General features: G+C 65.6%; 106 protein-coding genes and 1 tRNA gene (2 of these 107 cut by a window edge). 62 read left to right on the top strand and 45 right to left on the bottom strand.

Annotation, left to right across the window (positions count from 1 at the left end):
• The 3 genes in view from AC1DR6_RS01095 to AC1DR6_RS01085 are tightly spaced (at most 13 nt apart) and all read left to right on the top strand, a layout consistent with a single transcriptional unit that may run on beyond the window.
• On the top strand, nt 1–553 hold the end of the coding sequence (locus AC1DR6_RS01095; protein ID WP_476827333.1) for an efflux RND transporter periplasmic adaptor subunit. 905 nt of this gene lie to the left of the window's left edge; only the last 553 of its 1458 coding nucleotides appear in the window; the start codon falls outside the window, past its left edge; it ends in the stop codon at nt 551–553.
• Between the two features lie 13 nt (nt 554–566).
• The gene (locus tag AC1DR6_RS01090) at nt 567–3731 is read left to right on the top strand and encodes an efflux RND transporter permease subunit (RefSeq protein ID WP_476827332.1); all 3165 of its coding nucleotides are present in this window, start codon (nt 567–569) and stop codon (nt 3729–3731) included.
• Nucleotides 3728–6859 carry an efflux RND transporter permease subunit gene (locus tag AC1DR6_RS01085; protein WP_476827331.1) on the top strand — a complete coding sequence of 1044 codons (3132 nt, stop codon included), beginning with the start codon at nt 3728–3730 and terminating at the stop codon, nt 6857–6859. The genes AC1DR6_RS01090 and AC1DR6_RS01085 overlap by 4 nt, the downstream gene beginning before the upstream one ends.
• A 34-nt stretch (nt 6860–6893) precedes the next feature.
• Here the strand turns inward: AC1DR6_RS01085 and AC1DR6_RS01080 are convergent, their stop codons facing one another.
• From AC1DR6_RS01080 to AC1DR6_RS01050, 7 genes are all read right to left on the bottom strand, one after another.
• The gene (locus AC1DR6_RS01080; RefSeq protein ID WP_476827330.1) at nt 6894–7538 is read right to left on the bottom strand and encodes an amino acid ABC transporter permease; all 645 of its coding nucleotides are present in this window, start codon (nt 7536–7538) and stop codon (nt 6894–6896) included.
• An 11-nt stretch (nt 7539–7549) separates the two neighbouring features.
• Entirely contained in the window at nt 7550–8212 is a 663-nt protein-coding gene (locus AC1DR6_RS01075; RefSeq protein WP_476827329.1) for an amino acid ABC transporter permease, read from the bottom strand.
• A gap of 28 nt (nt 8213–8240) precedes the next feature.
• Nucleotides 8241–9068 carry an aldo/keto reductase gene (locus tag AC1DR6_RS01070; protein ID WP_476827328.1) on the bottom strand — a complete coding sequence of 276 codons (828 nt, stop codon included), beginning with the start codon at nt 9066–9068 and terminating at the stop codon, nt 8241–8243.
• A complete protein-coding gene (aroQ, locus tag AC1DR6_RS01065) occupies nt 9065–9499 on the bottom strand; it encodes a type II 3-dehydroquinate dehydratase (protein WP_476827327.1) in 435 nt (144 codons plus the stop codon). The genes AC1DR6_RS01070 and aroQ overlap by 4 nt, the downstream gene beginning before the upstream one ends.
• A 93-nt stretch (nt 9500–9592) precedes the next feature.
• The gene (locus tag AC1DR6_RS01060) at nt 9593–10423 is read right to left on the bottom strand and encodes a transporter substrate-binding domain-containing protein (protein WP_476827326.1); all 831 of its coding nucleotides are present in this window, start codon (nt 10421–10423) and stop codon (nt 9593–9595) included.
• Between the two features lie 116 nt (nt 10424–10539).
• Entirely contained in the window at nt 10540–11433 is an 894-nt protein-coding gene (locus AC1DR6_RS01055; protein WP_476827325.1) for an NAD-dependent epimerase/dehydratase family protein, read from the bottom strand.
• On the bottom strand, nt 11430–12164 hold the full coding sequence (locus AC1DR6_RS01050) for a hypothetical protein (RefSeq protein WP_476827324.1): 735 nt from the start codon (nt 12162–12164) through the stop codon (nt 11430–11432). Before AC1DR6_RS01050 ends, AC1DR6_RS01055 begins: the two co-directional genes overlap by 4 nt.
• A gap of 155 nt (nt 12165–12319) precedes the next feature.
• On the opposite strand from AC1DR6_RS01050, the gene AC1DR6_RS01045 reads away from it, so the two are divergent.
• From AC1DR6_RS01045 to AC1DR6_RS01035, 3 genes are read left to right on the top strand one after another with little or no spacing between them, the layout of a single operon-like run.
• Nucleotides 12320–13060, top strand: coding sequence for an SDR family NAD(P)-dependent oxidoreductase (locus AC1DR6_RS01045; protein WP_476827323.1), 741 nt, complete (start codon nt 12320–12322; stop codon nt 13058–13060).
• A gap of 9 nt (nt 13061–13069) precedes the next feature.
• Nucleotides 13070–13879, top strand: a complete 810-nt coding sequence (locus tag AC1DR6_RS01040) for a sugar phosphate isomerase/epimerase family protein (RefSeq protein WP_476827322.1) — start codon at nt 13070–13072, stop codon at nt 13877–13879.
• A 48-nt stretch (nt 13880–13927) separates the two neighbouring features.
• Nucleotides 13928–14638, top strand: coding sequence for a GntR family transcriptional regulator (locus tag AC1DR6_RS01035; RefSeq protein WP_476827321.1), 711 nt, complete (start codon nt 13928–13930; stop codon nt 14636–14638).
• 24 nt (nt 14639–14662) lie between these two features.
• On the opposite strand, the gene AC1DR6_RS01030 is transcribed toward AC1DR6_RS01035, so the two are convergent.
• From AC1DR6_RS01030 to AC1DR6_RS00995, 8 genes are all read right to left on the bottom strand, one after another.
• Nucleotides 14663–15517, bottom strand: coding sequence for a sugar phosphate isomerase/epimerase family protein (locus AC1DR6_RS01030; protein WP_476827320.1), 855 nt, complete (start codon nt 15515–15517; stop codon nt 14663–14665).
• 13 nt (nt 15518–15530) lie between these two features.
• On the bottom strand, nt 15531–16145 hold the full coding sequence (locus AC1DR6_RS01025) for an NIPSNAP family protein (protein WP_476827319.1): 615 nt from the start codon (nt 16143–16145) through the stop codon (nt 15531–15533).
• Between the two features lie 18 nt (nt 16146–16163).
• The gene (locus tag AC1DR6_RS01020) at nt 16164–17879 is read right to left on the bottom strand and encodes an FAD-dependent oxidoreductase (protein WP_476827318.1); all 1716 of its coding nucleotides are present in this window, start codon (nt 17877–17879) and stop codon (nt 16164–16166) included.
• Nucleotides 17879–19618, bottom strand: coding sequence for an FAD-dependent oxidoreductase (locus tag AC1DR6_RS01015; protein WP_476827317.1), 1740 nt, complete (start codon nt 19616–19618; stop codon nt 17879–17881). Before AC1DR6_RS01015 ends, AC1DR6_RS01020 begins: the two co-directional genes overlap by 1 nt.
• On the bottom strand, nt 19618–20424 hold the full coding sequence (locus tag AC1DR6_RS01010; RefSeq protein ID WP_476827316.1) for a shikimate dehydrogenase family protein: 807 nt from the start codon (nt 20422–20424) through the stop codon (nt 19618–19620). The genes AC1DR6_RS01015 and AC1DR6_RS01010 overlap by 1 nt, the downstream gene beginning before the upstream one ends.
• A gap of 32 nt (nt 20425–20456) precedes the next feature.
• Nucleotides 20457–22979, bottom strand: a complete 2523-nt coding sequence (locus AC1DR6_RS01005) for a branched-chain amino acid ABC transporter ATP-binding protein/permease (protein ID WP_476827315.1) — start codon at nt 22977–22979, stop codon at nt 20457–20459.
• Entirely contained in the window at nt 22976–23845 is an 870-nt protein-coding gene (locus tag AC1DR6_RS01000; protein ID WP_476827314.1) for a branched-chain amino acid ABC transporter permease, read from the bottom strand. Before AC1DR6_RS01000 ends, AC1DR6_RS01005 begins: the two co-directional genes overlap by 4 nt.
• A 70-nt stretch (nt 23846–23915) precedes the next feature.
• Complete coding sequence (locus AC1DR6_RS00995; RefSeq protein WP_476827313.1) at nt 23916–25184, bottom strand: ABC transporter substrate-binding protein; 1269 nt, start codon at nt 25182–25184, stop codon at nt 23916–23918.
• Between the two features lie 199 nt (nt 25185–25383).
• On the opposite strand from AC1DR6_RS00995, the gene AC1DR6_RS00990 reads away from it, so the two are divergent.
• The 18 genes from AC1DR6_RS00990 to AC1DR6_RS00905 all read left to right on the top strand — a co-directional run bounded on the left by AC1DR6_RS00990 (nt 25384) and on the right by AC1DR6_RS00905 (nt 46245).
• Nucleotides 25384–26430, top strand: coding sequence for a Gfo/Idh/MocA family protein (locus AC1DR6_RS00990; protein ID WP_476827312.1), 1047 nt, complete (start codon nt 25384–25386; stop codon nt 26428–26430).
• 4 nt (nt 26431–26434) lie between these two features.
• A complete protein-coding gene (locus AC1DR6_RS00985; protein WP_476827311.1) occupies nt 26435–27289 on the top strand; it encodes an IclR family transcriptional regulator in 855 nt (284 codons plus the stop codon).
• Between the two features lie 40 nt (nt 27290–27329).
• Nucleotides 27330–28160, top strand: coding sequence for a sugar phosphate isomerase/epimerase family protein (locus tag AC1DR6_RS00980; RefSeq protein WP_476827310.1), 831 nt, complete (start codon nt 27330–27332; stop codon nt 28158–28160).
• A gap of 141 nt (nt 28161–28301) precedes the next feature.
• Nucleotides 28302–29051: an SDR family NAD(P)-dependent oxidoreductase gene (locus AC1DR6_RS00975; protein WP_476827309.1), complete on the top strand. Its 750-nt coding sequence runs from the start codon at nt 28302–28304 to the stop codon at nt 29049–29051.
• Between the two features lie 133 nt (nt 29052–29184).
• Entirely contained in the window at nt 29185–30135 is a 951-nt protein-coding gene (locus AC1DR6_RS00970; protein WP_476827308.1) for a helix-turn-helix domain-containing protein, read from the top strand.
• Between the two features lie 283 nt (nt 30136–30418).
• On the top strand, nt 30419–30739 hold the full coding sequence (locus AC1DR6_RS00965) for an STAS domain-containing protein (protein ID WP_476827307.1): 321 nt from the start codon (nt 30419–30421) through the stop codon (nt 30737–30739).
• A 2-nt stretch (nt 30740–30741) separates the two neighbouring features.
• Nucleotides 30742–31104 (top strand): response regulator, encoded by a 363-nt coding sequence (locus tag AC1DR6_RS00960; RefSeq protein ID WP_476827306.1) that lies wholly within the window; start codon nt 30742–30744, stop codon nt 31102–31104.
• Nucleotides 31104–33131, top strand: coding sequence for a chemotaxis protein CheA (locus AC1DR6_RS00955; protein ID WP_476827305.1), 2028 nt, complete (start codon nt 31104–31106; stop codon nt 33129–33131). The genes AC1DR6_RS00960 and AC1DR6_RS00955 overlap by 1 nt, the downstream gene beginning before the upstream one ends.
• 2 nt (nt 33132–33133) lie before the next feature.
• Entirely contained in the window at nt 33134–33619 is a 486-nt protein-coding gene (locus AC1DR6_RS00950) for a chemotaxis protein CheW (protein WP_476827783.1), read from the top strand.
• Nucleotides 33620–33651: 32 nt separating this feature from the next.
• A complete protein-coding gene (locus tag AC1DR6_RS00945; protein WP_476827304.1) occupies nt 33652–35736 on the top strand; it encodes a HAMP domain-containing methyl-accepting chemotaxis protein in 2085 nt (694 codons plus the stop codon).
• A gap of 95 nt (nt 35737–35831) precedes the next feature.
• Nucleotides 35832–38036, top strand: a complete 2205-nt coding sequence (locus AC1DR6_RS00940; RefSeq protein ID WP_476827303.1) for a HAMP domain-containing methyl-accepting chemotaxis protein — start codon at nt 35832–35834, stop codon at nt 38034–38036.
• Nucleotides 38037–38129: 93 nt separating this feature from the next.
• Nucleotides 38130–40055 (top strand): CHASE3 domain-containing protein, encoded by a 1926-nt coding sequence (locus AC1DR6_RS00935; protein WP_476827302.1) that lies wholly within the window; start codon nt 38130–38132, stop codon nt 40053–40055.
• A gap of 79 nt (nt 40056–40134) precedes the next feature.
• Entirely contained in the window at nt 40135–40611 is a 477-nt protein-coding gene (locus AC1DR6_RS00930; protein WP_476827301.1) for a chemotaxis protein CheW, read from the top strand.
• Nucleotides 40608–41522 (top strand): CheR family methyltransferase, encoded by a 915-nt coding sequence (locus AC1DR6_RS00925; RefSeq protein ID WP_476827300.1) that lies wholly within the window; start codon nt 40608–40610, stop codon nt 41520–41522. The genes AC1DR6_RS00930 and AC1DR6_RS00925 overlap by 4 nt, the downstream gene beginning before the upstream one ends.
• The gene (locus tag AC1DR6_RS00920; protein WP_476827299.1) at nt 41519–42613 is read left to right on the top strand and encodes a protein-glutamate methylesterase/protein-glutamine glutaminase; all 1095 of its coding nucleotides are present in this window, start codon (nt 41519–41521) and stop codon (nt 42611–42613) included. The genes AC1DR6_RS00925 and AC1DR6_RS00920 overlap by 4 nt, the downstream gene beginning before the upstream one ends.
• Nucleotides 42614–42638: 25 nt before the next feature.
• Nucleotides 42639–44369, top strand: coding sequence for a hypothetical protein (locus AC1DR6_RS00915; protein ID WP_476827298.1), 1731 nt, complete (start codon nt 42639–42641; stop codon nt 44367–44369).
• Nucleotides 44370–44459: 90 nt separating this feature from the next.
• The gene (locus AC1DR6_RS00910) at nt 44460–44885 is read left to right on the top strand and encodes a MarR family winged helix-turn-helix transcriptional regulator (RefSeq protein WP_476827297.1); all 426 of its coding nucleotides are present in this window, start codon (nt 44460–44462) and stop codon (nt 44883–44885) included.
• 43 nt (nt 44886–44928) lie between these two features.
• Complete coding sequence (locus AC1DR6_RS00905; RefSeq protein WP_476827296.1) at nt 44929–46245, top strand: MFS transporter; 1317 nt, start codon at nt 44929–44931, stop codon at nt 46243–46245.
• A 273-nt stretch (nt 46246–46518) separates the two neighbouring features.
• Here AC1DR6_RS00905 and AC1DR6_RS00900 read toward each other — a convergent pair.
• From AC1DR6_RS00900 to AC1DR6_RS00890, 3 genes are all read right to left on the bottom strand, one after another.
• Nucleotides 46519–46595 (bottom strand) — tRNA-Arg (locus AC1DR6_RS00900).
• A gap of 153 nt (nt 46596–46748) precedes the next feature.
• Nucleotides 46749–47117, bottom strand: a complete 369-nt coding sequence (hisE, locus tag AC1DR6_RS00895) for a phosphoribosyl-ATP diphosphatase (protein ID WP_476827295.1) — start codon at nt 47115–47117, stop codon at nt 46749–46751.
• Nucleotides 47118–47251: 134 nt separating this feature from the next.
• The gene (locus tag AC1DR6_RS00890) at nt 47252–47461 is read right to left on the bottom strand and encodes a hypothetical protein (protein ID WP_476827294.1); all 210 of its coding nucleotides are present in this window, start codon (nt 47459–47461) and stop codon (nt 47252–47254) included.
• A gap of 243 nt (nt 47462–47704) precedes the next feature.
• Here AC1DR6_RS00890 and ykgO point away from each other — a divergent pair, with 243 nt between their 5' ends.
• The 3 genes from ykgO (at nt 47705) to AC1DR6_RS00875 (ending at nt 49602) form a co-directional block, all read left to right on the top strand.
• Nucleotides 47705–47830 (top strand): type B 50S ribosomal protein L36, encoded by a 126-nt coding sequence (gene ykgO / locus AC1DR6_RS00885; RefSeq protein WP_038363015.1) that lies wholly within the window; start codon nt 47705–47707, stop codon nt 47828–47830.
• Nucleotides 47831–47968: 138 nt separating this feature from the next.
• Nucleotides 47969–48595 carry a tetratricopeptide repeat protein gene (locus AC1DR6_RS00880; RefSeq protein WP_476827293.1) on the top strand — a complete coding sequence of 209 codons (627 nt, stop codon included), beginning with the start codon at nt 47969–47971 and terminating at the stop codon, nt 48593–48595.
• A gap of 38 nt (nt 48596–48633) precedes the next feature.
• A complete protein-coding gene (locus tag AC1DR6_RS00875; protein WP_476827292.1) occupies nt 48634–49602 on the top strand; it encodes an alpha/beta fold hydrolase in 969 nt (322 codons plus the stop codon).
• A 42-nt stretch (nt 49603–49644) separates the two neighbouring features.
• Here AC1DR6_RS00875 and pyk read toward each other — a convergent pair whose 3' ends face one another.
• The 3 genes from pyk to AC1DR6_RS00860 all read right to left on the bottom strand — a co-directional run bounded on the left by pyk (nt 49645) and on the right by AC1DR6_RS00860 (nt 52909).
• Nucleotides 49645–51084, bottom strand: a complete 1440-nt coding sequence (gene pyk, locus AC1DR6_RS00870) for a pyruvate kinase (protein ID WP_476827291.1) — start codon at nt 51082–51084, stop codon at nt 49645–49647.
• A 68-nt stretch (nt 51085–51152) separates the two neighbouring features.
• Nucleotides 51153–51599, bottom strand: coding sequence for a DUF1036 domain-containing protein (locus tag AC1DR6_RS00865; RefSeq protein WP_476827290.1), 447 nt, complete (start codon nt 51597–51599; stop codon nt 51153–51155).
• A gap of 5 nt (nt 51600–51604) precedes the next feature.
• Nucleotides 51605–52909 carry a glycerate kinase type-2 family protein gene (locus AC1DR6_RS00860; RefSeq protein WP_476827289.1) on the bottom strand — a complete coding sequence of 435 codons (1305 nt, stop codon included), beginning with the start codon at nt 52907–52909 and terminating at the stop codon, nt 51605–51607.
• Nucleotides 52910–53144: 235 nt separating this feature from the next.
• Between AC1DR6_RS00860 and AC1DR6_RS00855 the strand changes: the two genes are divergently transcribed.
• Complete coding sequence (locus AC1DR6_RS00855) at nt 53145–53387, top strand: DUF2312 domain-containing protein (protein ID WP_476827288.1); 243 nt, start codon at nt 53145–53147, stop codon at nt 53385–53387.
• Nucleotides 53388–53493: 106 nt separating this feature from the next.
• On the opposite strand, the gene AC1DR6_RS00850 is transcribed toward AC1DR6_RS00855, so the two are convergent.
• Nucleotides 53494–56163: a response regulator gene (locus AC1DR6_RS00850; protein WP_476827287.1), complete on the bottom strand. Its 2670-nt coding sequence runs from the start codon at nt 56161–56163 to the stop codon at nt 53494–53496.
• A gap of 437 nt (nt 56164–56600) precedes the next feature.
• Here AC1DR6_RS00850 and AC1DR6_RS00845 point away from each other — a divergent pair, with 437 nt between their 5' ends.
• A complete protein-coding gene (locus tag AC1DR6_RS00845; protein WP_476827286.1) occupies nt 56601–57209 on the top strand; it encodes a glutathione S-transferase family protein in 609 nt (202 codons plus the stop codon).
• A gap of 12 nt (nt 57210–57221) precedes the next feature.
• Here AC1DR6_RS00845 and AC1DR6_RS00840 read toward each other — a convergent pair whose 3' ends face one another.
• The 3 genes from AC1DR6_RS00840 to AC1DR6_RS00830 all read right to left on the bottom strand — a co-directional run bounded on the left by AC1DR6_RS00840 (nt 57222) and on the right by AC1DR6_RS00830 (nt 62808).
• On the bottom strand, nt 57222–58964 hold the full coding sequence (locus AC1DR6_RS00840; protein WP_476827285.1) for a peptidoglycan L,D-endopeptidase MepK: 1743 nt from the start codon (nt 58962–58964) through the stop codon (nt 57222–57224).
• 182 nt (nt 58965–59146) lie between these two features.
• Nucleotides 59147–61147 carry a L,D-transpeptidase family protein gene (locus AC1DR6_RS00835; RefSeq protein ID WP_476827284.1) on the bottom strand — a complete coding sequence of 667 codons (2001 nt, stop codon included), beginning with the start codon at nt 61145–61147 and terminating at the stop codon, nt 59147–59149.
• A gap of 164 nt (nt 61148–61311) precedes the next feature.
• On the bottom strand, nt 61312–62808 hold the full coding sequence (locus tag AC1DR6_RS00830) for a sigma-54-dependent transcriptional regulator (protein ID WP_476827283.1): 1497 nt from the start codon (nt 62806–62808) through the stop codon (nt 61312–61314).
• 200 nt (nt 62809–63008) lie between these two features.
• Here AC1DR6_RS00830 and AC1DR6_RS00825 point away from each other — a divergent pair, with 200 nt between their 5' ends.
• Nucleotides 63009–64862, top strand: a complete 1854-nt coding sequence (locus AC1DR6_RS00825; RefSeq protein ID WP_476827282.1) for a M3 family oligoendopeptidase — start codon at nt 63009–63011, stop codon at nt 64860–64862.
• Nucleotides 64863–65013: 151 nt separating this feature from the next.
• Here AC1DR6_RS00825 and AC1DR6_RS00820 read toward each other — a convergent pair whose 3' ends face one another.
• Nucleotides 65014–66543, bottom strand: a complete 1530-nt coding sequence (locus AC1DR6_RS00820) for an outer membrane beta-barrel protein (protein WP_476827281.1) — start codon at nt 66541–66543, stop codon at nt 65014–65016.
• A gap of 152 nt (nt 66544–66695) precedes the next feature.
• Between AC1DR6_RS00820 and AC1DR6_RS00815 the strand changes: the two genes are divergently transcribed.
• The 11 genes from AC1DR6_RS00815 (at nt 66696) to AC1DR6_RS00765 (ending at nt 77378) form a co-directional block, all read left to right on the top strand.
• Entirely contained in the window at nt 66696–67670 is a 975-nt protein-coding gene (locus tag AC1DR6_RS00815; RefSeq protein ID WP_476827280.1) for a KpsF/GutQ family sugar-phosphate isomerase, read from the top strand.
• Between the two features lie 164 nt (nt 67671–67834).
• Nucleotides 67835–69046, top strand: coding sequence for a sensor domain-containing phosphodiesterase (locus AC1DR6_RS00810; RefSeq protein WP_476827279.1), 1212 nt, complete (start codon nt 67835–67837; stop codon nt 69044–69046).
• A 91-nt stretch (nt 69047–69137) separates the two neighbouring features.
• Nucleotides 69138–69854 carry a GntR family transcriptional regulator gene (locus tag AC1DR6_RS00805; RefSeq protein ID WP_476827278.1) on the top strand — a complete coding sequence of 239 codons (717 nt, stop codon included), beginning with the start codon at nt 69138–69140 and terminating at the stop codon, nt 69852–69854.
• 10 nt (nt 69855–69864) lie between these two features.
• Nucleotides 69865–71391, top strand: coding sequence for a xylulokinase (locus tag AC1DR6_RS00800; RefSeq protein WP_476827277.1), 1527 nt, complete (start codon nt 69865–69867; stop codon nt 71389–71391).
• Nucleotides 71392–71403: 12 nt separating this feature from the next.
• A complete protein-coding gene (locus AC1DR6_RS00795; RefSeq protein WP_476827276.1) occupies nt 71404–72216 on the top strand; it encodes a BtpA/SgcQ family protein in 813 nt (270 codons plus the stop codon).
• A 5-nt stretch (nt 72217–72221) separates the two neighbouring features.
• Nucleotides 72222–73010 (top strand): SDR family NAD(P)-dependent oxidoreductase, encoded by a 789-nt coding sequence (locus tag AC1DR6_RS00790; protein WP_476827275.1) that lies wholly within the window; start codon nt 72222–72224, stop codon nt 73008–73010.
• Between the two features lies 1 nt (nt 73011).
• On the top strand, nt 73012–73968 hold the full coding sequence (locus AC1DR6_RS00785) for an ABC transporter permease (RefSeq protein ID WP_476827274.1): 957 nt from the start codon (nt 73012–73014) through the stop codon (nt 73966–73968).
• Between the two features lie 31 nt (nt 73969–73999).
• The gene (locus AC1DR6_RS00780; protein WP_476827273.1) at nt 74000–74956 is read left to right on the top strand and encodes a sugar ABC transporter substrate-binding protein; all 957 of its coding nucleotides are present in this window, start codon (nt 74000–74002) and stop codon (nt 74954–74956) included.
• A gap of 199 nt (nt 74957–75155) precedes the next feature.
• Complete coding sequence (locus AC1DR6_RS00775; RefSeq protein ID WP_476827272.1) at nt 75156–75920, top strand: ATP-binding cassette domain-containing protein; 765 nt, start codon at nt 75156–75158, stop codon at nt 75918–75920.
• Complete coding sequence (locus tag AC1DR6_RS00770; protein WP_476827271.1) at nt 75920–76846, top strand: nucleoside hydrolase; 927 nt, start codon at nt 75920–75922, stop codon at nt 76844–76846. The genes AC1DR6_RS00775 and AC1DR6_RS00770 overlap by 1 nt, the downstream gene beginning before the upstream one ends.
• A gap of 10 nt (nt 76847–76856) precedes the next feature.
• Nucleotides 76857–77378: a hypothetical protein gene (locus tag AC1DR6_RS00765; RefSeq protein ID WP_476827270.1), complete on the top strand. Its 522-nt coding sequence runs from the start codon at nt 76857–76859 to the stop codon at nt 77376–77378.
• 49 nt (nt 77379–77427) lie between these two features.
• On the opposite strand, the gene AC1DR6_RS00760 is transcribed toward AC1DR6_RS00765, so the two are convergent.
• Genes AC1DR6_RS00760 through AC1DR6_RS00740 form a run of 5 tightly spaced genes read right to left on the bottom strand, consistent with a single transcriptional unit; the run spans nt 77428 to nt 83256 of the window.
• On the bottom strand, nt 77428–78909 hold the full coding sequence (locus AC1DR6_RS00760; protein ID WP_476827269.1) for a M81 family metallopeptidase: 1482 nt from the start codon (nt 78907–78909) through the stop codon (nt 77428–77430).
• A 34-nt stretch (nt 78910–78943) separates the two neighbouring features.
• On the bottom strand, nt 78944–79789 hold the full coding sequence (locus AC1DR6_RS00755; RefSeq protein WP_476827268.1) for an ABC transporter permease: 846 nt from the start codon (nt 79787–79789) through the stop codon (nt 78944–78946).
• 13 nt (nt 79790–79802) lie between these two features.
• Nucleotides 79803–80735 carry an ABC transporter permease gene (locus tag AC1DR6_RS00750; RefSeq protein ID WP_476827267.1) on the bottom strand — a complete coding sequence of 311 codons (933 nt, stop codon included), beginning with the start codon at nt 80733–80735 and terminating at the stop codon, nt 79803–79805.
• A gap of 30 nt (nt 80736–80765) precedes the next feature.
• Nucleotides 80766–82325, bottom strand: coding sequence for an ABC transporter substrate-binding protein (locus AC1DR6_RS00745; protein ID WP_476827266.1), 1560 nt, complete (start codon nt 82323–82325; stop codon nt 80766–80768).
• A 52-nt stretch (nt 82326–82377) separates the two neighbouring features.
• Nucleotides 82378–83256, bottom strand: a complete 879-nt coding sequence (locus tag AC1DR6_RS00740; protein WP_476827265.1) for a MurR/RpiR family transcriptional regulator — start codon at nt 83254–83256, stop codon at nt 82378–82380.
• A gap of 129 nt (nt 83257–83385) precedes the next feature.
• Between AC1DR6_RS00740 and AC1DR6_RS00735 the strand changes: the two genes are divergently transcribed.
• Entirely contained in the window at nt 83386–84651 is a 1266-nt protein-coding gene (locus AC1DR6_RS00735) for an NAD(P)/FAD-dependent oxidoreductase (RefSeq protein WP_476827264.1), read from the top strand.
• Between the two features lie 95 nt (nt 84652–84746).
• Here the strand turns inward: AC1DR6_RS00735 and AC1DR6_RS00730 are convergent, their stop codons facing one another.
• From AC1DR6_RS00730 to gloA, 9 genes are all read right to left on the bottom strand, one after another.
• Nucleotides 84747–85877 (bottom strand): iron-containing alcohol dehydrogenase, encoded by a 1131-nt coding sequence (locus AC1DR6_RS00730; RefSeq protein ID WP_476827263.1) that lies wholly within the window; start codon nt 85875–85877, stop codon nt 84747–84749.
• Between the two features lie 86 nt (nt 85878–85963).
• Entirely contained in the window at nt 85964–87121 is a 1158-nt protein-coding gene (locus AC1DR6_RS00725; protein WP_476827262.1) for a mandelate racemase/muconate lactonizing enzyme family protein, read from the bottom strand.
• A gap of 76 nt (nt 87122–87197) precedes the next feature.
• Nucleotides 87198–88019, bottom strand: coding sequence for a carbohydrate ABC transporter permease (locus AC1DR6_RS00720; RefSeq protein ID WP_476827261.1), 822 nt, complete (start codon nt 88017–88019; stop codon nt 87198–87200).
• A 1-nt stretch (nt 88020) separates the two neighbouring features.
• On the bottom strand, nt 88021–88959 hold the full coding sequence (locus tag AC1DR6_RS00715) for a carbohydrate ABC transporter permease (RefSeq protein ID WP_476827260.1): 939 nt from the start codon (nt 88957–88959) through the stop codon (nt 88021–88023).
• A 103-nt stretch (nt 88960–89062) separates the two neighbouring features.
• Nucleotides 89063–90313 (bottom strand): ABC transporter substrate-binding protein, encoded by a 1251-nt coding sequence (locus AC1DR6_RS00710; RefSeq protein WP_476827259.1) that lies wholly within the window; start codon nt 90311–90313, stop codon nt 89063–89065.
• A 177-nt stretch (nt 90314–90490) separates the two neighbouring features.
• Nucleotides 90491–91444: an aldo-keto reductase family protein gene (locus AC1DR6_RS00705; protein WP_476827258.1), complete on the bottom strand. Its 954-nt coding sequence runs from the start codon at nt 91442–91444 to the stop codon at nt 90491–90493.
• Nucleotides 91445–91461: 17 nt separating this feature from the next.
• On the bottom strand, nt 91462–92445 hold the full coding sequence (locus tag AC1DR6_RS00700) for a D-2-hydroxyacid dehydrogenase (protein ID WP_476827257.1): 984 nt from the start codon (nt 92443–92445) through the stop codon (nt 91462–91464).
• Nucleotides 92446–92470: 25 nt separating this feature from the next.
• Nucleotides 92471–93187, bottom strand: coding sequence for an RraA family protein (locus tag AC1DR6_RS00695; protein ID WP_476827256.1), 717 nt, complete (start codon nt 93185–93187; stop codon nt 92471–92473).
• 81 nt (nt 93188–93268) lie between these two features.
• The gene (gene gloA / locus AC1DR6_RS00690) at nt 93269–93703 is read right to left on the bottom strand and encodes a lactoylglutathione lyase (RefSeq protein ID WP_476827255.1); all 435 of its coding nucleotides are present in this window, start codon (nt 93701–93703) and stop codon (nt 93269–93271) included.
• Here gloA and AC1DR6_RS00685 point away from each other — a divergent pair.
• From AC1DR6_RS00685 to AC1DR6_RS00630, 12 genes are all read left to right on the top strand, one after another.
• Nucleotides 93688–94746: an IclR family transcriptional regulator gene (locus AC1DR6_RS00685; protein WP_476827254.1), complete on the top strand. Its 1059-nt coding sequence runs from the start codon at nt 93688–93690 to the stop codon at nt 94744–94746. The two genes, gloA and AC1DR6_RS00685, sit on opposite strands and share 16 nt — an antisense overlap.
• A 239-nt stretch (nt 94747–94985) precedes the next feature.
• The gene (locus AC1DR6_RS00680; RefSeq protein WP_476827253.1) at nt 94986–96245 is read left to right on the top strand and encodes a tyrosine-type recombinase/integrase; all 1260 of its coding nucleotides are present in this window, start codon (nt 94986–94988) and stop codon (nt 96243–96245) included.
• Nucleotides 96245–97228: a hypothetical protein gene (locus AC1DR6_RS00675; protein ID WP_476827252.1), complete on the top strand. Its 984-nt coding sequence runs from the start codon at nt 96245–96247 to the stop codon at nt 97226–97228. The genes AC1DR6_RS00680 and AC1DR6_RS00675 overlap by 1 nt, the downstream gene beginning before the upstream one ends.
• Nucleotides 97229–97369: 141 nt before the next feature.
• Nucleotides 97370–97588 (top strand): helix-turn-helix domain-containing protein, encoded by a 219-nt coding sequence (locus AC1DR6_RS00670; RefSeq protein ID WP_476827251.1) that lies wholly within the window; start codon nt 97370–97372, stop codon nt 97586–97588.
• A gap of 198 nt (nt 97589–97786) precedes the next feature.
• Entirely contained in the window at nt 97787–98095 is a 309-nt protein-coding gene (locus tag AC1DR6_RS00665; protein ID WP_476827250.1) for a winged helix domain-containing protein, read from the top strand.
• A complete protein-coding gene (locus tag AC1DR6_RS00660; RefSeq protein ID WP_476827249.1) occupies nt 98092–98790 on the top strand; it encodes a hypothetical protein in 699 nt (232 codons plus the stop codon). Before AC1DR6_RS00665 ends, AC1DR6_RS00660 begins: the two co-directional genes overlap by 4 nt.
• Nucleotides 98787–99266, top strand: a complete 480-nt coding sequence (locus AC1DR6_RS00655; RefSeq protein WP_476827248.1) for a hypothetical protein — start codon at nt 98787–98789, stop codon at nt 99264–99266. Before AC1DR6_RS00660 ends, AC1DR6_RS00655 begins: the two co-directional genes overlap by 4 nt.
• Nucleotides 99259–99579: a TSCPD domain-containing protein gene (locus AC1DR6_RS00650; protein ID WP_476827247.1), complete on the top strand. Its 321-nt coding sequence runs from the start codon at nt 99259–99261 to the stop codon at nt 99577–99579. Before AC1DR6_RS00655 ends, AC1DR6_RS00650 begins: the two co-directional genes overlap by 8 nt.
• Nucleotides 99580–99836: 257 nt before the next feature.
• Entirely contained in the window at nt 99837–101918 is a 2082-nt protein-coding gene (locus AC1DR6_RS00645; RefSeq protein ID WP_476827246.1) for a phage/plasmid primase, P4 family, read from the top strand.
• A gap of 163 nt (nt 101919–102081) precedes the next feature.
• Nucleotides 102082–102465 (top strand): hypothetical protein, encoded by a 384-nt coding sequence (locus AC1DR6_RS00640; RefSeq protein WP_476827245.1) that lies wholly within the window; start codon nt 102082–102084, stop codon nt 102463–102465.
• A gap of 22 nt (nt 102466–102487) precedes the next feature.
• Nucleotides 102488–102952, top strand: coding sequence for a DUF5681 domain-containing protein (locus AC1DR6_RS00635; RefSeq protein ID WP_476827244.1), 465 nt, complete (start codon nt 102488–102490; stop codon nt 102950–102952).
• Between the two features lie 982 nt (nt 102953–103934).
• A complete protein-coding gene (locus AC1DR6_RS00630; RefSeq protein ID WP_476827243.1) occupies nt 103935–104138 on the top strand; it encodes a hypothetical protein in 204 nt (67 codons plus the stop codon).
• Nucleotides 104139–104484: 346 nt separating this feature from the next.
• Here AC1DR6_RS00630 and AC1DR6_RS00625 read toward each other — a convergent pair whose 3' ends face one another.
• The gene (locus AC1DR6_RS00625) at nt 104485–104775 is read right to left on the bottom strand and encodes an addiction module antidote protein (RefSeq protein WP_476827242.1); all 291 of its coding nucleotides are present in this window, start codon (nt 104773–104775) and stop codon (nt 104485–104487) included.
• A gap of 2 nt (nt 104776–104777) precedes the next feature.
• Complete coding sequence (locus AC1DR6_RS00620) at nt 104778–105068, bottom strand: type II toxin-antitoxin system RelE/ParE family toxin (protein WP_476827241.1); 291 nt, start codon at nt 105066–105068, stop codon at nt 104778–104780.
• A 209-nt stretch (nt 105069–105277) separates the two neighbouring features.
• Between AC1DR6_RS00620 and AC1DR6_RS00615 the strand changes: the two genes are divergently transcribed.
• The 5 genes from AC1DR6_RS00615 (at nt 105278) to AC1DR6_RS00595 (ending at nt 109953) form a co-directional block, all read left to right on the top strand.
• Entirely contained in the window at nt 105278–105466 is a 189-nt protein-coding gene (locus AC1DR6_RS00615) for a hypothetical protein (protein ID WP_476827240.1), read from the top strand.
• Nucleotides 105466–105966 carry a GNAT family N-acetyltransferase gene (locus AC1DR6_RS00610; protein WP_476827239.1) on the top strand — a complete coding sequence of 167 codons (501 nt, stop codon included), beginning with the start codon at nt 105466–105468 and terminating at the stop codon, nt 105964–105966. The genes AC1DR6_RS00615 and AC1DR6_RS00610 overlap by 1 nt, the downstream gene beginning before the upstream one ends.
• 112 nt (nt 105967–106078) lie before the next feature.
• Nucleotides 106079–108076, top strand: coding sequence for a hypothetical protein (locus tag AC1DR6_RS00605; RefSeq protein ID WP_476827238.1), 1998 nt, complete (start codon nt 106079–106081; stop codon nt 108074–108076).
• Nucleotides 108077–108703: 627 nt separating this feature from the next.
• On the top strand, nt 108704–109420 hold the full coding sequence (locus AC1DR6_RS00600) for a hypothetical protein (RefSeq protein ID WP_476827237.1): 717 nt from the start codon (nt 108704–108706) through the stop codon (nt 109418–109420).
• Nucleotides 109417–109953 (top strand): type II toxin-antitoxin system VapC family toxin, encoded by a 537-nt coding sequence (locus AC1DR6_RS00595; protein ID WP_476827236.1) that lies wholly within the window; start codon nt 109417–109419, stop codon nt 109951–109953. The genes AC1DR6_RS00600 and AC1DR6_RS00595 overlap by 4 nt, the downstream gene beginning before the upstream one ends.
• Here the strand turns inward: AC1DR6_RS00595 and AC1DR6_RS00590 are convergent.
• The 3 genes from AC1DR6_RS00590 to AC1DR6_RS00580 form a co-directional block, all read right to left on the bottom strand.
• A complete protein-coding gene (locus tag AC1DR6_RS00590; RefSeq protein ID WP_476827235.1) occupies nt 109950–110228 on the bottom strand; it encodes a hypothetical protein in 279 nt (92 codons plus the stop codon). The two genes, AC1DR6_RS00595 and AC1DR6_RS00590, sit on opposite strands and share 4 nt — an antisense overlap.
• 88 nt (nt 110229–110316) lie before the next feature.
• A complete protein-coding gene (locus AC1DR6_RS00585; protein WP_476827234.1) occupies nt 110317–110850 on the bottom strand; it encodes a hypothetical protein in 534 nt (177 codons plus the stop codon).
• A gap of 8 nt (nt 110851–110858) precedes the next feature.
• On the bottom strand, nt 110859–111299 hold the full coding sequence (locus tag AC1DR6_RS00580; protein ID WP_476827233.1) for a helix-turn-helix transcriptional regulator: 441 nt from the start codon (nt 111297–111299) through the stop codon (nt 110859–110861).
• A 113-nt stretch (nt 111300–111412) separates the two neighbouring features.
• Between AC1DR6_RS00580 and AC1DR6_RS00575 the strand changes: the two genes are divergently transcribed.
• The 3 genes in view from AC1DR6_RS00575 to AC1DR6_RS00565 are tightly spaced (at most 10 nt apart) and all read left to right on the top strand, a layout consistent with a single transcriptional unit that may run on beyond the window.
• Entirely contained in the window at nt 111413–111811 is a 399-nt protein-coding gene (locus AC1DR6_RS00575) for a hypothetical protein (RefSeq protein WP_476827232.1), read from the top strand.
• Nucleotides 111808–112104, top strand: coding sequence for a hypothetical protein (locus AC1DR6_RS00570; RefSeq protein ID WP_476827231.1), 297 nt, complete (start codon nt 111808–111810; stop codon nt 112102–112104). The genes AC1DR6_RS00575 and AC1DR6_RS00570 overlap by 4 nt, the downstream gene beginning before the upstream one ends.
• A 10-nt stretch (nt 112105–112114) precedes the next feature.
• Nucleotides 112115–112537, top strand: partial view of a hypothetical protein gene (locus AC1DR6_RS00565; protein ID WP_476827230.1) — the 5' portion only. It continues 60 nt past the right edge of the window; the window shows 423 of its 483 coding nt (coding positions 1–423); it begins with the start codon at nt 112115–112117; its stop codon lies beyond the right edge, outside the window.

Here is a 112537-nt window from a genome sequence, read left to right as displayed (position 1 = left end):
GTTCGTCAATGTCCGCGTCTTCGTCGACACGCTGAAGCAGGCCATCGTGGCGCCGACCGCCGCGATCCAGCGCGGGCCAAACGGCGCTTACGTCTTCGTCGTCAGCGACGACGAGACGGTGCGGCAGGTGACGGTCACGGTCGGCCAGCAGGACGAGACATCGGCCGTAATCACGGCTGGCGTTACGCCGCCCGACAGGCTGGTCACCACCGGTTTCGCGCGGCTGACCGACAAGTCGAGAGTGACGGTCACGACGCCCGAGCAGGCCGCGCAGCCCGCAGCCGCCGCACCTGGCCGCCGCGGCGCGCGCGAGCCGGGACAAGGACAAGCCGGGCGCCGCCAGCGTGAGCCTGCCGCCGGCACGGGTGCAGGCACGACTGCCCCGGCGCAGGACGCCCCGGCCGGTCCCGATGCCGGCACCGGCGCTGCCCGTCCGCGCCGCGACGGCAACGGACAAGGCGGCGGCAACAACCGGGAGGGCGCCCGCCGCGGCAATGCCGGCGCTTCCCCCGGGACCGGATCCGAGGCACAAAGGCCGCAAGCACAGCCATGACAAGGCAGCCGCGATGAGCGTGTCCGCGCCTTTCATCAGCCGCCCGGTCGCGACCTCGCTGCTCGGGATCGCGGTCCTGCTCTGCGGCATCCTGGGCTATCTGCGCCTGCCGGTCTCGGCCCTGCCGCAGGTCGATTTCCCGACGATCCAGATCACCACCCAGCTGCCGGGCGCCAACCCCGAAACCATCGCCTCGCTGGTGACGGCGCCGCTGGAGCGGCAATTCGGCCAGATCCCCTCGCTTTCGACGATGTATTCGCAGAGCTCCTTCGGCTTAAGCCAGGTCACGCTGCAATTCGAACTCGACCGCGACATCGACGCCGCCGCGCAGGATGTGCAGTCGGCGATCAACGCGGCGGGCTCCACCCTGCCGCGAACGCTGCCCTATCCGCCGACCTACGCGAAGATCAACCCGGCCGACGCGCCGATCATGGTGCTGGCGCTGACCTCCGACACGGTTTCGCTGCGCCAGCTCAGCGACCTCGCCGACACGCTGCTCTCGCCGCGCCTCTCCGAGGTTTCCGGCGTCGGTCATGTCTCGATCGAAGGCGGCGTCAGGCCAGCCATCCGCATCCAGGCCGATCTCGCCCGGCTCGCCGCCTATGGGCTTGGCATGGAGGATCTGCGCACCGCGACCGTCAACGCCAACGTCGCCGGCGCCAAGGGCGCGCTTGACGGCAACCACCAAGCCTACACCATCTCCGCCAACGACCAGATCGGCAGCGCCTCGGCCTACCGCGATATCGTCGTGGCCTATCGCAGCGGCGCGCCCGTCTTCCTGCGCGATGTCGCGGTGGTGCTGGAGGACCTCGAAAACAGCCGCGTCGGCGCCTGGTACAAGGGCCGGACGGCTGTCGTCCTCGACGTGATGCGCCAGCCCGGTGCCAATATCGTCACCACCGTCGAGCGGGTGAAGCAGGAGATCCCGCAGCTGCGCAAGGGCATGCCGGCCGGCGTCGAGATTCAGGTGGTGAGCGACCGCACCGAGACCATCCGTGCCTCGATCGCCGACGTGCAGTTCACGCTGATCCTGTCCTGCGCACTGGTCGTGCTGGTCGTCCTGCTGTTTCTGCGCACGGTCCGCGCCACCATCATCGCTGGCGTCACCCTGCCGCTCTCGCTGATCGCGACCTTCGCGGTGATGTGGCTGGCAGGGTTCAGCCTCGACAACCTCTCGCTGATGGCTCTGACCATCGGCACCGGCTTCGTCGTCGACGATGCGATCGTGATGATCGAGAACATCGTCCGCAACATGGAGCAGGGCAAGAAGCCCTTGCAGGCCGCCTATGACGGCGCTCGCGAGATCGGCTTCACCGTGATCTCGCTGACCGTCTCGCTGGTCGCGGTTTTCATCCCCCTGCTGTTCATGACCGGCCTCGTCGGCCGCATGTTCCGCGAATTCGCGCTGACGCTGACCATCGCCGTCGTCGTCTCGGCCGTCGTCTCGCTGACGCTGACGCCGATGATGTGCGCCCGCCTGCTGCGCCACCATACGGGCGAGCGCGAGAACTGGCTGATGCGCGCCGCCGAATGGCCGATCTCGGCGATGGCGCGGATGTACGAGGTCACGCTCGGCTGGGCCTTGAGGGCGCGCGGTCTGGTGCTGCTGGCCAGCGTCCTGACGTTCGCGCTGACCATCTGGATGTATATCGGCATTCCCAAGGGCTTCCTGCCGAGCCAGGACACCGGGCTGCTCAATGTCGTGCTGGAATCCTCGGCCGACGTCTCCTTCGGCGAGATGAAGCGGCTGCAGGACAAGGTGACGGAGGCCTTCGAGCGCGACGGCGAGGTCACCGGTGTCGTCTCGGTGCTCGGCATCGGCCAGGCCAACGCCACCCTCAACACAGCGCGCCTGACCGTGACCTTGCGGCCGAAGGGCGAGCGTCGCGACGATGCGGCGACGATCGCCGAGCGTCTGCGCGCCGTGGCGACGACGATCCCCGGAGTCAGCGCCTATGTCCAGCCGGTGCAGGACATCCAGATCACCACCCGCGCCAGCCGCTCGCAGTATCAGTACACGCTGACCGGCGCCGACCAGCCCGCCGTGATGGAGTGGGCCGGCAAGCTCTCGGATGCGCTGCGGCGCGAACGCATCGTCCGCAACGTCGCCAACGAAACTCAGGATGGCGGCCTGCGCGCCCATGTCGAGATCGACCGCGCCAAGGCGGGGCGCCTCGGCGTCTCGATCCAGGCGATCGACGACACGCTCTACGACGCCTTCGGCCAGCGCCAGATCGCGACGATCTACGAGCAGTCAAACCAGTACCGCGTCATCCTGGAGGCCGCGCCGCAATATCTGCGCGATCCCTCCTCGCTGTCGAAGCTCTACGTCACCGGCAACACCAACACGCAGGGCCAGACCAACACGGCCGGAAACACCACCGTGACGCAAAACAGCGTGCAGGTGCCGCTCTCCTCCTTCACCCGGCTGATCCGCGAGACCGCGCCGCTCTCCATCGCGCATCAGGAGCAGTTCCCCGCTGCCACCGTCTCCTTCGATCTCGCGCCGGGCGAGGCGCTGGGCGACGCGGTGACGTTGATCGCCTCGGTCGAGCGCGAGATCGGCATGCCGAGTTCGATTTCCGGCGCGTTCAGTGCCGATGCCGCCGAATTCAATCGTTCGCTCGCCAACCAGCCCTGGCTGATTCTGGCTGCGATCGTGACGATCTACCTCGTGCTCGGCGTGCTCTACGAAAGCTACATCCACCCCTTCACGATCCTGACGACGCTGCCCTCCGCCGGTGTCGGGGCGCTGCTGGCGCTGATCGTGACCGGTCGCGAACTCTCCATCGTGGCGTTGATCGGCATCATCCTGCTGATGGGCATCGTCAAAAAGAACGCGATCATGATGATCGACTTTGCGTTGGACGCAGAGCGCAACGAGGGCCTCCCGCCGGAGGAAGCCATCGTCAAGGCCTGCCTGCTGCGCTTCCGGCCGATCATGATGACGACCCTTGCCGCTTTGCTCGGCGCCCTGCCGCTGGCTTTGGCGACAGGCACTGGAAGCGAGCTGCGCCAGCCGCTCGGCATCACCATCGTCGGCGGCCTGCTGCTGAGCCAGTTGCTGACGCTTTACACCACCCCGGTGATCTACCTCGCCCTGGAGAATCTGCGCCGGCGGTGGGGCGGCGGACGCGACGGCGTCGTCCCGTATCCGGAACCGGAGGCGGCCGAATGAGCGAGCCGGCCCGCCAAAGCGGGGATCAGGGCTGGAAGACCGCGCGCGGGCTCTCGGACGCCTTCATCCTGCGTCCGGTCGGCACGACACTGATGGCGATCGGCCTCTTCCTCGTCGGCATGGTCGCCTATGTCTTTCTGCCGGTGGCGAGCCTGCCGAGCGTCGATTTCCCGACCATCCGCGTCTTCGCCAGCCGCCCCGGGGCTGACCCGGCGACGATGGCCGGCAGCGTCGCGGCCCCGCTCGAACGCCGTCTGGGTTCGATCCCCGGCGTGACCGAGATCACCTCGACGAGTTCGCTCGGCTCGACCTCGATCGTGCTGCAATTCGACCTGACGCGGAATACCGACAGCGCGGCGCGCGACGTGCAGGCCGCGCTGAATGCGGCCGCAACCGACCTGCCCGGCGATTTGCCGACGCTGCCGCAGTTCCGCAAGGCGAACCCCAACGCCTCGCCGATCCTGATCCTGGCGCTGACCTCGGACACGATGACGCCGAGCGCGATGTACGACGCGGCCGACACCATCATCGCCCAGCGCATCTCCCAGGTGGAAGGCATCGGCGAGGTCACGGTCGCAGGCGCCGAGCAGCCGGCGATCCGCGTGCGCGTCGATCCCGCCCAGCTCGCCGCCATGGGCCTGAGCCTCGACACGATCCGCACCGCCATCGTCAACGCCAACACCGTCTCCGCCGTCGGCTCCTTCGATGGCGGGCGCCTCAGCGAGACCTTGTCCGCCAACAACCAGATCCGCGAGCCCGAGGATTACGGCAATATCGTCGTGCGCTCGGCCAAGGGCACCGTGGTGCGCCTGGGCGATGTCGCGGTCGTCGAGCGCGGCGTCCGCAACAGCCGCGCCGCCGGCTGGTACAACGGCAAGCCCGCGATCCTGATCACCATGACGAAACAGGCCGACGCCAACGTCATCGACACCGTCGACCGGGTGAAGGCGCTGCTGCCGGAAATCCAGAAATGGGTGCCCGCCGGCATCCAGTTCTCGATCATGTCGGACCGCACGGTGACGATCCGCGCCTCGATCGCCGATATCCAGCACACGCTGATGATCTCGATCGTGCTGGTGATGCTGGTCGTCTTCGTCTTCCTGCGCCGGGCGACGCTGACGATGGCCGCCGGCGTTACCGTGCCGCTCTCGATCGCCGGCACCTTCATCGCGATGTGGCTCGCAGGCTTCACCCTCGACAATCTCTCGCTGATGGCGGTGACGATCTCGGTCGGCTTCGTCGTCGACGATGCCATCGTGATGATCGAGAACATCGAGCGCAGCGTCGCGCGCGGCCTCTCGCCCTTGCGCGCAGCGCTGCTCGGCGCCGGCCAGATCGGCTTCACCGTCGTCTCGATTTCACTGTCACTGATCGCGGCGTTCATTCCATTGTTCTTCATGGACGGCGTCGCAGGGCGCTTCTTCCGCGAATTCACGCTGACGCTGACCTTTGCGATCCTGGTCTCCACGGTCGTCTCGCTCAGCGTCACGCCGATGATCTGCGCGCATTTTTTGAAAGGTGGCCCGCATCGCGAGACCCGTTTCGACCGCGCCGTCGAGCGGGTCCTGTCCGCCATGAGCGGGTTCTATGCGCGCACGCTGCGCGTGGCGCTGCGTTACAGCTGGGCGATGCTGATCGTGATGGCAGCGACATTGGCCCTGACTGTGCAGATGTTCATCGCAGCGCCGAAGGGCTATTTTCCTCAGGACGACACCGGCCTGATCATCGGCTTCACCCAGGCTTCGACCGACGTTTCCTTCCCGGCGATGATGCAGCTTCAGCAGCAAGGCGCGGCGATCGTCTCCTCGGACCCGGCGGTGTTCGGCGTCGCTTCCTTCATTGGCGGCGGCGGTTCGGTGAATACCGGGCGCTTCTTCGTCAGCCTGAAGCCGCCCGACGAGCGCGGCGTCAGCTCGGCGCAGGTCGTCGCCCGGTTGCGCGGCCAGCTCGGCTCCATCCCCGGCGTGCGCATCTTCCTGACGCCGATTCAGGATGTCCGCGCCGGCGGCCGGCAGGGCCGCTCGCAATACCAGTTCACGTTGTGGGACCCGAACCTTCCCGAGTTGGAGGAGTGGGTGCCCAAGGTGCTGGAGCGTCTGCGCACCTTGCCCGAGCTCGTCGATGTCTCGACCGACCGCGAACAGGGCGGCCTCCAGGCCAATGTCGTCATTGACCGTAACAAGGCCTCCCAATTCGGCGTCGCGATCCAGGACATCGACAACGTCCTGTCCGACGCGTTCAGCCAGCGCCAGATCTCGACGATCTACGGCGCGCGCAACCAGTACCGCGTCGTGCTGGAGATCGACCCCGCCCGCAGCCGCGACCCCGGCGACATCCTCGACCTGCACGTGCCGGGCCGCAACGGCGCGCAGGTGCCGATGCGTAGTGTGGTCAAGGTCGAGCGCGGCACGGCGCCGCTTGTCATCAACCATCAGGGCCCGTTCCCGGCGGTGACGATCACCTACGACCTTTCTCCCGGCACCGGCATTCAGGAGGCCAGCGACGCGGTCGTGGCGGCAGTTGAAGGGCTGCATATGCCGGCCTCATTGAGGGCGGAGTTCGCTGGCGATGCCAAGGCTTTCACGCAAGGCGCCGGCGGCCAGGGCATCATGATCCTGGTCGCGATCCTCGCCGTCTACATCATCCTCGGCGTGCTCTATGAGAGCCTGATCCACCCGGTCACGATCATCTCGACCCTGCCTTCGGCGGGGCTCGGCGCCCTGATCGCGCTGCGGGTCGCCGGCGCCGATCTGACCATCATCGCCTTCATCGGCATCATCCTGCTGATTGGCATCGTCAAGAAGAACGGCATCATGCTGGTGGATTTTGCCATCGGCGCCGAACGCCAGCGCGGCTTGCCCTCACGCGAGGCGATCTTCGAGGCTTGCCTCGAACGCTTCCGGCCGATCCTGATGACGACGCTCTCGGCGATGCTCGGTGCTGTCCCGCTGATGATCGCCACAGGACCGGGCGCCGAGCTGCGCCGCCCGCTCGGCATCACCATCGTCGGCGGGCTGATCCTGAGCCAGATTCTGACGCTCTACACCACGCCGATCATCTATCTCTGGATGAGCAAGCTCAAGCGCAAGCCGCGGGCTGAAGCGGTATTGCCGGCGCCGGCCGAGTGACGACCCAAGTGAAGGCCAAAGTGACAGGCAAGGCTCAGCGCGCGTTGCTGGCCGCCATCCTGCGCTCGAGCCGCCGTCCATAGAGCGAAAGCGGCCAGCACATCGCGAAATAGATCGCGCCGACAGCCCCGAAGACGAGGATCGGCTTGTAGATCTGGTTCGAGACGATGGTGCCGGCGCGAGTCAGCTCGATGAAGCCGACGATGGCGGCCAGCGACGTGCCCTTCAGCAACTGGACGAGAAAGCCGACCGTCGCCGGCAAGGACAGCCGGAAGGCCTGCGGCAGCACGATATCGACCAGCAGGCTGTGGGCCGGCAGCGAAAGCGCCTTGGCCGCCTCGATCTGGCCGCGCGGCACCGCCTGAATCGCACCGCGCCAGATTTCGCCGAGAAAGGCGGAGGCATGGGCCGTCAACGCGACGGAGACAGCGGCCCAGGCCGGGAAATCAAACCCGATCAAGGGGAGGCCGAAATAGGCGACGAAGACCTGCATGAGCAGCGGCGTTCCCTGGAACAATCCGATCCAGCCGATCGCGGGGATGCGCAGCCATTTGCTCTCCGAGACGCGAGCCAGCGCCACCAGCATCCCGAAGCTGATGCCCCCGGCAAAGCCGATGACCGTCAGATAGAGTGTCCAGGTCAGGCCCTGGAGCAGGTAGCTGAATTCGGCCACGCCCATCGCCAGCCTCCTCAGCGCGTCGGATAGCTGAAGGCGCGCCGGCCGATCGCCGCCAGGCACCACATCGTGCCGAGCGAGATCACCAGATAGATGCCGGTCAGGGTGAAATAGACCTCGAAGCTGCGGAAGGTCTCCGCCTCGATCCGCTGGCCGACGGAGGTCAGTTCATAGGCCGAGATCGAGGTGCAGATCGCGGTGGTCAGCGTCAGCAGGATGAACTGGCTCGCCAGCGAGGGATAGATCGCCCGCAGCGCGGGTTTCAGCACGATCAGCCGGAAGACCTGGCGCTTATGCAGCCCGAGCGCGAGGCCGGCCTCGGTCTGCCCCTTCGGGATGCTCTCGACCCCGCCCCGGATGATCTCGATGGCATAGGCCCCGCCATTGAGGCCAAGCGCCAGGATCGCGGTCACCGTCGGGTTGAGCCGAACACCCGCAAGCGGCAGCGCAAAGAACAGGAAGAAGATCTGCACTAGAAAGGGCGTGTTGCGCACGATCTCGATGAAGGCGTTCACCATCAGCGCCGGCGCCTTGAGGCGACTGCGCAGGATCGCGACGCCGAGCACGCCGACGACCATCGCGATCGCCATGCCCGAGAAAGCCAGGAAAAGCGTGCCGAACATGCCCAGCAGCAGCGGCTGCCAGGCATCCGTCACCACGCTGAAATCAAGCTTCATGCCGCTGCCCCGGCAAGGACGGGCGCGTTCATGCGTCCCAATCCGGCGACCAGCCGAAGCTCGAATAGCGCTCGCCCCGCGCCAGGGCATGGATCGCCTGCATCTCGGCCGCCGAAAGCTCGAAGTCGAAGATATCGAGGTTTTCGCGCAGATTGTCCGGCCGTCGCGAGCGCGGGATCGCCCCCACATTCTCCTGCTGGATCAGCCAGCGCAGCGTCACCTGGCCGGCGCTCTTGCCATGCTTGCGGCCGATCGTGGTCAGTTCCTCGGAGTCGAAGACCTTGCCGCGCGCGATCGGCTGATAGGCGTTCAGCAGCATGCCCGCGCGGCTCATACGGGCGAGCAGCTTCTGCTGCGACAGGAAGGGATGATACTCGATCTGGTTGCAGAACAGATCGGCCTTGTGGACATCGAGCGCCTCGTCGAGCAAGGCGAGCGTAAAGTTGCTGACCCCGATGAGCCTGGTGCGTCCCTTCGCCTTTTCATCCGCGAAGGCAGCCAGCGTCTCGCCAAGCGGGATCGTCTTCGACGGCCAGTGCACCAGCAGAAGGTCGACCTGCTCGAGCTGAAGCCGCTCGAGGCTTTCCCCGACACGCCGCGCAACCGTTTCCGGCTCGAGCTGGTCGAACCAGATCTTCGTGGTGACGAAGAGGTCGCCGCGCGGCACGCCAGCGGCCCGGATCGCGCGACCGACCTCGGCCTCGTTACCGTAGCGGATCGCCGTGTCGATCTGGCGGTAGCCGATTTCGATCGCAGTGCGGATCGCGGTCTCGCCCTCGGGCCCGGTCAGCTCGAAGGTGCCGAGGCCCAGTGCCGGAATGCTTTCGCCGCGGATGGTCTTGGTCGTTCCGCTCATCGCGTCATCTCCGCCATGGCGCGCAGCGCCAGCCGGTAGCCATAGGCGCCGAAGCCGGCCATGACGGCGGTCGCGGTCTTCGAGACCAGCGAGTTGTGATAGATCGCCTCGCGCTGATGGACATTCGAGATGTGCAGCTCGATCTTGGGTTTGTCGAACGTCTTCAGCGCGTCGAGAATCGCGATCGAGGTAAAGGTATAGGCGGCCGGGTTGATGATGATCCCGGCGGCGTCCTTCCGCGCGGCATGGATCGCCTCGATGATCTCGCCTTCGAAATTCGACTGGCGGAAGTCGATGGCGAGGCCGAGTTCGGCGGCTTCGCTTTCGCACCAGCCCCTGATCTCGTCCAGCGTGGTGGAGCCGTAGATCGCGGGCTCGCGCTGGCCGAGCAGGTTCAGGTTCGGCCCGTTCAGGATGAATATCTTGCGCATTGTGGATCTCGGCGGGTGAAGGCAGGACGCCGGCCGCACCATGCGGGCGGCGTCCTCAGGGCTTCGGAGCGGGTGGCGAGGATAGACCGCGCCTTACTTCGCCGTGAAGGGCACGCCCTCGACCGCAGCCGGGAAGCTCGGCAGCGGCTGGCCCAGCCATTTCTGGCTGATCTTCTCGAGGCGGCCGTCGGCGGCCGCCTTGTCGATGAACTGGTTCAGCCAGTTATTCATATTGGCATCGCCGAGCTTGGTGCAGATGCCCTGCCATTGCTCGTTGAAGACGAGCTTCTGCTCGTAATCATTGCCGGGCGCGGCCTTGTTGAGGTTGATGATGTAGGTCGTGTTCCCGCCGATGGCGTCGACCTGGCCCGAAACCAGCGCCTGCATCGTCGAACTGTCGTCGTCGAAGCGGCGGATGTTGGGGATGTCGCCGAGCAGTGTGGTGATCGCCTTGTCCTGAGCCGCGCCGCGCGGCACGCCGATGCGCAAGGCCTTGGCGTCCTCGATCTTCTCGATCTTGTTCTTCTTGCTCGAGAGCAGCACGATCTTCAGCCCCGAATAGGGCTTGGAGAACTGCACCGCCTTGGCGCGATCAGGATACATGCCCATCACCGCCATCTGCACATCGACCTTGTTGGTCAGCAGGTTCGGGATGCGGGCGGCGACGGCGTTGGGCACGAACTCAACCTTGACGCCGAGCTCTTCGCCGATCAGCCGGCCGACATCGACGTCATAGCCGATGTTCTGGCCACTGGAATCGATCGAGCCCCAGGGCGCCTGCTCGCCCATCACGCCGATGCGGATGACGCCAGCCTTCTTGACCTTCTCGAGGGTCTGGGCCTCGGCGCCGTTCAGCATGGCCAGGAGGCCAAGCCCCGCCACCATGGCGACCGCGACGGCACGCATTGAAAATCTGCCTGACATGGGTTCCTCCTCCGGATGATGTTTTGCCGGCTTCTGCAGACCGGTTCTGGATGTCGGGAGCCTGGGGGCTGCCCGGTCGATCAAGACCCGCGCACAAAGCGCGGGCCGTGGTGGTTTCAGGCGGCGCGGTAATGCGCCACCGTCTGCGCGATGCCATCCCGCAGGGGCGTGCGCGGCAGCGGGCCGAGCAATCCCGCGAAAGGCGTCTCGCTGATCGTGGACGCCATCGGCACGGCAGGTCCGGCGATCTCGATCCGGGCCTCCGGAACCTGCGCGACGATCGCCGCCACGACCTCGCCGACATCGGCGCTGCCGCCGCCGAGCGAGAACGCATGTGCGCCCTCGAAGGGCGTCGTCGCGGCCGCGGTGAACGCCGCTGCCACGTCGCCGACGAAGACGAGATCTTGCACTCCGGAATAGCCGATCATGTAAGGCCGACCCGCGACCGCTTCCCGACAGGCCAGCGTCGGCCCGGCGGTGAGCCCGCTTTCGCGCCCCGGCCCGTAGACGATGGTCGGGCGAAAGCCGATGCTGGCGATGCCATGGTCGAGCCAATAGGCGCGTGCACACCCCTCGCAGGCCAGTTTGAAGACGCCGTAATGCGTGACCGGAAGCGGAGTGGCGCCGTCATCCGGCCCGAACACCGCCGCGCTTGAGGCATAGACGACGCGGCGGATGCCGGCCGCCCTTGCCGCCTCGAACACGTTGAGCGTGCCGATCAGATTGACCTGAGCGCCTAGCACAGGGTCGCCCTTGCAGGCCGGCGTCAGCAACGCCGCAAGGTGGATCACCGCATCGCAGCCGCGCAATGCCGCCTCGACAGCCGGGCCGTCGGTGACATCGCCCGCCAGCCATTCCGCCGCATCGGCTTGGGGGCCGGCGATTTCCCTGATGACGCGGCGATCGCCGGAGCGGTCGAAGATCCGCACGGCATGGCCGCCCGCACTGAGCGCTTTCACGATCCAGCCGCCGAGGAAGCCGCCACCGCCCGTGATCAGGATGCGGCTCATGCCACCCCCCGCATGTCTGCCCCGCCCCGCGTGTCTGCCACGGCCCGCATGTCGTCGTCGGTCAGGCTGAATGCCGCCTCGTAGAGATCGAGCAGCGGTGCCGCGAGTGCCCTGGTTTCGGCCGCCAGCCGCGTCGCCTCTGGCAGCGCTTGTTCGAGGCCGGCGCGGGAACCTCCCTCGATCAGCAGCACCGCATCGAAGCCCTTCTCAGCCATGGCACTGCGCAATTCCGTCTCGCGGGTCCGCACGCCGGAGACTTCGTTGCGTGCCAAACCGAGATGGACGCAGGCGACACCTGGCAGAGCAAGTACGGCGTCGACGAGCGCCTGGGCGCCAAGTCGCAGTGCGGCCGCTTTGTCGGGCGAGGTAAAATCGAAGCGCAACGTCGCCATGCAGCCGCCATCGCCAGTGCCCGCACTGGCCACCCGGTCGCAGGCGACACGCAGGAAATTCTGGAAACTCGGCGCGATGGCTGTGGTCCAAGGCGTGGGATCGTTCAACCGCGCGAGATACGCGTCCGACCGGAACGTCTCGACCTGGTCAGCCGCATAGATCGTCCCGAAGACATAGCGCGCGGCTGCGGGGGCATGCAGGCGCTTGCCCGTCCGGAATCCCGGAATTGAGAGACGCTCGGGCATGTGCTCGCGCGTGTGCCATTCGAGATAGGCCTCATGCCCGCCCTCGGCGATATCGTGCCAGATCGCGAGAAAAGCCGAACCTTTCAATCCCATAACCGCCTGCCTGTGCACTGCGCCTTGCTTGCCGCCTGTATTCGGCCGCTTGACAAGGAGCGCGTTTCCTCTCCATCTAACCTACTAGAATGTTAGTATGTCGGGCAAGTCAAGAGCCTCGCAAATGTGGGCTCTGACTTCGGGAGAGAAGCCTCATGCAGACCGTCGAACCCCAGCGCGTTGCCATCGTCACCGGCGGCGCGGGAGGCCTCGGCTTCCCCATCGCTCAGCGGCTGGCCGCCAAGGGACACAAGGTCGCGATCTGGGATATCGACGGCGCCCGTGCCGAGGCTGCCGCGGCAATGCTTCCCGGTGCGAAAGGCTATGCGGTGGACGTCACCGATGCCGCGGCGGTCGGCGCCGCGACGGCCCGTGTCGTGGGCGATCTGGGGCCGCTCGGCATTCTCATTACTTGCGCCGGCCATAATGGGCCGCTCGCGCCCTTCGCCGAGTATCCGAGCGAGGGCTGGCGCTTCGTGATGTCGCTCAATCTCGACGCCGTGTTTCACTGCTGCCAGGCCGCCGTCCGCGAAATGCTGAAGACCGGCTATGGCCGCATCGTTAATCTGGCTTCCATCGCCGGCAAGGAGGGCAACCCCAACGCCGTCGCCTATTCGGCCTCCAAGGCCGGCGTCATCGGCCTGACCAAGTCGATCGGCAAGGAGCTGGCGACGACGCCAATCCGGGTGAACTGCGTCACGCCCGCCGCGATCGAAACCGAGATGCTGCAGCAGCTTACCCCGGAATTCCGCGCCTTTGTCACAGCGAAGATCCCGGTCGGGCGGCTGGGCCAGCCCGACGAGGTCGCGGCGTTGGTGAGTTGGCTCGCCTCGGAGGAGTGCTCCTTCTCGACCGGCGCCGTCTTCGACGTTTCCGGCGGCCGCGCGACCTATTGAGGCGATAGGATGCACCGCCGACACCGTCTTTCGCTGGCTTTCCTCACCGTCCAGGGCTGTCCGCCGGTGGAACATGTCCGCTGCGCCGCAGAGGCCGGATATGACAGCGCGGGCCTGCGGCTGATCGCGCCGCTCGGGCTCGATCTGGCGCATCCCATCGTCGGCGACAAACCGCTGATCCGCGAGATCAAGGCCGTCGCCGGCGATCTCGGCGTGACCTTCCTCGACGGAGAGGTCTTCACCCTCCGGCCCGGGACCGATATCGAGCCCTGGCTGCCGGTGATCGAGACGGCTGCCGAGTTCGGCATGCCGCTGATGCAGATCACCTCCGAGGATCCGGAACCGGCGCGCGCCGCCGATACTCTCGGCCGTATCGCGGATATCGCGGGCGGGCACGGAATCGCGATCGCCATCGAGTTCATGCGCTGGCGTGCGGCAGCGACGATCGAGGATGCGGCGAGGCTCGCCGAGGCATCGGGCCGCGCCAATGTCGGAATCCTGCTCGACGCGCTGCACCTCTCGCGCTCCGGCGGCTCGCCGGCTGCTGTCGCCGCGCTGAAGCGGCATGTCCTCTATGTGCAGATCTGCGACGCGCCGGCAGCCCAGCCCGCCGACGACACCGCCTGTATCGCGGAGGCGCGCGCCGGCCGCATGATCCCTGGAGAAGGCGAACTCTGGCTCGGCGAGGTGATGAACGCCCTTCCCGCCGACATTGCGATCAGCGTCGAAACCCCTCATCGGGGCGACGACCGGTTGAGCTTTGTGGAAAAAGCCCGCCGGGGCCTCATGGGCACGCGCCATTTCCTCGATTCGCTCTAGGCTCGTACAAGGAGCCATGAGCGGCGGCTGGCAGGGAGGCGGGACGCGGTGAGTGCCAGACAGCGCGGAGGCCTGACACTGCGCGTGACCGAGAGGTTGCGCCGCGCCATCCTCGACGGCGAGGTCGAACTCGGCGACGCCCTCTCCGAGGACAAGCTTGCGACGCGGCTCGGCGTCAGCCGCAGCCCGGTGCATGAGGCGCTGACCGCGCTGGAGCAGCAGGGCCTGATCGACATCAGGCCGCAGCGCGGCAGCTTCGTCTTCCTGCCGACGCAGGAGGATATCGAGAAGCTCTGCGTGTTCCGCCGCATGATCGAGACGGAGGCGCTGAGCCTGTCGATGAAGCGAGAGCGCACCGCCACCCTCGACGCGCTGAAGACCGCGGCCCACGACATGCAGGCTGCCGTCGAGGCCGGGGATAAGCTGCGCTGCGCCCATGCCGACACAGCCTTCCATGAGGCGCCGATCGAAAACAGCGGCAACGGCTACCTGATCGACGCCTACAAGCTGGTCTCCGGAAAGGTCTCGGCGTTGCGCTCGCACCGCTCCACGGAGCCGATCCGCAACGCCGCCAGCAGCGAGCACTTCACCATCATCGCAAGACTGGAGGCCGGCGATCTGCCTGGCGCCCTGGGGGAGCTGTCGAACCATATCTTGAAGATGGCGCGGCGCTATGGCGTCGAGCCCGCATCGGCCCGCCCCGTCGGTAACCGCGCGCAGCGCAGCGCCTCGCTGGAGCATCTGGTCCCTCTGGATTGAGGACCGGCCGCCGCGCCTTGGCCCTCATCCCAGCCTGACCGCCTGGCGCAGGGAGGCGCCTGAAGCCACGGCGGCGTCTCGCTGGATCAAGGTGGCCTTCGTCGCTTCAAGCGCCTGCCGCGACCATTCCCGCACGCCAAGCGCCGCCGCACGCTCGATATGCGGCACCTCGACGCTGATCGGCAGATCGACCGGCAGTTGCGCGAAGATGCCGACGAGATCGATGCCGCCCTCGCCCGGCAGCAGCCGTGCCTGACGAGCAGTATGGATCAGACCCTCATCCGTCGCCGGAATCTCACTAGGCGCGTCGCAGAGCTGCGCATAGCTCAGGAGGCTTTCGGGGATCGCCGCGATATCGGCCAGCGACGTGCGCGACCGGCCGGCATGCAGCGCATCGACCAGAATGCGGCCATTGGGCTGGTTTGCGGCCTTGACGATCCGTAGCGCGGCGTTGGCATCCGGGACCATCGTCCACGGCATGAATTCCAGATCGGCGGTGAGCCCGTAAGGCGCCGCCGCCTCGCAGAAAGCGGCGAAGGAAGCCGTCAGCCGCGCCTCGTCGGGATCGTCGCCTGCGACGAGGATCGCCCGTGCCCGCAGCTCCCCGCAAAGCTCGAGGAAAGGCTGGTAGCGCTCCACCGCGAAACCTGAATCGAGCCTGACGATCTCGACATCGAAGACCGGAACGCCCGAACCGAGCGCTCGCAGCGTCTCGGCGCGCAGACCGGCATTCTTGATCAGGGGGCTGGCTTCACCACCCGGTGTCGCCGGCAGCGCCCGCAGCCCGACGGCATCGTAGCCGACCTCGGTCGCGGTCCGGATCGCTTCGGGCGGCGACAACTGCACGGTGGTGAGATAGGCGAGCGAGAATTCGGGCATGGCCGTGCCTCCGTCAGGACAGCGGCGAGATCGCGGTAGGCAGCGCGATCATCGACATCATCTCGCCGGTCAGCCATTGCGGCCCGCCCTTCGGCGGCCAGATGCCCTTGGCGACGGACTCGGCGCGCACCTCGGCGCGCTGGTTCATGCTCTCGAACGGCCAGATGTGGGTGAAGCGCGGCGGCCCGTCGAGCGCATACATCGCGATGACCAGCGGCGAGAGCTTGACCCGTTCGGGGATCGCTGCCTCCCATGCCGCGATCGTCGCGGGCACGCCGCCATGCTTCAGCTTGTAGGTCCGGAACTCATAGACCGCGCCGTAGCGGCCGGGCTTGATCGGCGGCAGGAACGGAAACGGCGCATAGCTGTCGAAGTCGAGCGCCGCGATATCTTCGCCGCAGCCGAACGGATTGCCGTTCGCCAGCATGCGCTCGCGCTCGGTCCGCAACGCCGCCTCGTCGGGGAAGCCGCGCAGCAGGATGATCTGGTTCAGCATGCCGATTTCGCTCGCCCAGCACCCCAGCAATTGCCCCTTGGCATCGCCCGACTTGAACGCCGCGTCGATGGCGGCGACAGCCGTGCCGGCCTTGCCGAGACGAAGGGTGAGGGTCGCGATTTCGTAGCGCATGAAGCGTCTCCGTTTCGGTCAGGATTTGTTGTTGGCCAGCGGCACGCCGCTGGCGTGATGGGCGGCGACGTAGCCGAAGGTCATCGCCGGCCCGAGCGTGATGCCGCCGGCGGGATAACGCCCCGCCATCATGCTCGACATGTCGTTGCCCACAGCATAGAGGCCGCCGATCGGCGCGTTATCCTCATCAAGCACGCGGGCCTGCTCATCGGTGCGTAAGCCGGCAAAGGTGCCGAGACTGCCGGGCACGATCTTCACCGCATAGAACGGCCCGCGCCGGATCGGCGCGACACACGGGTTGGGCTGGTTTTCGGGATCGCCCTGCACCCGGTTGTAGAGCGTGTTTCCGCGCCCGAACTCTGGATCGCACCCATCGGCGGCATCGCGGTTATACGCCGCGAGCGCTTCGCCGAACCCGTCGGGATCGATGCCGCATGCTTCGGCCAGCGCAGCCGGCGTATCGCCGCGCTTGAGATAGCCGTTGGCCAGCCAGGGCGTGATCGGGAAGGGGCGCGGCCGGACGCGGCCCAGCCCGTAACGGCGTAGGAAGGCATGGTCGCAGATCAGCCACGCTTCGGCGGTCTCGCCCTCCGGCGTCGCGGAAAACAGCGCCCGCATGACGTCTTGATAGGAATCGGCCTCGTTGCAGAAGCGGCGGCCGTCTCGGCGCACCATGATCAGGCCGGGTTTCGCCCGCTCGACCAGATGCGGGAACCGCCCGATGGTCCCGTCAGGTCTCGGCACCAGCGAGACGGGCGACCAGGCGCCTGCATCGCTAAGCGCCGGCCCAAGATGCCCGCCGGCCGCCTCGCCCAGCCGGATGCCATCGCCGGTGTTGGCGCACGGCGCGGCGGAGAAATGCTCGCGGCCCGTCGGCGCATGCGCGAAGAGCCTGGCCTTGCGGGCATTGTCATGCGGAAAGCCGCCCGTCGCCAGCACAACGCCGCGCCTCGCGCGAACCATCCGTCGCACGCCGTCGTTCAATACAGCGCCGACGACAAGGCCCTCCTCGCACAGCAGTTCGACCGCCGACGTGCCCTTGCGCAAGGTGACGCCGAGATCGTCGGCCGACTTCAGCAGCCGGGCGGCCAGCGCATTGCCGTTGACGAGATGCAGGCCGCGTCCATGCAGAGCACGCTCGAAGACATGCCGGGCGAGCCGCCGCAGCACATGCAGGAAGGATGGCAGCTTGCGCGTGGCATTGAGGAAATGCCTGAGATCGGCACCGGAGGCGATGTTCATGCCGAACGGCGAGACCTCGGCCAAGGGCGAGCGAAGATCGGCCAGACGAGCGCCAAGCCGCCGCCCGTCGAACGGCTTCGCACTAAGCGAACGACCGCCGATGCCTGCTCCAGGGCTGTTGCCGTGAAAATCGGGTATCAGGTTGCCGTCGATGAAATCGACCGCCGTTTCCCTCTGGAAGAACGAGACCATGCGCGGCCCCTGCTGCAGCAGCATGGTGACGAAGCGCTCGTCATAGCCCTCGCCAAGCTCGTGGCGCAGATAGGTGCGGATGGTCTCCTCGTCCTCGTCGATACCCGCAGCCCGGGCCAGCGGATTGCGCGGGAGCCACATCCAGCCGCCGGACCAGGCCGTCGTGCCGCCGAACCAGCGCTCCTTCTCGACCACCAGGACATCGAGCCCCAGCGCCGCCGCCGTCACCGCGGCCGACAGGCCGCCGGCGCCGGAGCCGATGACGAGAAGGTCGCAGGTTTCGGGCAGCCGCTCGGACATCAGGCGGCCTGCCCCGTCTTCGTGGCCTTAGCCCGGCCGAGCGCGTGACGTACCGCACACCAGGCGAAGGTGATGGCGGGGCCGATGGTGATGCCCGGCCCCGGATAGGTGCCGCCCATAATCGAATTGGCTTCGTTGCCGCAGGCATAGAGCCGCCCGATCGGCCGGCCGCCCTCGCCCAGCACCTGCGCGTTCTCGTCGATGACGAGCCCGGTTGCCGCGCCGATATCGCCCGGCACCAGCTTCACCGCATAGAACGGTGCGGTCGCGATCGGCCCCAGCGTCGGGTTCGGCAGGCCGCGCGAGGCATCGCCGTTGACGCGGTGATAGTCGGTGGTGCCCCGTCCGAATTCGGGATCGACGCCGGTCTTGGCGTAAGCGTTCATCTTCGCCACCGTCTCGGCCAGCGCATCGGCCGGCACGCCCATCCTGCCGGCCAACTCCGTGACGCTCGCGCCTTCGAGCAGATAGCCATCGCCGAGGAAGGGTTTCAGGTCGCGAGTGCCCATCCGGACCATGCCGAGCCCATAGCGGCGCAGGCCCTCGGCATCGGTGACGATCCAGCAGGGTATGGTCGGCCGCGTCCGGTTGGCCTCGAACATGGCGCGCGCGAAGCGATGATAGGAGGTCGATTCATTGACGAAGCGCTGCCCCGTTTGGTCGACGCAGACGGTGCCGGGTTTGCTGCGGTCGAGCACGAAATGCGGGAAGACCGCGGTGGTGCCGTCCGGCCGCTTCCGCGTCGAGACCGGCGCCCAATAGGCATTGTCGAGATTGCCCTCGCCGAGACGCGCGCCAAGGTTCAGGGCAAGGTCCTGCATCAAGCCGGTATGGCCGGGCGCCGAGGGGCTGAGCGACGGCACCGGCTCGTTCAGCATCTCGCCGCGCCGCTGCGGATGGCGGTTGAAGCCGCCCGCCGCCAGCACGACGCCGCGCTTCGCCTTGATCTCCGCCCGGAACCCGTTCTGCTCGACGACCACCCCAGTGACGCCATCCGGTCCAGCGGGCAGGTCGATAATCTCGGCCTGCGTCAGGATGCGCCCGCCCCGCCTCTTCAGCGTCAGGAGCAGTCCCCCGATCAGCGCATTGCCCATCACCAGCCGCGTGCCGCGCTTGCCCCGCATGCGGTCGAGCCCGTAGCGCCCGAGGATGCCGGCGGCGTGCCGGAACGATTTCAGCGATGTCTTGAGGTTGAGGAGATGGCCGATATCGGTCCGGTCGATCATCATACCGCCGAACAGGGTGAATTCGGGAATGGGCGGCCGGATGCGGTTCAGGTCCTCGCCCAGCGCTCGCCCGTCGAACGGCACAGGCTCGAGCGCACGCCCGCGCATAGTCGAACCCTCGACATCGGATTCGTAGTCCGGATGCGTCGCATAGGGCCGGAAATGCACGTCGCTCTTGCTCTCCAGCGTGGCGATGGCTTGCGGGGCGGCGCGCAGGAACGACTCGCGCAAGGCGGCGGAGGAATGGTTGCCGACGACGCCGTCGAGGAAGCGCGCCGCCTTCTCCACGCTGTCCCCGGTCGCGACCGTCTCGGCGTGCTGCGAGTTCGGCACCCAGGTCGTGGCCGCCGAAAGCGCGCTGGTTCCACCGACGAATTCCGTCCGCTCGATCACCAGCACCGAGCAGCCCTCGATGGCGGCGAAGACCGCAGCCGACAGGCCGGCGGCGCCTGAGCCGACGACGACGAGGTCGAATTCCGGCGCCTCGCCTAGCGCTTTCAGCGTCGTGAACATCAGCCCATCCGCTCGCCGGCGAGCAGGAAATCGACCATCGCGCTCTGCAGCGCCTGGTACATGTCGCTGCCCGTCGAGGTCCTGCAGCCGCGCTTGCGAGCAGCCTCGATCAGCGGCGAGATCACCGGCACGGTGATGACGCAGCCGACGAAGGTATCGGACGAAAGCTTCTCGACCTCGACCGGCAACGGGTCGCCCGGCTTCATGCCGGCGGGCGAGGCATTGGCGATGAGGTCGAAGCCGGTCGGATCGGGGGAGCCGGCAAAGATTTTTGCCTTGGCCTTACGGTTCAGCCGCTCGACCAGCGTGTCCCGGCGCGTGACATCTGCATCATGGATCGCGAGTTCGGCAACGCCGGCATCAACCAGCGCCAGCGCGATCGCCGAGCCCGCCCCGCCTGCGCCGACCAGCAGCGCGCGCTTGCCGGCGGGGTCGCCGCCATTGGCCTTGACCGCACCGACGAAACCAACGCCATCCACGGCCTCGCCATGCCAGCCGCCATCCTTGCGGCGGCGCATAATGTTGACTGCGCCGAGGAAGTCGCCGCGTTCGGTCGCGCTGGCGCAGTGGCCGTGGCAGGCGAATTTATGCGGCACGGTGACGATGATGCCGTCGCAATTCGGCATCTTGTCGAAGGCGCCCAGCACCGTCTCGAGATCGGCCGGCGCGACCCGGACCGGCACGACGATGCCATCATGGCCGCGCTCGGCGAAGGCGGCCGTCATCCCGCCCGGCGACTTCACCTGCGCGATCGGGTCGCCGACGATGACGTTGAGGCGTGTCGCCCCGGTGAGGTTGAAGTCCATCGCCATCTCCTGTGGTCGAGGCCAACCGCCACTCAGGCGGCGGCCTGCCCTTGCGTTTCGACGACGCCGAGCAGGCGCGCCTGCATGCCCTCGTCATGTTCCAAAGTCGCGGCGTCGCCCTCGAATGCGACCTGACCGTTGACGAGCACGACAGCGCGGTCGGCCATCGGCAGCACGAGTTCGGCGTGGTGCTCGACGATCACCATCGCGACGCGACCGCGCAGCTTGACCAGCGCTTCCATCACCTCGTTGACGACGGCCGGAGCCAGCCCCTCGAAAGGTTCGTCCAGCAGCACGAGCTTGCTCGGCACCATCAGCGCGCGCGCGATCGCGACCATCTGGCGTTCGCCGCCCGACAGGTTTTCCGCCTTCGCCGCCTGCCGCGTCTTCAGGCGCGGGAACAGCGCGAAAGCCTCCTCCAGCGCGATCCCGCCCGGCCGCTGCGCCAGCAGCAGATTCTCGGTCACGGTGAGGTTTGGAAACAGCCGCCGCCCTTCCGGCACCAGCGAGATGCCGAGACGGTTGATCTCGAAGGGCTTGAGCTTGCGCAGATCGGTGCCGGCGAAGGTGATGCTGCCGCCATCGAGCGGCAGGCTGCCGGTCAGTGCCCGCAGCAATGTCGTCTTGCCGACGCCGTTGCGGCCGAGCAAAGCGACCGCCTCGCCCTCCCGGATGGTAAGATCGACGCCGGAGAGGACCGTGCTGCCGCTGTAACCGACCGCGATGCCTTTCGCGTCCAGCAGAATCGGAGCCGTAGCAGTGACGCAACGCGCGATGGCCGGCGCACTTGCGCGCTCGCCATCCCTGGCCGCACCGAGATAGGCCGCGATGACCTCGGGGTTGCGGGCGACTTCAGCCGGCTTGCCATCCGCGATCATCCGGCCCTGATGCAGCACCGAGATGCGGTCCGAGATCGCCAGCACCCGGTCGATATCGTGCTCGATCAGCAGCACGGCATGGCGCTTGGCCAGGCGCTGGATCAGATCGGCGACGACGATGCGATCCGCCTCGGCGAGGCCGGCCAGTGGCTCATCGAGCAGGAGGAGCTTGGACTCGATCGCCAGCGTCACCGCGATCTCGAGCAGGCGTTTCGCGCCATGCGGCAGGTCCAGGCTCGCCTCGGCGGCGTGCTCGACGAGCCCAACCGCATCGAGCAGCGACCAGGTTCGCGCATTGACCTCGGCATCCGCATGGGCATCGCGCCACAAGCTGCCTGCGCCCCGGCGCTGCGCCTGCACCGCGATGCGCACATTCTCGAAGACGCTGAGGTTCGGGAAGATCGATAGGATCTGGAAGGAGCGCGCGATGCCGAGCTGGGCGCGCGCATGCATCGGCAGTTTGGTGATGTCGCGCCCTTCGAAGAAGACCTGTCCGCCGCTCGGCGGCAGCACGCCGGTCAGCATGTTGTAGAAGGTGGTCTTGCCGGCGCCGTTCGGCCCGATGATCGAATGCAGCACGAAGGGCTTGACCGACAGGTCGATCTCCTTGGCCGTGACGAGACTGCCGAACTGCTTGGAGAGCTTGCGCGTCTCCAGGATCGGCCTGTCCGAGTCCATCGCCTGTGCGGCGCTGACATAGGGCTCGATCACGGCGGGGCGCGGCGGGACAGTGCTGCGCGTCAAGGTCCAGCGCGGGCGCCCGAACAGACGCTGCGCCAGGCCGCTGATGCCCTCCGGCGAGAGCAGCGCGAAGAGGATCAGGATCGGCGCGAAGATCAGCCACCAGTTCTCGGTCAGCGCCGAGAGCCGGTTCTCCATCACGATAAAGGAGATCGCGCCCCAGAGCGGGCCAAGGAAATGGTGGACGCCGCCGAGCACCGTCATGAGCAGGGCGTCGCCCGCATGCTGCCAGCTCAGATTGTTGGCGTAGACGCCCTGAAGCAGGAAGGTCAGCAGCGAGCCGGAAAAGCCGACGAAGCCGGCCATCAGTACGAAAGCGCCTAGCCTCAGCAGATAGACGTTGAAACCAAGGCTGCGCGCGCGCTGCTCGTTGTCGCGCACCGCCTGCAACGCCCTGCCGAAGGGCGAATGCACGATCCGCCAGAGTAGCCAGACGCCGACGACAACCGCAGCGACGACAAACCAATGAAAGCCGAGATCGCTGGGGAAGGTCGGCCGCGCGACGCCCTGCAGGCCGTTTTCGCCACCGGTCACCGCCGTCCATTTGAACGCGACCTCGAAGGCAATCTGCGAGCAGGCCAGCGTCAGCAAAGAGAAATAGAGACCCTTGCGGCGCAGGATCAGCGCCCCGAGGACCAGCCCGAGCGCCAGCGAGAACAGGGTCGAGAGCAGGATGCCGGCGATGTCGTTCGAGATCCGCCCCAGTACGAAGAAGGCGGCGGCGTAGCTCGCGCAGCCAAAGAAGACCGAAGCGCCAAAAGGAACCAGTCCGGTATAGCCGACGAGCAGGTTCACCCCCATGCCGTAGAGCGTGTAGATGGCGATCTGCGTGATCAGCCCGACYGGCGCCCCGAGCAGGAGCCAGAGCCCCGTCAGGGCGCAGAGGACGACGCCGACCCACAACGCCGGATGCGAGAGAAGCGCGCGCGGGTTCATTCGAAGCGCTCCCATTTCTCGCCAAAGAGCCCGCGCGGCCGGATGAGCAGGATCGCCGCCATCAGGACGTACATCGCCGCCCCGGACCATTCCGGCTGGAACTGGATCGTCATCGCGACGGTGATGCCGACGAGCAGCCCCGCGATGATCGCGCCGACATAGGAGCCGAGCCCACCGATGGTGACGATGACGAAAGCCGGCATGATCGCGCTCGCCGCCATCGAGGGCGTTACGCTCCACAAGGGCGCGGCGAGCAGGCCGGCAAGACCTGCGAGCAGACAGCCGATGCCGAAAACGAAGCTGAACACCACCGGCAGGTTGATGCCGAGAAGCCCGACCATCTCGGCATCGCGCGAGCCGGCGCGGATGATGCGACCGAACGGCGTGTAGGTCAGGAAGGCCCAGAAGGCGACGAGCGCGGCGGCCGTCACCAGCAGCACGAAGAGCCGGTATTTGGTCAGCAGGATCGGCCCGTATTCGACGAAGCCCGACAGGAATTTCGGCGCGCTGAACGGCAGCGGCGCCCCGCCGAAGGTCATGCGCAGCAAGGCCTCGATCAGCAGCGCCAGCGCGAAGGTCAGGATCAGCCCGAGCAGCGGCTCCTTGCCGTAGAGATGGCGGATCAGCACGGCCTCGACGATCATGCCGATGGCCCCGACGAGAAGGGGGGCGAACAAAGCCGCCCACCAGCCGAATTCCCGTGCCAGCACGAGCGCCAGATAGGCGCCGAGCGCGAAGAACGCGCCATGGGCGAAGTTCACGATGCCCAGCAGGCCAAAGATGATCGACAGCCCGACTGCGATCAGAACGTAGAGAAAGCCGAGCACCAGACCGTTGACGGCCTGGGACAGGATCATGTCCAGCATGGACGGACGCTCCCGCTACTGCGGAAAAAAGGGGCCGGGGCGCTGCCCCGGCCGACGAAGCGAGGGAGCGTTAGCTCGCCATCTTGCAGGCGCTGCCCGCCTGGTCGCCAAAGGCCGCGTCGATGTCGGCTTGGGTCTTCGGCAACTCCGCCTTGATGTCGAAATAATCCCATTTGTCGGTGATCTTCGGCTTGATGCTGGCGACCAGCAGGCGGTTGACCATCTGGTGGTCGAAGGGGCGGTAGCCGCATTCAAGATCGCCGCGCTTGACGCTCCACGTCTCCAGCGCCGCGACGACAGCAGCCGAGTCTGTGGACTTCGCCGCCTCGATCGAGTCGAGCAGCGACTTCATCCCCATCCAGCCCATCCAGGCCTTGTCGGCGGCGGGGCGGCTGTATTTCTTCTCATAGGCCGCCGCCATGGCCTGCTCTTCCGGCGGGTTGTTCGGGTTCTTGTAGTACCAGGTCAGGGTGTAGAGGCCGTCCGCCGCCTCCGGCCCGACGCCCCAGAGATCGGTGTTGCCGACCGAGATCTCGGCGAAGGGGATCTTCCCACGCATGCCGAGCTCGTTCCACTGCTTGAGATAGGTGGTGAGGTCGCTGGCGGAGACGCCGCCGATGACCACGTCGGGCTTCGCCTGACGTATTTTCAGGATGAAGGACGAGTAATCCGGCGTGCCGACCGGAACCTCGTCAGCCCCGACAATGGTGATCCCGTTGGCCTTGGCATAGTCCTCGAAGGAGCGCTTGATGTCCTGGCCGAAGGCATAGGCCGCCGTCAGCAGATACCACTTCTTGCCGATATCCTTGCAGTAGGGCGCCAGCACGCGGGTGTGCACCTCGACCGGTGGCTGAAGGCGGAAGGTGTATTTGTTGCAGGATTTGCCGGTGATCTCGCCGGCCGCCGCATTTGCCGCGACAAAAGGCACCTTCGCCTTGTTGGCGACCGACGAGATCGCCAGCGCAAACGAGGATAGCGCGCCGCCGACGATGCCGGCGACCTTGTGCTCGCCGACCAGCCGTTCGGCATTCTGCTGCGCGCCTTGCGGATTGGGCTCGTCGAGCCAGACGATCTCAGCCGGCCGGCCCAGCAGCATGTTGTTGCGCTGCTCCAGAGCCAGCATGCCGCCTTGCGCGAGATACTCGGCCTGATCGACGATATTGCCGGTCTTGGCCCAGATCATGCCGATCTTGATCGGCTCGGCGGCGGCGGCATTGCCGATATAGGGCATGCCGAGCTTGCCGGAGACGAGACCGGCGGCCCCGAGCGAACCCGCGCCCAACAGCAGGCTGCGGCGCTTGATGGAAGAGATGGATGCTGGCTTGCTCGCGTCGGTCACGGCGACCTCCCTTGGATTGCGTTTCCCAAACCCGGGCTTATTTTTGATGGCCCATCCGTTTCCGGCAGGCTGCCCGACGACATCCGCTCTAGCATGATTGGAATTTGATTCCAGTCTTATTTGAATATCGGAATAGAATTCCAAAATCCTTGACGCTGACTCCTGCCGGGCCGATAACGGAAGGGGAGGACACCAACGAATGACCACGTTCAAGATCGGCATCGTCGGGGCCGGCGCCATCGGCCGGATGCATGCCGACGTGATCGCCACGACCGATTTCGCGACCATTGTGGGCGTCGCCGACCCGACAGATGCCGGCCGCGCCTATTGCGAAGAGAAGGGCCTGACTTGGTATCCCGACCACAATGCGTTGATTGCGGCGGGCGGCATCGATGCGCTGATCGTGGCGACGCCGAACCAGACCCATCTGCCGATCGGGCTCGACGCGATCGCGGCCGGCATCGTGCCGCTGATCGAAAAGCCTGTCGCGGTCACGGTCGAGGAAGGGCGCCAGCTTGCCGAAGCGTCCGCCAAGTCAGGCGTGCCCGTGCTGGTCGGGCATCACCGTCGGCATAACCCGATCATCGCCAAGGCGCGAGAGATGGTGCGCGGCGGCGCGCTGGGCGAACTTGTCACCGCGACGGTGCTCTATACTTTCTTCAAGCACGACGCCTATTTCGACCTCGCCTGGCGCCGCGAGCCCGGCGGCGGCCCGGTCCTGATCAACCTGATCCACGAGATCGACCTGATCCGCTTCATCTGCGGCGAGGTCGTCGCGGTGCAGGCCGTCACATCGAAACGGCTCCGCAATCTGCCGGTCGAGGATACCGCCGCCGTGCTGCTGGAGCTGGAGAACGGTGCGGTCGTGACGATCAGCCTGTCCGACACCGCCGTCACGCCCTGGAGTTGGGATCTCTCATCAGGCGAACTGCCGCCCTACCCGCCACAGGGCCGGCCGCAAAACTCGCATTACATTTCGGGCACGGAAGGCTCGCTGACGCTGCCGCTTCTCGATCACTGGCGGTATGATGGCGAGAAGAGCTGGTTTGCGCCCCTCTCCCACGACACCGTGGCGGTCACGCGCGAAAGCCCCTATCTGCGCCAAATCCGGCATCTGCGCGAGGTTGCTGCCGGGCGGGAGACGCCGCTCGTCGATGCGACTGACGCTGCCCGCACCCTCGAGGTCACGCTTGCGGTTCTTGACGCCGCACGCGAGAAGGCGCGCCGGGAATTGCCCCTTGGATAGGATCATGCCGAAGCGCATCGAGGAAGAGGTTGCTCAGCAGGACAGCGACCAGGCGCCGAGCGGCCTGCTGGAGCGGACGCTTGGCGTGCTCGAGCTGCTGGCGTTCAACGCGCGCGGACTGCCGCTCTACGAGATCGCCGAACGCCTCAAGATCCCGCGCAGCGCCACCCATCGCGTGCTGAGCAGCCTGATCGAGCAGGGCTACGTCAAGCAGGAGCGCCATCACGGCACCTATGAGCTGACCGCCAAGATCGCCTCGCTGGCCTTCACCTTTCTGGCCGGTGCCGGCATCACCGACATCGCGCAGCCGATCCTCGACCAGCTTGCGAAGGAATCGGAAGAGCTGGTTCGTCTTGCCTTGATCGACGGGCGCGATCTGGTTTGGGTCGCGAAATCGCAGGGCTCGCCCTTCGGCCTGCGCTACGACCCTGATATGGGCCAGATCGGGCGCCTCTCCTGCTCCGCCACCGGCCATGCCTGGCTCGCTTGCCTGACCGATGACGAGGCGCTCGCGCTGGTCGCAAAGCAGGGCTACGGCACACGCGAGGAGTTCGGACCGCGCGCGCCGCAAACCCCGGCGGCCGTCCTCAAATATCTGCGCCAGGCCCGGAAACGCGGTTTCGCCATGGTCGTCCAGACCTATTCGCCCTGGATGAACGCCACCTCCGCGCCGATCCGCGATCCACAGACACGCGACGTGGTCGGCGCCGTCGTCATCGCCGGACCCCATATCCGTCTGACGGAGGAGAAGATGCTGGCGCTCTCGCCACTCCTCCTCACGGCGGCACGCGAACTCTCGTTGGCGCTCGGCGCCAGCCCCGGCCTCTCCCGACAGTCGCGCGGCCCCTTCCTGGGCTAAATCCGGGCCGCATCGGCGGTCATGGCTTGGAAAATCGATCATGCAGCTCGTCGCCCACACCTTCGGATTCGTCTGGCGGGACAGTGCCGAAGCCGCGTTCGAGGCGCTCGCGAAGGCTGGCTTCCGCAATCTCCAATTGATGGCGACGCCGCCGCATTTCGATCCATGGCATGAGGATCCTGCCCGCACCGCGCGGCTTCGCGGCATCATGGAAGGCCACGGCCTTGGCCTGCTCGCCGCCGATCTCGCCAGCAGCGACATCAACCTCGCCAGCGCCTCGGCCGAGGTCGTCGCCTTCTCGGTCGAAGCCTATCGCCGCCTGATCGCGCGCTGTGCCGAACTTGGCGCCGTGTCGGTCTGCGTCGGCTCCGGCCGCCGGCATGCTTTGCTGGCCAAGGCCAACGCCGAACTGATGCGGAGCTTCCGCCCGGCCTTTCGCAAAATTGTAGAGGAGGCGCGGCGCCACCAGCTCACCGTCGTGCTGGAGAACCACCCGCAAGGTCTGCTCGCGGAAGCCGATGCGATCAGCCGCTTCATCAGCGAGGAAGGCTATGAGGAGGTCGGCGTGATCTACGATGTCGCCAACGCGGTCGCGATCGGCGAGGACCCGGTCGCGGGGCTTGCGACAGTCGCGCCGCATCTCAGCGTCGTCCATCTGTCCGACAGCCCGCAGAAGCAATGGCGACACGACCCGATCGGCACCGGCGCGATCGACTTCCGCGCCATCGGCGAAGCCCTGCGGCGGCAGGGTTTTGCCGGGCCGGTCGCGCTTGAAATCCTGTCCGACGCGCCTCTTGCCGATCTCGTCGACGGCGTGCGGCGGCTCTCAGCCATGGGTTGGGTCTTCGAAACCCCGCTGCCGACCCTGTAGGCCATGCGTGAGGGGACGGTCGCCCCGCGCGACAGCCGACCTATGTCGCACACGGCTTCAGTCTTACTCTTCGCGAACGCCGCCCTGTCCGCTGCCGATTCGCTGGGCCGGACAGATGCGAGGCGTCGCAAAGGATCGACCATGGCCAAGGACTTCGCCGGCAAGCGCGTGATCGTGATGGGCGGCAGCCGCGGCATCGGGCGCTCGATCGCTCTAGGCTTCGCGACAGGCGGCGCCTCGGTTTCGATCTGCGCCCGAGGCGCCGGTCCGCTCGAAGCGACAAGGCGGGAGATCGAGGCCCATGGCGTGATGGCTCATGCCGCCAGCGTCGATCTCGCCCAGGCGGATGCGATTGCCGCTTATGTGCCTGCAGCCATCGAGGCACTCGGCGGGCTCGACATCCTCGTCAACAACGCCTCCGGCTTTGGTCATTCCGACGACGAGGACGGCTGGGCCGCCTCGCTCGAGGTCGACATGATGGCGGTGGTGCGCGGCAGCCATGCGGCGATCCCGCATATGAAACCGGGCTCGTCAATCGTGAACATCTCCTCGATTTCCGCGATGCGCGCCTCGGCACGCTCGGCGCCCTACGGCGCGATCAAGGCCGCCGTGATCCATTACACCGCGAGCCAGGGCAAGATGCTGGCGCGCCAGGGCATCCGGGTGAATTGCGTCGCGCCCGGCTCGATCGAGTTTCCCGGCGGCAGCTGGGAAGACCGCAAGACCTCCAACCCGGAACTCTACAACGCGACCCTTGCCAGCATCCCCTTCGGCCGCATGGGCAAGCCCGAGGAGATCGCCGAGGTCGTGCTCTTCCTCGCCTCGGACAAGGCAAGCTGGGTCACCGCGCAGACGATCGTCGCCGATGGAGGCCAGCTCGTCGGGCCCTGAGAGTTACCGGCTGCAGCAGAAGACGTCCGGAATTCCGAAATTGAGGCCGATACGAAGCATCGCGAAGGCAGGTCAGGATCCCAGAGAAATCCCGTCCGGAAAGGCCACGGCCCTGAACATTCTCGACGCCCTCATGGTCAATCTCACGATGGAAGCCGTCGATGCGAGCCGGTTTCAGCGTCACATCGAGACCTGGCTTCATTGCACGCTGGAGCTCGACCCGGCCGTCAAGTATCCCCGCCTCGAAATCCATTCCGTGGCGCTGCACGAATCCAGGGTGGTTTTCGTCCGCTCAGATAGCGAGTTCCACCTCGATTTCGCCGCGCATAACGAGGCGTTGATCGCGTTTATGGTGATGTCCGGAGGCATCGAGATCGACTCCACCGAGAGGGTCTCCTGCCGGCGCGGCGACGCGTTCGCCATCGATACGCAGGCGGGATGGCGCGTGACGATCCAGCCGGAAACGCGGTTCTGCCTGCTGGGCTTTCACGCCCGGGACGACGCTCGACTCATCGAGCGCCTGACGAGCCAGCCCCGGCCGGAACCGCTTGCTTTGGCGGCCCCGTTCAAGTCCAACTCCTCGCTGGGCCGGACGCTGGCGGGGCTCATCACCGCCGCCGTCGCGGGGGGAAGCGAGGAGGCCGCGCTCGCGCGCTCGCCGCTTGCCGCCGAATTGCTGCAGGACAGCATGATCGCGCTGCTTCTGGAAAACCTGCCTCACAACCACGCCTACGACATCGCGCATGACCGTATCGAGACCGCGCCTTGGCCGGTCCGACGCGCGGTCGACTACATCGCCGCCAATGCCCAACGGGATATCGCGGTCGGGGATGTCGCGACGGCGGCCGAGATGAGCCTGCGGGCGCTGCAGCAGAATTTCCAGCGCTACCTCAAGACCTCGCCGCAGGACTACATCAAGGCCGTGAGGCTTCAGGGCGTCCATCGCGAACTCGTCGATCCCGCGTCCCGCCGGGCCATCGAGGAGATCGCTGGCGACTGGGGCTTCGTCAATCGCGGCCACTTCGCTACCCAATATCGCAAGCTTTACGGCGAACTGCCTTCGCAAACGCGGCGCTCGCGATAACGGTTTGCCATCGGCACAGCCGCGTCGCCGTCACGGTCGGACCGGCCGGCTCGAAGCGCCATCGAAGCAAGACGGAGCTCTTGTTCCGACGCGAAAAAACGATCTTCGATCTTATGGTTAATCGATCGTAGCCGGGTCCTCTATTGCTGACTCCGGGCGCGCAGTTCCGACTCCCCGGGCGAACGATGGTAAATGGAAGGATAACAGGACCTTTCACTTAGTTAACTCTATCGCAAGTGCGAAGAAAAGAAATGGTGATCACTCGCCATCTGGAAATCGCGCCATGCACGTCTCGAAGACAAGACCGGACGACACGACCGTGATCTTGACGTTGCCGGCCGATTGCACGGTTCGCAATATCGCGACGATCGCGGCCGACGCGCGCAAGCCCCTATCGGCAGGCCAGGGCATCTCGATCGATTGCTCGGCCATCGAGAGCGCCGACTTCACCTTCGTCCAGTTGATGGTCAGCGCCCGCCGCAGCTTCGAGACGCAGTCTCTCCCTTTCGCGCTCGATCAGGTGCCGCCCGCCGTTCTCGCCGCCTTTTCCCGTGCCGGCGTGCCGGCGCCGGCCACGACGTCCAGCCTTTCCGGAGTTCACTGACCATGGCCAGTATCCTCACCGTGGACGATTCGCCGAGCGTCCGGCAGATGATCAAGCTCGTGCTCGGTCCGGCAGGGCATCAGGTCGCGGAGGCAGCCGACGGATCGGAAGGTCTGGCAAAGGCCAAGACCCAACGGTTCGACCTCGTCATCACCGACCTCAACATGCCCGTGATGAACGGCCTCGACATGATCAAGGGCCTGCGCGCCCTGCCGAGCTTCACCGGTGTGCCGATCGTGTTCCTGACCACGGAGTCGGACGATTCCATCAAGCAGCAGGCCAAGGCGGCCGGCGCGACGGGCTGGATCACCAAGCCCTTCAAGCCCGAGCAGTTGCTCGCCGTTATCGCAAAGCTGGTGCGCTGATGATGGATCTCGATCCCACCGAAACCTTCCGGCAGGAAGCCGCCGAGCTGCTGGAATCCCTTGAAACCGTGCTGCTCGATCTCGACCAGCGCCCAGGCGACGGCGAGCTTGTCGACGCCGCCTTCCGCGCCTTGCATACGATCAAGGGCTCCGGCGCCATGTTCGGTTTCGACCGCGTCGCCGCGTTCACCCATGATTTCGAGACGGCCTTCGATCTGATCCGCAAGGGCAAGATCGCCGCCGACCACGACATCGTCACCGTCTCGCTATCGGCCAAGGACTACATCCGGACGCTGATCGAAGACCCGGATTCGACCGACGCCATCATCGGCGAGGCCATCGTCGCCGAACTTCATCGTCTGGTCTCCGACCTCGGCGCCGGCCCTTCGGAAAGCGAAGCGGAGCCGGGCCTCGCACCGGCTGCACAGGCGCTCGGCTGGTCGATCGAGATCGCCTTCATGCCGGATATCCTGCGCAACGGCACGAACCCGCTGGGCCTTCTCGACGAACTGCGCGATCTCGGCCCTTGCGAGATTGTCGCCCATCTCGACAAGGTGCCGGATCTCGCGGTCCTCGATCCGGAACATTGTTTCATCGGCTGGAGCGTGACCCTGGCCGCGCCCTGTCCGCGCCAGGCGATCGAAGACGTCTTCATGTTCGTGAGCGACGATATGACGCTCGCGATCACGCCGTTGCAGGCCGATGCGCCGCTGGCGGCCATTGCGCCGGAAGCCGCAGCCGAGGTTCCGGCACCCAAAGCGGTCGAGCCGACAACCGCGCCTGTGGCCGGCGCCCCGGAACGCATGACAAGCGAAAAGACCGAGCCGTCGCGTCGCGGCGACGACAAGGGCGCGACCGTCCGCGTCCAGGCCGAGCGGCTCGACGAGTTGATGGACCGCGTCGGCGAACTCGTCATCGCCCAGGCCCGTCTTTCGCAGTTGGCCCATGTCAGCAACGACCTCGCGATCAAGTCGATCGCCGAGGAGGTCGAGCGGCTGGCATCGGGCCTGCGCGACACCACCATGGGTGTGCGCATGGTGCCGATGGGCACGCTGTTCGGCCGCTTCCGCCGGCTGGTCCACGACCTCTCGCGCGACCTTGCCAAGCCGGTCGAGTTCGTCACGGTCGGCGAAGACACCGAGATGGACAAGACCATGATCGAGCGCCTCGCCGATCCGCTGGTCCACCTGATCCGCAACGCCATCGACCACGGCATCGAGAGCCCCGAACGTCGCGCCGCCGCCGGCAAATCGGCGAACGGCCGCATCGAGCTTTCGGCGCGCTATGTCGGCGCGCAGGTTCTCGTCTCGGTGCAGGATGATGGCGGCGGGCTCGACACCGCCCGCATCCGCGCGAAGGCCGAGGAGAACGGACTGATCCAGCCCGGCACCAGCCTGTCCGACCACGACATCCACCAGTTCCTGTTCCATCCCGGCTTCTCGACCGCCAAGACCATCTCGGCTCTCTCGGGCCGGGGTGTCGGCATGGACGTGGTCAAGCGCACCATCGAGGCGATGCGCGGCCAGATCGACCTCACCACCGTGCCGGGCCACGGCTCCTCGGTGACGCTGCGCCTGCCGCTGACGCTGGCGATCATCGACGGTCTCCTGATCCGCGTCGGCGAAGGCCGCTACATCATCCCGCTCTCGGCCGTCGAGGAATGCCTCGAGTTGACGCCCGCCGACGAGAACCGCTCGCGCGGACGCAGCTTCCTCAGCGTGCGCGGCGACCTCGTGCCCTTCCTGCGCCTGCGCGACCAGTTCGAAGCGCATGGCGAGGCGGACCCGCACCAGAAGGTGATCATCATCTCGACCGGCGAGATGCGGGTCGGCCTCGTCGCCGACCAGATCATCGGCAGCCACCAGACGGTGATCAAGTCGCTGTCGAAGCTGCATGCGGACGTCACGATGTTCTCCGGCGCGACCATTCTCGGCGACGGCTCGGCCGCGCTGATCCTCGACGTCGCCCAGCTCGTCGGCCTCGGCCAGAGCCGGGCCGACACGGACAAGATGACGGAGGCCGCGTGATGATGGGAACCGCAGCATTGACCCGGCCCCAGGCCGGTGCGCCAGGGCTTCCCGCCGATGAGGTCATCCAGGCCCTGATGATCGGGCTGGGATCGGAGATCTTCGCGATCGAGACCGCCATGGTCCGCGAGATCATCGACCCCGTGCCGCTGACCCGCGTCGCCGGCGCGCGCCCGCACCTGCCAGGCCTGATCAACGTGCGGGGCAACATCATCCCGCTCGCCGACCTGCACGAGCGCTTCGGCATGCCCGAGGTGGAAACGACAGGGGACACGCGCACCGTCGTGATCGAGGTCGAGGTCGACGGAGATGCCGTCACGCTCGGGATCATCGCCGACAAGGTCTTCGAGGTCACCGAGATATCGCGAGCAGGCGCACAGGTCACACCGCGAATCGGCATGAGCTGGAAGCCCGAATACATCCGCTTCATCACGACATGGAACGGCGAATTCATCATCGTCCCGAATATCGCGGCGATCCTTTCCTGACTTAGCCAACTGCTGTGAAAACGGGGCTGACTATGCGATTTTCGATCAAGGCTAAACTGGCCGCCTCCTTCGGCGTCGTCATCGCGCTCTCCATCGCGGCGGGAGGGCTCGCCTATAATCGCATGAGCGAAATGGAAGCAGCCCAGCAGCGTATCCTGCGGCAGGGCAAGCAGATCAGCCTGCTGGGCGATCTGCAGACCGAATTCGAAGCCCAGGTCCGGGCCGAGAAGAACGTGATCCTCGCCTCCGATGACAAGGATATCGAGTCCTTTGCCACCGAGCTGCTGCAACGGCGCACCAAGGCCAGCCGGGTTCTCGTCGAGCTGGAGCAGCGGGCCAGCGATCAGGGCAAGGCAATGCTCGACAAGATCGTTGCCACCCGCAAGACGCTCGACACCGTGCAAGACGAGACGATCCGGCAGGCCAAGCTGAACTCCGGCAACAAGGCCGAGAATCTTTGGAAGGCGCAGGGACAACCGGCCCTGACCGCGCAGAATACCGTGATGGACGCCATGGCCCGCGACCTCGCCCAGCAGGGTGGCACGGCCGCCGATGGCGCCTCTCGCCAGCTTCTGATGATGCGCTACCAAACGGCCCGCGCACTGCGCATGGTTTATGAGATTTTCACAGCCGACAGCGAAGCGGACCTCGGCGCCCGCAGTGCATCGGCCTTCGCCCAGCTTGACGTCCTGCGCGCCTCCGTCGCCCCGGCGATGGCCGGTTTGCGAGAAGTCGGCGTCGCGCTGGGTCCGCTCGAAATGCAAGTCGAACAGCTGCAGGGCGCGATGAAGCGGGCCATCGAGGTCGCGCGCGAAGGCGGCAACGTCAAGGCAACGCAGCTTAGCAAGGGCGAGGGCCGCAACGCTCTGAACGCTACGATCGCGGCAATGGACGATTATAGTGGCTTTGCCGAAAAGCGCATGGCGGAGATCGGCGCCGATGCCAGCGACGTCGCGGCATTCGCCAAGACGCTGCTGATCGCGATCGTTGCGATCTCGGTGTTGATCGCCACGATTGTCGCGACCTGGATTGCGCTCGGCGTCAGCCGTGGCCTCTCGGGGGCCGTCAACCTGGCCAACGCCGTCGCAGCAGGCGACCTCACACGCACGGTTGACGCGAAAACCAATGACGAGGTGGGCGATCTCGTGACCGCACTGAATGGCACCGTCACAAAACTGCGCGAAGTCGTCGCCGATGCGGCAAAGGCCGCCGAGAACGTCTCCTCCGGCTCTCAGGAATTGTCCGCCAGCGCCGAGCAGCTCTCGCAGGGCTCGACGGAGCAGGCTTCGTCCACCGAGGAGGCTTCCGCCTCGATGGAGGAGATGGCGGCGAATGTGAAGCAGAACGCCGAGAACGCCAGCCAGACCGAGCAGATCGCAGCCCGCTCCGCCATCGATGCCGAGGCTTCCGGCGTCGCAGTCGGCAAGGCGGTCGATGCGATGCAGACGATCGCGGCCAAGATCACCATCGTGCAGGAGATCGCCCGCCAGACCGACCTGCTCGCGCTCAACGCGGCTGTTGAAGCAGCCCGTGCCGGCGAGCACGGCCGGGGCTTCGCCGTGGTCGCTTCCGAGGTGCGCAAGCTCGCCGAGCGCAGCCAGGCGGCGGCAGCCGAGATCGGCACGCTCTCGACCGAGACCGTCAAGGTTGCGCAGGAAGCAGGCTCGATGCTCGCCAAGCTGGTACCCGACATCAAGAAGACCGCCGAGCTGGTCGAGGAGATCACCGCCGCCTGCCGCGAGCAGGATGTCGGCTCCAGCCAGATCAACCAGGCGATCCAGCAGCTCGACAAGGTCACCCAGCAGAACGCGGCGGCCTCCGAGGAGGTCTCCGCCACCTCCGAAGAACTCGCAGCCCAGGCCGAGCAGCTCCAGACCACGATCGCCTTCTTCCGGATCGAGACGGCCGGCTCAAGCACCAAGGTCGACCATGCGGTCAGCCAGCTCAAGGCCCAGGCCGGCAGGATGAAGGCCGGCGCCGGCGCCAAGCCTTCGAAACCCGCCCTGCCAAGGATGGGAAGCGGCAAACCCAAGTCCAACGGAGCGGCCGGCGGCTTCGCCTTCGCTCTCGATGACGCCCATGACGAGCGCGACGGTGAGTTCCGTCGCGCCTCCTAACCCGCAGCGGCCGCGCTCCGACCCCGGAGTGCGCGGCTCCTTTCCACGACCAGGCGACGCCTGAGCCCCTTATCCCTGCCATTACGAGTGCCGCCATGCGTATGACCATCAAGACCAAGCTCGCCGGCGCCTTCGGTGTCGTCATAGCGCTCTCCATGGCCGCCGGGGGGCTGTCCTACGTCAAGCTCTCGGAGATGACCGAGACGCAGAAGACGCTGGTCGATTGGACCAAGCGCGTCGATGCCAGCGGCGATATTTCCAATGCCTTCAACACCTCGATCCGCTCTGAAAAGAACGCCGTCCTTGCCAGCACTGACAAGGATGTCGCGGAATTCTCGACACGCGCCGTCGAACGGCGCAACGCGGCGATGAAGCTGCGCGATGACCTCACCAAGATCACGACCGATAACGGCCAAAAATACCTCGCAACCCTTGGCGAGAAGGCGGCGCGCTTCGCCGCCGTTCAGGACGCAACGCTCGCCGACGCCAGGCTCAACTCCAACAACCGCGCGACCGCTCTCTGGCAGTCGGAGACGGCCCCGCTGATAACCGCCGTAACTGCGACGACGGATCCCGTCATCGCAGCAGCGACAAAACTGGAAGCAACTCCCGAGATGCTGCGTGCCGGCCTGACGCTTCAGGAGGCGCGGCTAAGCTGGCTGCGCCTCACGCGGACTGCGGTGCTTGGCTTCAGTGCGCCGACCGTGGCGGAGATCGAAAAGGTGCAGCGCTCGGTCAATGAGCAGGCGAAGGGTGTGAAAGCACAGCTTGCCTTGGCTGCCGCCCAGCTCGACGCAGGTGGCGTTTCGACGGCCCAGATGCTGACGGCATTCGATCGCGGTATCGATTCAGCCTTGCGGACGGTGGCGGTGGCTGCGGAAGCGGGAAATATCAAGGCGACTGATTCCACGATGACAGCTGGGCGGGACAGCGCAAACGAGCTTCAGGCCGCACTTGACGCCTATAACGATTTCGCCGGCAAATCGTCCGAGGCGGCCGCCCATGCTGCGTCCGAAGCGGCGGCCTTCGCCAAGATGCTGCTGCTCTCGATCATCGCGGCCTCTCTCGTCATCGCGATCGGCGCCGCGACCTGGATCGCGCTGAACATCAGCCGTGGCCTTGCCAGCGCGGTCGGCCTCGCCAACGCGGTCGCGATCGGCGATCTCAGCCAGACCGTCACGGCCAAGAGCGACGACGAGATCGGCGATCTCGTGGCCTCGCTCAACACCATGACGAGCAATCTCAACGCGACCGCCGCCATCGCCGACGCGATCTCAAACGGCGATCTCACGGTCGAAGCCAAGCGCCTGTCCGACAAGGATACGCTCGGCATCGCGCTGGAGCACATGCTCGACAAGCTCCGCACCATCGTCTCCCAGGCGAACCAGGCCGCCGAGAACGTCTCCTCCGGCTCTCAGGAATTGTCCGCCAGCGCCGAGCAGCTCTCGCAGGGCTCGACCGAGCAGGCCTCGTCCACCGAGGAGGCCTCCGCCTCGATGGAGGAGATGGCGGCCAACGTGAAACAGAACGCCGAGAACGCCAGCCAGACCGAGCAGATCGCGGCCCGCTCCGCCATCGATGCGGAAGCTTCCGGTGTGGCCGTCGGCAAGGCCGTCGATGCCATGCAGACGATCGCGGCCAAGATCACCATCGTGCAGGAGATCGCCCGCCAGACCGACCTGCTCGCGCTCAACGCGGCGGTGGAAGCAGCCCGTGCGGGCGAGCACGGCCGGGGCTTCGCGGTGGTCGCTTCCGAGGTGCGCAAGCTCGCCGAGCGCAGCCAGGCGGCCGCGACCGAAATCGGCAACCTGTCGGTGGACACGCTCAAGGCCGCGCAGGAGGCAGGCTCGATGCTGGCCAAGCTGGTGCCTGACATCAAGAAGACCGCCGAGCTGGTCGAGGAGATCACCGCCGCCTGCCGCGAGCAGGATGTCGGTTCCGGCCAGATCAACCAGGCGATCCAGCAGCTCGACAAGGTCACCCAGCAGAACGCCGCCGCCTCCGAGGAGGTCTCCGCCACCTCCGAGGAACTGGCGGCACAGGCCGAGCAGCTCCAGGCCACGATCGCCTTCTTCAGGCTGACGGGCGAGCGCAGCAGGTCGATCGCGACACCCGTCATCGAGCGTGCGGTGAACGATCTGCGCGGAAAGGCCAAGGCAATGGCCGATGTCGCGAAGCTAAGGAAGCCGTTGGCACCAACCGCCACCAGCCGCGCACCGAAGAACGTCGCCAATGGCGGCTTCGCTTTCGACCTCGACGTCGCCTCCGATCAGGACGACGCCGCTTTCCGCCGTAACTGACGAGAGGGTCGTCCAGACCCCGGCCTTGCCTTCCTGCCGATCTAGATCAGCTCGACCCGATCAACGCCTATAGCCCTAGAAAAGGGTACGACCATGAAGTTCTTCGATAATCTCTCGATCCCCCGCAAGCTTATGGCGGCGCTGGGGCTGATGCTGATCGCGATCCTTGGCGTCAACGCCGTGATCTACCTCAAATCGGCGGAAATCCGTCAGACGACCAAATGGACCGATCACACCGAAGAGGTGATCAGCACCACGAATCGCGCAATGGCCGCGATGGTCGACCAGGAAACCGGCATGCGCGGCTTCCTGCTCTCGGGCGAGAACAAGTTTCTCGACCCCTACCGTGGCGGCGTGATCGAATTCGACCGTTCGCTGGGCCAGGCCAAGCAGCTGACGTCCGACAATCCCGCGCAGCAGCAGCGTTATGCCGAAATGCAGAAGTTCGGTGAAACCTGGCGCCATGATGTCGCCGAGCGCGCCATCGCTCTGATGGCCAATCCCGACAGCCGCGAAGCCGCGCGCCAGATCGAGATCAGCGGCGCCGGCAAGGCGTCCATGGACGGGCTGCGTGCCAAGGTGGCCGAGATCGTCGGTGTCGAAAGCGCGCTTTCCACTACGCGCAAGCAGGCGCAGGAAGTCGCCTTCGACCTGACCGAAAAGGTCATCTATGGCGGCATGGCGCTTGATGCGGTGATCGCCTTCGCGATCGGCTTCCTGCTGACACGGACCGTCGCCCGGCCGATCGGCCTGGTCAGCGCCAAGCTCGCCACCTTGGCGACCCCGGTCGAGACCGGTCGCCGCGACGAGGTCGGCCAGATGCAGGGCAGCGCCCTGGCGGTCGAGAGCGCCTTCCGCGAGGTCTCGACGGTGTTGGCGGCGGTGTCCACAGGTGACCTTACCCAGTCGATCGATCGCGATTATGGCGGCCTCAGCCAGGAGGTCAGCCGCAACCTGAAGCTGATGACCGTCAACCTCAACCAGACGGCTGCGATCGCGGACAAGATCGCCAATGGCGACCTCACGGTCGAGCCGCAGCGGCTTTCCGAGGAGGACGTGCTGGGCATCGCGCTGGAAAACATGGTGAGCAAGCTGCGCGAGGTTGCGAGCCAGGTCACCAGCGCCGCTGTGAACATGTCTGCCGGCTCTCAGGAATTGTCCGCCAGCGCCGAGCAGCTTTCGCAGGGTTCGACGGAGCAGGCCTCGTCCACCGAGGAGGCCTCCGCCTCGATGGAGGAGATGGCGGCCAACGTGAAGCAGAACGCTGAGAACGCCAGCCAGACCGAGCAGATCGCGGCCCGCTCCGCCATCGATGCCGAGGCTTCCGGTGTGGCCGTCGGCAAGGCGGTCGATGCCATGCAGACGATCGCGGCCAAGATCACCATCGTGCAGGAGATCGCCCGCCAGACCGACCTGCTGGCACTCAACGCGGCGGTGGAAGCCGCCCGTGCCGGCGAACATGGCCGGGGTTTCGCCGTGGTCGCTTCCGAGGTGCGCAAGCTGGCCGAGCGCAGCCAGGCTGCCGCGACCGAAATCGGCAACCTGTCGGTGGACACGCTCAAAGCCGCGCAGGAAGCAGGCTCGATGCTGGCCAAGCTGGTGCCCGACATCAAGAAGACCGCCGAGCTGGTCGAGGAGATCACCGCCGCCTGCCGCGAGCAGGATGTCGGTTCCGGCCAGATCAACCAGGCGATCCAGCAGCTCGACAAGGTGACCCAGCAGAACGCGGCGGCCTCCGAGGAGGTCTCCGCCACCTCCGAGGAATTGGCGGCACAGGCCGAGCAGCTCAGCACGACCATTGCCTTCTTCAAAATCCAGCCCACAGACGGCACGGACCGTTCCGTCGGGCAGCTCAAGTCGCAGGCCGCACGGATGAAGGTCGCGGCGGCGAAGCCCGCCAGGACCTCAGCCGGCAAAGCCTCCGTTGCCAGGACAGTGAAGGCGGCGTCAGGGGGCTTCGCCTTCGATCTGGACGGTGCCCAGGACGAACGCGACGGCGAGTTCCGCCGCGCCTCCTGAAGACCATCGGGCGCCCCACCCAGGTGGGGCGCCCACCAGCACCGTCGATATCTTCCGTCAGCTCCCGCAGGAGACTGCATTGGCCCAAATCTCGCAATATCTCACCCTCGGCATCGATGATGAGCTCTTCGGTATCGACATTGCCCATGTCCGGGAAATCCTCGATATGCGACCGATCTCGAAGCTGCCGCACGCGCCCGAATTTCTGCTCGGCATGATCGACGTGCGCGGAACCGGCTTCCCGATCGTCGACCTGCGGACCAAGCTCGGCTTGCCGCGCGTGCCTGCGACCGAGGCGACGCGCATCATTATCCTGGACGTGCCGCTCGAGGGCCGCACGCTTGGCGTCGGTTTCGTCGCGGACCGGGTCTTCGAGGTGACCGGCCTCGACACCGCGCAGACCGAAGCAGCACCGGAAGTCGGCGGGCGCTGGCGCTCTCACTACATCGCCGGCATCGGCCGCAAGGGCGAGGCCTTCGTCATCCTGCTCGATCTCGGGCGGTTTATGGCGGATGCGGGCGTGCCCGAAGCCGGCGCGACGAGCGTGGCGGCATGACCGCTCCGCCCCGGAAGGCCATGGTCCAGCAGCTCATAAGCGACCAACTCGATGACCGGCATTTCGCCGCGATCGCGGCGCTCGTCGAGCGCAATGCCGGCATCAAGCTGCCGACGACCAAGCGGACCATGGTCGAGGGGCGCCTGCGCAAGCGCGTTCGCGTCCTCGGGCTCGTCGATCTCGGCGATTACGGCCGGCTGCTGTTCGACAGGGGCGGGTTGGAAAAGGAATACGTCCATCTGATCGACTGCGTCAGCACCAACAAGACCGATTTCTTCCGCGAACCGAGCCATTTCGACTTCCTGACGCAACGTGCGGTTCCGGCCCTCCGCAAGCTCCATTCCGCCGGGCAGACCAAGCTCAAGATCTGGAGCGCGGCCTGCTCGATCGGCGCCGAGGCCTACACCATCGCGATGGTTCTGCAGGACCTGGTGAACGCGTCTCGCGCCGGACAGGGCGCCTTGAGCTACTCGATTCTCGGCACCGATATCTCCACGCAGGTGCTGGCGGCGGCGCAGGCCGCGATCTATCCGACCTCCTTCATCGAGCCGGTCCCGGCCCCGATGCAGCAACGCTATCTGATGCGGTCCAAGAGCGCGTCGCAGGATACGGTGAGGATCGTGCCGGAGCTGCGCCGCAAGGTCGCTTTCGAGCACCTCAACCTGATGGACGAGAGCTACCCGTTCGACCGCGATGTCGACGTGATCTTCTGCCGTAACGTCCTGATCTATTTCGATCGGCCGACGCAAGCCGCCGTTCTCACCCGCCTGAGCAGCCATTTGCGGCCGGGCGGCTACATCCTGCTCGGTCATTCGGAATCGATGGCGGGCACCGGCGTGCCGGGACTGCGTTCGGTCGCGCCGACGATCTACCAGACCGACCCCGCCGGCTTCCGAAGGAGCGCCGCATGACGCGCAAGCCCGTCCGCGTGCTCATCGTTGACGATTCCGCCTCTGTCCGGCAGGTCCTGAGCTCGATCCTGGGGGATTCGCCCGGCATCGAGGTCATGGGCACGGCCGGAGACGTCTATGCCGCGACGCGGCGCATGCAGGCCGAACTACCGGACGTGATGATCCTCGACATCGAGATGCCGGGCATGGACGGGCTGACCTTCCTGCGCAAGATCATGGCGCAGCGGCCGATCCCCGTGATCATCTGCTCGACCCTGACCGGCGCGGGCTCGCCTGCCCTGTTCGAGGCGCTCGAAAGCGGGGCCGTCGAGGTGCTGGCCAAGCCCCGCATCGACACCCGCAACGCCCTGATGGAGACGGCCGAAAGGTTGCGACACGCGGTGCATGCGGCGGCGCAGGCCAAGCTGAAGCCGCGCACCGCGCGGCCTATCATGCAAGTCGAGCGCAAGCTCACGGCCGATGTCATCATGCCGCCTCCGATCGTGGGGCGGCAGCTGGCGCGCACCGAACGTATCGTCTGCATCGGCATCTCGACCGGCGGCACGGAAACCCTGCGCGAGGTCCTCGAAGCGACGCCGGCCCACTGCCCCGGTATCGCGATCGTCCAGCACATGCCGGAGAAGTTCACAGCCGCCTTCGCGCGCCGCCTCAACGGCATCTGCGCGATGGAGATCAAGGAGGCCGAGGACGGCGACGAGCTCATCACCGGCCGCGTGCTGATCGCGCCCGGCAATCGCCACATGCTGCTCCAGCGCGCCGGCACCCATTACCGCGTCGCGATCAAGGACGGCCCCCCGGTTTCGCGCCACCGCCCCTCGGTCGACGTGCTCTTCCGTTCGGCGGCCCAATATGCCGGCAACAACGCGCTCGGCATCATCATGACCGGCATGGGCGACGATGGCGCCCGCGGCCTGATGGAAATGCGCAAGGCCGGCGCCCGCACTCTGGCGCAGGACGAGGAAAGCTCGGTGGTCTTCGGCATGCCGAAGGAAGCGATCGATCTCGGCGCCGCCGAGCGCATCGTCCCGCTTTCGCGCGTCTCGCAGGAAATCATGGCCTGGCCGCAAGCGATTTCAGCGGCGTCGGCGTAAGGCATAAGCGATGCGTGAGGATGGCATGAACGGTTCCGGGTTCCCGCAGCAGCGGCTGATCGCCTCTCTGGAGGAACAGGCGCGCTCGGTCGACGTGACCTTCGCGGTCGCGGGGCGCGATCTGGGCGAAGGTCTGAGCCTTTTCGAGGCGCTGAAGGCGCGGCTGAGCACCCTCTCGGACCAGCTTTCGGGCGAGGGCATCGCAGCCGCCGGCTCCACCTTGCGCCGTCTCGCGGAGGATCTGCGCCCGCTTCGACAAGCTCTCTCGGTCGAGACGAGCGCCCTGCTCGACATCGCCAATCACTCCGCCGCGGCCGGCCGCGCACTGGAGAAGTTGGTCGAGCATATCCGGCTGATCACCATCCTCGCGCGCTCGGCGCGGATCGAATCGATCTCGATCCAGGGTGTCGGCCGCGATTTCGGCGACTTTGCCAACGAGATCGTCGAACTCACGACGCAGGCGCAACGCACCATCGAAACCTGCGCCCGGGACCATTCGCGCATGAGCGGGCTGCTGACCGCGGCCCTCGCCTCGCAGCGCGAATTCGAGACGCGCTATGGACCGGCCTTGTGGGCCCTGGCCGACAAGCTTCTCGTCGCCATCGCCGAGGTTGAAAGCCGGCAGCAGCGCGGTGTCGCGCTCTCGCGCGAGGCGGCGACCCGCTCCGGCAACATCGCGATGGCGGCGGGCATGGCGATCGTCGCGATGCAGTCCGGCGACAGCGTGCGACAGCGTCTGGAGCACGCGATCGCCGGCCTGCGGCTGGCGACCTCGCTGGACGAGCACGCCGGCGAAGACCTGCCTTTGCAGGCACGCGAAGCCGCCCGTCAGCTTCTGCTCGCCCTCGAGGCAGCGCAGTTGGAGGCGATCGCCGGCACACTCGCCGACGACACCCAGGCCATCGAGCAAAACCTGCTCGTGCTGCGCAACGACACCGGCGGCCTCGTCGATCTCGTGACGTCGCTCTATGGCACGGGCGGCGCCGAAAGCGGCTCGTTCATGGCTGAGCTCGGTTCAGACCTCGCCCACGCATCCGCCTTGCTGGGCAAGTGCAACAGCGCGCGGGCCGGCGTCGATCAGGTCGCCAAGGCGTTGGGAGGGCTCCTCGAAATCTGCCAGGACACGGTCGATGCGCTGGCGACGACCGTCTCGAACATCGTGCTGATCGGCACCAATGCGGGGTTGCGGGCTGCGCGGGTCGGTAGCAACGGCCGCAGCCTCGTCGTGATCGCGCAGGAGCTGAAATTCGCGGCCGATCTTGTCGCGCGCGAGTCGCGAACGCTGCCGCCGAGCTTCGAGCAGATGCAGCGGGCATCCGCCGAACTCACCCGGGAAGATCGCCTCGACGCCAGCCATTTCAACGCCTTCGATCGCGAAATGGGCGAAGCGCTGTCCGTGATGAAGGGTGTGGCTACACAATTGGCGACGGAGCTGGACAGCCTGACGCGGCAGGGCCGAGCTTTCGCTGCCATCGTCGACCAGTCCCGGCTCGGTTTCTCGGGGGTCGGGGCTTCCGCGGACGTGATCGCCGCCGCAGCGGACGCCATCGCCGGCGAAGCCTCCGTCGGACCAGCGCCGCCGACGCCCGACGCCGCCGGGCTGGCCCGTGACTGGGTCACCAGCCGGACCTGGCCGCGCTACACCATGGCGGCCGAGCGGACGATCCATACCAGCGTCGTCGGCACCGGCGAAAACGCTGCCAAGGCGACAGCTCCCGAGCCCGCCTCGCACGAGGTTGACGCCCTTCTGTTCTGACTGGACGGCCGTCTCGGCGCCGAACAAAGCCGTCTGCGGCAGCGCCGACCCCGTAAGGCGCCACTCCCGGAGCGGGGAATTGACAACATCATGATGCGGGCATATGCCCGCATCATGATGTTGTCCCCTTGCCATTGCGTCCAGCTTCGAAAAGCCACCCGGAAGATCGGCGCGCGCTATGACGCGGCGCTCGCCCCGGCGGGCATCAACATCGCCCAGTTTTCGCTTCTTCGCACCGTCGCGAAGCGCGAACCGGTCAGCCTCACCGAGCTCGGCCGCCATCTTGAACTCGACCGCTCGACGATGGGCCGCAATGTCCGCGTCGTCGAAAAGCTCGGCCTTGTCGACATTGGGCGCGGCGAGGACCAGCGCGAGGCAACCGTTGCGTTGAGCCGTCATGGGCATGACGTGCTTCAGGCCGCCGAGCCGCTATGGGCGCGCTGTCAGTACGACATCGCCGAGCGCTTGGGCACGCAGCGCCTTGCGCTGCTGGCGGAGCTGAAGACCCTCCTTTGATCTGAGTCAGAACGGGCAGCTGCCCGCGAACAGGAGCGCGAACATGACGGCAGCCACCTCTCCCGGTCCCAGAGATATCCTGGCCGAATTCTTTCGCCGCCGCGGCATCCATTATGGCTGGGTTGTTGCGGGGACGACATTCCTGACCATGCTGGTGACGGCGGGAGCGGTCGGCGCTCCGGGCGTCCTGCTGGGCCCGCTGCAGCAGGAATTCGGCTGGTCGACCTCCGAGATTTCCTCCGCCTTCGCCATCCGCCTTGTGCTTTTTGGCCTGTTGGGGCCGTTCGCCGCCGCCTTCATGAACCGGTTCGGCCCGCGGCGCGTGGCGGTGGTGGCGCTGACGACGATCGGAGCAGGAGTGCTGGGCTCGTTCTGGATGACGTCCTTGTGGCAGTTGTTTCTGCTCTGGGGCGTCGTCGTCGGCGTCGGCACGGGAATGACGGCGATGGTGCTGGGTGCGACCGTGGCGACCCGCTGGTTTTCGGCGCGGCGAGGGCTGGTCATCGGCCTTTTGACCGCCAGCACCGCGACGGGGCAGTTGGTCTTCCTACCCCTGCTCGCCACCCTGACGCAGACGCTCGGCTGGCGCAGCGCGCTCAGTCTGGTGCTTGCGTTCTTGCTCGTTGCCGCCTGCGCCGTGCTCGTGCTGATGCGTGACCGCCCGTCCGATCTCGGGTTGGCACCTTATGGCGCAAGCGACCCTGCCCCGGTGCCGGCTCCGGCCCAGCTTTCCTTCGGCGCGATGCTCGCCTCGCCGCTCCTTGCCCTCAAGGACGCCGCGCGCACGCGCACCTTCTGGGTGCTGTTCGGCAGCTTCTTCATCTGCGGGGCCAGCACGAACGGTCTCGTGCAGACGCATTTCGTTTCGTTGTGCGGGGATTTCGGCATCCTTCCCGTCGCGGCTGCCGGCGTCCTCGCGGTCATCGGCATCTTCGACTTTGCCGGAACGGTGGGGTCGGGCTGGCTGTCCGACCGCTTCGACAGCCGCACGCTTCTGTTCTGGTATTACGGGCTGCGCGGGCTTTCGCTGATCTATTTGCCCTTCACGTCCTTCAGCTTCTACGAGCTTTCAATCTTCGCCGTCTTCTACGGGCTGGATTGGGTCGCGACGGTGCCGCCCACGGTCAAGCTTACGGCTGACCGCTTCGGCGAGCGCGCAAACCTCGTTTTCGGCTGGATCTTTGCCGGGCACCAGCTGGGAGCAGCGTCCGCCGCCTGGGGCGCCGGCTTCAGCCGCACCGCCTACCAGACCTACCTGCCCGCCTTCTTCATCGCAGGCATTCTATGCCTGTTCGCCGCCGTGGCCGTGATCGCCGTCCGCGAACCGCGTCAGGCTGCCCTGCGACCCATGGCGGCCTGACACGCCCCCCGGCCAACGCATCCGGATTGAAATCATTGACGGAAATGGCTTTCCGGACAGAGCGGAAAGCCATTTCGATAATGAGGTGATGCCGCCACGGCGGCCCGAAGCCGGCGACCTCGTCGCTAAAAAACCGCGTCGGTCAGACGCAAGCGCATCGGCCAAATGCAAGACGACCGATCACGCCGATCGGCGGAGACCTTTGGCCTGCACCCCAACCGGGCCAGGCAATCTTGTCATGTCTGTGAAATTGTTTCGCAACTCGATGCGAAATGGCGCGCCCGAAAGGATTCGAACCTCTGACCCTCAGATTCGTAGTCTGATGCTCTATCCAGCTGAGCTACGGGCGCGTCTCAGATCGTGTCGACGCTTTCGCGTCCGGCCTGATGCGGCGGAGATAGCCGCTGCCCTTCGTCTTGGCAACCCGAAAATTTGGCAACCTGAAAAATGACGATGCCGCGACAGAAATCTGGAAACCGCCCCGCTGCGGCGGATCCGTCGGTTCAGGCGGCGTCCGCTGCTGCCCGCACGACAAGGCCTTTTGTCCGCCTGGTCGCACGGTCCTTCGGCAGCTTCTCGGCAAGGCCGTAAAGCACCTCGCGCCGATCGAGTTCGGCCCAGATTTCGTCGGGCAGGATACCCATCTCGGTCCAAAGCACGACGAGATTGTAAAACAGGTCGGCGCTCTCGCTGATGGTCGCGCGGCGCTTGCCCTGGATCGCTTCCAGGCCGATCTCGACGGCCTCCTCGGCGACCTTCTTCGCCATTTTGGGCAGCCCGTCCGCGACGAGCTTGGCTGTGCGCGAGAACCGGGGATCACGCTTTCGGGCAACGAGGATGCCGGCATGGAGTCGCGTGATCGAATCGGCCATCACCGCAGGATCGGCGCTCTGGATGAGCGTTTCATGACAGCGGAGAGAACGCGGCTGAAAGGCGGCCCCCCGCTCAAACGAAAACAGCGGCCCCGATGACGGAGCCGCTGCGATATAAGCGTCGGATGCGAGGATTAATACGTCGCGCGACGGGTGGAGCGCACGACGGACGGCGCGGTGACAGCGCCCGCCGCACCCCCGACGACCGCACCGACGGGCCCGGCGACCACGGCACCGGTACCGGCACCGACGGCAGCGCCGCCAATGCGCTGTTCGGCTGTATTGCCGCAGGCGGCAAGGGCTAATGTCAGGCCGGCGACGGCAAGCAAGGTGATCGGGCGCATGAACGGTATCCTCCCAGTTGAACCGAGAGCTACAACGCCGAAGAGCTTGACCGGTTCCACACCACACCAAAGACTGAGGGAGATCATCGATCCCCCTTGCGATACGCGCAGAAATCCGTATACAGCCGGCATCGCATTCAGTCGCGCCATTCGCATGGGCGGTGAGGATCGCAAGGTCCGCGTCGCAGACTGTGGGTTTTTGACCGGTCCGCCTCGCAAGGGCGGGTCGACGGAGTTGAGACGATGAAGATCCGCAATTCTTTGAAGTCGCTGCGCGCGCGTCATCGCGACAACCAGTTGGTCCGCCGCAAGGGCCGCGTCTACATCATCAACAAAGTGCAGAAGCGCTTCAAGGCGCGTCAGGGCTGACGAATCGCGCGCGGCCTTCTGGTCGCGCCGATCAGCCTGGAGCCTTTGCAGAGCGGGACGCCGGCAGGCGTGCCCGCTTTTTGCGTTGCTCGCCCGGCCGTGATTTGACCTGGGCGTCGGCGAGACTAGATTTAGGCGATGCGCTCGTCTCACATTGCGATTCTTGTCCTGGCCGCGTCGCTGGCCCCGATGGGTCTCCGGGCCCAGCCGGCGCCGTCACAGCGACCCGGCTCTGCTGCCCCGCAGGACAAGGTCGACAACCCCGTCACGCCGCAGCGACGGCCGCCCGCCACCCTCGACACCTTGTTCGAGCGCCTCCGCGACGCGAAATCGGCGGAGGAAGCCAAAGGCGTCGCGGCCCTGATCCAGCGCCGCTGGGCCAGCTCCGGCTCCGATACCGCCGATCTCCTGATGACGCGGGCGCAGGAGGCGATCACCAACAAGCAGACCGAAATCGCGATCGAACTGCTCGACCGGATCATCTCCTTGCAGCCGGACTGGGCTGAGGCCTGGAACCAGCGGGCCAACGCGCTTTTCATCGCCGGCGACCCCATCCGCTCGCTTTACGACATCGGCGAGACCCTCAAACGCGAGCCACGGCACTACGGTGCCATGATGGGCCTCGGCACCATCCTGAAGCAGCAGGGCGACGACAAGGCGGCGATGGCCGCTTTCCGCAAGGCGCTGGAGATTTATCCGCAATCCGACGCGGTGAAGAAGGCGGTCGATGCGCTGCACTATGAAGTCGATGGCCGCGACACCTGACCATTGAACCGCGCGGCCCCCGATCGCGTAGATCAGCCATGATGCTCCGTGGCCTGCTGATCTCCTTCGCCGTCATCCTTTGTGGATTGGCTGTGTTCTCGGAATGGCTCGGCGCCGCGGCGGCGCGCCGTTTCCCGCCGGAGGGCCGTTTCATCGCCGTTGACGGGGGGCGGCTGCATTACCGCGAGCAGGCTGCGCAGGGCGAAACGCGCGGCACCGTGGTGCTCGTGCACGGCGCCTCGAGCGACCACGCCGATGTCTATGCCACGCTCGCGCCGGAACTCTCGCATTACCGGGTGATCGCCATCGACAGGCCCGGCCATGGCTGGAGTGACCGGCTGGCCGGTGCCGCCATGGCCGATCCCGGCCGACAGGCCAAGGCGATCATGCAGGCGCTGGACCAGATGGCACCCGAGCGCTTCGTACTGGTGGCGCATTCGCTGGCGGGCGCGCTGGCGACGAACATCGCGTTGGAGCGGCCGGACCGTCTGCAGGGCCTCGTCCTCCTCGGCGGGGTGACGCACCCCTGGCCGGGCGGCATCGCCTGGTATCACCACGCCACGATCTGGCCGGTAATCGGGCCGATTTTTACGCGCGTCGTCGCGGTGCCGCTTGCAAGCTGGCTGCTCGATGACGGCGCCCGCAGCGTTTTCGCGCCCAAGCCGGTGACGCCTGGCTATATCGAAACCGCGCATGTGCCGCTGCTGCTGCGGCCGGAGACCTTCCGGGCCAATTCGCAGGACATCGCCGCGACGCTGGCGTTCGTCACCGCGCAGGCGCCACGCTACCGCACGCTAAGCGTCCCGGTCGTCGCCATCACCGGCGACAGCGACGCCATCGTCTCGCCGGTGATCCACTCGATGGCGATTGCGCGCGAGGCGCCGCAGGGCAGGTTGGTGCTGCTGCCCGGCGTCGGCCATATGCCGCACCATGCGGCACCCGAGATCGTAGCGGAAGCGATTGACGGGCTGGTCGGCGTGCGTTCGAAGCTCGCGCACGCTCCCTAGCGGCCCTTCGCGGGCCGGCGGCGTGTCGGATCGTCGTGGCGCTCAGGCCTTGGCGGCGTGCTCCTCGGCGATGAAGGCAATCCGCACCATATTGGTCGCACCCGGCGTCCCGAACGGAACGCCGGCGACCACGATGATCCTGTCACCCGTCTTGGCGAAATGCTCGCGCACCGCGAACTTACAGGCCCGGAAGGCCATGTCGTCGGCGTCGCTGGCATCCTTGGTGACGATGGCGTGCACACCCCAGACCAGCGTCAGCCGCCTTGCCGTCACGCGGTTCGGCGTCAGGGCGATGACGGTCGAGTTGGGGCGCTCGCGGGCGATGCGGAAAGCGGTCGATCCCGACGAGGTCCAGGCGCAGATCGCCTTGAGGTGCAGCGTCTCGGCGATCTCGTGTGCGGCCTTCGCGATCGCGTCGGCCCCGGTCGCCTCGGGTTCGGCTCGCTGCGCTTCCAGGATCGAGCGATAGACGGTCTCGCTTTCGACCTCCTCGGCGATGCGGTTCATCATCGTCACCGCCTCGACGGGGTACTGGCCAGCCGCACTTTCGGCCGAGAGCATCACTGCATCGGCCCCCTCGAACACGGCCGTCGCGACGTCGGAAACCTCGGCTCGCGTCGGCACCGGGCTCGTGATCATGCTCTCCAGCATCTGCGTCGCGACCACGACCGGCTTGCCCTTGCGCCTCGCCATGCGGGTCATGCGCTTTTGCGTGCCGGGCACCTTTTCCAGCGGCATCTCGACGCCAAGATCGCCGCGCGCGACCATGATCGCATCGGAAGCGTCGATGATCTCCTCCAGCCGCAGAACCGCCTGCGGCTTCTCGATCTTGGCCATCGCCAGCGCGCGGCCGCTGACGATCTTGCGCAGCTCCGCCATGTCCTCAGGCCGCTGCACGAAGGACAGCGCGATCCAGTCGACGCCCACCTCCGCCGCCACGGCGGCATCCGCGCGGTCCTTCTCCGTCATGGCCGAGACGGCGATGGTGGTGTCCGGCAGGCTCACCCCCTTGCGCGAGGACAGGCGCCCGCCGATCAGAACCTTCGTCACGGCCCGCTCGGGCGAGGCCTCTTCCACGACGAGGCGCAGCTTGCCGTCATCCAGGATGAGATGATGGCCAACCTCGAGCGCGCTCAGGATTTCGGGGTGAGGAAGGTGGACGCGATCGACGTCGCCGGGCGCGGCATTGGAATCGAGCGTGAAACGCGCACCTTTCTCGAGCGCCACGCCGCCATCGCCGCCGAACATGCCGACGCGAAGCTTGGGGCCCTGCAGATCGGCGAGGATGCCGACCGGACGTCCAAATTTTGTCTCCAGTCCCCGCAGCATCGCGACCTTCTCGGACAGGGTCTCGCGCTGGGTATGGCTCATATTGATCCGGAAGACGTCGACGCCCGCGGCAAATAGCTTGGCGCACATCTCCTCGCTGGCCGAGGCCGGGCCGAGCGTGGCAATGATCTTGATTCGACGTTCGCGCTTCATCGTTGTCCCCAGCAGGCCGACCTCGGGCCGCCCGTTCTCGTTCTCGTTCCTCGCCTGACGCCGTCAGGTCAAGGTCTCGGCAGCGGCCCGGCCGCGCCATCGGTCAGCTGGATCGTCCAGCTTTTCTGTTCGCCGGTATCGACCTCGAAGAAGCCGGAGCGATCATAGCCGCGCGCCAGGCAATCTTCGATGCCGTGAATCGTGAATTCCTTGTTGCGCACGCACATGACGGATTTTCCGGTCCATTCTCCGCCTTTGTCATAGTCGACGGCGTGCACATAGTAGAACCGGGCGGACAGGGTGCCTCGCAACAAGGTCTCGCAGCCGCGCGGGCTGATGTTCCACCACCCCTCGGTGGTCCAGCCCTGCGCATCGCGATAGCCGATCGAGACCCCGATGCGGCTGGCGGTCGTGTTGCACATCCGCAGATCGGCCTTGGCCGGTACGGCCGCGACGACGAGCAGCGCGAAGGCCGCGGCCAGAAGGCGCAAGATGGCAAGGAAATGGCCCGGCATTCGTCTCAAGGCTCGATCAGGATCACACGGCAGTCATTGACGTTGGTCAGCGTCGGTCCCGGTTGCAACAGATCGCCCAGGGCCTCGAAGAAACCGGTCGAATCGTTGTCGGCGAGGGATCGGGCAGGATCAAGGCCGAGGATCGCCGCGCGCGTCAATGTCTGGGGATCGACCAGCGCTCCGGCAGGGTCGGTGGCCTCCCCGCCCCCGCCATCGGTCCCGTCGGTGTCGCCGGCGAGTGCGACGATGCCGGGCTCGCCGCCGAGCGCGACGGCCAGAGCCAGCGCGTATTCCTGGCTCGGCCCGCCCCGGCCCAAACCGCGCAGCGTCACGGTGAGCTCGCCGCCGGACAGGATCGCGGCCCGCCGCCCCTGCGCCTTCAGCGCCTTGGCTCTCTTCGCATGTGCGGCGGCGACATCCCTCGCCTCGCCTTCGACATCGGCACCAAGGTCGATCACCTCGTAACCAGCGGCCTCGGCCGCGAGCCGCGCCGTCGCCAGCGCGTCAGTGGGGCGGGCGATGATGCGGTATTCGCTCCGGGCGAAGGCGGGGTGCCCCGGCTTCGGCGTCTCATTGGCGTCATCCGCCAGCAAAGCCAGGGCTGCCGGCGGAAGCGGAAGGCCATAGCGCGCCACGATGACCCGTGCATCGGCCATGGTGCTCGGATCGGGCACCGTGGGTCCAGATGCGATCGCGGCGGGATCGTCGCCCGGCACGTCGGAAATCGCGAGCGTCAGAACCGGCGCCGGTGCGGCAGCAAGCGCAAGTCGGCCGCCCTTGATCCGAGACAGGCGCTTGCGCACAACGTTCATCTCGCTGATCGGCGCGCCCGAGCGCAGCAGCGCTTTGGTGATGCCCTGCTTTTCCGCCAGCGTCAGATCGCCCGCCGGTGCGACCCAGTTCGCCGAACCGCCGCCCGACAGCAGCACCAGCACAAGATCCTCGGCGGTGGCCGAACGAGCGAGTTCCAGCGCCATTTCGGCACTATCGACGCTGCCCTGGTCCGGCACCGGATGGCCGGCCGCGACCATTGGAACGAGACGCGTCGGCGCGGTGTAGCCATGACGTGCGACGGCATGGCCGACCAGTCGCTCGGGCGGCAGGCCGCGGTCGAGATAATGCGCCTCCGCCAGCGCAGTCATGCTGCCGGCCGCCTTGCCCGCAGCCAGCAGGATGAGGCGGCCGGAGACCGGCGCCGGCGGCAAATGCTGCGGCAGGCACCCTTGCGGATGCGCCCGCGCGACGGCTGCGTCATAGACCGACCGGGCGGTCGCGCGCATCCGCGCGATTTGGTCGTTCGAGCCCTGCATTCGCCCCGATCCCGCTGCAGCCGCACGACCGCGACGCCTCAGGAATCCTTCTAGGCCGACGATTGGCCTCCGTCATCTCCGACGACACGAAATCATGTCGGTCGTATCCGGGGCCTCGTGGCTGTTGAGCATTCCCCGGGCAGGCGGCTTGCGGCTTGACGCGCGGGGGCGATCCGGGCGAACGCTGCCGGCCGAATTTCACGCACCCCGTTTCCTGCACCCGAAGGGATATCAGATGGACGATCCGGTTCAGGGCGATCAGCTCAAGAGCATCGTCGAACGCATCGAGCGGCTCGAGGAAGAGAAGAAGACGATCGCCGACGACATCAAGGAGGTCTATGCCGAGGCCAAGGGCACCGGCTACGACGTCAAGGTGCTGCGCAAGGTCGTCGCCCTGCGCAAGCGTGATCTCGACGAGCGCAAGGAGGAGGAGGCGATTCTCGACCTCTATCTCCAGGCTGTCGGCGAGAGCGCCTGAGTTTCAGCAATTCCGATCATGACGGCCTGCGCAACCTCGGTTGCGTGGGCCGCTTCGATTCAGAAGGCTCCGCCGGCTCGGCTCCGGTTCAGCAGCGCCCGCCGGCTCAATGAGCCCCCGCCGGAACCGAATCCGGCGCGACTTCCTTGAGCAGCTTCAAGAGCTGCGCCTCGCCATAAGGCTTGGTCAGCACGCGCGCCGCCGTATCGCCCGCGACGGATGAGGCGTCGCCGCTGGCATAGATCACCGCGATTCCCGGCTGGAGTTCGCGCGCCTGCGTCGCCAGCTCGCCGCCCGAACTGCCGGGCAACTTGATGTCGGTCAGAAGCGTGTCGACCCGCATGGTGCGCAGCGTAGCCAGAGCCTCTTCCGCGCTGGCCGCCTCGATCACGACATAGCCGGCGCCTTGAAGCATATCGCTGGTGTTCATCCGGATCAGCGCGTCATCCTCGACCAGCAGAACCGTGGCGGGCTTCGCCTGAGCTGCGGCGCGCTCGATCGTCGGACCCGGCAGACTTTCGGGCTCGGACTTCGGCACCGGCACTGAGACCGATTGCACCTGCTTGCGCTGCTTCTCGTTGGCAAGCACATGCCGGATCTTCCGGGCCAGCGTCTCGCGCGTATAGGGCTTGGAAAGCAGCTCGACGCCGGCATCCAGCTTGCCGCCATGAACGATCGAATTCTCGGTATATCCCGAGGTGAACAGCACGGCGATGTCGGGGAGCCGCAGCCGGGCCTTGCGGGCAAGCTCCGGGCTCTTCAGCACGCCGGGCATCACGACATCGGTGAAGAGCAGATCGATCGGCACGCCGCTCTCGATGACGTTTAGGGCGCTGCCGGCATCGACGGCCTTCAGCACGCGATAGCCGAGATCGGACAGCATCTCGATCACGGTCGCCCGGACCTCGTCGTCATCCTCGACGACAAGCACCGTCTCGGCGCCACCGGCCACGGGCCCAGACGCCAGATCGACGACGACATCCTCGTTTTCCATCGAACGCGGCAGATAAAGCCGGACGGTCGTGCCATGGCCGACCTCGGAATAGATCTTGATATGGCCGCCCGTCTGCTTGACGAAGCCATAGACCATCGAGAGGCCGAGCCCCGAGCCCTTGCCCTCGCTCTTGGTCGAGAAGAACGGTTCGAAGACCTTTTCAAGCATGTTGGATTCGATGCCGCAGCCGGTGTCGGTCACCGCCAGCAGGACATATTGCCCGGCCGTCACCTCTTCGTGCTGGCGGGCATAGTCGTCGTCGAGATGCGCGTTGGACAGCTCGATGGTGAGCTTGCCGTCGCCGCTCATCGCGTCACGCGCATTCACAGCCAGATTGAGCAGGGCGTTTTCGATCTGCGTCGGGTCGACAAAGGTGTTCCAGAGCCCGCCGCCGACGACCGTCTCGATCTGGACGGTCTCGCCAAGCGTCCGGCGCATCATGTCGTCCATGTCCTGGACGAGGCGGCTGATATTCACGACCTTTGGTTCCAGCGCCTGGCGCCGGCCGAATGCGAGCAGCTGTGCCGCCAGCTTCGCCCCGCGCGAAACCCCGGCCATGGCGCTCGCGACGCGCTTCTCGGCCCGCTCGTTTCCGGCGACATCCTTGATCAGCAATTGCAGGTTTCCGGAGACGACCTGCAGCAGGTTGTTGAAGTCGTGCGCGACGCCGCCGGTGAGCTTGCCGACGGTCTCCAGCTTCTGCGCCTGCAACAGGCGAGCCTCGGCCTTCCGCCGCTCTTCGATCTCGGTGATGACACGGGCTTCGAGGCCTTCGTTAAGCTGTCGCAGCGCCTGTTCGGCGGCGCGGCGATGGGTGATGTCGGTATGGACCCCGACCCACTCGCCGATCTCGCCGGTCTCATCCATGATCGGCAAGGCCCGCACAGCGAAGACACGCCAGGCGCCGGAGCGATCGCGGACGCGATGCTCATGCACGAACATCGCCTTGGCGGCGACAGCCTTGTTCCAGTTCGCGACGGAGCCCTCCTGGTCGTCCGGATGGACGGCCTGAGCCCAGCCGAAGCCTTGATACTCCTCCAAGCTCTGGCCGGTAAGCGCGGCCCAACCGGCCTGCTCGCCGAGCATCCGGCCGTCGGCGCTGTTCGTCCAGAGCACGCCATGGACGGCTTTCATCGCTGTGAGGAAGCGGCGGTAGCTTGCGCCCAGCTCCCGCTCCATTCGCGTGCGCGAGGTCTGGTCGATCACCGTGCACATCACGCCGCCGACATCGCCGCCGGTGTCATGGACGGGCGTGTAATGCAGGTCGAAGACGAACCCCTGAGGCCCGGCGCCCGTATCCAGCGCCATCGCGACGCCGCGATGGGACACGAGCTCGCCGCGATGGCCGGCTTCCAGGATCGGGCGGTTCCAGTCCCAGACTTCCGGCAGGGCGGTCGCGACAGGCGCGCCCATCAGCGCGGGATGGCGGTCCGCCACGACCTCCTTATAGGCGTCGTTGTAGATCAGCCGGTGCTCCGGCCCCCACATCAGCACCTTGGCAACGGGGGAATTGACGATGTTCTGCACGGTCGCGCGCAGCTCCAGCGACCAGTCTTCGCTCGGGCCCAGAGGCGTCGCCGCCCAGTCGAAGGTGCGGATCAGGGCGCCGCATTCGCCACCCGCACTCGGCCAGGCCCGTTGCCGCGACCGGCGCAAACCGGCCAGCAGCGCCAGCGCTTCGGAGACAGTCGCCGTCGTATCGGCACCTGGCCGATCCTTCCGACAGGCCGCGACCAGAGCTTCGAGCTCCGGCGTCAGTTCCACCGTGGTTTTATCGCGCATCGTCATGATTCTAGTCTGTGCGAGCAGGTGTGCCGGACGTCAATACCCTGTGAAAGAGCCCAGGCAGCACCGTTCCTGTCAGCGACCGAGCAGGCGCCGCATTCGGCCAGATTGTAAGGCTTCCGCAAGGTCGCCGCACCGGTCATGCCCAACACCACGAGATCATCCTAACCGGTTGCGCAGACGAACGGCACTCCGGCTGTCGCAAGACGCGTGCTGACCGCCTGCGAGGTCCGTTGCCGAGATTTCACGCCGCAAAAACGCCTCAACTCTTTCCGGCCCCGTTCAAAACGCCGGCTCGACGGTGGCGCCGGGCAGCAGGTAGCCCGATCAAAGCCGGTGATCCGATCGATCAGCCGAATTCGCGTGGCTTGGGCGCGATGCGTTGGCACACTCCGATGCCTTCGCTTCGAAGCGCATTGCTGGAGATAGGTCTCATGCTGCTGGTTGGAATGCTCGATAGCCCCTATGTCCGCCGCGCGGCGATCACCGGCACGCTTTTGGCCGTTCCCTTCGAGCATCGCTCGATCTCGGTGTTTCGGCATATGGATGAATTCCGGGCCGTTAATCCGCTGATCAAGGCGCCGAGCCTGGTGACGGACGTGGGCGTCGTAATCAGCGAATCCCTGCTGATCGTCCAGCATTTCGAGGATATCGCCGGGCGTTCGCTGCGGCCGGTCGACAGCGCGGCCCGCGAGCGCGACCTTTCGCTCACGGGCATCGGCATCGTCGCCGCCGACAAGGCGGTCGCGATCGAATACGAACGCAAGCGCCCGGAGGCCCAGCGCTACGCGCCGTGGCAGGAGCGCATCGTCACGCAGCTCCACACGGCACTGGATCTGCTCAACGCGGCTGCAAGGGACGGAGCGCTCTCGGCCGGGCCCGAGCTGCTGCCGAGCGACATCGCGGCGGCGGTCGCGTGGGGCTTCTGCCGTTTCGTCATTCCGGATTTCGCGCCGGCGGAACGGTGGCCGGCTCTCGCCGCGCAGGCTCAGGCTTGCGAGGCGTTGGACGTGTTCAAGGCCTGGCCGATCGACCGGGAATGAAGAGGCGCTAGCCTAGTTCTGCACGAAATTGGTCGGCAGGGGCCGCACAGCAGGGCCGCTGAAGCGACCGGGTTTGGCATCGACCGGGTCCGACTGGCTGAAGCCGAGAGACGCCGCAGGGCCGGGGCCGGCAATCGGGGCAAAACTGGTCTTGTCCGAGCGCGCACGGGCGGTCGCGACATTGACCACCTTGCCCGAGGGAGCTTGCGACCGCGCGGCTGCGGTGAACAGCGAATCGAGCCCAGTATGGTCGAGATCGCGTGGCTCTTCGACCAGGACAGGCGCGGACTTTTGCGCCGCCGTCGCAAACCCAGCATCGCCGTCGCGCGGACGGGCCGGCGGGAGCGGATGACGGACCGAGACCAGCCGCCCTTCGATCGCGACGGGAACGTCGGCCGCTTCCGTCGGGCGCAGCGAAGCCATCGCGACGCCGGCAAGTTCGGTCGGACGCAAAGGCGGCAGCGGCGCCGAAACCGCCGGGCCGGTCAGGACGGGGGCTATCGAGGCCGTCATCTCGTCGGGGCGTCGCGGCGGCAGCGAGGCCAGCACCAGTTTCTGGTCGGCGCCCGGCCCCGTCTGCGCGAAGGCCAGCGCGCCGGCATTGCCCGGCAGCGCCGCGATCTGCGAGCCGTCGATCCCACTGGGCGCCAGATCGCGCGGTCGCGACAACGGCAGCGGGACGTCCATCATCCGGGCTCGCTGTTCGGGCACGGGGGCCGGCTGTGGCAAGGTCTCCGCGACCATCGGAGCCTCGACAGGCTCCTGCACCGGCTGCGGCGCGATGCGCTGCGACCGCTCGCGCGCGACCGCCTGCGTCGACGGGTCGGGCGCGACAGGGCGGACCCAGGCACCGTTGGAGTTGCTGTCGTCCATGCCGCGATTGGCATAGGCCAGCACGGTTGGCTGCGGGGGCGAGGCGCCGCGGCGCTGCGCCGGCCGTGCATCCGCCTCTTCCTCGTCGCCGCCGAAGAACATTGCCCACAGGCTCTTGCGGCCCGAGGCCTGGACCGCGCCCTCGTCGGCATCCGCGACCGCATAGCCGCCGACAGAGCCGCCACCGGCCATGATCTCCGCCCGCGCCAGGTCGTAACCGGCGAGCGGTTGACCATCGGCGGGGATGTGGACCGTCTTCTGGTCCGGGAACAAGCGCACGAGCTGGTCGCGCGTCATCCGCGGCCAGGAGCGGACCGAGCCGACGTCGAGATGGACGAAAGGTGTGTGCGCATTGGGATAAAAACCGACGCCACCACGTTGCAGCCGCATGCCGATCTCGCGGATGCGCGCCGTCGGCACGTCGGGCAGGTAGAAATCCATCGCCTTGCCGAGCATGTGCTGGCTGTGCTTGGCGACGGCCCGCGAGCGACGGCGCAGCATCGCGTTGGTATTGGGCGAGCGATAAGCCGAGACGACATGGAAGGGCTGTTCGGAGCCGAGCTGGCGCTGCACCTCCCAGACCACATCAAACAGGCGCGGATCCATCCGGATCGGCTCGTCGCTGCGCCAGTCGCGCAGCGCCCAATTCAGCTTTTCGAGCGCGGAGGAGACGTAGCGACCATCCTGCTTGAAGGTGACGGTCGTCTCTTCCTTGGTGTGCATGTGCTGGATGGTGATGGTGCGCGTGTCGCCATTGGCGACGGCGTTCTGCGTCCCACGGATGCCGAAAACCGATGCGGCCAGCATCACGGCAGCCGTCGCGGCGCGCCGCCAGCCCGGCTTTGGGCCGAACCGCAGCGATCCCCGAAACGTGGCGTGCATTCTGCCCAAGCTGCCTGACCCGTCTCCATGCGTCGCGAGGCGCGAAGCGTTAACGTGAACGAACAGTTGCGGAGAAGCGTTAACGCCTCGTTATCGAACCGGCAATTGCCGCGCCGGATCTTTTCCAGCGCGGCACCGATGAATGACGATCATGCCGGAAGGGACGCCTCCGGGACCTGCCCTTAGCCCTGCTGCTCCAGAGCCTGCCGCACGAGCCTCTGGATGCCATAGACATCGTCGAAGCGGGTGATCTTGCCGTCCGCGCCGACGACGATCGTATTGTAGACCAGATGGATCTGCAGCGGCTGCGGCAGGTTGATCCGGCGCTCGCCCTTGCCGATCAGCGCCTTCAGTCGCGCGCTCGGCCACTCCGGCCCGAGCAGCTGGTCGGCCAGCGCGAAGGGGTTGTCGACGCGCACGCAGCCATGGCTGAGGGCACGCCGGTCGCCGGCGAACAGGCGGCGGTTCGGCGTGTCGTGCAGATAGACCGCATGCTCGTTCGGGAACATGAACTTGATCCAGCCGAGCGCATTGCGCTCGCCCGGCGGCTGGCGCACCGAGATGCCGCCGCCCTTGGTCCGTGTCACGACATAGCCGCGCTTGGCCGCATAATCCGGATCGGCCGCGAGACCCGGCAGGAATTCCTTCTTCAGGATCGAGGGCGGCACGTACCAGGACGGGTTGACGATGACGTGGTCCATCCGGTTCGAGAAGATCGGCGTCGCCGAATCCGGCTTGCCGATGATGGCGCGCGCCTCATGCACCACCTTGCCCGAGCGGATGACCCGCACGCGCATCTCGGGCACATTGACCATGATGTGGTCGGTGCCGATATCCTGCGGCAACCACCGCCAGCGCTCCATCTGCGCGACGATGTCGCCTTCGCCCTGCGCTGTCGCCGGCCGGCCGAGTGCAGCGACGGTGCGCTCGCTGAGGATGCCGTTGGCCGGCAGCCCGGCCTTCTTCTGGAAATCGGCCAGCGCCAGCGCGGTTGAGCGGTCGAAGACCGAATCCTCGATCGCTCCGAGGCCGAGGCGCGCACGCACCAGCGGCACGCGCTCGTCGCGCATGCCGACCTTCAGCGCCGGCCCGGCCGGAATGCGCACCAGAGGGGTATCGTCGAGGTGCTCGCGCAGTTCGGCGAGCTTGGCCTTGAGGCGCTTGTACTGCTCATGCGGCGGGTTGTAGGCGGCGAGCACCGCGCCTGCATCGGCCGCGCCGTTCAGCGCCGAGAGGACATCGCCGGCTGAGGGCAGCTCGAGCTTGGGCGTGAGCATCTTGGAGAGCCGGCGTGGGTCGAGCCGGCCGCCACGGGCATCGCGGGCATAGAGCACCGCCAGCGCCGAGAGGCGGACATCGGCTTCCGCGAGCTTCCCCTTGTCGCTGAGTTCGAAGACCGGCAGCGCGTAATCGGTCGGCCGCAAGCCGTCATCGGAGGCCTGCTCGAGCTGGGCGACAATGTGCTTGCCAGCGGCAGTCCACCCTTTGGCGTCGATCCAGAAGGGCTTGTTTTCGTTGGCCTGGTAGGCCGCGACGATGTCCGCACGCTCGCGCTCGCCGAGGCGATGCACCGCGACGGCTTCGCCGGCACGGGCAGCGATCTCTCCGGCGAAAGCGAGGCCCGGGGGCACCTCGACCACCAGCTTCGGCATCTCCGGCGCGGGCACGAGCGGCTCGACCGCCTGCAGCGGGCCCTTATCGGCCGGCGCCACGGTCACGGAAGCCTGAACCGGCTTTTCCGGCGTGACCTCGGCGGGGGCGGCCTGAACAGGCAGCGGTGCCGGGACCCGCTCGGGCGGCTTCACAGCCGGCAGGAGCGCGGGATCCGTCGCCGGCATCTCGACTGGCGGAATGTCCAGCGTCGCCGGTTCGCTCTGGCTTTTGACGGGCGCCGTCGCGTCCACACTCGCCGGATCGCGCAGCCGGGCGCCGGTCGAGACGGTCCCCGTCACGATCTCGCGATCGGCGGAGGCCGGGCCGGACAGGGCTTCTGCCGAGTGCGTCTCGTCCAGGTGCAAAGCCGGCTGCTCCGGCAATGGCGTGCCGAGCACCGGATCGGACTTCAGTTCGGCGGCAGTGGGGCCGGCCTCGGGAGCGACGGTCTGGCTCAGCGCCACGGCGCCGCTCAGCATGATGGCCACAGCCGAAGCCGTGGTTAGATTCGCCCAATGGCGACGACTCATTTTCGCTGATCCCGTGAGGTGCCCGACCCACGCCATTCCTGCGTGACCCCGGCTGTTTCGACAAGATGCGGCGGCGCAACAGGCCGACGCTTTTTACTGGAGAGGGGGGCCGATCGGGTCGGGTGGACCCGGTCGATGCATCCCTCTCCCACCTTCGTCGCGGCTCAGGCCGCGTCGGTTTCCTCGCCCTGCGTTTCGCTTTCGATCAGCCCGTAATCCTTGAGCTTCCGGTAGAGCGTCGAGCGGCCGATGCCGAGCTTGCGCGAGACCTCGGACATGTGCCCGCGATAATGCGCCAGTGCGAAGGTGATGATGTCGCGCTCGAGGTCGTCGAGCTTGCGCATGTCGGAGCCGGCAACGAGGTCCAGCGAATTCGGATCGCGCACCGGCATGTGGATGATGCGCGGCGGCGCCTCCCCTTGCATCTCGCTGCGCGGCGCGGAGGCCGGCGCGGGAGGAATGCGGACGTCATAGCCTTCCATCTGCGCCGCGATCTGCGGGAATTCGGCAACGCCGAGTTCCGTCCCGTCCGCCAGCACCACCGCGCGGAACATTGCGTTCTCGAGCTGGCGGACATTGCCGGGCCAGTCGTAGCCGGCGATCAGGCTGAGAGCCTCGCTGGAGATGCCGTGAAGCTTCTTGCCTTCCTCGGCGGCGAAGCGTGCCAGGAAGCCGCGGGCGAGATCGGGAATGTCCTCATGACGCTGGCGCAAGGGCGGCAATGTGATCGGGAAGACGTTCAGCCGGTAATACAGGTCTTCACGGAAATCGCCGCGTTTGACCTGGTCCAGCAGGCTCTTGTTGGTCGCCGAGATGATGCGGATATCGACCCGCACGGATTTCTTGCCGCCGACAGGATCGACTTCGCTTTCCTGGATGGCGCGCAGCAGTTTCACCTGCGCGTCGAGCGGCAGCTCACCGACCTCGTCGAGGAACAGTGTGCCGCCATTGGCCTCGACGAACTTGCCGAGATGCCGCTCGGTCGCGCCCGTGAAGGCGCCCTTCTCATGACCGAACAGAATGGATTCGACGAGGTTATGCGGGATCGCGCCGCAATTCACCGTGACGAAGGGCTTGCCCTTGCGGTCGCTGGAGCCTTGGATCGCACGCGCCAGCACCTCCTTGCCGACACCGGACTCGCCCTCGATCAGGATCGGGATGTTCGACTTCGCCGCTCGCTCCGACAGGCGGACGACGCGCGCCATGTCCGGGCTCTTGGTCGCGAGATCGCGGAAACCGAGCGTGTTCGAGGCCCGCCGCTTGATATGGCGCAGCTCATGTTCGAGAGCGCCGAGCTTCAGCGCGTTCTTCAGCGAAACCTGAAGCCGCTCCGCGCCCACGGGCTTGACCACGAAATCGACGGCGCCGGCCCGCATCGCCGAGACCACAGTCTCGATCGAGCCGTTGGCGGTCTGCACGATCACCGGCGTCGCGATCTCGCGTTCGCGCAGCGCGGCGAGCACGCCCATTCCGTCGATACCGGGCATGTTGAGATCGAGCACGATCGCATCGATGCGCTCACCTTCCAGCGCTCCGATCAGGGCGAGCGCGGCCTCGCCGTTCTCGGCGATGACGGCGCCGTAGCCGGAGCGCTTCAACATTGCATCGAGCAGCCGGCGCTGGACGGGATCGTCATCGACGACGAGGACGGTGGCGGTCATGTCACCTCGGCAGAATGCGGCGCAAGCGCAGGATGAGCGCGAGCGGGGGCGGGAATCGCCTGTTCCGTTCTGGGGCATCGTGGGTCAGAAGAGTTAAGCGGGGTTTAAGCGCGCACCACCTGGCGACCGCGGCATCGGCGGCGATTGATCGCAGCCCCCCTGCCCCCTAAGTGGGAGGGACTGGGCGAAATGGAGTGATCATGCTGTTTGCGACGATGCGAGGCGCGATCGCGCCTGTCCGAGCCGTATCCCATGCCGGGCAGAGCGAGGCCCAGTTGCTGGCCGACCTGCCGGAATGGAACCTCGACGACCTCTATCCGGGTCTCGATTCACCGCTCTTCAAGGCCGATCTCGAGCGCGCTCGCTCTCAGGCCCAGGCCCTGGCGGAGCGCTATCGCGGCAAGCTGGCCGACATGGCCGCAACACCCGGCGCAAGCGCCGACATGGCAGAAGCGGTCAAGGCTTACGAGGATTTGAGCGACCTGCTCGGCCGCATCGGCGCCTATGCCGGGCTGGTCTATTCCGGCGACACCACCGACCCCCAGCGCGCCAAATTCTATGGCGACACGCAGGACAAGTTGAACGCCGCGATCACCGAGCTGCTGTTCTTCGAGCTCGAACTCAACCGTATCGAGCCCGAGCTTCTGGCGAAGGTCGCAGCGCAGCCGCCGCTCTCGCATTGGAAACCCTGGATCGACGATCTCGCCAAGGACAAACCGCACCAGCTCGACGACCGGCTGGAGGCGCTTTTCCACGAGAAGTCGATGACCGGCGCGGCCGCCTGGAACCGGCTCTTCGACGAGACCATCGCCTCCCTGCGCTTCGATTTCGACGGCGAGGAACTGACCCTCGAGCTGACGCTGAACAAGCTGCAGGATTCCGATGGCGAGGTTCGCCGCAAGGCGGCCGACGTTTTGGGCAAGGTTTTCCGCAAGGAGCTGCGAACCTTCGCGCTGATCACCAACACGCTCGCCAAGGATAAGGAGATTTCCGACCGCTGGCGCAAGTTCGAGGATGTCGCGGATTCCCGCCACCTCGCCAACCGCGTCGAGCGCGAGGTGGTCGATGCGCTGGTCGCGGCGGTGCGCGAGGCCTATCCGCGCCTGTCGCACCGCTATTACCGCCTGAAGGCAAAATGGTTCGGCCGCGACGCGCTGGATTTCTGGGACCGCAACGCCCCGCTGCCGCAGATCGAGCAGCGCACCATCCCCTGGAACGAAGCGCGCGACACCGTGCTCTCGGCCTATGGCGCCTTTTCGCCGAAGATGGCCGATATCGCCCAGCGCTTCTTCGACGACCGCTGGATCGACGCCCCGCCGCGCCCCGGCAAGGCGCCCGGCGCCTTCGCCCACCCCACGGTTCCCTCCGCGCACCCCTATGTGCTGCTGAACTATCAGGGCAAGCCGCGCGACGTGATGACGCTCGCCCATGAACTCGGCCATGGCGTGCATCAGGTCCTTGCGGCGCACAACGGCGCCTTGATGGCGCCGACCCCGCTGACGCTGGCCGAAACCGCAAGCGTCTTCGGCGAGATGCTGACCTTCCGCCGCCTGCTCGACGGCACCACCGACCGCAAGCAGCGCAAGGCGATGCTGGCCCAGAAGGTCGAGGACATGATCAACACGGTCGTGCGCCAGATCGCCTTCTACAGCTTCGAGCGCAAGGTCCATGAAGCCCGCCGCCAGGGCGAGCTGACCGGGGAGGCGCTGTGCGAACTCTGGATGAGCGTGCAGGCCGAAAGTCTCGGCCCCGCGATCCGGCTATCGAGCGGCTACGAGCCCTTCTGGTGCTACATCCCGCACTTCATCCATTCGCCGTTCTACGTCTACGCCTATGCCTTCGGCGACTGCCTGGTGAACTCGCTTTACGGCGTCTACCAGAACGCGCCCGATGGCTTTCAGGATCGCTATTTCGCCTTGCTCGCAGCGGGCGGCACCAAGCACCACAGCGAGTTGCTGAAGCCCTTCGGCCTTGATGCGCGCGATCCCGGCTTCTGGCAGATCGGGCTCCAGATGATCGAAGGCATGATCGTCGAGCTGGAAGGGATGGAATAGGCCGCGGGCAATCGGGGACTGCGGCAGCCACCAGCATCATGGTCGGGCTTGACCCGACCACCCACCTCTCTCCACGTCGAGCTCCCATGACGAAGACGTGGATGCTGACCAAAAGGGCGAGCATGACGGCGTGTGTCGGCAGGACGCCGCTTCAGAACTGAACGCGCAGCCCCACCTGCGAGATGTTCGCCGTGTAATCCGCTCCCGTCGCGGTCGAATTCAGCCGCTCATGGGTGAAGCTCGCGCGCACCGAGAAGGTCCGCGTCAGCTTATATTCGAGCTTTGCACCGAGATTGATAAGGTCTTCGCGCAGGCTTTGCCCCTCATACTCCGTGCGCCCGAAATTGGCGAAGCCGGTGACGATCAGGTTTCGCCGCAGCGCATGGGCGATCTCGATGGTCACGCGCCGCGCCGTGGTGCCTGACGATCCCGGGACCGTGGTATCACCCAGTTCCGCCGCACCGCGCAGCGTGATCGTGGTCAGCGGCGTCGGCGACCACAGGATCGAGGCGTCGCCGACGAAGCCGCGCAGATCCCTCAGACGTCCATCCTCGTAGCGCCGGTTCTGGTAACCGCCGGAGATTTCACCGGTCAGCTGCCGCGTGATTTCGAAACTGGAGCCGATGCGGCCGGTCACGCCATCGGAGGAGCGCATGAAACCGCTCGTATCGGTCTTCTCGTCAAAGTCGCGCCGGTCGATCTCGGCCTGGACGAAGGGCTTCAACCCCGGCGTCACCTCGTAGGAGGCGCGCAGGCGCAGGCCGTATTGCGTCTGATTGCGATCCCTCTGCGAGAGGATCGCACCGCTGGAGAGCTGCGCGTCCTCGTAATCGCTGCGATCGGCCGAGCCGCGCAGTGTCAATTGCAGCCGGTTGATATCCTGCGTGATGCCGGCCGAGCCGCCATATTGCAGCACTTGCGGGCGACCCTGAACCGCCGCGGTCAGATCGGGGGAGCCGGGCCTCTGCGTGTCGAGCCGGGCGCGTGTCTCCAGCAGGATGCGGGTATCGCGCGTGACATCGAGCCTGAGGTCGAGATTGGCCTCGCCATCCGGGCGAGAGGCAGCCCGATTGCTGAGATAGTCGATATACCCGCCGCGCAATTGCCCCTTCAGCTCATGAACGTTCCAGTCGGACTGGACGCCGAGTTCGGCGTCGTATCGCTGAAAATAGGAGCCCTTGACGCCTGCTGCGGAACTGCGCTCCGGATTGGTGTCGTAGCCACCCGAGGCCGTGATCGCGGGCTTCAGCACCACCGAGCCGATCCTGACGCCGAGCGGCGCCCAGGGATCCTCGTCCTTTGGCAGCTTTTTGCGCGGCGCGGGCGACAAGGCGGTATCCTGCGGCGGCAAACTTCCCACCGTCGCCGGCGCCAGGCGCATATCCCGCTGCAGGCTGCCGCGCAGGGCGGGTGCCTGCACGGGCTTGCTCGCGCGCCGCGGCTGGTTGCGCGAGATCGCCGAAGGAGAGGCGGCGATGGTTAGCGGCCCGTCCGCATTGGTCTGCGTTTCGCCGGTCGTGCCGGGCAGAGCGCCTGGAAGCGACTGATTCAGCGTGGGCGTCTCCGGCGTGCCGGTTCGCAGCCCCGTTCGCGGCGATTGCTGCGCGCTCGCGCCCGTGGCGAGCACGAGCCCGGCCAACGCCGTGCCGGTCAGCAGCAAAAGGGTCGCACGGCCGGACACGGGGCGCTTCGGGCTCCAGGCAAACGTCGCGCGCTCAAGGCCGCGCATGGTTAACGGAGTTAGAACCAGCAGGGTTAAGGAGCCGTCAACGCCGCAGCTCCCGTGACCTCGCCGGTGGAAAGACGCCGCGTCCCTATGCTAAAGCGCCCGACATGACCGATGACATCCGCGCCTCGGCGCTCCGCACCATCGCCACCGAGCGCGAGGGGCTCGACACGCTGCATGCCGCGCTAAGCGATGGCCTGGGCCAGCCCTTCATCGATGCGGTGACGCTGATCCGGGCTGCGACCGGCCGCGTCATCGTCTCCGGAATGGGGAAATCCGGCCATGTCGGGCGCAAGCTCGCCGCGACGCTGGCCTCGACGGGCACGCCGGCGCATTTCGTCCATCCGGCCGAGGCGAGCCATGGCGATCTCGGCATGGTCCGGCCCGAGGACGTGGTGATTGCGCTGTCCTGGTCGGGCGAGACGGCCGAGCTTGCCGCGCTGGTCGGCTATACCCGACGTTTCCGCGTCGGGCTCGTCGCCTTCACGGCCAACCTCGAGAGCACGTTGGGCCGGGAAGCCGATGTCGCGCTGATCTTGCCCAAGGCGACCGAGGCCTGCCCGAACGGTCTGGCACCGACCACCTCGACCACGATGCAGATGGCGCTGGGAGACGCGCTCGCGGTCGCGCTGCTCGAGGCGCGCGGCTTCTCGCCTCAGGATTTCTTCGTCTACCATCCGGGCGGCAAGCTCGGCGCCCAGCTGAAGACGGTCGATGCCATCATGCATCGCGGTGGCGAACTGCCCATATGCGGGCTCGACACGCTGCTGCCGGATGTGGTGGCGATGATTTCCCAGAAGGGCTTCGGCTGCGCGATCGTGACCGACCTCGAAGGCCGGCTTGCCGGAATCGTCACCGATGGCGATCTGCGCCGCAAGGCGACGATGCCTGGAGGCGCCGCGCTGAGAGCCCGCGACATCATGAGCATCGACCCGCGCCGGGTCGGCCCCGATACGCTTGCCGCGGAGGCGCTGGAACTGGTCAACCGCCTGCGGATCACCGCGCTGATCGTCGCCGATGGGGAAGCGCGGCCGGTCGGTCTCGTCCATGTCCACGACCTGCTGGCGATGGGCGTCGCCTGAGCCGTCGGCGCAGCACATTCTCGCTCTGCCGATCTCTCATAACACCTCGTCAAGCATGCCCGTCTTGAGTCTCACTGAGGCTTTCGGACAACTTTACCGAGCGCGCGAAACCAGCATAGATATCGCTGCAGGGGCCATCGCTTGAGAAGGGATGCTCGGAATCGATGCTGGCGCACGCTTTGCACTGGAGCCAGGCGCCGACGGCGGTCTCGCCGCATGTGGCTGAGAATATCGATCGCATCCTCCATGCGATCCGCACGTTCCTTCGCATGGACGTGGCCTTCGTCTCTGAATTCCTCGGCCAAAACCGCGTCTTTCGTAATGTCGACAGTGCACCCGAGAATCCGATTCTCAAGGCAGGCGACCTGATCCCGCTCGCATCGGGCTATTGCCGCCATGTCGTCAGCGGTGCCCTGCCGGAGCTGATCCCCGATACCGGCAAGATCGAACTGGCCCGCTCGCTGCCCGAAACGGCCTCGATCCCGATCGGTGCCCATCTCAGCGTGCCGATCGAGCTGGCCGATGGCCGCATCTTCGGGACGTTCTGCTGCTTCAGCCACAAGCCGATGCCCGAACTTGGTCAGCGCGATCTCGAGCTGGTGCGCACCTTCGGCCGTGTCCTCGCAACCGATATCGCGGCGGATGTCCGCGACGACACCGAGCGTCGCGCTTCGCTGCGGCCGATCCGTGAGGCGATCGAGAACGACGACCCGCAGATCGTCTTCCAGCCGATCAGGCGACTGTCCGACCGGTCGCTGACCGGCGTCGAATGTCTGGCCCGCTTTGGCACAAAGCCGCTCCGCTCGCCCGACCGCTGGTTCTCCGAGGCCCATGCCGTCGCGGTCGGCGCCGAGCTGGAACTGCTCGCCGTGCGAAAGGCGCTGTCGGCTTGCGCCGCGTTGCCGGCTCCGCTCACGGCGAGCGTCAACATCTCGCCCGACACGCTGGTGGCGGCGTCGGTGATGGAGGCGCTTTCGGGCTTCGATCCCCGCCGGATCGTCATCGAGATCACCGAGCACGTCCCGATTGCCGACTATCAGCCCATTCTGAACGCGCTGGCGCCTCTGCGGGAGCGCGGCATGCGCGTCGCCATCGACGATGCCGGCGCGGGCTATTCGAGCATGCGCCACATCCTCAGCATGCGGCCGGACGTGATCAAGTTCGACATCAGCCTGACCCGCAACGTCGACCGCGACCCGGTGAGACGAGCGATGGCAGCGGCTCTCGCCGAATTCGCCCGGCGCGCCGAGACCGTCATCGTCGCCGAAGGCATCGAGACCGAGCAGGAATTCGAAACCTTGCGGCAGCTCGGCTTTCAAAACGGCCAGGGCTATCTACTCGGCAGGCCGCAGTCCTTGGACGACATCCTCGCCTGATATCGCGGCGCAGCCAAACTCGTCCCCGACCGCCGCTTGACTTGTATTGGATTTGTATCTTCCTATGGGGGATCGCGTTTCGGATGCCGCCATGGTCCGCTATCAGCAGATCGCCGAGAACATCGAACTCGGTCTGTCGACCGCAGGCGACGCGTCGCGGGGGGTTCCTTCCGAGCATGAGCTCTGCGAGCGTTACAGTGCCAGTCGCACAACGATCCGTGCCGCCCTCAAGCAGTTGCAGGACGACGGGCTGATCGAGCGCAGGCAGGGCAAGGGCACCTTCTATCGGCCCAGGCACATCACCAAGCATCTCGGCAGCCTGGTCGATTTCCACAGCGAGGCCCGCATGGCTGGCCGTGTGCCCAGGACACGCGTGCTGACGCTGGCCTGCCGCGCACCCACCCCCAGTGAATTCGCCCTGTTCGGCCATGATGTCGCCAAGGATGGCGTCGTCGACCTGCTTCGGCTGCGCAGCCTCGACGACCAGCCTGCCGTGCTGCAGCGCTCGCGTCTCGGCGCGGCCATGCTCGGGCACATCGACCCGGATGATCTGAGCGACGCTTCGCTTTATCGCTATCTTGCCGAATGCCGCGATATCCATGTCGCCACCGTCGAGGAGACGCTGGAGCCGCTGGGCGCGAGCGCCGAGGACGCCGGCCATCTCGGCATCGCCGAAGGCACGGCGGTCTTTCGCTCGCAGCGCGTCGCTCGCGATGCGGTCGGAGGCGTGATCGAGGTCAGCGATAATCTGATCCGCGGTGACATCTACCGTTTCACGATCCGCCGGCAGATGAGCGCTGCGCCATGAGCGTCGTACCATGAGCGTGGTCCTCGCCTGCGACCTCGGTGGCACAAGCTTTCGCGCGGCGCTGATCGATGGCGCCGGCCGCACGCTGGCGGACAGCACCATTCCAGGGCCGACCCCGATCGACCGCATGGGATGGTCCGAGATCGACGCCGATGCCTGGTGGGCGGTCTTCACAGAAGCGACCGGCAAGCTCGCCGAAGCCGAACCGCAGCTTTTCGGCACGGTCGAGGCGATCGCCATCTGCGGCGTCACCCGCACGCAGGTCTTCGTCGGGCGCGACGGGCGCCAGCTTCGTCCCGCCATGACCTGGAAGGACACCCGCTCCGAGGCCGCTGCCGCTCGCCTGCGCGCGCTGCTCCCGGCTCATCCGGAAGCGGAGCGCATCAACGCCTTTCACCCGCTGGCTCGCCTCGCCTGGCTCGCCGAGGAGGAGGAGGCGAGCTTCCGCGCGCTCGCCACCGTTCTGGAACCGAAGGACTGGCTGAATTTCCGGCTCACCGGAAAACAGGCCGGCGATCCGGTCTCGATGGCGCGGCTGATGGCCTGCGCTCAGCGCGAGGGTAAGGCCGATGCGCTGTCTGCCATCGGCCTCGAGGCCTCGATCATTCCGCCATTGCTGGAACCGTGCGATGTTCTCGCGCCGGTCCGGCAGGGTCTCGGGCGCGCGCTGGGCCGGCTGGCGGGCGTGCCGGTCTTCTGCTCATCGAGCGACACCTGGGTCGCTGTGACAGGCCTTGGCGCGATGCGAAGCGGCTTCGCCTACAACATCTCCGGGACCACGGAAGTGCTGGGGGTCGTCGGCGATGCGGCGGCTGTCGCGGAAGGACTTCTCACCGTCGACTGGCGCGGGCTCTGGCAGCTCGGCGGGCCGAGCCAGAACGGCGCCGACACCGCCGCCTGGCTGATGGATCTTCTCGGCGTGCACGAGCATGGCCGCGCGACCATGGCGGACGAAATCGGCGCGCTGTTGGCAGGCCGCCGCCACCCGCAGCCGCTTCTGTTCCTGCCTTATCTCCAGGGCGAGCGCGTGCCCTACTGGAACCCCTCCTTGCGCGGCGCCTTCCTCGGCCTCGGCCGCCAGCATGGCGGGACTGACCTCGCCTTCGCGGTGCTCGAGGGGGTCGCCTTTCTCAATCGCATCGTGCTGGAGAAGGCGGAGGCCGCCCTTGGCGAGCCCGTCGGCGAAATCCGCTTCGGCGGCGGCGCGGCCGCCAATCCGGTCTGGGCCCAGATCAAGGCCGATATCTGCGACCGGCCTGTGGTGGTCGGCACGGCCAAGGAGCCTGGCCTGCTCGGCGCGGCCATCATCGCCTGGACAGGGCTTGGCCGGTTCGCATCGCTGGCTGCCGCGCAAGATGCGCTGGTCGCGACACGCGCCCGCTACGAGCCGAACCCCGCCAGACGCGACGCCTATGACGCGTTGTTCGCGCTCTTTCGGCGCGCGGAGACCGCCCTTGCGCCGATTTCGACCGATCTTGCCGCCCTCTCGCGCAGCGTCGGCAGCCTGCCCGGCATCCACGCCCCGCTCTCTTCGTAAAGGTCCGACGCCATGAAGAGCCTCGTTCAGACCGAATATGGCCGCGACCACCTGCTGGTCGGTTGCGTCCACACGCTCGCCCTGCCGGGAACGCCGCTTTATGACCGCTGCGGCGGCATGCGCAAGATCGTCGCCCAGGCCAGGGAGGAGGCTAATATCCTCGAGGAGGCCGGCTTCCACGCGCTGCTCTACACCAACGAGTCGGACATGCCCTACGAGGCGAACATGCCAGTCGAGGTGGTCGCGGCCATGACGGAGGTCATCGCCGAGTGCCAGGCGCGGACCAGCCTGCCCCATGGCGTCAACATGCTGATCGACCCGCCGGCCTCCATCGCCGTCGCCCATGCCACGGGCGGGCGCTTCGTACGTGCCTTCCTGACCGGGCTGCTTGCCGGCGACATCGGCATGATGGCCCCGGACGGCGCGCGGGCCTTGCGCCTGCGGGCCAATCTCGGCGCGGAGAAGATCCGCATCATCTGCAACGTCACGCCGGGCTTCTCGATCAATCTCGATACGCGGCCCGTCGAACAGCTCGCCTCGGGCGCGGTCTTCATCGGCCTGGCCGACGTGGTCTGCGTGGGCGGGCCGGCCGCCGGCAAGGAAGCCGATATCGCGCTGATCGAGCGCGTGGCGAAGCATGTCGCCGATACGCCGGTCGCGGTCGGCACGGGGGTGGCGGAGGAAAACATCGCGCGTCTAGCGGAGGTCGCCGACATCTTCATCATCGGGACGTCCATCAAGAAGGACCGGCAGACCCTGAACGCGGTCGAGCCGCGGCGCGCGCAGGCGCTGGTGCGCGCCTACGAAGCGCGCAAGGCTGCCTGACGCCGATGACCGCAAGCCCCGCCCCCGTCACCCTGATCACCGGCGCCTCCGGCGGCATCTGCGGCGTGCTTGCCGCCATGCTCGCCGCCCGCGGACACCGCCTCGTCCTCACCGCCCTCGACCCGACCGGGCTCGATGCGGTCACCGCCGAGATCGTCGCTACTGGGGGCGACGCCGTGGCGCTGGCGGGCGATGTGCAGGACCATGCCTTGCCAGGCGCACTCATCGCGCTCGCCGAAAGCCGCTTCGGGCGGCTCGACAACCTCGTCACCGGCGCGGGCGCCTCGCGGCCCGTGCCGCTGGTCGAGATGGAGGATGACGAGTGGGACAAGCTCGTCGACATCAACCTCTCGGCCGTGTTCCGCATCTCGAAGGCGGTGGCACGGCAGATGATCGCGCAGGGGCAAGGTGGCGCGATCGTCCATATCTCCTCGATCGCGCACGGCAATGGCGGCGCCAATCTCGCTTACGGCTCGGCCAAGGGCGGGGTCGCCACGCTGACACGCGGCATGGCCCAGCAATTGGGCCCGCAGGGAATCCGCGTGAATGCTGTTGCGCCCGGCATCATCGATACGCCAATGGTGAGAAACGGATTCGCGCGGCAGTTCAACGCGCTGGTCGAGGGCGCAGCGGTGCGGACGCCGCTGGGAAGGCTGGGACGGCCGGAGGATGTCGCCAACGTGATCGCGTTCCTGCTTTCGGAAGGCGCGGCCTTCGTGACCGGCGCCCTGATCCCGATCACCGGCGGCATCGAGATCCTGTCGCCGATCTCGACGATCGCCAGGGGAGCCTGAATTGGGCCGCATCGACCTGCGCGAGTTGATCGGTCGCTACGGCACGGCGCTGGCCGGCCTGCTGCTGATCCTGTTCTTCCTCGTCTTCGCGCCGAATTTCGCCACCGCGACCAACATCATCAACGTGCTGAAGGATACCAGCTTCCTCGCCATTCTGGCGCTGGGCTTCGCGCTGGCCTTCACGGTGGCCGAGCTCGACCTTTCGGTCGCCGAGATCGCGAGCCTGGCCGCGGTGGTCTGCGGTTGGATGGTGCAGCAGCATTATCCGCCGGCGCTCGCCGTGCTGGCCGCGCTCGCGGTCGGTGTCGCGCTCGGCTCCTTCAATGGCTTCGGCGTCACCGTTTTGCGCATTCCCTCGCTGATCATGACACTGGGCACGGCGGCGATCGCCAAGGGGCTCGCCTTCATGATCACCCAGGGCATCGCCTTCGTCGGGCGCTGGCCCGTCGGCTTCACCGGGCTTGCGCGCGGCACCAGCTTCGGCATTCCCAACCTGGTGCTGTGGATGGCCGCCGCCACGCTGTTCGCCTATGGCCTGGTGAAATGGACGAAGACGGGCGCGCATATGACCGCGACCGGCGAGGCCGACGAGGCGGCGCGTCTGGCCGGCATCGCGACAGGCCGGATGAAGCGCATCGGCCTGCTGCTCGCAGGTGTCTTCGCCAGCATCATGGCCGTGCTGCTGGCCGCCAACCTGTCCTCGGCCGCGCCGAACATGGCGGGCGACTATCTGCTCTACGCCATCGCCGCCGTGTTGCTGGGCATGACGATGTTCGACCCCGGCAAGCCGAGCGTGCAGGGTACGGTGTTCGCAGCCCTGGTGCTCAAGGTGCTCGGCAACGGCTTGGTGCTGCTCGGCGCGCCCTATTACATTCAGGACATCGTGCTCGGCGCGATCATCATCGGTTCCGTCGCCTTCTCGGCCAGCGCCATGAAGAAGGCGGCCTTCAGGGTCTGACGTTCAAAAACAAAACGAGGGGAATACGCAGATGATCGGCAAGTCTTTCATGAGGATCAGGACGTTACTGGCGGCCGCGGCCCTGCTCGCGCTCGCCCCATCGGCCCACGCCTTCGAAGTTGGGATCATCGGCTTCCAGTTCTCGTCGGAAACCCACGCGCGCGTCGCCAACGCCGCGGCAGCCGCAGCCAAGGCGAAGGGCTGGAACGTCACGCTGCTGAACTCCGAAGGCGCACTGCCCAAGCACGCCGAGCAGTTCGACGCGCTCATCGCCAAGAAGGTCGACGCCATCATCATCGCGATGGGCAAGCCGGTGGAGGCCGACGCCCAGTTCCAGGCGGCCAAGGATGCCAAGATCCCCGTCATCACCGTGCAGTCCGGCGCCAGCCCGCATGCGCTCTTCGACATTCAGTCGAACGAATACAAGATCGGCGCCGATGCCGCGCTCTACCTGCTCGGCCAGCTCGGCTACCAGGGCAACATCCTGACCGCGCGCTTCGACCTCAACGTCGCCTCGCGCATTCGCGGCAAGGTGCTCGATATCGTACTTGCCGAAAACCAGGGCGTGAAGGATATCGGCAAGTTCTCGATGGCCCGCACCCAGAGCTGGCGCGACGATGTCCGCTCCGGCATGCAGGCGCTGCTCCTGCAGAACCAGGGCAAGGTCAACGGCATCTGGGCCTCGTTCGACGGGCAGGCCTACATCATCGATGATCTGCTGCAGGCTCAAGGGGTCAAGAAGGGCCAGATCCCGCTGGTCTCCGTCGATGGCGGGCAGGAAAGCTACGAGCGCATCGCCGACCCCGCCTCCACCTTCATGGCCACGGTCTCGGTGCCCTTCGAGGAGATGGGCAGGAAGGCGGTCGATGCGATCCAGACCATCGTCATCGACAAGAAGCCCAAGGAGGCGGTCACCAGCGGCCCCTACCTCTTCATGGACGCCGTTCTGGTCGACAAGAACAACGTCCAGCAGTTCCTGAAGAAGTGAGGCTCCTCACCTTCTCCCCTTGCGGGAGAAGGTGGCTCGGCGAAGCCGGGACGGATGAGGGGTCGCACTGCGCTTTCCAGTTCGCACCTGGCAAGACCGGCACCGGAAAACGTCGCGGACCCCTTACCCCGACCCTCTCCCGCAAGGGAGGGGGCAAGCCGCGCCCGATCGCCGATCCATAGCAATCTGGTTAAACGCCATGACCAATCCCACCCCCCTCCTCTCGCTGCGCGGCATCGGCAAGAGCTACGGTCCCGTCGTCGCGGTGCGCGAGGTCGATCTCGACATCTTTCCGGGCGAAGTGGTGGCGCTTTGCGGCGACAACGGCGCCGGCAAGTCGAGCCTGATCAAGGTCATCTCCGGCGCCGAGGAGGCGACGAGGGGAACGATCCATCTGCGCGGCAAGCCGGTCAGCTTCGCCTCCCCGCATGATGCGCTCTCGCACGGCGTCGCGACGATCTACCAAGACCTCGCGCTCGCCCCTCGGCTCTCGATCGCGCAGAACGTCTTCATGGGTTCGGAGCTGACGAAGCCCGTGCTGCTCCCCTTCCTGCGCGTGCTCGACAAGAAGCGGATGATCGCGGAATCGAGGCGCTACCTGTCGCAGCTTTCCGCTGCTGTCACCGACATGACGAGGCCGGTCGAGCGGCTGTCCGGCGGCCAGCGTCAGGCGGTCGCGATCTCACGCGCGCTGCGCTGGAACGCCGAGATCATTATCATGGACGAACCGACGGCCGCGCTCGGCGTCAAGGAGAGCGCGCTCGTGCTCGACCTGATCCGCAAGCTCAAGGCCGATGGACGCACCGTCATTCTGATCAGCCACAACATGCGCGACGTCGTTGCTCTGGCCGACCGCGTGGTGATCATGGGTGCCGGTCGCAAATATGTCGACCGGCCGCTGGGCGATCTCCAGGCCGACGACATCGCCCATATGATCATGGCCGGAAACGCAAAGGCGGCCTGATGCGCGAAGCCATCATCATCGATACCGATCCGGGGCAGGACGATGCCGTCGCGCTGCTGCTGGCCTTCGCCAGCCGTGGACAGCTCGACCTGAAGGCGATCACCACCGTCGCCGGCAATGTCCCGGTCGCGCAGACCACCGCCAACGCGCTGCGAATTCGAGACCTCGCCGGGCGCGGCGAGGTGCCCGTGTATCGCGGAGCCGAAGGCCCGCTCGTCCTGCCGCTGGAAACGGCCGAATTCGTCTGCGGGCCGGACGGACTGGCAGGCGCCGGACTGCCCCAGCCCCAAAGCGAGGCTGCACCCGGCCACGCCGTACAGGCGATCATCGAGATCTGCCGCGCTGCTCCAGCCAGCATCACGCTGTGTCCGCTGGGTCCTCTGAGCAATCTCGCATTGGCTTTCCGGCTGGCGCCCGACATCCTGCCGAAGATCGACCGCATTGTGGTGATGGGTGGCGCGATCGGGCTTGGCAACATCACACCGGCCGCCGAATTCAATACCTATGTCGACCCGCACGCGGCGGCTGTCGTTTTCGGCTGCGACCGCCCGATCGTGATGTTCGGCCTCGGCGTGACGCTGCAGGCCCTCGCCAGCCACGACCAGATCGCCCGCATCGGCAATCTCGGCAATAAGGCCGGCAAGGCCGTCCACGGCATGCTCACCCGCCCCCGCCCCGGCGGGCTCGGCAGCGCCGGCCATCCCATGCACGACCCCTGCGTCATCGCCTATCTGCTCTGGCCCGACCTGTTTTCAGGCCGCGATTGCCATGTCGGCGTCGAGACGACTGATGGACCCTTGCGCGGCCGCACCACGATCGACTGGAACGGCCGGCTGAAGCGGGAGCCCAATGCGCATGTCGTGTCGACCGTCGAGGCTCACGAACTGTTCGAGCGCATGATCGAACGCCTTTCTACGCTGCCCTGAAGGACACCCGATGCCTCATTTCGTCGAAGCGTTGCAGCAGGAGGCCACCGGTGCCGTCGCCCGGATGCAGGAGGCGGCAATCGAGGCCCGGCGCGTCCATGCCCGGGCCGAACTGATGCGCCATATGCTGACGACGGCGCGCAAGGTGAAGGACCAGCCGAAGGCGCAGGCCGTCGAGACCGTGGTCCGCGAATGGATGGACGCCTGGAACCTGGAACGCTCGGCTTGGCCGCACATCGAGCGCGAGATGCAGGTTTTCACGGAAGCCTTCCATGATTACGCCAACGATCCCGATGATGCCGCCGACGCGCGCTTGCGCCAGACCTGCGCGGCGCTCGACGCCGTGCTGGCTCGGGAGAACACCTCCATCTCCGATCAGATGGCCTACCGGTCGCAATGCGCCCATCGCTGGTGGGAGCTGGTGCAGCCGGTCCCGGAGGATCTGCCCGGACGCAAACCCCGGCCTGCGATACCTGCGCTTGAGCCCGACCAACCGTTTTGGGCTGCGGGCTGCCCCGATTTCTGCCGATAGACCAGAGCCTCTCGCCTCGGCAAACCGACGACGCGATCGGCCCTCCCAGCTAGCGATCCAGCGGAAAGATCGGCCGCCGGGCCCTTCGATAAGGCAACTTCGACAGATCCGGAGTGCACAGCGCGCCGCTGTCGCAGACGATGATTTTGCCCGCGATGGGCTCGAAGGCGGCTCGGAAGTGCTGCATCGATTTCAGGCCGACCACGCGCTTGGCAGCAGGGTCGATGCCGAAGGCGCGGAACTGCTGCAGATCGTTCATCTGAGCGCGGCTGGTGGTGACGAGGATGTCGATCCCGCTGACGCGCAGCACAGCGCAGGGCCCCCAGCTCGCCTGCAATCCGCCCATCATCGGGCCATCGCCGACATAGTGGCCGTCGCTGACGCTGACGAGCGTGCCCGTCAGCGAAAGCGGACCGCCGCCTATCAGGGGATCGACCTTGCCGCCGAGACGAACCGACACCGTCGATCCCGGCGCGGCCCCATGCAGTTCGGCGGCCGATTCCGGATCGACGATCGGGCCGAAGCAGGCATCCTTCAGCTCCGCCGCGATCATCGCGCCGAGCAGGCCCGTGGCGTCGCCATAGCCACCGCCACCGGGATTATCGGCATAATCGGCGATGATCAGCGGGCCGCTCGTGCCGACATAGGCCTTTGCTTCCGCCACGGCGTCCGCGACCGAGACGAACTCCGTCACGGTCTCGAAGCGCCGCTGCCACATATCCTCGATCAGCGACTCTGCGAAGGCCCGATGCCTCTCCTCATCGCCCTCGCAGGTCACGAGGACGGTCGGGCCGACCTCGGCGATATCCGCATTGCCGAAGCCGCCATTGACGCTGACGGCGAAGACACCTTGCTCCTGCTCATAAGCCTTGGCCTGAGCGATCCGCTCGACCATCGGGCCGATATCGGTGCGCCCGCCATTGACCTCCTCCAGCATCGGCCGATCGGCGCGCAAGGTTACCGGCCCGATCTCGCTTGCCATCGTCCGCTGGAGAATGTGGGCTGCCAGCTGGCCGGTCTCGCGAATATCGACATGGGGATAGGTCTTGTAGGAGACTACGATCTGGGCGAGCTCCACCATCCTGCGGGTGACGTTGGCGTGCGGATCGAGCGTGATCCCGATCGGGATTTGCCGGCCGAGCACCGCGCGCAGCCGCTCCAATAATTCGCCCTCGCCATCCTCGCAGAACGCCGTGACCATCGCGCCGTGCAGCCCGAGCAGCACGCCGTCGATCTTTCCGGCATGGGCCTTGGCGGTCTCGACGATCACGCCAGCGATGCGATCGAAGGCGTCCTGCGTCACGGGGCCGGACGGCTGAGCGGCGGCGCTGATCGCGTGGACGATGGTCCAGCCGGCGGGCCGGCCGATATCGAGAAAGCCCGCGAGCGGCGTGTTCGCTTCGCCGCGCGCGGCCATCGCGTCCTGCCCGAGCTGAATGCCGCGATCCTCGAACGCGGCATAATCCGCCGGGCAGCGGCTGAAGGTGTTGCTCTCATGCGAGAATTCTGCAGTCAGCACGGTGAAGGTCATGAGGGTGTCCTGGGCATCCTGAACGGTGCGGGCGTCAGCCGTCCCGCAACGGGCGGCGGATATCGAGCGCCTCGATCAAGGCGTCGCCGAAGAGGTTGATCGCGATCACGGTCGTGGCGATGACGAGGCCGGGGAAGATGATGATCCAGGGCGCGATGAAGATCTGCGCGGTGCCGGAGCTCATCATCGCGCCCCAGCTCGGCACCGGCGGCTGCGCGCCCAGCCCGAAGAAACCGAGCGTCGCCTCGAGCACGATCGCATCGCCCGTCGCCAGCATGCCGGCGACGATCACCGGCGTCATCGCATTGGGCAGCAGATGCCCGAACAGCACGCGCCCCGGCCCGGCGCCCGCCGCCACCGCCGCATCGACGAAAAGCTCGCCCTTCATCGACATCACCTGCGCCCGCGTCAGCCGGGTGAACTGGGCGAGGTAAGCGATGGCGATGGCGATCGCCGTCGAATGCAGGCCCGGCCCCAGGATCGCGATCAGCAGCAGCGCCAGCAGGATTTCCGGAAACGACCATGTCAAATCGACCGCCATCGTCACGACACGGTCGAACGCACCACCGAAATATCCCGCCGCTGCGCCCAGCGTCGACCCTACCAGCACCGAAAGCGCGATCGAAAGCACGCTGACGCTCAACGACGTCCGCGCGCCCTGAATGATCCGCGAGAGCAGATCGCGCCCGAACTCGTCGGTGCCGAGCCAATGCGCGGCCGAGGGCGGCGTGTTCGCGATGGACAGCTTCTGCGCTGCATAGTCGTAGGGCGCGATCCAGGGCGCGAAGAGCGCGCAGAGCACGAGCCCGATCAGGAACAGCGCACAAAGCGCGCCGCAGGGGGACCGGGCGATGCGAGCAACGACGGACGACCGGTTCATCCTGCACTCCGCATCATCGCGCACCCATGGCTTCGCGCAGGCGTGGATCGAGCGCGGCCTGCGCCAGATCGCCAAGGAGCGTGCCGAGCATGACCGCGATCGCCAGCATCAGGAGGCAGCCCTGCACGAGCGGATAATCACGCTGGCCAAGCGCCGTGATCAGCAGCGAGCCGAGTCCCGGCCGGGCGAAGACGTATTCCACCGTGACGGCGCCACCCAAAATCCAGCCGATGCGCAGGCCGAGGATGGTCATGACCGGCAGCATCGCCTGCTGCAGGACGTGCCGAAGCTGGATACGCCAGAACGGCACCCCCTTGGCCTGCAGCACGCGGACGAAATCGCGCCCGGATATCTCGACCATCGCCGCACGCGTGACGCGCGCGATCAGCGCCGTGCCGCCGATGCCGATGGTCAGCGCCGGCAAAACCAGGGCGTCCCAGCTGCGCGCGCCCGAAACGGGAAACCACTCGAACTGGACCGCAAACATCAAAATCATCAGCAAGGCGAGCCAGAAGCTCGGCAGCGTCGATCCCAGCAGGATGAAGCCCATCACCGACCGGTCGAACAGACTGTCGCGAAAGGAGGCCGCGAGCACACCGGCGACGATGCCGACGAGCGTCGAGAAGAGCAGCGCACTGCCCCCAAGCGCCAGGCTATGCGGCAGGTTCTCCGCGATCAGCCGCGAGACCGGCTGGCGCATCACGATGGCTTCGCCGAGATCGCCTGTGACGATCTTGGCGAGCCAGCGCGCGTATTGCGCCAGCAAGGGCTGGTCGAGCCCATAGCGGGCGATCATCTGCGCCCGCTGCTCCAGCGTCGAGCCGACCTGGACGAGATGCTCCAGCGGATCGCCCGGCACGAGGTGGATGACCATGAAGATCACCAGCGAGACGGCGAGGAACACCGGCACCAGCATGGCGAGCCGCCGGATCGCGAAGCGTAGCAAGAGGTCCTCCCGCCTATCGTCGTGGAAGGCTCAGTTGGCCGGGGCGATGTCGAGCATCGTCGGGCCGTAGAGTCCAGTGCCGCGAATCTGGTCCGGCATTGTGATGCGCTTGCCGTAGGCGATGCTCTGCACCGGCTGGTAGATCGGCGCGAAGGCATACTGCGACAGCACGTATTCGTGGTATTTGGTGAAGTTCGCGACGCGCTCGTCCCAGGTCTTGGACTTGTTCATGGCGACGTCGTTCAGGCGCTCGGCTTCCGGATCGTTCAGCATCGAGACGTTGGGGTAGCCCAGCCGCTTGGCGCTGAAGAACCAGTCGACGATGTCCGCATTCGTCCACTGATAGGAGCGGATCGCGAGCTGGTGCTCGGTCTTCTTGCGGTATTGCGCGTTGATCGAGCCGGAATCGACGATGCTGATATCGGCCTGGATGCCCACGGCCTTGAGCTGCGCCTGCACGATCTCGACGAGCCGTTTGAACTCGGTGCCGTTCTGGGTCCAGAGCTTCACGTCGAGACGCTTGCTGTCCTTGACGCGGATGCCGTCGGCGCCGGCCTTCCAGCCGGCCTCGTCGAGAAGCTTTTTCGAGCGCTCGGGATCGTAGGCGATCCTGTATTTCGGCTCGACCTGCGCCTCCTTCAGCGAGGAGATCAGGAAGGTGTCGGCCACCGCTCCGTTGCCGCCATAAAGGCTCGCCAGGATTTCCTTCTGGTTGACGGCAAAGGCCGTCGCCTCGCGCACCTTGATGTCGGTGAAGGGTTCGACGCTGGTGTTGATCGGCATATAGACCAGCTCGTTGCCCGGCGTGGTCACGAGCTTCACCGCCTTGTCAGCCTGGATGCGGGGAATGAAGTCTGTGGGAACGTTGACGAGCAGATCGGCGCCACCGGTCTTGAGTTCGAGATAGGCGGTCGATTCCTCGCCGATCTCGCGGAACGTCAGCTTCTTGAACTTGGCCGGCCCCTGGTTCTTCGAGAGGTCGGAGGCCCATTTGTAATCGTCGTTGCGGGCGAGCACGGTCTGCTGTCCCACGGTGAACTGCTGCATCTTGTAGGGACCTGTGCCGATCGCCTCGGTGACGCCGAACTTGTCGCCGAGCGCCTCGTAGGATTTCGGTTCCGGCACGCACATGAACGAGCTGGCGAGGTTGAACAGCAGGTTCGGGTCCGGGCGCTTCATCTGGAAACGCACCGTCAGGTCGTCGACGATCTCGACCTTGTCGATCGCCTCGACGGTGAAGGCGTTCTCGGTGCCCTTGAACTGCGGCACCCACCATTCGATTGTCTTGGCGTTGAAGGGCTCGCCATTATGGAATGTCACGCCGGGCTTCAGCTTGAAGGTCCAGAGCATGCCGTCGGCACTCGACTCCCATGAGCTTGCGAGCTGGCCGTGGAAGCTCTGGTCGGCATCCTGCACCACCAGCCGGTCGAAGATCAGCGTCGTCGCCGTATTGAGCTTGGTCGCCTTGATCGGGTTGTAGGTCGGCGCGCCGACGAGGCGCGCGGTCATCACGAAGGTCGCTTCCTGCGCCATCGCGGTGGTGGCGGCCAGCGTGGCGAGACCCAGTGCCAGAAGGCTCCGCTTCATCATCGTCCTCATCCCGTTTCCCCTTATGTTCGAGATGCTGCGAAAATCGATCGGCTCATGCGGGCGGCCCGGAGCCGTCGCCGACATGGCCGGTAAAGCGGCCGTAAAGCGCGGCCATGCGGTCGAGACGCTGCTCGACCTCGGGCCCCAACTCCACGAACACCGCGTTGACCAGAAGCGAGCCGAGGTTCGCCATCTGCGCGGTCGAGTCCCAGAACAGGTTGAAGTCGGTCGAGACGACGAGCATTTCGTCGACCAGTCGGCGGCCCCAATCGCAGAAGGAATCGGTCACCAGCGTGGTCGCGATGCCGGCCTGCTTCGCCTGTTCGGCCAACGCCTTGGCCATGCGCGAGTAGCGGCGCGCCTCGAATATCACGAGGCAGCGACCTTCCTCCTCCGACAAGAGCACTTCGGCGAAATTGCCGGCGGCTAGGTCGACAAAATGAACCCCGTCGCGCAGGTATTGCAGCTGGTTGGCGAGGTATTGCGCAAGGCCGCGTTCCGTCTGGAACCCCGTGACGTAGACCGACGAGGCCGTGGCAAGGCGCCTTGCGACCCGCTTCCAGTCCTCGCTTTGCGCAAGCTCGTAGAGTCTGACCAGCCCGGCAATCTCAAGCTGAAGGCTGCGCGCGAGCTGGTCGTCCCCGGCGAGGCTGCGCTGCTGGAAATCGCGAAGCCGGTCGCTGATCAACCAGGGCCGGTCGCCGATCTCCTCGGCGAGGCTGGCCTTGAGGTCCTTCAGGCTCCTGTAGCCCAAGGTCCGGCAGAAGCGCCCGACCGTGGGCTCGCTGACCGCAACCTTTTCGGCAAGGCTCGCCGCCGTCTCGAAAGGAAGGCTGGCAAGCTGCGCCAGCATATAGCTCGCCAGCGCCTTGTCGGCCTTGGAGCCGGAAGCAAGGCAAACCTGCAATCTCTGGCGAAGCGTCTGCGACATCGGACCCCCGAACCGGCATCATCAGAGAAAGTTTTCTGTCATCGAGTCAATTGATTTTTATTTCCTTGCAAAAATGCACGGTTTGAGGCTGGCTCCCGTTATCGAGCGCAGGGATGAGCCGACTTCCGGATGACGACGAAACAGAAAGCCGATGTGATCGTGCTCGGCGCGGGCATCGTCGGCGTCAGCATCGCGCTGCATCTTCAGGAGCGCGGGCGCCATGTGCTGCTGGTCGATCGCGGCGAGCCGGGATCGGAGACGAGCCATGGCAATGCCGGCCTGATCGAGCGCTCCTCCGTAGTGCCCTATGCTTTCCCGCGAGACCTGGCGACCTTCGCGGCCTTTGCCTCCAATCGCTCGATCGCCGTGCGTTACAGGCCGGCGACGCTTCTGCGCATGACGTCCTGGCTTGCGCGCTATTGGTGGAATTCCGCCCCATTGCGGCTTGAGCGGCTGGGCCGGTCGATCCTGCCTTTGATCGAGCGCAGCGTGGTCGAGCATCGACGCTGGACGCAGGATGCGGGCACGCAGCCCTTGATGCGCGAGACGGGCTGGATCGACCTCTATCGCGACCGCACCGCGTTCGATCAGGCCGTAAAAGCAGCCGCTTCCGTCGAGGTTCACGGCCTGAATTACGATGTTCTCGGACAAGACGCCCTGAGGTCGATCGAACCTGGGCTGCTTCCGGGCATGGCGATCGGCGCCCTCCACTGGCGCGATCCGGTCACCGTCACGAATCCCGGCGGAGTGACCCGCGCCTATGCCGAGCTTTTCACCAGGCGAGGTGGCGTGATCGAGAAGGCCGATGCGCAGCGCTTGCGCCAATCGGAGGAAGGCTGGCTGCTGTCCACGGATGGCGGCGAATGGCGTGCGGCCGAAGCCGTCATCGCGCTCGGCCCTTGGTCGAAGGAGCTATACGAGCCCTTGGGCTATCGCTTCCCGCTGGCCTTCAAGCGCGGCTACCACATGCATTACGAGGTCGCGCCCGAGCATGGTCCGCATCGCCCGATCTGCGACGCGCAGGCCGGCTTCGTTCTATCCCGGATGGAACGCGGAGTGCGGCTGACGACGGGCATCGAGCTCGCCGGCCGCGATCTGCCGTCGAACACCAGCCAGCTCGATCGCGCCGAGCAGGTCGCGAAGCGCCTTCTGCCGCTAGGCCGGCGCCTCGACGCCGAGCCTTGGCGGGGCGCGCGGCCGTGCCTGCCCGACATGCTCCCGATCATCGGCCGCGCCCCACGGCATCGCGGTCTATGGCTCGCCTTCGGCCACGCTCACCACGGCTTCACGCTGGGCCCGGTGACCGGGCGGCTTCTGGCCGAGGAGATGACAGGTGAGCCGACCTTCTGCGACATCGCGCCTTTCGCCGCCGAGCGTTTCGCCGGCGGCCGGTGACGCAGCCGAGAACCGACGCCGCGCAAGCCCTCCCGGCAGGGCTAGGGCCCAAGGGCGGCAGACCGATCCGAAACCCTCTCGGCCGCGACGGTGCCTTAGAAAGCCGCTTTCAAGATCGCCAGATAATCGTCTCGATCGGCGGGCCTCGGGTTGCTGGCCGATGAATGATCGGCCGTCGCAGCCTCCGCGATGAGCGGCAGGCAATCGGACGGCACGCCCATTTCCGACAGGGTCGAGGGCATAGCGAGCCTCGTGTTCAAGGCCTCGAAATACGCGGCCAGATCGGCCCCCGCCGCCAGTCCGAGCCGCTGCCGGATCACTGCGTATTTCTGTTCGCAATGCGAAGCGTTGAACCGCAGGCAGTGCGGCAACAGTACGGCGTTCAGCGTGCCGTGATGCAGCGAAACCTGCTTCAATCCGCCGAGGGGATGCGACAGCGCATGGACGGCGCCCAGACCTTTCTGGAAGGTAAGGCCGCCTTCGAGCGCCGCCATCATCATCTCGCGACGGGCATCGCGATTGCCGCCATCGGCGACCGCCCGCTCGATCGTGTCGATCGCGCGCACCAGGCCATCGAGCGCGATCGCTTCGGCGGGCGGATTGTAGCGGGGGCTGAGATAGGTCTCGATGCAATGCGTGATCGCATCCATGCCGGTCGCGGCCGTGAGCCACGCGGGCAGCCCGAGCGTGAGGTCCGGGTCGCAGATGGCGCGCTTGGGGATCAGATGGGGCGAGATGAAGCCGAGCTTGCGGCCATCGTCCAGGCTGATCAGGGCGGCGCGCCCGACCTCGCTGCCCGTGCCGGCGGTCGTCGGGATCGCGATCAGCGGCGCAACCGTGGCGGTGATCTTGGGGAGGCCGCCAAGGATCGCTGCATATTGCGCGAGAGGTCCGGGATGGCCGGCAAGCAGGGCTACGCCCTTGGCGAGATCGATGGCGGACCCACCGCCGATGGCGATCAGACCGTCGCACCCTTGCGCGCGGAACACCGCCAGCGCGGCGAGAACGGCGCTCTCGGTCGGATTGGTCGGCGTGTCGAGAAAGGCCGCCATGCCGCTGCCGTCGGGGAGAACGTCACGCAGCCGATCGAGCAGGCCGGCCCGCTCGATGCCCCGGTCGGCGACGATGAGCGGCGCCTTGATGCCCAGCTCGTTCAGATCGTTGCCGAGGCCCGCAAGCGCGCCCGCCTCGAACCGGACGGTGGTCAGATAGGTGATCAGCGACATGACAGGTCTTTCGTCATCACGGCCAGGCGAAATCCTGGCGATTGGCTTGTTAGGGGTGTTCGAGGAACCAGCGGTTTGGCGGGGAGCTAACGGCCAAACCCATCGATCACGTTGCCCCGCAGGAAGTCCATGTCCATCTCGATGCCGAGACCGGGCTTGCCCGTCAGCCTGAGGCTGCCGCCGGTGTTGTCGAGCGGCGTGTCGATGAAGCGGTTGTAGCAGGACAGGTCGTGCATCGAGGTCTCGATGCGATAGAAATTCGGCACCGTGATCATGACTTGCGCGCCTGCGACGACATTGATCGGTCCGCTGGCATCATGGGGAGAGATCGGGATGTAATAGGCCTCGGCCATGGTCGCGATCTTCTTCATCTCGCTGATCCCGCCCGTCCAGGTCACGTCGGGCATGATGTAGTCGGCCAGCCGGTTCTCCAGGATCGGAACGAATTCCCAGCGGGTATGCAGCCGCTCGCCGACCGAGATCGGCACGCTGACCTTGTCGCGCACCTGCCGCAGCGCGTGATAGCTCTCGGGCGGCACCGGCTCCTCGAACCAGTCGATGTCGCCGGCATCCTGCAAGGTGTTGCAAAGGCGGATCGCGGTCGGCACGTTGAAGCGCCCATGCGCGTCGATCAGGATTTCAATATCTGGCCCCGTCGTCTCGCGGATCAGGGCCGTCAGCTCGGCGGCGATGCGCTCGCCCTTGCGCGACATCTCCCCGTCGAGATAGCCGTTCCGGCGGATCTGAAGCCCGTTCAGATGCGGGAAGGGATCGAACTTCAGCGCCGTATGGCCGGAGTTGACGATGCCCATGATCTCCTCGACCACACCCTCCTTGGTCGTGAACTTGCTCTGGTCGGGATGGGTGTAGAGCAGGACCTCTTCCCGGACCTTGCCGCCAAGCAATTCGTAGATCGGCTGACCGAGAACCTTGCCCTTGATATCCCACAGCGCGATGTCGACGCCGCTGAGGCAGAGCGCGGCGGCGCCACGGCTGCCCATATAGGTGAAGTTTCGATAGGTCCGGTTCCAGATACTCTCGATGTTAAGCGGATCGGCGCCGACCAGCAGCTCGTTCAGATGCAGCAAGGAGGAGGCGACCGTGCGGTTGGCGAGCCGGGTGGAGGTGGTGACCTCGCCCCATCCCGTGACGCCTTCGTCGGTCTGGACCTCGACGAACAGGAACTCGCCGAAAAAGGTGCCTTCGGCTTTGACGATCCAGGGCGTGATCGACGAAATCTTCATGAAGCTGGCTCCGAAGGGGCAACGACCGGCGCTGCCGTATATCTGCTAGGGATGGAAGCGGTTGAGTGCCGCGTCGTCAGCCTTTCGTCGCGCCCGACATCAGGCCGCCGACGAAGACCTTCTGCAGACCGAGGAAGATCGCCGCGATCGGCAGGCTCATGATCACGGACGCGGCCATGACCGCCCCCCAATCGGTGTCGTATTCGGTCGAGAATTCGGCGAGCCCGATTGGCAGGGTTTTCACCGACGTGTCGTTGGCGAAGGACAGCGCGAAGATGAACTCGTTCCAGGTCGCGACGAAGGAATAGAGAAAGATCACCACGATCCCGGGCAGCGACAGCGGCAGCATGATCTTCAGCAGGATCGTCCAGCGTGAGGCGCCGTCGATGATCGCGGCCTCCTCGAGTTCGATCGGGATGTTCTTGAAGTAGCCGGTCAGCATCCAGATCGCGAGCGGCAGGGTCAGCACCAGATAGACCAGGATCAGGCCGATCAGCGAATTCAGCAGGTTGAGATAACCGAGGAAGATGTAGAGCGGCACGATCAGGGCGGCCGACGGCAGCAGATGCGACATCAGGATCAGCATCTGCCAGAGCGAGCGCCCCCTGAACTCGAAGCGCGAGAAGCCATAGGCGGCCGGCGTCGCGAAGATCAACGCAATGATGGTCGAGCCTAGCGAGACGACCGTGCTGTTCCAGAAATAGCGCGGCACGTTCGAGTCAAAGAGGACCTTCTGGTAGTTCGCGAACGTCGTCTGCTTCGGCAGCCAGGTGATCGGGATCTGGTAGAGTTCCGCCAGGCTCTTGAACGACGAGACGATCATCCAGAAGAACGGCACCACCGTGATCGCGACCAGGATCAGGACCGGCAGATAGACCCAGGCACTGCGCGCCTTCATCTCAGCGTTCCTTCCGGCGGCCGTCGAACCAGATATGCGCGACGATGAACACGGTGGAGACGATGAAGAACATCACCGAGAGCGCGCTGGCCTGGTTGAAATTGAAGTACTGGAACGCCTCGACGAAAATCTGGATCGAGGTGATGAGTGACCGGTCGGCCGGACCGCCCTTGGTCATCGCATAGATGATCGTGATCGAGTTCACGCCGGCGATGATCAGCAGCAGGGTGATCGAAGCCAGGATCGGCCGAAGCTGCGGCAAGGTGATGTAGAGGACCTCGTCGCGGAACGTCGCGCCATCGACCTTCGCCGCTTCGTAGAGCGAGACGGGGATCGATTGCAGGCCGGCCAGCACCATGATCGCCACGAAGGGGAACATCTTCCAGACGTTCACCGCCGTCAGCGCCGGTAGAACGATGCTGGGGTTGGTCAGCCAACGGACGGGCTCGTCGACGATGCCGTTCGACATCAGCACGTAGTTGATCACGCCGTAATCGGTGTGGAACATCCAGGCCCAGGTCATGGCGCCGACGATGCCGGGAATGACCCATGGGATCAGGGTCAGCGCCCGCACCAGGGCCTGCCCCCGAAACCGCTCGTTCAGCACGATCCCCGCCGCGGTGCCCAGCACGAGCTGCAGGATGATCGACGACGCCACGAAATAGATCGTGTTGACGGTGGCCCGCGCGGTGCGATCGGATTCGACGATGTTGATGTAGTTCGCTGCCCCGACGAAGCGGCCGCTGCCATCGGTGACGCTCAGGATCAGCGTGGAGATGATCGGGTAGATGATGAATGTCGCCAGCAGCGCGATCGCCGGCAGGATGAAAAAGATCGGCCCGTCCTTATGGGCGGCGATGTAGCGCCCGATCCGCCCGCGCGGGGCGTCGGCGTGACGCTCCGGCGGACGCGATGGCGAATGGGCTGGGATCGGGGCCATGCTCTGTGCTGTGTTGGACATCATCGTCACGCTGCGGCGCTTGAGAGGCATACCGGGGCGCCACGTCGGCGCTCGCGAGCGCGTGACGCGGCGCCTCGGGTGGCTATTTCTTCAGGATCGCGTCGATGGCCTTGTCCGCAGCCACCATCGCGGCCTGCGGCGTCGCGCCGCCGATCAGGATCTCCTGCACGCTCTTGTAATAGGCGCTGGAAATCTCGAGCCAGGCGCCGATCGGGGGCTGCGGCCGGGCATGGGTCAGCATCACCTTGAACGCGTCCAGCCTCGGATCGGCGAAGCGCGGCAGGTTCATCGCGGTCGTCGTGGTCGGGAAGGTGCGGGTGTAGAGCGCGAGCCGCTCGGGCTTGGCCAGGAACTGCAACAGCTTCAGGGCCTCGGCCTTGTTCTTGCCGGCCTTGGGCACGATGAAGCCCCAGCCGCCGAGCAAGGCCGAGGTCTGCTTGCCCTTGGGAGCCGGCATGATCGCGACGCCGAAATCCAGATTGGGCGCGTCCTGCGCGAAACGTTCCAGCTCCGTCGGCGTGCCCTGATACATCGCGATGGTGCCTGCGATGAACAGCCGGCGCAGTTCGAGCCCGCCGTTTTCCAGCGTCGAGGGCGGCGCGACCTTCAGCGTCGTCAGCATATCCGTGTAGAACTTCACACCGGCGACCGCCTCGGGCGAACTCAGCGTCGCCTTCTTCATGTCGGGTGAGAGGATGTCGCCGCCATTCATCCAGATATAGGGCAGCGAGCGATACAGCGTGTTGCCCTGGCCTTCGGCCCCGCCGCCGGCGATCCCGTAGCCATAGCGCCTTTGGCCGGTCTTGCTGGTGTAGGTCAGCTTCTTCGAGGCCTCGATCATCTCGTCCCAGCTCTGGGGCGGCTTGCCGTCATCGAGGCCGGCCTCGCGGAACAGGTCCTTGCGATAGAGCATCGCCAGGGCCTCGGCCTGGAACGGCAGGCCGTAGATCTTGTTGTCGACCGAGGTGGCCGCCAGCGTCGCGGGCACGAAATCGCCCAAGGGCACGCTCTGGCCGATCGCGGCGCCGACCTCTTCGAGCGCGCCGGTGGCCTGATAGGACGGGATCCAGGAATTCTGGACCTCGATGATATCGGGCGGAAGCCCGGACCGCACCGCGATCATCACCTTGCCTTCGAGGCCGCCATAGGGGTTGGCCTGCAGCTTCACGGTGATGCCGGGGTTTTCCTTCTCGAACTCGGTCGCGAGCTGCTGGGCCTTGACCCGGCCGGGTTCGGAGACCCACCAGTTGACCTCGCCGGCGAGCGCCGGCGTTACAGCGATCATCGCTGCCGCAGCCATGGCCAGGCGGAGCTTGGGCGTCGCGTATCTCATTGTCCGTCCTCCCTGAATTATTTTTGTTTGTTAGACCCGGCCGTGTCCCCGGCCTGGGCTGGTCTGCGGCTCACGTCGCCGCTTCAGTTCCTATTTGAATAACTCATGTTCTGATATGATCGTGGTCGGTTGAGCCCGGTCTGTCAAGATCGGCTGGCGCATGACGACCGCCGTTGCTCAGCTCCGCTCGAAAAACAGCGCCGTCCGTTTGTCGCGGTAGACCTTGAAGGCAGTGCTGGCTTCCAACCGGATTTGAAGGTTTTCGTCGAGGGCCGCCGGTCCGGCGTCGAGGGTCGCGGCGTTGGCCCGCAATTGCTCGGCATTGTCGACGCCGAGAATGATCACGTCCGCGTCCTGACAGCCCACCCAGGCGAGCGCGGTTCGCGCCACGGCGGCCCGGTCGCTCAAGCCCACCTCCTCGGCGATCGGGAAGAGCTCCCCCTTGAAGAAGACCTCGCGCGCAATGACGCCGAGGCCAAGCTCCCGCGCGCGCGGAACCACCGCCTGCAAGCCGTCGAACTCGCCGAGGCTGAGATCGAGATTGACCACATCGAAGCCGCCGGAATCGAGTTCGGCGAGGTAGAGCCGCTCGCCGGCATGGGAATCGGCTACAGCAAACCGGATCAGCCCGTCCTGCTTGAGGCGGGCGAGATTGTCGGCCAGACCAGCCATATAATCCGGCGTCTGGTCGATCGACCCATTGATCAGGCCGATGTTGTAGAAGTCGATCACCTCGCGGCGGATCAGCTTGAGAACGCGTTCGGTCTCGGCTCGCAGCAATCCATAGTCCAGCATCTGCCGGTTGCCGGGATCATAGCCGTAGCACATGCCTTCCGGGCGGGTCTGGACATGGACCGGATAGGGCGGCGGCAGTTCGGCGAGGTTGCGCCCCAGCGCCTCCTTCTCCGAGTCGATGGTGACGTCGAAGAGGTTGATGCCGAGATCATAGGCGGCCTTCAGGATGTCGAGCCGCTTGGGCCCGCCGAAACCCGGCGCGATGTATCCGCGCGTAACGGCCTGCGCGAAGTCCTCGTTGAAGCCGCGCGACAGGCCGCTCGCGAGGAATTCATGACCGCCGAGCGCGATCTGCGAAAGCGAGAGGCCGGTTTTGCCGAAGGGCTTGAAACGCATGAGATGACCCGTCCGGTTCAGTAGCCGCGCGCCAGATCGACGGCGTTGGGCAAGGGGCGGCCCGCACGAAAGGCGTCGATATTGTCGAGGAAAATGTCGAGGCTGCGCGGGATATAGGTCAGCGGGTCGCCGGACGACATGTGCGGCGTCAGGACGAGGTTCGGCGTCGTCCACAGCCTGTGCCCGGACGGCACCGGCTCCGGCGTCATCACATCGAGCACCGCGCCAGCCAAGGCGCCAGCGTCGAGAGCGTCGAGTAAAGCATCCTGCTCCACGAGTTCGCCACGGCCGATATTCACCACGCCGGCTTCCGGGGGCAGCAGCGCGATCCGCCGCCTGTCAAGCAGATGGGTCGTCTGAGGGGTCAGCGGCGTGATCAGGACCAGAAATTCCGTGCTCGGCAGAACGCTGTCCAGATTTTCGGTGGCGATGACCTCATCGCAATGCGGATGCGGCTCGACCTTCGTCCGGACCCCGGTGACATGCAGGCCGAGCCCCTTCAGCCGCTGCGCGATCACGCCGCCGATGGCCCCCAGGCCCACGATCGTCGCCCGGCGGCCAGCCACCGAGGAGGCGAGCTTCCGGTGCCAGCGTCCCTCGCGCTGCTGGCCCGCGAAGAACGGCATGTGGTTGGCCAGCATCAGCACGGCCATCAGCGTGTATTCGGCCGCCTTGACGCCATGCGCGCCGCTGTTGTTCAGCAGCGTGACGCCCGGGGGAATGAAGTGGCCCTTTGCCAGCGAATCGACCCCGGCATGCGTGAGGAAAATCAGCTTGAGCTGCTTCGGCTCGACGGAGGGAAGGTAGTTCTGCACGATCCGCGACGTCGTGATCAGCGCATCGACCTCGCCGATGACTGCCGCGAAATCAGCCTCGGTCTCGCCGACACTGATCTCCAGTCCGGCGCCCTTTTCCCCAGCCCTCGCCACGGCGGCCTGCCATTGAGCCAGCGTCGCGCGCGGATTGCCGTCATCGGGATGGTTCTGGATGTGAATGCGCATGGTCTGCTCCTGAAGCCGCAGAGGATCAGCCCTGCATCGCCTTCCAGGCCTTGAACTTGGCAAGGTTCGCTTCGTTCGGCGGGTAAAGGCCGAGGATGTCACCGCCTTCGGCAACGCGCTCGCGAACCCAGCCGTCCAGCGCCTCCTTGTCGACGCCCAGCTGCGCCACCTCGGCCGCAAGATGCGCCGGAATGACCGCGACCCCGTCCTCGTCGCCGACCATGATGTCGCCCGGAAAGACCAGCACGCCGCCGCAGCCGATGGGCTGCTGGATCGCGATCGGGATCAGTGCCGAGGGGCTGGCTGGCGCGGCAGGCCCCTTGCAAAACGTCGGCATCCCCAGCGCGCGGATCTCGCTGACATCGCGCATGCCGCCATCGGCGACCACGCCGACCACGCCGCGCACCTTCATCCGGGTCGTCAGTACGTCGCCGAGACCCCCCACCGCGCCGACGCCGCACATGTCCATGACGAACACGCTCCCGGCCGGGATCTGCTGGGTCGCCTGCAGCATCGCATTCGCGGGATTGCCGATATCGACCGTCAACGCGATGTCCTCCCGCATCGGCACATAGCGAAGCGTGAAGGCCGGGCCGACAAAGCGGCAATGGGCTGTATCGATCGGCCCGATGCCCGGAATGGCGCGCATGCGCAGACCGTATTTCTTCAGCAGAATGCCGGTGACCGCCGCCGTTGGCACGCGCTTCAGCAGCTCGATCGTCTCAGGGGTGCATGCCGTCATGGTCGTGTCCTCAGAGAAGCCAGCTCAGGTGCCGATCTGTTGAAACAGCAGGTTAAGATCTCACCCGTAAGCCACTTCGGTTCAGGCGGTGGCCTGCGCATAATCGCCGGTGTCGAGGTCGATCAATTCGATGCGGTAGCCGTCCGGATCGTCGATGAAGGCGATATGCACGGTTCCGAATTTGAGCGGGCCCGGTTCGCGCACGATCCGCACGCCGGCCTCCCGCAACGACTGGCAAACGCCGTGGAGGTCACGCACTCCGATCGCGAGATGGCCAAAACCCGTGCCGGGCTCATAGGTCGACACCCCGTAATTATAGGTCAGCTCGATCATCGGATCATTGGCTTCGGTGCCGTAGCCGATGAAGACGTTGGTGTATTTCGCCTCCGGCACATCGACCTTTTTCACCACGGTCATCCCGAAATGCTGGGAGTAGAATGCAACCGACCGATCGAGATCTCCGACACGGATCATCGTGTGCATGAACCGGAAGCCGTTCGTTGGCGTGGTCGTCATCGTTTCCTCACATCTGGACCCTTCACGATCGCCTTCAGCAAACAGAAATCTTAAGCGATCGTCAGTTCCTATTTGAACTTAGTCAGTTCCCGTGTAATCATCTGCCAATCGTCCGGGCTGTCAATCGCAAATCGACGCTGTGCATCGGTTGCCCGCAGCGACCAGAGTTTGACACCATTCTCGACGTCGGCCCCAAAGCGGTGCCGGCACGAGGCGAAACAGGTTTTGAGATGCCTATGAGCGAAGCGGCTGACGCACGCGCGACCAAACGGCGCGAAGGAAACCAGGTGCCGGTGATCGAGCGGATGCTCGACCTGCTCGAGATCATCGAGCGCCGTCCGGCCGGGACCTCGATTCGGGAACTGAGCGAATTCCTCGATATGCCGCGCTCGACCGTCTACCGCATCCTGAATACGCTCGAGGCGCGGGATGTCGTGAAGCGGAGCTTCTCGGGCTCCTACCTCTTGGGTCCGCGCCTTCTGTCCCTGGCCGCCAATGTCGTGACGGGACAAGATCCCGACCTGGTCAAACTCGCCGACACTCACCTCGAGCGCCTGTCGCAGACCACCGGCGAGGCAAGCAAGCTCTCGGTGCTGGACGGGGACGGCGTTCTGGTCGTTGCCGTCGCACATAGTTCCGGGGAATACGGCTTGACGGTCAAACCCGGCCGGCGCCTGCCGCTGCATGCCGGTGCGGCGAGCCGCGTCCTGCTCGCGCATCGGGACGGCAGCGACATCGCCCGCATCCTGAACGGCCCGCTCCCCCGTTATACCGACACGACGATCTGCGACGCCGAAGAGATCGGCAGGAGCCTTGCCCAGATCAGGCGCGCGGGCTCAGCCCTCGACGATGGCGAATTCTCCGTGGGCGTGATGGCAGTCGCAGCCCCCGTGCACGACCGGCAAAACAAGGTCGTGGCCGCGCTCAGCATCCCGTTCCTGCGCACGCAGGACCGCACGCGCATCGACACGCTGCGCACCGCGGTGACGGACGCCGCAAAGCTGATGTCCCAGGAGCTGCAGAACCGCCTGGCTCATTCGTGACGGAGGCCGCCGGGCGACGAACCCGCGTCCACGATCTATGGCAGAGAACCGGATGCCAAAGCCGCCACGCTCCCGCGCAGGTGGGCTAAATCAATCGCTGAGCGGGAAGGCCTTGGTGGAGCTGAGGTCCACTACACCCTAGCCTTACCCGGCTTTATCCAGCTTGCCCCATCGCTGAATTTTCAGATGCTTACGAGCGCTGCTATCTATTCCAGCTCATTCCGGTCTGTTATGATCCGTTGCACGAGTTGGGGAAAGAGTTGGGGATTGGCATGGGACGGCAGCTCAAACGATTGTCCGCCCGCACCGTCGCAACGTTGACGACGCCGGGCCGTCACAACGACGGCGAAGGGCTCTATCTGACAATCAGCGCTGCCGGCGCCAAAAGCTGGCTGTACCTGTTTCGCTGGCAAGGCAAGCTGAAGGAGATGGGCCTAGGAGGCGTCTCTACTGTCTCCCTAGCCGATGCCCGAGATAAGGCGTCCGACGCGCGCAAGCAGGTCAAGGCCGGGATCAACCCTATCGATGCGAAGCGCGAGGCCGGCGCTGCCGCCGAAGGGCAAAAGACCTTCGGCCAGTTCTCCGACGATCTGGTGAAGGACATTCAATCCGGCTTCCGCAATGAGAAGCATCGTTGGCAATGGTCACATACGCTCAAGACCTATGCCGCAGCACTGCGGCCTCTCCCGATTGATGCGGTGACAACAGAACAGGTTCTGGACGTGATTAAGCCGCTCTGGCTGACCAAGCAGGAGACGGCATCGCGCCTTCGCGGCAGGATCGAGCGGGTACTGGACGCCGCGAAGGCGAAGGGACTTCGGTCAGGCGAAAACCCCGCTCGCTGGCGCGGCCATCTGGATCATCTCTTGCCCAGGCGCCAGAAGCTCCAGCGCGGTCATCACGCTGCGATGCCGTATGCCGATGTCCCCGATTTCGCGGCGGACCTTCGCCAGCGCGAGGCGACCGCCGCCCTCGCGCTCGAATTCACCATCGTGTGCGCAAGCCGATCGGGTGAAGTCCTCGGCGCGACCTGGGCGGAGATCGATCGCAAGGCGAAGGTGTGGACCATCCCGGGCAAGCGGATGAAGGCTGGCCTTGAACACCGCGTGCCTTTGACTGACCGTGCCTTGTCCATTCTGGACGCCGCCGAGAAAGTGAAGCAGAGCGAATTTGTCTTCCCCGGCGCTCGGCAGGGGAAGCCGCTCTCCAACATGGCGATGGCGAACCTGCTCAAGAAGCGGATGAAGCACGAGGGGCTGACCGTTCACGGCTTCCGCAGCTCGTTCCGGGATTGGGCCGGCGAGTGCACAGCGTTCCCGCGTGAGGTCGCAGAAGCGGCCCTTGCGCATGTCGTCGGCGACCAGACGGAACGCGCCTACCGCCGAGGCGACGCGCTGGAGAAGCGCCGCAAGCTGATGGACGCATGGGCGCGATTCGTTGGCGCGCCAAAGGCAAAGGCAAGTAATGTGACGCCGATCCGCGCGAAGGCGGCCGGCTGATGGCCACCCCGAAAGACAGCATCGTAGCGAAGTTCGATGCGCTCAGACCGCAATGGCTCGCGGATCGCGAGGCCAGGCAATTCGATACCGATGGTTTCGGGGAATTCACCGGCGAGCGCTATGCGGCATGCGGAATGACCGAAGACGGGTTGCTGACAAGAGCCGAAGCTGAAGCGCTCAGCGAGGCGAAGGGATGGCCTCCCTTCGAGAGCTATCCTGATCCGGCATCGATCGACGTTCTCGCAATGCCTGACTGGACGCTTCCCATGGCAGTCACATGGATCATCCATCGAGAGCCGTCCGCAGTTGCCAAGGTGACCGAAGCTTATCGATCGCAGTCTCGCGTCTGGCGGGTGCTGCCCAAAGTGACCATCGTCCGCATCAAGGAGCCCCGCGCTATCTTTACGAAAGGCGGCACTCATCTGCACGTTTTGGACAGAAAGATACCAGCTACTTGGTTTGGACTGCTTTACGAGGTCGAAGACAGACAGTCGCTTGGCTTTGCTCGCGCTGATCTACTGCGGCAATTTGCTGAAGGTGGCCTCGGGTGCTCTGCGATTACCGAGCAGGGGGGTCGCGTTTCGATATCCAGCGCTAGCTGGCAGGACTTCTCTGTCAAGACAATCAGAGGCGTCGACATCATCGAGACCCCGGGCCAGTCTTCGTTGCGAGCACCAACTGTCCGGCGTGACGAAGTGCTTAGGATTTGGCCGGCGATGCCGGATAAGCCGGCCGCTGAAATCGAGGAAACAGCCGCTCCCGTCGAAGTGGATGCGGGCGCGAAAAAAGGCTCCGAGGCCGACGCTCGCCGGGAATGGGATCAAGAGATGGCAGAGGTCCGTGGCGGGACGATGCGCCAGCGCTCTCAAAAGCTCATTGAGGCAGATTATCCCGCGCGCTTCCACGTTTCGCGGGAGATGGTTCGGGGCTGGATCAAAGGGACACGAAGCCGGGGGCGCCCCACCGCCAGCGGTACTGATTAGGTTAATCGCGCAACTATCCGACATGCGCGATTTATTGCGCGATTTGCGCGATTTTCTGCATATCGACTGCGCTTTTTCCCGTCGTCACCGTCTGCGTGCTGATCCAACCCGCTTCGGGCCGAGACAGCGCAGGAGGCAAAGATGGGAAGCCATCTCCACGAACCGCCGCCCCTCGCCTATGACATGCAGGGGCTTATCAGGGCCTCGGGCTGGGGCCGCTCCAAGATCCAAGCCGACATCGCGGCCGGCCGCCTGAAGGCGCGCAAGTCTGCCGGAAAGCTCATCATCCTTTACGAAGATGCCCGCGCTTGGCTGCTTGCCCTGCCGGTGCGCGAGCCCTCCGACAGGGAGGCCGCGTGATTTAATGCAGCTCCAAAGCAAAACCCGGCGCGGGGAAAGCGCCGGGCTCGCAAAGGCTTCATTCCTGGCCGGAATGCCCTGCGAAGATACCATCCCCTCCGTCATCGTCAACAGGATCTCCCGGCGCTTCGGCGTCACGGCGCCGCATGCTGCCATCATTGCGCAGCTTGCGGAGCTTGGCCCGAAGGAGGCGCGCTGATGGCACGTCGCGGATATCCTCGGATCAAGGCCTGGCTGCCTGACGGCTCGGCGATCCATCCTGTCGGCCGCGAGGCGCTGACGCTGATCCTGCTCGTCAAGAAGGGCGATAGGGGCCTGCGCGCCTACGACTTCCCCGGCGGCCCTCCCTTCCGGCTCGCGTCTTACGTTTGCGACCTGCGGAACGAGTTCGGCCTGACGATCCGCACCGACTACGAAAAGCACGGCATCGGCGACCACGGAGTCTACACGCTCGAGATGCCCGTCCGGATCGAGCTTGTCGACTACGGCGTCGGGAGGGCGGCATGAGCGCGCGCGTTAAGATCGGCACCATGCCCACACCCTACGGCATCATCATCGATGTCTTCGAATGCCCGGACGACCCGGAGGGAGCCACGCTCTCGACGGAAGGTGCGGCGCTGCTTGCCGGCATCCACTCGGCAGAACGGCGCGCTGCGTTCGCCAAGCGCGTTCGCGAGGCCGGCCGCTTGGATACGGACTGGCTCGATGACTTCGGCGGCCGTGCCCCGCCCCGTATCGCGCTGAACCGACCGACGAAGCCGATCTATCCGACGCTGCCGCACGATATCGAGATGGACATTCCGGTCGAATGCTTCGTGACACTGCTGATGGATCAACCCCACTGGTGCGAGCGCGCTGCTGCCCTCCTGTCCGCCGTGAATGATAATATGGAGCAGGCCGAAGGCTGGCAGGCGCGCGCGCTGCCCATGCCCAAGATCATGGGGCTAGCGTTGGGCCTGATCGCCACCGGCGGGCTGGAGCATCTGCACGAGCAGGAAATCGACTGCATCGAGGCGGCTGCGATCTATGCGCTTTCTGAGCATCCACAATGGCGCGACGCGGGGCTCGCCTGGCTGAAGCCGTTTCGTCAGACTTGGTTTCGTGACTGGAGGGATGCAAGGCCTGCCTATCGGCGCTGGGCCTCGGCTCGGATCGAAGAGGGCTCGGCATTGCCGGCGTGGCTTGCGGGAGAGGTCGCATGATGCTGCCTCTCTGCCTCGCGGCGATCGACCGCGGCTTGACCGGCGCCATCGCTTTCTACTTCCCCCACACGCCCGACCGTGTGTCCGTCTTCGACATGCCGGTCGTTGGCAGCGAGGTCGAGCACGCTTCGCTCGCCCGCCTGCTGCGTCATCAGCACGAGCCGGCCTTCACTCTGGTCGAGCAGGTCGGTCCGATGCCTCGGGACGGCGCCGTGCAGGCCTTCCGCTTCGGCGCGGCCTATGCCGTCGCCAAGGTCACGGTCGGGCTAGTTGGCATTCCGATGCATCTGGCGACGCCGCAGCTCTGGAAGAAGCATTTCCGCTTGGGTGGAGGTAGCGAGGGAAAGGAGCAAGCGCGCGCCTTGGCGCTGCGCCTGTTCCCCGTCTCGGCCGAGCACTTCTCCCGCAAAAAGGACCATGGCAGGGCGGAAGCCGCCCTGCTGGCTCGCTATGCCTCGGAGGTCATCCATGGATGATCTGAAGCGACGCCGCCTCCCCGATCGCAGAGAGCGAGAGACGTTAGCCATCGACTACCGTGGCCGACAGTTCACGGCTGGCGTGAGCCGGTTCGCTGACGGACGCCTAGCGGAAATCTTCATCTCAACCGCGAAGAGCGGCGAGGACATGCAGGCCATCGCCCGCGATGCGGCGGTGACGGCAAGCCTCGCGCTCCAGTTCGGGTGCCCGCTCGACACCCTGCGCGCTGCTCTCACGCGAGATGAGCGCGGCAACGCTGCCGGGCCGCTCGGCGCGCTGCTCGACCACATAGCGAAGGGAGAGCAGCCTTGAACTTGTCTCTCCCGCAGATCGCAAAGGCCCTCGGTGGCGAGATCAGCAGTGGCCAGGTGCTCGCGCCCGGTCCCGGTCATTCGACAAAGGACAGAAGCCTTGCCGTCAAGGTCGGCAACGCCGGTAATCTGGTGGTTCACAGTCATTGCGGCGACGATGCCATGACCTGCAAGGCCTATGTCGAGGTAAAGCTCGGCGTCGTCTGGCAACCCGACGATAACCGTCGCCTTGGTTCAGGGTATGGCGCCTTCGCTCGGATGGTGCGCGGCGCGGCCAATCTTCCAGACGATGAAGCACCGGCCGAGCTTGGGCCAGAAGTGCTGGAGCGCCGGGCCTCTGCTCTTCGCATCTGGGGCGAGGCCGTAGACCCGCGCGGAACGCTAGTCGAAACCTATCTGGCGTTGCGCGGGCTCTCGATTCCCGAGAGCGCTGCAATGCAGGTGATCCGCTATCATCCGAACTGCCCGTTCAGGCCCGGCCAGCGGCATCCTTGCATGGTCGCGGCCTACCGCTCTGTCGCCACCGGCGACATCGTTGCCATCCATCGCACGGCACTGACGCCTGACGGCAAGAAGATTGACCGTTTGACGTATGCCCCGACAGCGGGCGCGGCCATCATGCTTTCGCCGCTCGATCCCGAACGCGGCTATCTCGCAATCGGAGAGGGCATCGAGACCGTGCTTTCCGGCCTGCAAATGGGCTTTGGCCCTGCCTGGGCGATGGGTTCGGCCAGCAACATTGCCAAGCTGCCCGCACTCGAAGGCGTCGACACGCTTGCAGTCCATGGCGAACACGATGGTGGCGCAAGTTCAAAAGCTGTTGCGCAGGTCGGAGCGGTGTGGCGCGAGGCCGGGCGCGAAGTCTTGATCGTCGTCCCCAAGCCGGGCCTCGGCAAAGACGCGAACGACGCACTGCAAAATCAGCTCGGCAGCGAGGACGTATTGGAGGTGACAGAGTTCGCGGGCCTGCCGGGCGCCGCTTCCGTCTCGGGCGTGATTGCCGAAGCCGAAACAATAGAGGCCGGCACGATCTCGCAAGACGCGCTCGCCCGAATTTTTGCGAACCGCTACGTCGACCGCCTCCGCTATTGCCACTCGACAGGTGCTTGGTTTGAATGGTCCGGTGCCCATTGGGAGCAGGACACGAAGGAACGGGCTTTCGACTTCGTTCGCTGCCTCGCCCGAGAGATGACCGAGGGCAGCACGCCGCGAGAGGTCCGCGAGGTCCGGAAGGCGAATTACGCTTCAGGCGTCGAGCGCTTCGCCCAGGGCGATAGAGCGCTGGCGGTGTCAATGCGGGAGTGGGACGCTGACCCCTTCCTGCTCGGCACACCTGGCGGCACGGTCGATCTGCGCAATGGCAGGCTTCGTCCAGCGGACCCGCGCGCCGGTATAACAAAGCTGACGAGCGTGGCGCCGGCCGATCGAGCAGACTGCCCCCGCTGGCTCCAGTTCTTGGATGAGGCAACAGGCAAGGATCAAGACCTGATCCGGTTCTTGCAGCAGTGGGGAGGATACTGCCTCACCGGCGACACGCGCGAGCATGCACTGTTCTTCGGATACGGTCCTGGCGGTAACGGCAAGAGCGTGCTTGTGGGTGTCTTGAGCGGCATCCTGAAGGACTATGCCGTTACTGCGGCCATGGACACCTTCACGGCCTCGCGCGGCGACAAGCATCCGACCGAGCTTGCCATGCTCCGCGGAGCGCGCCTTGCGATAGCCTCTGAGACCGAAGAGGGCAAAGCTTGGGCCGAAGCACGGATCAAATCCATCACGGGCGGTGATGCCGTCTCCGCTCGATTCATGCGGCAAGATTTCTTCACCTACCAGCCGGCGTTCAAGCTGCTCATCATCGGCAATCACAAGCCGGTGCTGCGCAACGTGGACGACGCTGCCCGGCGGCGTTTCAACATCGTGCCGTTCACGCGCAAGCCGGCGACGCCTGACCGGACGCTGGAGCAGAAGCTCAAGGCCGAATGGCCAGGCATCCTCCGCTGGCTCATCGACGGCTGCCTTGACTGGCAGGCGAACGGGCTGGTGCGTCCCGAGAGCGTGACAGCGGCGACCGAGGCCTACTTCACCGACCAAGACCTGTTCGGGCAATGGCTGGAGGAGGAATGCGATGTCGAGCCCGGCAACACGCACAAGTGGGCGACGACGACAGAGCTGTTCGCTTCATGGTCGGACTATGCCAAGGCGGCCGGCGAGACCGCTGGAGGCATGCGCAGCTTCCGAGATTTGCTGCTCCGTCGCGATGTCGAGCCGGCCCGCATCATGAGCGGCAGAGGCTTTCGCGGCATTCAGATCAGACCGAAGCACAATTACGGAGACGCTGCGTGACCGCGAGCCATGACACTATGACGCTTCATGACGCCATTTTCCCTATAACCGTTACGTGTGCGTGCGCGCGCACCTATAAGGGATATACCCAAACATGCGTCATCATCCGTCATAGTGTCATAGCGACGTTCCTGCGCGCTCTCCAGCTTGAGGAGATTTGCCTGTGACCGCTGAGATTATTCCGTTCCCCAACGATCAGACCGAACGCGTCGTGGCGGTGCTCATCCGAGGCATCACAATCGTCAGCAGGGATGACGTCGCCGAGGAGTTGGTCCGTATGACCCTCATGCTTTCCGGCATCCGGGATTTGGGCATCCTTCGGGCAATCCAGCGCATCGACTGCGATAGCCGCGCCTCGGCCCTTTACGAGATCCAGTTACGTACCGGCAGCAATGTCTCGCCCTGGTCGGCGGCCAAATGGGTCGAGCACGCGGCCATAATTGTCCACGGTGGACACAATGGCATTCTGGTCGAAGCGCATGAAGGCGAGAGTGCGGATCAAGGCGCGTTCTGGATTGGCGACGACGATATCGGCTTGCACGCCTGAGCCAAGAAACGGGACATCCATCGTGAGCGCAGATCTTACCGACGCTGCAAATGCAGCCCAGAAGCAGCGCGGCCGGCCTTTCGAACCCGGCCAGAGCGGAAACCCGGCCGGCAAAGCCAAGGGCACTCGCCACCGCACTACGCTCGCCATCGAGGCGCTACTAGAGGGCGAGGCCGAAACGCTGACGCGCAAGGCGATCGACCTTGCCCTTGCGGGTGATATGACGGCGCTGCGGCTTTGTATGGATCGCCTGGTGCCGGTGCGTCGGGATAGGCCAGTCATGTTCGATCTGCCTAAGATCGGCGGCGCAGGCGAGGTGAAGGCAGCGACGGAAGCCGTCCTCGTTGCAGTATCGTCGGGCGAACTGACGCCGGGCGAGGCCTCCGAAATCGGCAAGCTGATCGACGCCCATCTTAAGGCCATCGAGGTCAGTGATTTCGAGGATCGGCTGAACAAGCTGGAGGCGAACCGCAATGGCCAGTCGTGACAACTTGCGCCGGATCAAAGCGCTTGAGGGGGGAACGCACGGCCCGTTGCGGGCAGTGGTCGTGGTGGCCAGCACCTATGCGGCGGCTCTGATCGAAGAGCGGAACGAGCGGGAGAGGCTTGGGCTTCAGCCGCGCGACCTCGTGCCAACCATTCTGATATCCGGGCGGGCGGTTTGACGATCAGCGGTCGGCGACCTGCACCACCGTTAAGGAGGTCCAGATGCCGGCTTTGCGTCGACACGGTACGGATTTCGTACGATGTCGGCTAAGTCTTTGATTCCACTCTCCGCAAAATTGCGGCGTCCCACATCCGACGAATTTCATCGGATGTCGCTCAGGCCCAAAGGTACGAAAGCCGTTCTTTTGGCGCGGGTCCGTCGGACAGGCTTGCCGCCGGTAATCCTGTCGACGCCAGCGAACTAAGTCGCCCTCAGCGGTTTGCCTTGATGCCGGGATTTCCGGCATCAAACCGGTTACGAACCGAGCAGCTGAGCTGATCCGACGCCAGTCCTCGCTCGTCGAGTTTTACGACCAGATCGCGAAACTCCATAGGCGATAGGTTGGGACGAAATTCGTACCAACCTCGAAGGCGCCATCAAAATGACCCGGTGGTCACTGTTTGGATATCCCGCAATGGATCCAGCTCAGTCTGCAATGTTCGAATTCTGTTTTGCACCCGTTTAAACGGCCACTGAGTGGCACTGAATGGCTTGCGGTGGTTGGGTGCCTAAAATTGCCCGATGGGCACTCAGCGGCCGTCTAAACGGCAACTCCGCGGATTCTACTTGACGTGCTAGGTAGAGTCGGACGATTATAGCTGCAGGGGAAGATTCCCCATATGGAAAAACCGGGGCTGGCGGCCCCGGTTTCCATAAACCGCGGATGCCCTGAGAAGCCCGCGGAATGTCGTGTTGACGGCCGCAGCATCATGCGGCAGCGGCTTTCTGTCAAGCTTCTCAGGGCTCTTTTTTGGAGCCCACTATGAACGTAACTTCTAAGCAGTCATCGCATAAGCTCACTTTCGACGAGGCGGTCGAGGTCCATTTGCGGATCGCGGCCGGCGACCTCTACTCAAGAATTGCCGCTAGGTTCGACGTCAACCAAGGCAGAATTGCTGACGTCAAGTTCGGTCGCATCCATCCCGGTAGCGCGGAACAAGCGCTCGGTCTGCGCAACGCAGCTTGAGGAGGGCGACATGAGCAATTGGCAAGTCGCGGTCGTCCGCGAACAAGGACAAACGTTCGCGGTCGTCGTCGTTCAAGACAGTGTCATCAACACCCCATCTGAACGGAATGGTGTCATCAATCTCTGGACTAGAGAGCTTGGTTGCCGTGTCGGCCTGGTAGGGGCGCAACGTCATAAAACGTTCGGGCCGGGCGATATCGTTAGGTGGTTGAGCGGGGTCTCGCTCGATCGACTTCCGTGGCGTCGCATGACGCTAGCCGCCTAGGTCTCCAGATCCCATATCTCTGGCATTCCTGACGGCATGAGTTGCGCTCGCCCCAATTTCACAGGGCGAGCGCATTTTTGGCTAAGCCGCCACCTTCACGGTGATCTGGACACCGATAGCGCGCAGGGCTTTGAACAGTGTTTCAACGGTCGGATTGCCGCCGTCGCGGACGAAGGCCTTGTAGACCGCTTCCCGGCTTAGCCCGGTCTGCTCGGCGAAGCTGGTCACGCCCATGGCGCTCGCGACATTCCCGATGGCCTTCACGAGGAACGCGGAATCGTTCTCCTCGATAGCGGCCTCGATATAGGCGGCCCGGTCCTCGGGCGTCTTCAGATAGTCCTGGACACTGAACTTCGTGGTTTCGAGGGGCATGGTCACAACTCCTTCACCAATCGCTTCGCTTCCCTGATGTCGCCGGCCTGCGAGCCCTTGTCGCCCCCGCAGAGCAGGATGACGACTGTCTCGCCCTGTCGGGTCAAATAGATCCGATATCCGGGGCCGTAGGTGAGCCGCAGTTCGCTGACGCCTTCACCGACCGACTTGTGGTCGCCGAAGTTCCCGGCCTCGATCCGCTCCAGCCGAACGACTATTCGGGCCCGAGCCTGACGGTCGCGGAGGTCGGCAAGCCAGTCGGTGAATGTCGAGGTGGAGCGGACTTCGATCATGTCAACTATAGTAGACTACCAGTCCTGACTGTCAACTGTGGTTGACAAATTATCGGCTCGACTGGAAATATTTCTGTTGGCCATCATCGACCCGGCAAACTCAAACAATCAGCAACAACCCCGAATGGGCTGTAACGGCTAAATAGCTTGTATCATTGGATAAAGCGACGCGGCATGCGATGTTCGGTCTCCCAACCAAGGAGGCCATCATGCGAGCGGATCGCCCGAAACGTTCAGAGCAAATCGCCGTCTCCGTTGAGCCCGAGCTGCGCGCCCGTATCGAGGCGGAGGCCTGGGAGCTGGGCCTGACGGTTTCCAGCGCGCTGCGGATGATGATCCGTACCCAGCTTGCCACCATGCCGCCGGCTGCCGCGAAGCCGCATCTGGTGATGCGCTGATGGTCTCGGAGCCGCACCATGCGGACCATACTGCTGCGCAAGCCGGAGCAATGGCAGCGCGGCATATTCTGATTTGCGATGATCTGCTGCCGAAGGCTGCGGCGCTACCGGCGTATCTTAGCCAGGCGACAGGGCTACAGGTGAACTCCGCGCCGGCATCCAAGATGCTCGTGCGCCGGGATGCGAAATGTTTCGGGGTATTCGCGCTCCACCGCCTCTCGGGCCATGGCGAGGCCGAGCTGATCGTCGTGGCCGTCAAGGGGCTGCTGCAACGTCCGGTGCTTCGCTATCTCGCGGCTTGGATCTTCGAAGACTGCGGCATACGACGCCTCGTCTGCCGCATCCCGAGCACGAACGCATCGCTTCAACACTATGCTCGCCGAAGCGGCTTCAGCTTCGAAGGCCGCGCCGCACGATACTTTTCCGATGACGTCGATGCCTCGGTCTGGGTGATGTTCGCCCACAGTTGCCCTTGGCTTACGGGAGGACACAATGGCTGAATGGTGGGAGGCGGCGCCCTTGGTGGCAGATGCTACGGTGCCTCAGAGCAATTGGTGGGAGGCCGCGCCGTTGGCGCCAGAAGCTCCGGCCGCTCCCGTTGAGCAGCCCGGCATGATTTCGTCGGCCGTGCGCGGCGTTTCACAGGGTCTAACACTGGGAGCCGGTGACGAGCTATCTGCGGCGGCGGCCACCAGTATCATTCCGGGCGCGGCGGAGCGGGCTCGCATTCTGCCACTACCTGATCCGGCTGACCTGCTTGGAGCTGGCGCGCGTGGCATCTTTCGGCTGGTAGCCCCGAGTTGGGTCGAAAGCGGCGGCGAGACGTACGATCGCGCTCTTGAGCAGAAGCGCGCCGACAACCGCCAGCATCGCGAGGCGAACCCGATCAGCTATAGCGCTGGCGAGATTGCCGGCGGTGTAGCGCCGGTGGTCATGGCGGCCGGTGCAGCACCTGCAGCGTTCGGCCTGCGCGGCGGGCTGGCCGCGCGGTCTCTCGCCAGCATGGGCTCGGGGGCGGGCGTCGGATCCCTGCAGGGCTTTAATTCGGGTGAGGGCGGGTTTCTATCTCGTGCCGAGGAAGCGAAAACCGGCGCGCTAGGCGGCGGACTTATCGGCGGCGCAGCTCCGGTAGCTGGGAAAGTCGTTGGCAATGTCATTCAGCGGATCGGCGACGCTCTGGTGAACCGCACCGCAACCATGCCGGGCTATAACAGCCGTGCGGTGCAGATCGTTGCGGACGTTCTCGACGCTCAGCGCGCCGTCAAGCCGAACATGCAGCAGGATCTGGCGAAGCTTGGCCCTGACGCCATGCTGATCGACGCTGGCGATACGATGAAGGGCCTTGGACAAGGCGTGGCGCTTCGTCCTGGCGAGGCCCGCGACCGCATCGTTACTGCGCTGACGGAACGCAAGGACGCTGCGAATGCGCGGATCGGCGCTGATCTCGACAATTCGCTCGGCAAGGCCATCGTGCCTTCACGCGTTGAAGCTGAACTCGCGGCGGGACGCAGTGCTGTCGGCACCGTCTACGAGCCAGCGCTATCGGCAGCGGGACCCATCGACACCTCGACCTTAGCGAAGACCCTCGACACCATGGCGGAAACGCTGCGCGGCGATCCACGCTCAGCAGTCGTGAAGGTGCGAGACATGCTGAACGTGCCGGGCCAGCGCGTGCTTGCTGACGACCCCAGGGCAGTCCTCAATATCCGCCACGCGATCGACGGCATGGCGGAGAAAGAGGCTGATAGTGCGGTGAAGACCCAACTCGGTTTTGCGCGGCAGGCGATCGATGATCATCTGCGACAAGCTGTGCCGGGGATTAAGGAGATCGACGGACGCTTCGCCGAATTGGCGCGGCAGTCAGATGGCTTGAAGCGCGGCCCGTCCATTTTGAGTGGTGAGAAAACTGCGCTGCGGCCAGAGGAAATGGCTGACATGATCCGGACCGGCGTACAGCCGGAGGGTGTGGCGATCGGCCCGTCTGGCGAGACGTTCCGCTTGCGCCAGGGCGTGCGCGCCGACATCGACCGCATGGTTGGCACGAAGAGCAACGACTATCTAGCCGTCCGCGATTTGGTGAAAGGCGATGGCGACTGGAACCGCGCCAAGCTCATCCAGCTTTTCGGCGAGGACCGAGCGAACCAAGTCGTCAATGCAGTCGATCGCGAAGCCGCATTCAAGCGGGTCTATGATCACGTCGTCGAAGGCAGTCAGACCAAGATGCGCGACGCTGCCGAGGAACTGGTCAAGATCCGCGATGGTAAGGGCGGCGAAGGCGCAGGCGTTGCGGCGCTGGTTGGAACAGTCGGTGGTCCGAAAGCCGTCGCAGGGCAGGCCGCGCTGAAGGGCGCCAAAGCGGTAAAGTCGGTGATGGATGTCACGGCCGACCAAGCGCGGAACAACGATGTCGCACGCATGCTGCTGATGCCTGCAAGCGAGATTAGCCCGGTTCTGGACGTGCTAGCGCGGAACAGTCGCGGTCGCGCGGCGGCCGAGACGGGGAGCAAGGCGACGGAACGGATCGTCCAGGCGCTGCTACAGAGCCGGGGCTATGACACTGGCCGGCTCGGCGCGCCGTATGCTCAGCGGTTCGCGCGGTCGGCCTTCTGATCGCGGCGGATCAGGTGGCGCGCCAGCAGCGTCGGGGTAACAATGAGGATGGCTATGAAGGCCAAGTTTGCCCAGGTTGGCCACGCATGGGTTTGCTCTCCGAACCACGCCGTAAATGGCCGGACTGCATAGGCCGCAAACGCAAATAGTAGCGCGGCTGTAAGCACGACACTGGCTAGGGCGCCGGAGATTCTGAGCCATGATGGCCAATGCGGGTTCATGATGGCTAAAATGGCCTCATGGCCGCTTCCCGTCAACGCGGTGTGTGCCAGGCTTTGCGGAGAAGCTCGGGTCGCGCGCGAGCGTTCGCTGTAGTCTCTCGATAGTGCCAGGCCCCGTTTGGCCCCTGGCCTCTCCCGCCTCGCGGCGGATATCGTTCATCTCCACGGCATAGCTTGATGTGCCGGGCAGGTCCTTCATTGGTTGCTTGACGGCCTCCATTCGGTTGACGAAGGAGACTCGCACAGGCGCCGGTCGGCCGCACCGCACAGGCTGGTCACGACCTTTTCGGCGGGACCGATCACGTCTTCAATTGCGGACGCAAGGCTCAATCCTGCCACCCTTAACGCGCAACGCTTGCTTAAATGCTGACGTTCATGATGTATCACCGCAGGAATAGGGGCCGGGATGTCCGCCGCCGAATTTGAATTCCGCATCGAGGGGTATATCCCCGACAACTTGCCGCTGGAGCGTTTGGCCGAATATCTGCTTGGCTTCGCGCAACTGCTCGGGTCGAAGGACTGTGTCCATTTCGGCAGCGTCGAAAAGGGCAGCATCCGACTTGTGGCGAAAGTTGACCAAGACGCGTTACCGGTCGTCAGCCCTCGGGTTCGATCCGCGGCGACAGGAGAAGGCGGGAAGGATGCCCGAGCAGCCTATGCACGCCTCAATGATCTGCTCGGTAAAGACGGCGTGGTGGCAGCCCTCACGCTACCCGGGAATAGGGTAATTCCCTTTCCGGGGACGAAGCCACCTGCGAAACCGATCGGTCCTCTCCGTCAGCCCACGTCCTTACAAGGGCGGCTGGTTCGCCTTGAGGGCAATGGCAACCTCATCGGCGTTGGCATAGACGACGGCAGCGACATCGCCGGCCGCATCGTTGTCAAGGCTGATTTGGCACGGCAGATGGCGGCATACTTCCACACCCATGTCCGCCTTTCAGGTGACGGCAAGTGGCGCAGAAATGCGGAGGGTCATTGGGATTTGGAGCAGCTCGACGTTGCGTCGTTCGAGCCGCTTGACGACGAGCCTATCGGCGAGGTGCTGCGCAAGGCGGGGCAGATGCTATCGGAGGGCAGTGCCCGCGACGCAGTGCAGATAATTCGGGATCTGCGCCGGGCATGATTGTCGTCGACGCGAATTTTCTGATCCTCCTCCTCGATCCTCAGGGGGCGATGGACCACCTGGACCGTGGCCGAGAGCGCGTCGAATTTTTCACGCAGGAACTAGGGCGAACGAAAGAAGAAATCGTCATACCGGCTCCGGTAGTGGCGGAACTGGTCGCGGGCAGGCTCGATCGTATCGAAGAGATAGTCTCGCTGCTCCAGCGCAATCGCTCCTTCATCGTCCGCCCATTTGACCAGGTGGTGGCCATCGAAACAGGCGAGATGATCCGTCGCGCTGTCGACCGTACTCCGGAAGGGCAGCGCCCGCCGGGCTGGAAGGCCGCGATGAAGTACGACGCCATGATTGCTGCTACGGCCAAGATTTGGCGTGCCAGGGCGATCTGCACTGACGACAAGGGGCTGCCGAATTATCTGGCTGGCACCAAGATTGAAATCATCAGGCTCGACGAGCTGCCCTATCCGCCTGAAGACCCCCAGCGGCAAATCCCGTTCGACGAGGAAGGCTGCGGCCTAGGCCCACATGAACGCTAGGTCCCGGTCGAGCCAGCGGCCGCAATCAGGTGCTCGGCCGTCGCAATGGCGCGCGTCCTGGCCTCCGGCGTCTGCATCGCGGCGAGTAGCGCCGGCACCCACGGCGGAACGGGCACTTCATCATTCAGCCATTCCCGGACGCGACTGAGCCGGCCGTTGCAGAACAGCTCTGCGAAGCGATCCGGCGTCATCTCGATCTGGCGAAGGCCATAGCGGTATTGCTCTCCGTCGATATGTGCGGCCTTGCCCTTCGGCACTTTGAGGGGCGCGGCCATATCAATGCTCATCCATCTTCGGCTTCCCCTCGCCTCGCGCATTACTGATCAGTTCCGGCTCGGCCGTCCAGTGTAACGCGGCGTGTGCTCATAGCATTCTCGGGGAGGCGACCGCATTTGGCGCTGGCACATTTCTTCGCGCAGCATCCGTCAAAACGAGTGCCAGATCATCGGACCGGATACTCACGGTCAGAGGCAATCCGCCGAGCCATGTGAAGCCAGCCGCCCAATGCCAGATGACGCGGAAGCTGATCACCTCCGACGATGACAGCATGGTTTCCCGGAACTCGTCGTCCAAATAGATTTCGAAGAAAGCCGTCTCTCCCGGTGCAATCAAACGGGCGTGGCGATTGCCCAGCTCATGCTCGATTATGCTTCGCGTGTCATCGTGAAGATGAACGGTAGCGACTTGAGGGGTCTCGATAAATGTGACGACGAGTTCGCGGTCTGACCTGTTGGCGAGCCTCAGGTACGGCACCCCATGGTCATCATAGAGGTGCGCAGCGGCAGTCAAAGACATAAGCGGCCTGTTCCTTACAAGTCGATCGTACATCGTGAACGCCGCCGTGCCGAGGCCAGCGATGCCGCCCAGCAATTTGATGCCTTCAACTAGCTCGCTCATCTGTGCGATCAGGCGCCGGGCTGGCGGTTCAAAGCGATAGCGCCATCGTGGAAGTCGCGCCGCATAACGTGATGTTGCCCGTCCGAGCGAATGCCGTGAAATCCACGCCCGCTCAGCACTTCCCATAGATCGACCGCCGAAGTTGGAATTCGCACCAGCGCCCCAATCTCCCGCGGTACTCGCTCAAGATCGGCTGCGCTATCGATTGCGATGACAGGCTGGCCTAGCCGTACGCCCGGGCGGCCATGGTTCAGGAACTCCACCCCGATAGCCTCAAGGGCAGCTTGGACCCGCCGGATTACGTCAAGCCCGCTAGAAAGAGTGCTGGAGCCACGCTTTTCCATGCTGCTGATGGTGTTGACGTTGACGCCGGCCGCCTCCGCAAGTGCCCCTTGGCCCATGTCGACTAGCGCACGAGCGGCACGAAGCTGGTTACCGGTTGTTAGCATGGCCACTCTCATTTCTAGCGTGCTAGGTTTTTTTCACAGTTAGCTATTGACTGCAAGTACGGTTTCCTCACATAGTCAACTAGGAATTAAACCTAGCTGACAGGGATTAAACCTTGCCCCTCGCCACTCTCTCCGCCGGCCGCCCCGCCTTCAACAAGAGCGCCATCATGCGCCGCGCGTACCAGATAGGGCGGTTCGCTCTCCAGCTCGGCCGGGCCCGCCGCGAGCCTGCGACAGAGATCAATCGCACCCTGTCTCGCTCGCTGTCGAAGGCCTGGGCGGAAGCGAAAGCTGAGGCTTATGCGCTCCGCCAGCGCGCCGCGATCGACGCCGAGACGAAGGCCCGTATCGCGCTGATAGAACGAGACTCCGCCGCTCTCGTCTCCTCCTTCCGCAATGACCCCGCCGCGATCCGCCTCGAGATCGATCGCGAGCACTACCGCCAGCACTTCAACCCGTCCCGCATCGAAGCCCTTCGCGCCGCCCTCCCCCGCGCGGGAGCCTCGTCATGAACCCCTCTAAGGCTTCACACCCCATCACCCCGCCGTTCTCGGATAGTTCTGGATTCACGCCCGCCCGCCGGTTTGATCGCGCCATCGCCCTATCGCTCGATTACCTACGCTTTGCCCTCGATGACGAGCGCGCCTTGCCGAGGCCGGCCGGATGGCTGGAGCTTTCGGTGATTGAGCTGCGGCGCGCCCTCGCTGCCGCGAACGCCATGGGCTGCCCGGCCCGCAAGCGCCTCTGCTTCCGCAACTTGTCCAAGCTCCGCGCCCGCATGGTGCGGCAGCAGATCGCCGTCTGAGGAGGACCGCATGACACGTCACGATGTCCCATCGACCTGCCCGGTTTCCATCCTCGCGGATGAAGCCGCCCGCGTCGTCGCTGCCCATAACGAGCACGACCGTCTGAGTACCGATCGGCAGGGCCATGAGCGCAGCACGATCGAGCGGACTCTGATGCTGCTCTACCGCCGGCTGGACGCTATGTCGGTCACGATAGCCAACACCCGCGCCAGCAGCCTCAAGGGCGCGGCGGCGCAGCTCTGCCAGATCCCGGCGATGGCCGATCAGCTTTATGAGCTGGTCGAGAATGACGACGAGAAGATGCGGCAGGCTCGGCAGATCATCGATACCTTAGAGCTTATCGTTTATTCCGCGACGGCGGTAGTTCGCTCGGCCGGCAGCGTAGAGCCGGACCATGGCTTCTTGGCCTACTACATGGGCACCAGCGCGGAC

The organism is Allobosea sp. P5_A5 (genome assembly GCF_056400625.1).
This window is presented reverse-complemented; position numbering and strand designations above follow the sequence as displayed.

Excerpts from the sequence above, each read along its gene's own strand:
- AC1DR6_RS01090 (WP_476827332.1), top strand. The coding sequence starts at position 567 with ATGAGCGTGTCCGCGCCTTTCATCAGCCGCCCGGTCGCGACCTCGCTG.
- AC1DR6_RS01085 (WP_476827331.1), top strand. The coding sequence starts at position 3,728 with ATGAGCGAGCCGGCCCGCCAAAGCGGGGATCAGGGCTGGAAGACCGCG.
- AC1DR6_RS01080 (WP_476827330.1), bottom strand. The coding sequence starts at position 7,538 with ATGGGCGTGGCCGAATTCAGCTACCTGCTCCAGGGCCTGACCTGGACA.
- AC1DR6_RS01075 (WP_476827329.1), bottom strand. The coding sequence starts at position 8,212 with ATGAAGCTTGATTTCAGCGTGGTGACGGATGCCTGGCAGCCGCTGCTG.
- AC1DR6_RS01070 (WP_476827328.1), bottom strand. The coding sequence starts at position 9,068 with ATGAGCGGAACGACCAAGACCATCCGCGGCGAAAGCATTCCGGCACTG.
- aroQ (WP_476827327.1), bottom strand. The coding sequence starts at position 9,499 with ATGCGCAAGATATTCATCCTGAACGGGCCGAACCTGAACCTGCTCGGC.
- AC1DR6_RS01060 (WP_476827326.1), bottom strand. The coding sequence starts at position 10,423 with ATGTCAGGCAGATTTTCAATGCGTGCCGTCGCGGTCGCCATGGTGGCG.
- AC1DR6_RS01055 (WP_476827325.1), bottom strand. The coding sequence starts at position 11,433 with ATGAGCCGCATCCTGATCACGGGCGGTGGCGGCTTCCTCGGCGGCTGG.
- AC1DR6_RS01050 (WP_476827324.1), bottom strand. The coding sequence starts at position 12,164 with ATGGGATTGAAAGGTTCGGCTTTTCTCGCGATCTGGCACGATATCGCC.
- AC1DR6_RS01045 (WP_476827323.1), top strand. The coding sequence starts at position 12,320 with ATGCAGACCGTCGAACCCCAGCGCGTTGCCATCGTCACCGGCGGCGCG.
- AC1DR6_RS01040 (WP_476827322.1), top strand. The coding sequence starts at position 13,070 with ATGCACCGCCGACACCGTCTTTCGCTGGCTTTCCTCACCGTCCAGGGC.
- AC1DR6_RS01030 (WP_476827320.1), bottom strand. The coding sequence starts at position 15,517 with ATGCCCGAATTCTCGCTCGCCTATCTCACCACCGTGCAGTTGTCGCCG.
- AC1DR6_RS01025 (WP_476827319.1), bottom strand. The coding sequence starts at position 16,145 with ATGCGCTACGAAATCGCGACCCTCACCCTTCGTCTCGGCAAGGCCGGC.
- AC1DR6_RS01020 (WP_476827318.1), bottom strand. The coding sequence starts at position 17,879 with ATGTCCGAGCGGCTGCCCGAAACCTGCGACCTTCTCGTCATCGGCTCC.
- AC1DR6_RS01015 (WP_476827317.1), bottom strand. The coding sequence starts at position 19,618 with ATGTTCACGACGCTGAAAGCGCTAGGCGAGGCGCCGGAATTCGACCTC.
- AC1DR6_RS01010 (WP_476827316.1), bottom strand. The coding sequence starts at position 20,424 with ATGGACTTCAACCTCACCGGGGCGACACGCCTCAACGTCATCGTCGGC.
- AC1DR6_RS01000 (WP_476827314.1), bottom strand. The coding sequence starts at position 23,845 with ATGCTGGACATGATCCTGTCCCAGGCCGTCAACGGTCTGGTGCTCGGC.
- AC1DR6_RS00990 (WP_476827312.1), top strand. The coding sequence starts at position 25,384 with ATGACCACGTTCAAGATCGGCATCGTCGGGGCCGGCGCCATCGGCCGG.
- AC1DR6_RS00985 (WP_476827311.1), top strand. The coding sequence starts at position 26,435 with ATGCCGAAGCGCATCGAGGAAGAGGTTGCTCAGCAGGACAGCGACCAG.
- AC1DR6_RS00980 (WP_476827310.1), top strand. The coding sequence starts at position 27,330 with ATGCAGCTCGTCGCCCACACCTTCGGATTCGTCTGGCGGGACAGTGCC.
- AC1DR6_RS00975 (WP_476827309.1), top strand. The coding sequence starts at position 28,302 with ATGGCCAAGGACTTCGCCGGCAAGCGCGTGATCGTGATGGGCGGCAGC.
- AC1DR6_RS00970 (WP_476827308.1), top strand. The coding sequence starts at position 29,185 with ATGGTCAATCTCACGATGGAAGCCGTCGATGCGAGCCGGTTTCAGCGT.
- AC1DR6_RS00965 (WP_476827307.1), top strand. The coding sequence starts at position 30,419 with ATGCACGTCTCGAAGACAAGACCGGACGACACGACCGTGATCTTGACG.
- AC1DR6_RS00960 (WP_476827306.1), top strand. The coding sequence starts at position 30,742 with ATGGCCAGTATCCTCACCGTGGACGATTCGCCGAGCGTCCGGCAGATG.
- AC1DR6_RS00955 (WP_476827305.1), top strand. The coding sequence starts at position 31,104 with ATGATGGATCTCGATCCCACCGAAACCTTCCGGCAGGAAGCCGCCGAG.
- AC1DR6_RS00950 (WP_476827783.1), top strand. The coding sequence starts at position 33,134 with ATGGGAACCGCAGCATTGACCCGGCCCCAGGCCGGTGCGCCAGGGCTT.
- AC1DR6_RS00945 (WP_476827304.1), top strand. The coding sequence starts at position 33,652 with ATGCGATTTTCGATCAAGGCTAAACTGGCCGCCTCCTTCGGCGTCGTC.
- AC1DR6_RS00940 (WP_476827303.1), top strand. The coding sequence starts at position 35,832 with ATGCGTATGACCATCAAGACCAAGCTCGCCGGCGCCTTCGGTGTCGTC.
- AC1DR6_RS00935 (WP_476827302.1), top strand. The coding sequence starts at position 38,130 with ATGAAGTTCTTCGATAATCTCTCGATCCCCCGCAAGCTTATGGCGGCG.
- AC1DR6_RS00925 (WP_476827300.1), top strand. The coding sequence starts at position 40,608 with ATGACCGCTCCGCCCCGGAAGGCCATGGTCCAGCAGCTCATAAGCGAC.
- AC1DR6_RS00920 (WP_476827299.1), top strand. The coding sequence starts at position 41,519 with ATGACGCGCAAGCCCGTCCGCGTGCTCATCGTTGACGATTCCGCCTCT.
- AC1DR6_RS00915 (WP_476827298.1), top strand. The coding sequence starts at position 42,639 with ATGAACGGTTCCGGGTTCCCGCAGCAGCGGCTGATCGCCTCTCTGGAG.
- AC1DR6_RS00910 (WP_476827297.1), top strand. The coding sequence starts at position 44,460 with ATGATGCGGGCATATGCCCGCATCATGATGTTGTCCCCTTGCCATTGC.
- AC1DR6_RS00905 (WP_476827296.1), top strand. The coding sequence starts at position 44,929 with ATGACGGCAGCCACCTCTCCCGGTCCCAGAGATATCCTGGCCGAATTC.
- hisE (WP_476827295.1), bottom strand. The coding sequence starts at position 47,117 with ATGGCCGATTCGATCACGCGACTCCATGCCGGCATCCTCGTTGCCCGA.
- AC1DR6_RS00890 (WP_476827294.1), bottom strand. The coding sequence starts at position 47,461 with ATGCGCCCGATCACCTTGCTTGCCGTCGCCGGCCTGACATTAGCCCTT.
- ykgO (WP_038363015.1), top strand. The coding sequence starts at position 47,705 with ATGAAGATCCGCAATTCTTTGAAGTCGCTGCGCGCGCGTCATCGCGAC.
- AC1DR6_RS00880 (WP_476827293.1), top strand. The coding sequence starts at position 47,969 with ATGCGCTCGTCTCACATTGCGATTCTTGTCCTGGCCGCGTCGCTGGCC.
- AC1DR6_RS00875 (WP_476827292.1), top strand. The coding sequence starts at position 48,634 with ATGATGCTCCGTGGCCTGCTGATCTCCTTCGCCGTCATCCTTTGTGGA.
- pyk (WP_476827291.1), bottom strand. The coding sequence starts at position 51,084 with ATGAAGCGCGAACGTCGAATCAAGATCATTGCCACGCTCGGCCCGGCC.
- AC1DR6_RS00865 (WP_476827290.1), bottom strand. The coding sequence starts at position 51,599 with ATGCCGGGCCATTTCCTTGCCATCTTGCGCCTTCTGGCCGCGGCCTTC.
- AC1DR6_RS00860 (WP_476827289.1), bottom strand. The coding sequence starts at position 52,909 with ATGCAGGGCTCGAACGACCAAATCGCGCGGATGCGCGCGACCGCCCGG.
- AC1DR6_RS00855 (WP_476827288.1), top strand. The coding sequence starts at position 53,145 with ATGGACGATCCGGTTCAGGGCGATCAGCTCAAGAGCATCGTCGAACGC.
- AC1DR6_RS00850 (WP_476827287.1), bottom strand. The coding sequence starts at position 56,163 with ATGCGCGATAAAACCACGGTGGAACTGACGCCGGAGCTCGAAGCTCTG.
- AC1DR6_RS00845 (WP_476827286.1), top strand. The coding sequence starts at position 56,601 with ATGCTGCTGGTTGGAATGCTCGATAGCCCCTATGTCCGCCGCGCGGCG.
- AC1DR6_RS00840 (WP_476827285.1), bottom strand. The coding sequence starts at position 58,964 with ATGCACGCCACGTTTCGGGGATCGCTGCGGTTCGGCCCAAAGCCGGGC.
- AC1DR6_RS00835 (WP_476827284.1), bottom strand. The coding sequence starts at position 61,147 with ATGAGTCGTCGCCATTGGGCGAATCTAACCACGGCTTCGGCTGTGGCC.
- AC1DR6_RS00830 (WP_476827283.1), bottom strand. The coding sequence starts at position 62,808 with ATGACCGCCACCGTCCTCGTCGTCGATGACGATCCCGTCCAGCGCCGG.
- AC1DR6_RS00825 (WP_476827282.1), top strand. The coding sequence starts at position 63,009 with ATGCTGTTTGCGACGATGCGAGGCGCGATCGCGCCTGTCCGAGCCGTA.
- AC1DR6_RS00815 (WP_476827280.1), top strand. The coding sequence starts at position 66,696 with ATGACCGATGACATCCGCGCCTCGGCGCTCCGCACCATCGCCACCGAG.
- AC1DR6_RS00810 (WP_476827279.1), top strand. The coding sequence starts at position 67,835 with ATGCTGGCGCACGCTTTGCACTGGAGCCAGGCGCCGACGGCGGTCTCG.
- AC1DR6_RS00805 (WP_476827278.1), top strand. The coding sequence starts at position 69,138 with ATGGTCCGCTATCAGCAGATCGCCGAGAACATCGAACTCGGTCTGTCG.
- AC1DR6_RS00800 (WP_476827277.1), top strand. The coding sequence starts at position 69,865 with ATGAGCGTGGTCCTCGCCTGCGACCTCGGTGGCACAAGCTTTCGCGCG.
- AC1DR6_RS00795 (WP_476827276.1), top strand. The coding sequence starts at position 71,404 with ATGAAGAGCCTCGTTCAGACCGAATATGGCCGCGACCACCTGCTGGTC.
- AC1DR6_RS00790 (WP_476827275.1), top strand. The coding sequence starts at position 72,222 with ATGACCGCAAGCCCCGCCCCCGTCACCCTGATCACCGGCGCCTCCGGC.
- AC1DR6_RS00780 (WP_476827273.1), top strand. The coding sequence starts at position 74,000 with ATGATCGGCAAGTCTTTCATGAGGATCAGGACGTTACTGGCGGCCGCG.
- AC1DR6_RS00775 (WP_476827272.1), top strand. The coding sequence starts at position 75,156 with ATGACCAATCCCACCCCCCTCCTCTCGCTGCGCGGCATCGGCAAGAGC.
- AC1DR6_RS00770 (WP_476827271.1), top strand. The coding sequence starts at position 75,920 with ATGCGCGAAGCCATCATCATCGATACCGATCCGGGGCAGGACGATGCC.
- AC1DR6_RS00765 (WP_476827270.1), top strand. The coding sequence starts at position 76,857 with ATGCCTCATTTCGTCGAAGCGTTGCAGCAGGAGGCCACCGGTGCCGTC.
- AC1DR6_RS00760 (WP_476827269.1), bottom strand. The coding sequence starts at position 78,909 with ATGACCTTCACCGTGCTGACTGCAGAATTCTCGCATGAGAGCAACACC.
- AC1DR6_RS00755 (WP_476827268.1), bottom strand. The coding sequence starts at position 79,789 with ATGAACCGGTCGTCCGTCGTTGCTCGCATCGCCCGGTCCCCCTGCGGC.
- AC1DR6_RS00745 (WP_476827266.1), bottom strand. The coding sequence starts at position 82,325 with ATGATGAAGCGGAGCCTTCTGGCACTGGGTCTCGCCACGCTGGCCGCC.
- AC1DR6_RS00740 (WP_476827265.1), bottom strand. The coding sequence starts at position 83,256 with ATGTCGCAGACGCTTCGCCAGAGATTGCAGGTTTGCCTTGCTTCCGGC.
- AC1DR6_RS00735 (WP_476827264.1), top strand. The coding sequence starts at position 83,386 with ATGACGACGAAACAGAAAGCCGATGTGATCGTGCTCGGCGCGGGCATC.
- AC1DR6_RS00730 (WP_476827263.1), bottom strand. The coding sequence starts at position 85,877 with ATGTCGCTGATCACCTATCTGACCACCGTCCGGTTCGAGGCGGGCGCG.
- AC1DR6_RS00725 (WP_476827262.1), bottom strand. The coding sequence starts at position 87,121 with ATGAAGATTTCGTCGATCACGCCCTGGATCGTCAAAGCCGAAGGCACC.
- AC1DR6_RS00720 (WP_476827261.1), bottom strand. The coding sequence starts at position 88,019 with ATGAAGGCGCGCAGTGCCTGGGTCTATCTGCCGGTCCTGATCCTGGTC.
- AC1DR6_RS00715 (WP_476827260.1), bottom strand. The coding sequence starts at position 88,959 with ATGGCCCCGATCCCAGCCCATTCGCCATCGCGTCCGCCGGAGCGTCAC.
- AC1DR6_RS00710 (WP_476827259.1), bottom strand. The coding sequence starts at position 90,313 with ATGAGATACGCGACGCCCAAGCTCCGCCTGGCCATGGCTGCGGCAGCG.
- AC1DR6_RS00705 (WP_476827258.1), bottom strand. The coding sequence starts at position 91,444 with ATGCGTTTCAAGCCCTTCGGCAAAACCGGCCTCTCGCTTTCGCAGATC.
- AC1DR6_RS00700 (WP_476827257.1), bottom strand. The coding sequence starts at position 92,445 with ATGCGCATTCACATCCAGAACCATCCCGATGACGGCAATCCGCGCGCG.
- AC1DR6_RS00695 (WP_476827256.1), bottom strand. The coding sequence starts at position 93,187 with ATGACGGCATGCACCCCTGAGACGATCGAGCTGCTGAAGCGCGTGCCA.
- gloA (WP_476827255.1), bottom strand. The coding sequence starts at position 93,703 with ATGACGACCACGCCAACGAACGGCTTCCGGTTCATGCACACGATGATC.
- AC1DR6_RS00675 (WP_476827252.1), top strand. The coding sequence starts at position 96,245 with ATGGCCACCCCGAAAGACAGCATCGTAGCGAAGTTCGATGCGCTCAGA.
- AC1DR6_RS00670 (WP_476827251.1), top strand. The coding sequence starts at position 97,370 with ATGGGAAGCCATCTCCACGAACCGCCGCCCCTCGCCTATGACATGCAG.
- AC1DR6_RS00665 (WP_476827250.1), top strand. The coding sequence starts at position 97,787 with ATGGCACGTCGCGGATATCCTCGGATCAAGGCCTGGCTGCCTGACGGC.
- AC1DR6_RS00660 (WP_476827249.1), top strand. The coding sequence starts at position 98,092 with ATGAGCGCGCGCGTTAAGATCGGCACCATGCCCACACCCTACGGCATC.
- AC1DR6_RS00655 (WP_476827248.1), top strand. The coding sequence starts at position 98,787 with ATGATGCTGCCTCTCTGCCTCGCGGCGATCGACCGCGGCTTGACCGGC.
- AC1DR6_RS00650 (WP_476827247.1), top strand. The coding sequence starts at position 99,259 with ATGGATGATCTGAAGCGACGCCGCCTCCCCGATCGCAGAGAGCGAGAG.
- AC1DR6_RS00645 (WP_476827246.1), top strand. The coding sequence starts at position 99,837 with ATGGTGCGCGGCGCGGCCAATCTTCCAGACGATGAAGCACCGGCCGAG.
- AC1DR6_RS00630 (WP_476827243.1), top strand. The coding sequence starts at position 103,935 with ATGAACGTAACTTCTAAGCAGTCATCGCATAAGCTCACTTTCGACGAG.
- AC1DR6_RS00625 (WP_476827242.1), bottom strand. The coding sequence starts at position 104,775 with ATGCCCCTCGAAACCACGAAGTTCAGTGTCCAGGACTATCTGAAGACG.
- AC1DR6_RS00620 (WP_476827241.1), bottom strand. The coding sequence starts at position 105,068 with ATGATCGAAGTCCGCTCCACCTCGACATTCACCGACTGGCTTGCCGAC.
- AC1DR6_RS00615 (WP_476827240.1), top strand. The coding sequence starts at position 105,278 with ATGCGAGCGGATCGCCCGAAACGTTCAGAGCAAATCGCCGTCTCCGTT.
- AC1DR6_RS00610 (WP_476827239.1), top strand. The coding sequence starts at position 105,466 with ATGGTCTCGGAGCCGCACCATGCGGACCATACTGCTGCGCAAGCCGGA.
- AC1DR6_RS00605 (WP_476827238.1), top strand. The coding sequence starts at position 106,079 with ATGATTTCGTCGGCCGTGCGCGGCGTTTCACAGGGTCTAACACTGGGA.
- AC1DR6_RS00600 (WP_476827237.1), top strand. The coding sequence starts at position 108,704 with ATGTCCGCCGCCGAATTTGAATTCCGCATCGAGGGGTATATCCCCGAC.
- AC1DR6_RS00595 (WP_476827236.1), top strand. The coding sequence starts at position 109,417 with ATGATTGTCGTCGACGCGAATTTTCTGATCCTCCTCCTCGATCCTCAG.
- AC1DR6_RS00590 (WP_476827235.1), bottom strand. The coding sequence starts at position 110,228 with ATGGCCGCGCCCCTCAAAGTGCCGAAGGGCAAGGCCGCACATATCGAC.
- AC1DR6_RS00585 (WP_476827234.1), bottom strand. The coding sequence starts at position 110,850 with ATGAGCGAGCTAGTTGAAGGCATCAAATTGCTGGGCGGCATCGCTGGC.
- AC1DR6_RS00580 (WP_476827233.1), bottom strand. The coding sequence starts at position 111,299 with ATGCTAACAACCGGTAACCAGCTTCGTGCCGCTCGTGCGCTAGTCGAC.
- AC1DR6_RS00570 (WP_476827231.1), top strand. The coding sequence starts at position 111,808 with ATGAACCCCTCTAAGGCTTCACACCCCATCACCCCGCCGTTCTCGGAT.